The sequence below is a fragment of the Methylobacterium phyllosphaerae genome, assembly GCF_001936175.1.
GTDB classification, from domain to species: Bacteria; Pseudomonadota; Alphaproteobacteria; order Rhizobiales; family Beijerinckiaceae; genus Methylobacterium; species Methylobacterium fujisawaense.
The window spans coordinates 2,933,823-3,046,741 of record NZ_CP015367.1; the positions used below are offsets into that span (position 1 = coordinate 2,933,823).

General features: G+C 69.2%; 103 protein-coding genes and 1 pseudogene (2 of these 104 cut by a window edge). 67 read left to right on the top strand and 37 right to left on the bottom strand.

Going from position 1 to position 112,919, the window contains the following annotated elements:
* Window positions 1-146, top strand: the 3' portion of a protein-coding gene (locus MCBMB27_RS30570; RefSeq protein ID WP_043758650.1) for a hypothetical protein. It extends 82 nt beyond the left edge of the window; the window shows 146 of its 228 coding nt (coding positions 83-228); the start codon falls outside the window, past its left edge; its stop codon occupies window positions 144-146.
* 1,771 nt (window positions 147-1,917) lie between these two features.
* Here MCBMB27_RS30570 and MCBMB27_RS13285 read toward each other — a convergent pair.
* Complete coding sequence (locus tag MCBMB27_RS13285; RefSeq protein ID WP_075380645.1) at window positions 1,918-3,237, bottom strand: OmpP1/FadL family transporter; 1,320 nt, start codon at window positions 3,235-3,237, stop codon at window positions 1,918-1,920.
* 821 nt (window positions 3,238-4,058) lie between these two features.
* Here MCBMB27_RS13285 and MCBMB27_RS13290 point away from each other — a divergent pair.
* From MCBMB27_RS13290 to MCBMB27_RS13315, 6 genes are all read left to right on the top strand, one after another.
* Entirely contained in the window at window positions 4,059-4,475 is a 417-nt protein-coding gene (locus MCBMB27_RS13290) for a MerR family transcriptional regulator (protein WP_078947327.1), read from the top strand.
* 196 nt (window positions 4,476-4,671) lie between these two features.
* On the top strand, window positions 4,672-5,808 hold the full coding sequence (locus MCBMB27_RS13295) for a thiolase family protein (protein ID WP_043350416.1): 1,137 nt from the start codon (window positions 4,672-4,674) through the stop codon (window positions 5,806-5,808).
* On the top strand, window positions 5,808-8,129 hold the full coding sequence (locus MCBMB27_RS13300; protein WP_075380646.1) for a 3-hydroxyacyl-CoA dehydrogenase/enoyl-CoA hydratase family protein: 2,322 nt from the start codon (window positions 5,808-5,810) through the stop codon (window positions 8,127-8,129). Before MCBMB27_RS13295 ends, MCBMB27_RS13300 begins: the two co-directional genes overlap by 1 nt.
* A 5-nt stretch (window positions 8,130-8,134) precedes the next feature.
* Window positions 8,135-9,925 carry an acyl-CoA dehydrogenase C-terminal domain-containing protein gene (locus MCBMB27_RS13305; protein WP_075380647.1) on the top strand — a complete coding sequence of 597 codons (1,791 nt, stop codon included), beginning with the start codon at window positions 8,135-8,137 and terminating at the stop codon, window positions 9,923-9,925.
* Window positions 9,926-9,974: 49 nt separating this feature from the next.
* Complete coding sequence (locus tag MCBMB27_RS13310; protein ID WP_051044774.1) at window positions 9,975-10,283, top strand: SCP2 sterol-binding domain-containing protein; 309 nt, start codon at window positions 9,975-9,977, stop codon at window positions 10,281-10,283.
* 320 nt (window positions 10,284-10,603) lie between these two features.
* Window positions 10,604-11,167, top strand: coding sequence for a fasciclin domain-containing protein (locus tag MCBMB27_RS13315; protein WP_043350407.1), 564 nt, complete (start codon window positions 10,604-10,606; stop codon window positions 11,165-11,167).
* 91 nt (window positions 11,168-11,258) lie between these two features.
* Here MCBMB27_RS13315 and MCBMB27_RS13320 read toward each other — a convergent pair whose 3' ends face one another.
* Together MCBMB27_RS13320 and MCBMB27_RS13325 are read right to left on the bottom strand one after the other, a co-directional pair.
* On the bottom strand, window positions 11,259-11,954 hold the full coding sequence (locus MCBMB27_RS13320; RefSeq protein WP_075380648.1) for an anti-sigma factor: 696 nt from the start codon (window positions 11,952-11,954) through the stop codon (window positions 11,259-11,261).
* Window positions 11,951-12,505, bottom strand: a complete 555-nt coding sequence (locus tag MCBMB27_RS13325; RefSeq protein WP_053611021.1) for a sigma-70 family RNA polymerase sigma factor — start codon at window positions 12,503-12,505, stop codon at window positions 11,951-11,953. Before MCBMB27_RS13325 ends, MCBMB27_RS13320 begins: the two co-directional genes overlap by 4 nt.
* 417 nt (window positions 12,506-12,922) lie before the next feature.
* Here MCBMB27_RS13325 and MCBMB27_RS13330 point away from each other — a divergent pair, with 417 nt between their 5' ends.
* The 4 genes from MCBMB27_RS13330 to MCBMB27_RS13345 are packed head-to-tail and all read left to right on the top strand — an operon-like array spanning window position 12,923 to window position 14,824.
* Window positions 12,923-13,576, top strand: a complete 654-nt coding sequence (locus tag MCBMB27_RS13330; protein ID WP_075380649.1) for a peroxiredoxin — start codon at window positions 12,923-12,925, stop codon at window positions 13,574-13,576.
* Window positions 13,576-13,965 carry an ArsR/SmtB family transcription factor gene (locus tag MCBMB27_RS13335; protein WP_075380650.1) on the top strand — a complete coding sequence of 130 codons (390 nt, stop codon included), beginning with the start codon at window positions 13,576-13,578 and terminating at the stop codon, window positions 13,963-13,965. The genes MCBMB27_RS13330 and MCBMB27_RS13335 overlap by 1 nt, the downstream gene beginning before the upstream one ends.
* Window positions 13,962-14,381 (top strand): YeeE/YedE family protein, encoded by a 420-nt coding sequence (locus MCBMB27_RS13340; RefSeq protein ID WP_075380651.1) that lies wholly within the window; start codon window positions 13,962-13,964, stop codon window positions 14,379-14,381. Before MCBMB27_RS13335 ends, MCBMB27_RS13340 begins: the two co-directional genes overlap by 4 nt.
* Window positions 14,378-14,824 carry a YeeE/YedE family protein gene (locus tag MCBMB27_RS13345; protein ID WP_053611025.1) on the top strand — a complete coding sequence of 149 codons (447 nt, stop codon included), beginning with the start codon at window positions 14,378-14,380 and terminating at the stop codon, window positions 14,822-14,824. The genes MCBMB27_RS13340 and MCBMB27_RS13345 overlap by 4 nt, the downstream gene beginning before the upstream one ends.
* Before the next feature lie 42 nt (window positions 14,825-14,866).
* Here MCBMB27_RS13345 and MCBMB27_RS13350 read toward each other — a convergent pair.
* Window positions 14,867-16,548: pseudogene (locus tag MCBMB27_RS13350) on the bottom strand (bifunctional protein tyrosine phosphatase family protein/NAD(P)/FAD-dependent oxidoreductase).
* A 215-nt stretch (window positions 16,549-16,763) separates the two neighbouring features.
* Between MCBMB27_RS13350 and MCBMB27_RS13355 the strand changes: the two are divergent.
* A complete protein-coding gene (locus MCBMB27_RS13355; protein ID WP_075380652.1) occupies window positions 16,764-17,549 on the top strand; it encodes a sulfite exporter TauE/SafE family protein in 786 nt (261 codons plus the stop codon).
* Window positions 17,550-17,689: 140 nt separating this feature from the next.
* On the top strand, window positions 17,690-18,574 hold the full coding sequence (locus MCBMB27_RS13360; RefSeq protein ID WP_075380653.1) for an MBL fold metallo-hydrolase: 885 nt from the start codon (window positions 17,690-17,692) through the stop codon (window positions 18,572-18,574).
* An 88-nt stretch (window positions 18,575-18,662) separates the two neighbouring features.
* Here the strand turns inward: MCBMB27_RS13360 and MCBMB27_RS13365 are convergent, their stop codons facing one another.
* Window positions 18,663-19,463 (bottom strand): pentapeptide repeat-containing protein, encoded by an 801-nt coding sequence (locus tag MCBMB27_RS13365; protein WP_075380654.1) that lies wholly within the window; start codon window positions 19,461-19,463, stop codon window positions 18,663-18,665.
* Window positions 19,464-19,647: 184 nt separating this feature from the next.
* Here MCBMB27_RS13365 and MCBMB27_RS13370 point away from each other — a divergent pair, with 184 nt between their 5' ends.
* Together MCBMB27_RS13370 and MCBMB27_RS29640 are read left to right on the top strand one after the other, a co-directional pair.
* Window positions 19,648-20,322, top strand: coding sequence for a Crp/Fnr family transcriptional regulator (locus MCBMB27_RS13370; protein ID WP_043350376.1), 675 nt, complete (start codon window positions 19,648-19,650; stop codon window positions 20,320-20,322).
* A gap of 312 nt (window positions 20,323-20,634) precedes the next feature.
* Entirely contained in the window at window positions 20,635-20,910 is a 276-nt protein-coding gene (locus tag MCBMB27_RS29640; protein WP_139231657.1) for a hypothetical protein, read from the top strand.
* A gap of 339 nt (window positions 20,911-21,249) precedes the next feature.
* Here MCBMB27_RS29640 and MCBMB27_RS13375 read toward each other — a convergent pair whose 3' ends face one another.
* Window positions 21,250-21,639 carry a hypothetical protein gene (locus MCBMB27_RS13375; protein ID WP_139231656.1) on the bottom strand — a complete coding sequence of 130 codons (390 nt, stop codon included), beginning with the start codon at window positions 21,637-21,639 and terminating at the stop codon, window positions 21,250-21,252.
* 612 nt (window positions 21,640-22,251) lie between these two features.
* Between MCBMB27_RS13375 and MCBMB27_RS13380 the strand changes: the two genes are divergently transcribed.
* From MCBMB27_RS13380 to ppk2, 4 genes are all read left to right on the top strand, one after another.
* Window positions 22,252-22,866, top strand: a complete 615-nt coding sequence (locus tag MCBMB27_RS13380; protein WP_075380656.1) for a hypothetical protein — start codon at window positions 22,252-22,254, stop codon at window positions 22,864-22,866.
* Between the two features lie 216 nt (window positions 22,867-23,082).
* The gene (locus tag MCBMB27_RS13385; RefSeq protein WP_075380657.1) at window positions 23,083-24,201 is read left to right on the top strand and encodes an efflux RND transporter periplasmic adaptor subunit; all 1,119 of its coding nucleotides are present in this window, start codon (window positions 23,083-23,085) and stop codon (window positions 24,199-24,201) included.
* A gap of 4 nt (window positions 24,202-24,205) precedes the next feature.
* The gene (locus MCBMB27_RS13390; protein ID WP_075380658.1) at window positions 24,206-27,388 is read left to right on the top strand and encodes an efflux RND transporter permease subunit; all 3,183 of its coding nucleotides are present in this window, start codon (window positions 24,206-24,208) and stop codon (window positions 27,386-27,388) included.
* A gap of 44 nt (window positions 27,389-27,432) precedes the next feature.
* Complete coding sequence (ppk2, locus tag MCBMB27_RS13395; protein WP_075380659.1) at window positions 27,433-28,275, top strand: polyphosphate kinase 2; 843 nt, start codon at window positions 27,433-27,435, stop codon at window positions 28,273-28,275.
* On the opposite strand, the gene MCBMB27_RS30365 is transcribed toward ppk2, so the two are convergent.
* The 5 genes from MCBMB27_RS30365 to MCBMB27_RS13420 all read right to left on the bottom strand — a co-directional run bounded on the left by MCBMB27_RS30365 (window position 28,227) and on the right by MCBMB27_RS13420 (window position 31,959).
* A complete protein-coding gene (locus MCBMB27_RS30365) occupies window positions 28,227-28,481 on the bottom strand; it encodes a F0F1 ATP synthase subunit epsilon (protein ID WP_174695257.1) in 255 nt (84 codons plus the stop codon). The two genes, ppk2 and MCBMB27_RS30365, sit on opposite strands and share 49 nt — an antisense overlap.
* A gap of 128 nt (window positions 28,482-28,609) precedes the next feature.
* Window positions 28,610-29,113: a hypothetical protein gene (locus MCBMB27_RS13405; RefSeq protein WP_075380660.1), complete on the bottom strand. Its 504-nt coding sequence runs from the start codon at window positions 29,111-29,113 to the stop codon at window positions 28,610-28,612.
* Between the two features lie 16 nt (window positions 29,114-29,129).
* The gene (locus tag MCBMB27_RS13410) at window positions 29,130-30,347 is read right to left on the bottom strand and encodes an acetate/propionate family kinase (RefSeq protein WP_075380661.1); all 1,218 of its coding nucleotides are present in this window, start codon (window positions 30,345-30,347) and stop codon (window positions 29,130-29,132) included.
* Window positions 30,348-30,350: 3 nt separating this feature from the next.
* Window positions 30,351-30,530 (bottom strand): hypothetical protein, encoded by a 180-nt coding sequence (locus MCBMB27_RS13415; protein WP_075380662.1) that lies wholly within the window; start codon window positions 30,528-30,530, stop codon window positions 30,351-30,353.
* 109 nt (window positions 30,531-30,639) lie between these two features.
* Complete coding sequence (locus MCBMB27_RS13420) at window positions 30,640-31,959, bottom strand: cation:proton antiporter domain-containing protein (RefSeq protein WP_075380663.1); 1,320 nt, start codon at window positions 31,957-31,959, stop codon at window positions 30,640-30,642.
* A 444-nt stretch (window positions 31,960-32,403) separates the two neighbouring features.
* Between MCBMB27_RS13420 and MCBMB27_RS13425 the strand changes: the two genes are divergently transcribed.
* A complete protein-coding gene (locus MCBMB27_RS13425) occupies window positions 32,404-32,769 on the top strand; it encodes a hypothetical protein (RefSeq protein ID WP_075380664.1) in 366 nt (121 codons plus the stop codon).
* A gap of 264 nt (window positions 32,770-33,033) precedes the next feature.
* Complete coding sequence (locus tag MCBMB27_RS13430) at window positions 33,034-33,267, top strand: hypothetical protein (RefSeq protein ID WP_043385796.1); 234 nt, start codon at window positions 33,034-33,036, stop codon at window positions 33,265-33,267.
* Window positions 33,268-34,039: 772 nt separating this feature from the next.
* Here the strand turns inward: MCBMB27_RS13430 and MCBMB27_RS13435 are convergent.
* Window positions 34,040-34,372 carry a hypothetical protein gene (locus tag MCBMB27_RS13435; RefSeq protein ID WP_075380665.1) on the bottom strand — a complete coding sequence of 111 codons (333 nt, stop codon included), beginning with the start codon at window positions 34,370-34,372 and terminating at the stop codon, window positions 34,040-34,042.
* Between the two features lie 1,087 nt (window positions 34,373-35,459).
* Between MCBMB27_RS13435 and MCBMB27_RS13440 the strand changes: the two genes are divergently transcribed.
* Entirely contained in the window at window positions 35,460-37,604 is a 2,145-nt protein-coding gene (locus tag MCBMB27_RS13440; RefSeq protein ID WP_236952966.1) for a M48 family metallopeptidase, read from the top strand.
* Window positions 37,601-38,128 carry a hypothetical protein gene (locus MCBMB27_RS13445; RefSeq protein ID WP_236952967.1) on the top strand — a complete coding sequence of 176 codons (528 nt, stop codon included), beginning with the start codon at window positions 37,601-37,603 and terminating at the stop codon, window positions 38,126-38,128. Before MCBMB27_RS13440 ends, MCBMB27_RS13445 begins: the two co-directional genes overlap by 4 nt.
* A gap of 346 nt (window positions 38,129-38,474) precedes the next feature.
* Here the strand turns inward: MCBMB27_RS13445 and MCBMB27_RS13450 are convergent, their stop codons facing one another.
* Complete coding sequence (locus MCBMB27_RS13450) at window positions 38,475-39,161, bottom strand: glycosyltransferase family 25 protein (protein ID WP_374701326.1); 687 nt, start codon at window positions 39,159-39,161, stop codon at window positions 38,475-38,477.
* A 144-nt stretch (window positions 39,162-39,305) separates the two neighbouring features.
* The gene (locus MCBMB27_RS13455; protein WP_236952969.1) at window positions 39,306-40,655 is read right to left on the bottom strand and encodes an O-antigen ligase family protein; all 1,350 of its coding nucleotides are present in this window, start codon (window positions 40,653-40,655) and stop codon (window positions 39,306-39,308) included.
* A gap of 417 nt (window positions 40,656-41,072) precedes the next feature.
* Between MCBMB27_RS13455 and MCBMB27_RS13460 the strand changes: the two genes are divergently transcribed.
* The 3 genes from MCBMB27_RS13460 (at window position 41,073) to MCBMB27_RS13470 (ending at window position 45,934) form a co-directional block, all read left to right on the top strand.
* Entirely contained in the window at window positions 41,073-41,471 is a 399-nt protein-coding gene (locus MCBMB27_RS13460; RefSeq protein WP_043351879.1) for a hypothetical protein, read from the top strand.
* Window positions 41,472-41,664: 193 nt separating this feature from the next.
* Complete coding sequence (locus tag MCBMB27_RS13465; RefSeq protein ID WP_170861883.1) at window positions 41,665-42,774, top strand: efflux RND transporter periplasmic adaptor subunit; 1,110 nt, start codon at window positions 41,665-41,667, stop codon at window positions 42,772-42,774.
* Complete coding sequence (locus tag MCBMB27_RS13470; RefSeq protein WP_053610601.1) at window positions 42,767-45,934, top strand: efflux RND transporter permease subunit; 3,168 nt, start codon at window positions 42,767-42,769, stop codon at window positions 45,932-45,934. Before MCBMB27_RS13465 ends, MCBMB27_RS13470 begins: the two co-directional genes overlap by 8 nt.
* 42 nt (window positions 45,935-45,976) lie before the next feature.
* Here MCBMB27_RS13470 and MCBMB27_RS13475 read toward each other — a convergent pair whose 3' ends face one another.
* The 3 genes from MCBMB27_RS13475 to MCBMB27_RS13485 form a co-directional block, all read right to left on the bottom strand.
* The gene (locus tag MCBMB27_RS13475; protein WP_075380667.1) at window positions 45,977-46,759 is read right to left on the bottom strand and encodes an ABC transporter ATP-binding protein; all 783 of its coding nucleotides are present in this window, start codon (window positions 46,757-46,759) and stop codon (window positions 45,977-45,979) included.
* Between the two features lie 97 nt (window positions 46,760-46,856).
* Window positions 46,857-47,636, bottom strand: a complete 780-nt coding sequence (locus MCBMB27_RS13480) for an ABC transporter permease (protein ID WP_236952970.1) — start codon at window positions 47,634-47,636, stop codon at window positions 46,857-46,859.
* Window positions 47,637-47,644: 8 nt separating this feature from the next.
* Window positions 47,645-48,625, bottom strand: a complete 981-nt coding sequence (locus tag MCBMB27_RS13485) for an aliphatic sulfonate ABC transporter substrate-binding protein (protein WP_075380668.1) — start codon at window positions 48,623-48,625, stop codon at window positions 47,645-47,647.
* A gap of 848 nt (window positions 48,626-49,473) precedes the next feature.
* On the opposite strand from MCBMB27_RS13485, the gene MCBMB27_RS13490 reads away from it, so the two are divergent.
* The 3 genes from MCBMB27_RS13490 to MCBMB27_RS13500 all read left to right on the top strand — a co-directional run bounded on the left by MCBMB27_RS13490 (window position 49,474) and on the right by MCBMB27_RS13500 (window position 53,142).
* Complete coding sequence (locus MCBMB27_RS13490; protein WP_236952971.1) at window positions 49,474-50,001, top strand: DUF4188 domain-containing protein; 528 nt, start codon at window positions 49,474-49,476, stop codon at window positions 49,999-50,001.
* Between the two features lie 162 nt (window positions 50,002-50,163).
* The gene (locus MCBMB27_RS13495; RefSeq protein WP_075381964.1) at window positions 50,164-51,504 is read left to right on the top strand and encodes an LLM class flavin-dependent oxidoreductase; all 1,341 of its coding nucleotides are present in this window, start codon (window positions 50,164-50,166) and stop codon (window positions 51,502-51,504) included.
* Between the two features lie 147 nt (window positions 51,505-51,651).
* Window positions 51,652-53,142: an HWE histidine kinase domain-containing protein gene (locus MCBMB27_RS13500; RefSeq protein WP_043356402.1), complete on the top strand. Its 1,491-nt coding sequence runs from the start codon at window positions 51,652-51,654 to the stop codon at window positions 53,140-53,142.
* A gap of 27 nt (window positions 53,143-53,169) precedes the next feature.
* Here MCBMB27_RS13500 and MCBMB27_RS13505 read toward each other — a convergent pair whose 3' ends face one another.
* From MCBMB27_RS13505 to MCBMB27_RS13530, 6 genes are all read right to left on the bottom strand, one after another.
* The gene (locus tag MCBMB27_RS13505; RefSeq protein WP_083683534.1) at window positions 53,170-53,736 is read right to left on the bottom strand and encodes a cytochrome b; all 567 of its coding nucleotides are present in this window, start codon (window positions 53,734-53,736) and stop codon (window positions 53,170-53,172) included.
* Window positions 53,733-54,881 carry an acyl-CoA dehydrogenase family protein gene (locus tag MCBMB27_RS13510; protein ID WP_043758693.1) on the bottom strand — a complete coding sequence of 383 codons (1,149 nt, stop codon included), beginning with the start codon at window positions 54,879-54,881 and terminating at the stop codon, window positions 53,733-53,735. Before MCBMB27_RS13510 ends, MCBMB27_RS13505 begins: the two co-directional genes overlap by 4 nt.
* A 280-nt stretch (window positions 54,882-55,161) precedes the next feature.
* Window positions 55,162-56,052, bottom strand: a complete 891-nt coding sequence (locus MCBMB27_RS13515; protein ID WP_043356396.1) for a LysR family transcriptional regulator — start codon at window positions 56,050-56,052, stop codon at window positions 55,162-55,164.
* A 79-nt stretch (window positions 56,053-56,131) separates the two neighbouring features.
* Complete coding sequence (locus MCBMB27_RS13520) at window positions 56,132-56,596, bottom strand: nuclear transport factor 2 family protein (protein WP_075380669.1); 465 nt, start codon at window positions 56,594-56,596, stop codon at window positions 56,132-56,134.
* Between the two features lie 121 nt (window positions 56,597-56,717).
* Entirely contained in the window at window positions 56,718-58,781 is a 2,064-nt protein-coding gene (locus tag MCBMB27_RS13525; RefSeq protein WP_075381965.1) for a 2Fe-2S iron-sulfur cluster-binding protein, read from the bottom strand.
* Between the two features lie 56 nt (window positions 58,782-58,837).
* Window positions 58,838-59,455 carry a glutathione S-transferase family protein gene (locus tag MCBMB27_RS13530; RefSeq protein ID WP_075380670.1) on the bottom strand — a complete coding sequence of 206 codons (618 nt, stop codon included), beginning with the start codon at window positions 59,453-59,455 and terminating at the stop codon, window positions 58,838-58,840.
* 333 nt (window positions 59,456-59,788) lie between these two features.
* Between MCBMB27_RS13530 and uraH the strand changes: the two genes are divergently transcribed.
* The 13 genes from uraH (at window position 59,789) to eutC (ending at window position 72,070) form a co-directional block, all read left to right on the top strand.
* Entirely contained in the window at window positions 59,789-60,142 is a 354-nt protein-coding gene (uraH, locus tag MCBMB27_RS13535; protein WP_053610606.1) for a hydroxyisourate hydrolase, read from the top strand.
* A 248-nt stretch (window positions 60,143-60,390) separates the two neighbouring features.
* Window positions 60,391-61,545 (top strand): transporter substrate-binding domain-containing protein, encoded by a 1,155-nt coding sequence (locus tag MCBMB27_RS13540; protein WP_043758700.1) that lies wholly within the window; start codon window positions 60,391-60,393, stop codon window positions 61,543-61,545.
* Window positions 61,542-62,183, top strand: coding sequence for an ANTAR domain-containing response regulator (locus MCBMB27_RS13545; RefSeq protein ID WP_053610607.1), 642 nt, complete (start codon window positions 61,542-61,544; stop codon window positions 62,181-62,183). The genes MCBMB27_RS13540 and MCBMB27_RS13545 overlap by 4 nt, the downstream gene beginning before the upstream one ends.
* 34 nt (window positions 62,184-62,217) lie before the next feature.
* Window positions 62,218-63,465 (top strand): urea ABC transporter substrate-binding protein, encoded by a 1,248-nt coding sequence (locus MCBMB27_RS13550; protein ID WP_043385770.1) that lies wholly within the window; start codon window positions 62,218-62,220, stop codon window positions 63,463-63,465.
* Window positions 63,466-63,527: 62 nt separating this feature from the next.
* A complete protein-coding gene (locus MCBMB27_RS13555) occupies window positions 63,528-64,400 on the top strand; it encodes an ABC transporter permease subunit (RefSeq protein WP_043356373.1) in 873 nt (290 codons plus the stop codon).
* 4 nt (window positions 64,401-64,404) lie between these two features.
* Window positions 64,405-65,469 (top strand): branched-chain amino acid ABC transporter permease, encoded by a 1,065-nt coding sequence (locus MCBMB27_RS13560; RefSeq protein ID WP_374701374.1) that lies wholly within the window; start codon window positions 64,405-64,407, stop codon window positions 65,467-65,469.
* On the top strand, window positions 65,466-66,212 hold the full coding sequence (locus MCBMB27_RS13565) for an ABC transporter ATP-binding protein (protein ID WP_075380671.1): 747 nt from the start codon (window positions 65,466-65,468) through the stop codon (window positions 66,210-66,212). Before MCBMB27_RS13560 ends, MCBMB27_RS13565 begins: the two co-directional genes overlap by 4 nt.
* Window positions 66,205-66,915: an ABC transporter ATP-binding protein gene (locus MCBMB27_RS13570; protein ID WP_043356375.1), complete on the top strand. Its 711-nt coding sequence runs from the start codon at window positions 66,205-66,207 to the stop codon at window positions 66,913-66,915. Before MCBMB27_RS13565 ends, MCBMB27_RS13570 begins: the two co-directional genes overlap by 8 nt.
* Window positions 66,916-66,948: 33 nt before the next feature.
* A complete protein-coding gene (locus tag MCBMB27_RS13575; RefSeq protein WP_075380672.1) occupies window positions 66,949-67,941 on the top strand; it encodes an acetamidase/formamidase family protein in 993 nt (330 codons plus the stop codon).
* Window positions 67,942-67,962: 21 nt separating this feature from the next.
* Complete coding sequence (locus MCBMB27_RS13580; protein WP_075380673.1) at window positions 67,963-68,724, top strand: SDR family NAD(P)-dependent oxidoreductase; 762 nt, start codon at window positions 67,963-67,965, stop codon at window positions 68,722-68,724.
* Window positions 68,725-69,039: 315 nt separating this feature from the next.
* A complete protein-coding gene (locus MCBMB27_RS13585; protein ID WP_043385757.1) occupies window positions 69,040-69,744 on the top strand; it encodes a L,D-transpeptidase in 705 nt (234 codons plus the stop codon).
* Window positions 69,745-69,884: 140 nt separating this feature from the next.
* Window positions 69,885-71,288 carry an ethanolamine ammonia-lyase subunit EutB gene (locus MCBMB27_RS13590; RefSeq protein ID WP_075380674.1) on the top strand — a complete coding sequence of 468 codons (1,404 nt, stop codon included), beginning with the start codon at window positions 69,885-69,887 and terminating at the stop codon, window positions 71,286-71,288.
* A complete protein-coding gene (gene eutC, locus MCBMB27_RS13595) occupies window positions 71,285-72,070 on the top strand; it encodes an ethanolamine ammonia-lyase subunit EutC (protein ID WP_075380675.1) in 786 nt (261 codons plus the stop codon). The genes MCBMB27_RS13590 and eutC overlap by 4 nt, the downstream gene beginning before the upstream one ends.
* A gap of 24 nt (window positions 72,071-72,094) precedes the next feature.
* Here eutC and MCBMB27_RS13600 read toward each other — a convergent pair whose 3' ends face one another.
* The gene (locus MCBMB27_RS13600) at window positions 72,095-73,051 is read right to left on the bottom strand and encodes a GlxA family transcriptional regulator (RefSeq protein ID WP_075380676.1); all 957 of its coding nucleotides are present in this window, start codon (window positions 73,049-73,051) and stop codon (window positions 72,095-72,097) included.
* Between the two features lie 203 nt (window positions 73,052-73,254).
* On the opposite strand from MCBMB27_RS13600, the gene solA reads away from it, so the two are divergent.
* From solA to MCBMB27_RS13625, 5 genes are all read left to right on the top strand, one after another.
* Window positions 73,255-74,418, top strand: a complete 1,164-nt coding sequence (gene solA / locus MCBMB27_RS13605; protein WP_075380677.1) for an N-methyl-L-tryptophan oxidase — start codon at window positions 73,255-73,257, stop codon at window positions 74,416-74,418.
* A 71-nt stretch (window positions 74,419-74,489) separates the two neighbouring features.
* Window positions 74,490-75,332 (top strand): transporter substrate-binding domain-containing protein, encoded by an 843-nt coding sequence (locus tag MCBMB27_RS13610; RefSeq protein WP_075380678.1) that lies wholly within the window; start codon window positions 74,490-74,492, stop codon window positions 75,330-75,332.
* Window positions 75,333-75,369: 37 nt separating this feature from the next.
* On the top strand, window positions 75,370-76,119 hold the full coding sequence (locus MCBMB27_RS13615) for an amino acid ABC transporter permease (RefSeq protein WP_053611262.1): 750 nt from the start codon (window positions 75,370-75,372) through the stop codon (window positions 76,117-76,119).
* Window positions 76,116-76,967 (top strand): amino acid ABC transporter permease, encoded by an 852-nt coding sequence (locus MCBMB27_RS13620; protein ID WP_043389208.1) that lies wholly within the window; start codon window positions 76,116-76,118, stop codon window positions 76,965-76,967. Before MCBMB27_RS13615 ends, MCBMB27_RS13620 begins: the two co-directional genes overlap by 4 nt.
* Before the next feature lie 4 nt (window positions 76,968-76,971).
* Window positions 76,972-77,751, top strand: a complete 780-nt coding sequence (locus tag MCBMB27_RS13625) for an amino acid ABC transporter ATP-binding protein (RefSeq protein ID WP_043348798.1) — start codon at window positions 76,972-76,974, stop codon at window positions 77,749-77,751.
* 27 nt (window positions 77,752-77,778) lie between these two features.
* Here MCBMB27_RS13625 and MCBMB27_RS13630 read toward each other — a convergent pair whose 3' ends face one another.
* Genes MCBMB27_RS13630 through MCBMB27_RS13645 form a run of 4 tightly spaced genes read right to left on the bottom strand, consistent with a single transcriptional unit; the run spans window position 77,779 to window position 83,214 of the window.
* Window positions 77,779-78,669: a polysaccharide deacetylase family protein gene (locus MCBMB27_RS13630; RefSeq protein ID WP_075380679.1), complete on the bottom strand. Its 891-nt coding sequence runs from the start codon at window positions 78,667-78,669 to the stop codon at window positions 77,779-77,781.
* Between the two features lie 12 nt (window positions 78,670-78,681).
* A complete protein-coding gene (locus MCBMB27_RS13635; protein ID WP_075380680.1) occupies window positions 78,682-81,150 on the bottom strand; it encodes a branched-chain amino acid ABC transporter ATP-binding protein/permease in 2,469 nt (822 codons plus the stop codon).
* A gap of 4 nt (window positions 81,151-81,154) precedes the next feature.
* A complete protein-coding gene (locus tag MCBMB27_RS13640; protein ID WP_075380681.1) occupies window positions 81,155-82,024 on the bottom strand; it encodes a branched-chain amino acid ABC transporter permease in 870 nt (289 codons plus the stop codon).
* 8 nt (window positions 82,025-82,032) lie between these two features.
* Window positions 82,033-83,214 carry an ABC transporter substrate-binding protein gene (locus MCBMB27_RS13645; protein WP_075380682.1) on the bottom strand — a complete coding sequence of 394 codons (1,182 nt, stop codon included), beginning with the start codon at window positions 83,212-83,214 and terminating at the stop codon, window positions 82,033-82,035.
* Between the two features lie 197 nt (window positions 83,215-83,411).
* Between MCBMB27_RS13645 and MCBMB27_RS13650 the strand changes: the two genes are divergently transcribed.
* Window positions 83,412-83,828: a nuclear transport factor 2 family protein gene (locus tag MCBMB27_RS13650; RefSeq protein WP_083683537.1), complete on the top strand. Its 417-nt coding sequence runs from the start codon at window positions 83,412-83,414 to the stop codon at window positions 83,826-83,828.
* Between the two features lie 10 nt (window positions 83,829-83,838).
* Here the strand turns inward: MCBMB27_RS13650 and MCBMB27_RS13655 are convergent, their stop codons facing one another.
* Entirely contained in the window at window positions 83,839-84,540 is a 702-nt protein-coding gene (locus MCBMB27_RS13655; protein ID WP_043389194.1) for a GntR family transcriptional regulator, read from the bottom strand.
* A 1,613-nt stretch (window positions 84,541-86,153) separates the two neighbouring features.
* On the opposite strand from MCBMB27_RS13655, the gene MCBMB27_RS13665 reads away from it, so the two are divergent.
* The 8 genes from MCBMB27_RS13665 to MCBMB27_RS13700 all read left to right on the top strand — a co-directional run bounded on the left by MCBMB27_RS13665 (window position 86,154) and on the right by MCBMB27_RS13700 (window position 94,131).
* The gene (locus MCBMB27_RS13665) at window positions 86,154-87,020 is read left to right on the top strand and encodes an outer membrane protein (RefSeq protein WP_043758726.1); all 867 of its coding nucleotides are present in this window, start codon (window positions 86,154-86,156) and stop codon (window positions 87,018-87,020) included.
* 504 nt (window positions 87,021-87,524) lie between these two features.
* Window positions 87,525-88,418, top strand: a complete 894-nt coding sequence (locus tag MCBMB27_RS13670) for a LysR family transcriptional regulator (protein WP_075380683.1) — start codon at window positions 87,525-87,527, stop codon at window positions 88,416-88,418.
* Window positions 88,419-88,577: 159 nt separating this feature from the next.
* The gene (locus MCBMB27_RS13675) at window positions 88,578-89,399 is read left to right on the top strand and encodes a putative hydro-lyase (protein ID WP_418287737.1); all 822 of its coding nucleotides are present in this window, start codon (window positions 88,578-88,580) and stop codon (window positions 89,397-89,399) included.
* A 43-nt stretch (window positions 89,400-89,442) separates the two neighbouring features.
* Entirely contained in the window at window positions 89,443-90,714 is a 1,272-nt protein-coding gene (locus MCBMB27_RS13680; RefSeq protein ID WP_075380685.1) for an MFS transporter, read from the top strand.
* Between the two features lie 28 nt (window positions 90,715-90,742).
* Window positions 90,743-91,504: a 5-oxoprolinase subunit PxpA gene (locus tag MCBMB27_RS13685; RefSeq protein WP_075380686.1), complete on the top strand. Its 762-nt coding sequence runs from the start codon at window positions 90,743-90,745 to the stop codon at window positions 91,502-91,504.
* Window positions 91,501-92,232, top strand: coding sequence for a 5-oxoprolinase subunit B family protein (locus tag MCBMB27_RS13690; protein WP_043354799.1), 732 nt, complete (start codon window positions 91,501-91,503; stop codon window positions 92,230-92,232). Before MCBMB27_RS13685 ends, MCBMB27_RS13690 begins: the two co-directional genes overlap by 4 nt.
* Complete coding sequence (locus tag MCBMB27_RS13695) at window positions 92,232-93,248, top strand: 5-oxoprolinase subunit C family protein (RefSeq protein WP_075380687.1); 1,017 nt, start codon at window positions 92,232-92,234, stop codon at window positions 93,246-93,248. Before MCBMB27_RS13690 ends, MCBMB27_RS13695 begins: the two co-directional genes overlap by 1 nt.
* Window positions 93,249-93,342: 94 nt before the next feature.
* The gene (locus MCBMB27_RS13700) at window positions 93,343-94,131 is read left to right on the top strand and encodes an aldolase (RefSeq protein WP_075380688.1); all 789 of its coding nucleotides are present in this window, start codon (window positions 93,343-93,345) and stop codon (window positions 94,129-94,131) included.
* 7 nt (window positions 94,132-94,138) lie between these two features.
* Here the strand turns inward: MCBMB27_RS13700 and MCBMB27_RS13705 are convergent, their stop codons facing one another.
* A complete protein-coding gene (locus MCBMB27_RS13705) occupies window positions 94,139-95,434 on the bottom strand; it encodes a lytic murein transglycosylase (RefSeq protein ID WP_075380689.1) in 1,296 nt (431 codons plus the stop codon).
* 134 nt (window positions 95,435-95,568) lie between these two features.
* On the opposite strand from MCBMB27_RS13705, the gene MCBMB27_RS13710 reads away from it, so the two are divergent.
* The 3 genes from MCBMB27_RS13710 (at window position 95,569) to MCBMB27_RS13720 (ending at window position 97,839) form a co-directional block, all read left to right on the top strand.
* Entirely contained in the window at window positions 95,569-96,063 is a 495-nt protein-coding gene (locus tag MCBMB27_RS13710; protein WP_075380690.1) for an SRPBCC family protein, read from the top strand.
* 139 nt (window positions 96,064-96,202) lie between these two features.
* Window positions 96,203-97,615 (top strand): pyruvate kinase, encoded by a 1,413-nt coding sequence (gene pyk / locus MCBMB27_RS13715; RefSeq protein ID WP_075380691.1) that lies wholly within the window; start codon window positions 96,203-96,205, stop codon window positions 97,613-97,615.
* 95 nt (window positions 97,616-97,710) lie between these two features.
* Window positions 97,711-97,839 (top strand): hypothetical protein, encoded by a 129-nt coding sequence (locus MCBMB27_RS13720; protein WP_043354815.1) that lies wholly within the window; start codon window positions 97,711-97,713, stop codon window positions 97,837-97,839.
* 97 nt (window positions 97,840-97,936) lie between these two features.
* Here the strand turns inward: MCBMB27_RS13720 and MCBMB27_RS13725 are convergent, their stop codons facing one another.
* Window positions 97,937-99,124 carry a patatin-like phospholipase family protein gene (locus MCBMB27_RS13725; protein WP_043382908.1) on the bottom strand — a complete coding sequence of 396 codons (1,188 nt, stop codon included), beginning with the start codon at window positions 99,122-99,124 and terminating at the stop codon, window positions 97,937-97,939.
* Between the two features lie 435 nt (window positions 99,125-99,559).
* Here MCBMB27_RS13725 and MCBMB27_RS13730 point away from each other — a divergent pair, with 435 nt between their 5' ends.
* A complete protein-coding gene (locus MCBMB27_RS13730; protein WP_043346762.1) occupies window positions 99,560-100,096 on the top strand; it encodes a GcrA family cell cycle regulator in 537 nt (178 codons plus the stop codon).
* Window positions 100,097-100,108: 12 nt separating this feature from the next.
* On the opposite strand, the gene MCBMB27_RS13735 is transcribed toward MCBMB27_RS13730, so the two are convergent.
* On the bottom strand, window positions 100,109-100,999 hold the full coding sequence (locus MCBMB27_RS13735; RefSeq protein ID WP_075380692.1) for a TAXI family TRAP transporter solute-binding subunit: 891 nt from the start codon (window positions 100,997-100,999) through the stop codon (window positions 100,109-100,111).
* Window positions 101,000-101,337: 338 nt separating this feature from the next.
* Between MCBMB27_RS13735 and cysK the strand changes: the two genes are divergently transcribed.
* From cysK to MCBMB27_RS30240, 5 genes are all read left to right on the top strand, one after another.
* Complete coding sequence (cysK, locus tag MCBMB27_RS13740) at window positions 101,338-102,312, top strand: cysteine synthase A (protein ID WP_075380693.1); 975 nt, start codon at window positions 101,338-101,340, stop codon at window positions 102,310-102,312.
* Window positions 102,313-102,616: 304 nt separating this feature from the next.
* Complete coding sequence (locus MCBMB27_RS13745) at window positions 102,617-103,114, top strand: hypothetical protein (RefSeq protein WP_075380694.1); 498 nt, start codon at window positions 102,617-102,619, stop codon at window positions 103,112-103,114.
* A gap of 91 nt (window positions 103,115-103,205) precedes the next feature.
* Window positions 103,206-103,385: a hypothetical protein gene (locus MCBMB27_RS13750; protein WP_075380695.1), complete on the top strand. Its 180-nt coding sequence runs from the start codon at window positions 103,206-103,208 to the stop codon at window positions 103,383-103,385.
* On the top strand, window positions 103,385-103,699 hold the full coding sequence (locus MCBMB27_RS13755) for a hypothetical protein (RefSeq protein ID WP_075380696.1): 315 nt from the start codon (window positions 103,385-103,387) through the stop codon (window positions 103,697-103,699). The genes MCBMB27_RS13750 and MCBMB27_RS13755 overlap by 1 nt, the downstream gene beginning before the upstream one ends.
* A complete protein-coding gene (locus tag MCBMB27_RS30240; RefSeq protein WP_164706369.1) occupies window positions 103,696-103,854 on the top strand; it encodes a hypothetical protein in 159 nt (52 codons plus the stop codon). Before MCBMB27_RS13755 ends, MCBMB27_RS30240 begins: the two co-directional genes overlap by 4 nt.
* Window positions 103,855-104,276: 422 nt before the next feature.
* Here MCBMB27_RS30240 and typA read toward each other — a convergent pair whose 3' ends face one another.
* On the bottom strand, window positions 104,277-106,100 hold the full coding sequence (gene typA, locus MCBMB27_RS13765; protein WP_043346753.1) for a translational GTPase TypA: 1,824 nt from the start codon (window positions 106,098-106,100) through the stop codon (window positions 104,277-104,279).
* A 429-nt stretch (window positions 106,101-106,529) separates the two neighbouring features.
* Here typA and MCBMB27_RS13770 point away from each other — a divergent pair, with 429 nt between their 5' ends.
* Together MCBMB27_RS13770 and MCBMB27_RS13775 are read left to right on the top strand one after the other, a co-directional pair.
* Window positions 106,530-109,178 (top strand): ABC transporter transmembrane domain-containing protein, encoded by a 2,649-nt coding sequence (locus MCBMB27_RS13770; RefSeq protein WP_043382920.1) that lies wholly within the window; start codon window positions 106,530-106,532, stop codon window positions 109,176-109,178.
* 77 nt (window positions 109,179-109,255) lie between these two features.
* Window positions 109,256-110,692, top strand: coding sequence for a cytochrome P450 (locus MCBMB27_RS13775; protein WP_051976078.1), 1,437 nt, complete (start codon window positions 109,256-109,258; stop codon window positions 110,690-110,692).
* On the opposite strand, the gene MCBMB27_RS13780 is transcribed toward MCBMB27_RS13775, so the two are convergent.
* The 4 genes from MCBMB27_RS13780 to minC form a co-directional block, all read right to left on the bottom strand.
* The gene (locus tag MCBMB27_RS13780) at window positions 110,682-111,566 is read right to left on the bottom strand and encodes an alpha/beta fold hydrolase (RefSeq protein WP_075380697.1); all 885 of its coding nucleotides are present in this window, start codon (window positions 111,564-111,566) and stop codon (window positions 110,682-110,684) included. The genes MCBMB27_RS13775 and MCBMB27_RS13780 overlap by 11 nt on opposite strands.
* Before the next feature lie 168 nt (window positions 111,567-111,734).
* Window positions 111,735-112,076 (bottom strand): cell division topological specificity factor MinE, encoded by a 342-nt coding sequence (minE, locus tag MCBMB27_RS13785; RefSeq protein ID WP_043346685.1) that lies wholly within the window; start codon window positions 112,074-112,076, stop codon window positions 111,735-111,737.
* Window positions 112,073-112,888, bottom strand: a complete 816-nt coding sequence (gene minD, locus MCBMB27_RS13790) for a septum site-determining protein MinD (RefSeq protein ID WP_043346690.1) — start codon at window positions 112,886-112,888, stop codon at window positions 112,073-112,075. The genes minE and minD overlap by 4 nt, the downstream gene beginning before the upstream one ends.
* A 13-nt stretch (window positions 112,889-112,901) precedes the next feature.
* Window positions 112,902-112,919 carry the 3' portion of a septum site-determining protein MinC gene (minC, locus tag MCBMB27_RS13795; RefSeq protein ID WP_043382925.1) on the bottom strand. It continues 711 nt past the right edge of the window, so 18 of the gene's 729 nt are visible here — the last part of the coding sequence; the start codon falls outside the window, past its right edge; it ends in the stop codon at window positions 112,902-112,904.

Sequence of the window (112,919 nt, forward strand, 5' to 3'; positions counted from 1 at the left end):
CCCTCGCGGGCCAGCAGGCCCCGGCGGGCCAACGGGTCCCGGTGGGCCGGCGGGCCCCGGTGGGCCAACGGACCCTGGCGGCCCGCTCGGTCCTGGTGGCCAGGGGGGGCCGGCAATGGCCGTTCTGGATGCCCCTGATCCGCTGAGCTCGGACGGCTTGGTACCGTCCATCCTGTCTCCCTGTTCGACCCTGCTGCTGTGTCCAGTCGCGGCCGCAGCGCCCGGCGGTCCCGGAGGTCCGGCTGGTCCTTGCTCGCCGCAATTGGCAACCACGATCTTGCGCTCTTGACGCGCTGTGCGCAGCGTCGCGATACACGTGGCCGGGTGATAGATGACGCGGAATTCGAAGTAGCCCCGATGGTCGATCTGACGTGAAAAGCGGCCATCCAGACTAATATCCGTATCTTTCTCGTCTGAATATCCTATAATCCAGAGTTCACCACCAGTGACCTTGGCGTCCGCCACACCGATATCGGCCGTCGCCACCGATACTGGGGCGAGATAAATCATTTGCGCCCAAATCAGCATTGAGAATTTGCCGTAGGCGGCCATAGCTGGTTCCATCACGCGCTTGCAACCAGTATATCCACGGATTGATGGGGAGCAATGATCGCGCTCTCACCAGCTGAACGGCGGGATCACACCACAAACGACCGAGAGCCCCGCGCGCAGCGGCGACGCCATCGCCTCGACCCTCAACGGTGCTCGCCTGACACGCGCGCACCAACGCGACGAGGGTTGCGGAGCGGCACATCGTTCAAGCCGATCTCGGCTTCGAGTAGGCCCAGCGCGACCCATCGGCCGCCTCTCGCGCGATGGCGTCTGTCACCTGCCAACGCCTCCCCTCGGAACGCGATCAATGGATCCGTCGCGCTTTGCGCGGAGGTTGCCCGGCTTCGGAAGGAAGTCGCGGCCGCTTTGTTCGAGATTGTTACGGCCCGGGCGGTGACCGGGCAGAGGCGTCAGTTGGGCTCTCTGCGAGGCGGTGAGGCGCCGCGCCCGCGGCCTCATCTGCCCCCTCGGCGAAAAGCTCGTCGTCCCGGCTGGCGGGCGAGCATGCATCGTCATACGCGATGCGCTCCTTTGCGTGAACCGGGTCGAGCGCGGCGACCGCGTCCGTGGCCGGCGTGGAATCTGCGACTTCGGCGCCGAAAGCTCGGCGGGTCTGACGGAGCCACGGGCTTGGCGAGCGGAGAGGCGAGGACCTCGAAGGCGAGCTTGTTGTCGACGCCGACGGGCTGCGGCACGGCGAAGAGCGACGTCAGGGTCCGTTTGATGATGTCCCGGACGGCACCCCGGATAGCCAGCATGGCGGCGATGGTAACCGGATTACCGAGACCCATACGCTCACTGATCTCCGCGGCTGCCCTCGCATCCGCTCGCTGACGCCCGGCAACGTCGTAACTTGACAATCGTCCCGGCGGCACTGGCCGGGGCGCCAAGCCGGACACGGCGCTTGGCCCCCGGCTCAGGCTGCGATGCCGTCTGGTTGTGCGCGAACCGACGCAAGGGCAGGATCACGCGGGTCATCCGGGGCACGCGCGGCCACAAGCGGAAGATCCGGCACGGTGGGCCCCGCTCCCGCGAATGCGTGAGGTCCCTTTCAACCAAAGCAAGGACCGACGCCGCTTCGCAGCCCGCAACGACAAGCTCGCCCACAAGGACGCCTCGGCCGTCGCCCTGGCGGCCGACGCCGCCTTCTGGGCCCATCGCGACCAGACCCTATCAGGACCAGGGTCCGAGCAGCCCGCGGTTCGCCGCGTCGTCGGGGATCTCGTCGTCGTGGAAGGCGGTCAGGCGGCAGACTCGCCGTCGCCGCCTGACCGCTTCAGGATGTGCCGGTCGACCGTGAGGTCGAAGCGCGGATCGCGGCCGTCCTCGAGTGCGAGCGTCGCCCGGGCGATCCGCGCAGGCGCATCACCATTTCCGCACGAGGGGCGCGGGGGCGGGGGCGGGCTGCGCGCCGAACACGTAGCGGAAGCCCACCGAGACGATGTCGGCGCTGGAATCCACCACCCCCGCGAAGGCGATGTTGCCGACGTTGTAGTCGCGGCCGAGGCCCGCCAGGATCCGCGACCGGTCCAGGAAGAAGTGCGAATAGGCGAGGTTCAGCGTCAGCTGCCGGCTCCAGCGGTAGCTGGCGCCCACCGAGGCGATGTAGCGGTCCCCGTCCGGCAGCCGCACCGAACGGTTGCGGAAGTCGATCGGCGAGGTCTCGTAGGCGAAGCCCGTGCGCAGCGTCAGGTTCGGCGAGGCGTCGTACTCGGCGCCGATCGCGTAGGTGAACCCGTCCTTGTAGTTGAGCGGCAGGGTGTTCACCGGCAGGCCGAGGGTCTTCGAGACGATCCCGATGGTCCCGAGCCTCGACCAGTTGTCCCACTCGAAGCCGAGGTTCACCCGCGCCACCGGCGAGACCGCCTGGGTGAGGCCGACGCTCAGCTTGTCGGGGGTGTTCAGCCTCGCCCGGACCTGGCCGGCGAGCGGGGCCAGGGCGAGCAGCGGCACGCCGATCGAGCCGTCGATGTCGTGGTGCACCGAGGAGCGGTAGCCGATGCCCAGCACGGTCCCGTCGCGGGGCGTCAGCGTGGCGCCCGCGGTGAAGCCCACCCCCCAGGATTCCCCCTTGAGGAAGGAGCTCGGATAGGCGGTCGGCAGGAGGCCCGGGACCGGCAGCGCCTGCCGCAGGGTCAGGCGGAAATACTCGATGTTCGGCCCGGCCGCGATCGACAACCATTCGTTGACCTTGAAGCCGATCACCGGGTTGATCGCCAGGGAGAAGATCCGCGACGAGCGTCCGTAGACCTCCCCGGCCCAGACCTGGTTGGGCTTGGTCACGAGCCCGAAGGGCGCGCCGGTCGAGAGGCCGAGCCACAGGCGGTCGTTCATCTGGTACGAGGTCGCGCCCGCCGGCACGAGGGCGCCCTGACCGAGCTCGCCCGAGCCGCCCAGCCGCGCGAAGCCCGGATTGGTGCCCGGCGCCGGGCGGATCTCCGAGGACAGGCCGATATAGGTGAAGTTCTGCTCCGCGACGAAGCCCGGGTTCATCGTGATGGTCGCGGGGTTCCAGAACATCGACGACACGCCGCCCGATCCCGAGGCCGCACCCGCAAACGCCAGCCCCTGCGCCTGCGTGCTCTGCTCCCGCAGACCGAACGCCCCGGCCTGAACCTCGGCAATCGTGGCGACAGACGCACAGAGTGACGCCGTTCCGGCGGCCACCAGAAACCGAAATCTCATCACGATCCTCCCCAAGGTTTACCGCGCATCCACTTCCGGTTTCGGGCGGATGTCATGTTTTCTGAGTTTTGTGCCGCCAGAACCATCGGCGACACCGACACTTTGCGCGGCCGCCACTGTCACGATACTGCCGGTACGCGCAGGCATTACCCCTTCCCAATAGGTCAGGACGCTGCCGAAAGCGGCAAGAAAATGCAAGCGCGAAGCGGTGCGCTGATGAACTCCGGCGTCCGGCCGGCGCAGGGAAGGCGCTGGTGTGACAAATCGGTTTCACGCCGCGAGGCGGAGGCGCTGGATGGCGGGCGGCGGACCGCGTCGAGGACGCCGATGGGCCGCCTTGTACGGCACAGGGCTTCGGGTGCGGCGGCGCGAATACAAAGCTTCGCCGAGTGTCACAGCGGCCCTCGCGACATCGTCTGAACCGCTTGCGACCGGCTGACGCTTTGGGATAGAAGCTAACCTATACGTCAATCCTGGCCCGGCCAATCACGCACGCTCCGCGAGAGAGCGAGGCCGGTGAAGGGAGGGGAAGGTGGGAACCCAGCAGGGCATAAGGAAATGGGCCGGCGAAGCCGACGCTCAGGGTCCGCGCCATCGACGGACGCTTTGCGACGACGCTCCGGAGACGCTTCCGGCGATGGGCGATCGAGATCCGCACGATCCTGCCCAAGACCGGGGTCGGCAGGCTGTCGGAGACGGAGCGCGTGGTGGACGAGCGCCGGCGGGCCGATGCGGGGCCCATCAACATCCGAGTATCGGCACGACGTTGACCGCTCGCGCGCACCGGGAATACGGTGAATTCTCCGAAGAGAAGGTCACCTGTGTCCGATACGCTGTACACCGTGACCCAGCTCGCCAAGGACCTGGGGGTGACGGCGAGAACGGTCCGCTTCTACGAGGACAAGGGTCTCCTGACGCCTCAGCGGGCCGGGAACACGCGGGTCTATACGCATCGCGACCGGGCGCGACTGATCCTGATCCTGCGCGGCAAGCGGCTCGGGTTCTCACTGCGCGAGATCAAGGAATATCTCGACCTCTACGACGCCGATCCGACCCAGCAGGAACAGCTGCGCGCCCTGCTGAAGCGGATCCAGACCCGGATCGGCAGCCTCGTCGATCAGGAGCAAGCCCTCGTCGAGACGCTGGCCGAGCTGCGCGCCATCGAGCAGCAGGCCCAGGACGCCCTCGCGGCTCTGGCCTCATCCGAGGCGCCGGCGAAATCACGCCGCGCCCGCTAGGGCATACCGCGTCGTCAGGGCGACCGGTTCCGCGGGCCGAGGCCGCGCGGCCGGAATCGGCCCGCGCGTCTCACAACCTCCTTCCCCGTTCTCGTGCGTGCTCCCACGCCGGACTTGTGCGCGCCGGGTCAAGGCACGTCCGGGTCGGCGGGCCGCCCGTGTCGCAGATCCTTCGTGATCGTTCCGAGAGGACAGCATGACCAACGCGGTTATCGTGGGCTACGCCCGCTCGCCCTTCACCCTCGCCAAGAAGGGCGCCCTGGCCCGGGTCCGCCCCGACGACCTCGCCGCGCAGGTCGTGCGCCGGCTCGTCGCCGAGGCCGGCATCTCGTCGAACACCATCGAGGACCTGATCGTCGGCTGTGCCTTCCCGGAGGGCGAGCAGGGGTTCAACGTGGCCCGCCTGATCGGCATGCTGGCCGATCTCGATCTCAGCGTCGGCGGCGTCACGGTGAACCGCTTCTGCGGCTCCTCGATGCAGTCGGTGCACATCGCCGCCGGGCAGATCCAGCTCGGCGCCGGCGAGGCCTTCATCTGCGCGGGCGTGGAGAGCATGAGCCGCGTGCCGATGATGGGCTTCAACCCGATGCCCAACCCGGCGCTTCATGCGGCGCGCCCTGGCGCCTACATGGGCATGGGCGACACTGCCGAGAACGTGGCGCGCCGCTGGCAGATCAGCCGGGCCGACCAGGAGGCCTTCGCGGTGACGAGCCACCGCAAGGCCGCCGCGGCCCAGGCCGCCGGACGGCTCGCCGCCGAGATCGTCCCGATCGCCACAAAGGCCGGCACGGTCGAGACGGACGGCTGCATCCGGCCGGAGGCCAGCGCCGAGGGACTCGCCGCGCTCAAGCCCGCGTTCCAGCAGGACGGCAGCGTCACGGCCGGCACCTCGTCGCCGCTGACGGACGGTGCCTCGGCGGTCCTCGTCTGCAGCGAGGTCTATGCCCAACGCCACGGGCTGAAGCCGCTCGCCCGGATCGCCGCGATCGGCGTCTCGGGCTGCGAGCCGGAGATCATGGGCATCGGTCCGGTGGCCGCGTCCCGGAAGGCGCTGGCCCGCGCCGGCATCGCCGTCGACGCGGTGGGCGTCGTCGAGCTGAACGAGGCCTTCGCCAGCCAAGCGCTCGCCTGCATCCGGGAACTCGGCCTGCGCGCGGAGACGGTCAATATCGACGGCGGCGCGATCGCGCTCGGCCATCCGCTCGGTGCGACGGGGGCGCGCATCGTCGGCAAGGCAGCGGCGCTGCTCGACCGCGAGGGCGCCCGCTTCGCGCTGGCGACCCAGTGCATCGGCGGCGGCCAGGGCATCGCCACCCTTCTGGAGCGTGTCTGATGAGCGGGATCCGCAAAGTCGCCGTCATCGGCGCCGGAGTGATGGGCTCCGGCATCGCCGCCCATGTGGCCAATGCCGGCGTGCCGGTCCTGCTCATGGACATCGTGCCGGAGGGCGCAACCGACCGGAACGGTCTTGCGGCGGCCGCCATCGCCCGGATGCTCAAGACCGAGCCGGCGGCGTTCATGACCCCACGGGCTGCCAAGCGCGTCGAGGCCTGCAACGTCGAGGACCATCTCGACCGCCTCGCCGAAGTCGACTGGATCATCGAGGTGGTCATCGAGCGCCTCGACGCGAAGCGGGCGCTCTATCGGCGGATCGACGCCGTGCGCCGGCCCGGCACGGCGGTCTCGTCGAACACTTCGACGATCCCGCTCGATGCGCTGGTCGACGGCATGCCGGAATCCTTCCGGCGCGACTTCCTGATCACCCACTTCTTCAACCCGCCGCGCTACATGCGGCTGCTCGAACTGGTGACCGGCCCGCAGACCGATCCGGCCCTCGCCGAGACGGTCGCCGACTTCGCCGACCGCCGGCTCGGCAAGAGCGTCGTACGCTGCAAGGATCGGCCGGGCTTCATCGCCAACCGCCTGGGCATCACGTGGATCCAGAACGCCATCGCGGCCGCCGACGACCTCGGCGTCCCGGTCGAGGAGGCCGACGCCATCATGGGACGCCCCTTCGGCATCCCGAAGACCGGCGTGTTCGGCCTCGTCGATCTCGTCGGCCTCGACCTGATCCCGCACACCACCGCGAGCCTGCGCGCGGCGTTGCCGCCGGAGGACGCCTTCCACGACTCCTACCGCGAGATGCCGCTCGTCAGCCGGCTGATCGCCGCGGGCTTCACCGGGCGTAAGGGCAAGGGCGGATTCTACCGCCTGAACCGCACGGGCGGGCAGAAGACCAAGGAGGCCATCGATCTCGCGAGCGGCGCCTACCGGCCCGCCCGGAAGGCGGACCTGCCGGAGCTGAAGGACGCGAAAGGCCCCCGCGCGGTACTCGACCTGCCCGGCCGGGCGGGCGCCTACGCGTGGCGCGTCATCGGCGCGACCCTGTCGTACGCCGCCGGCCTCGTCGGCGAGGCGAGCGACGACGTCGCGGCGATCGATGAGGCGATGCGCCTCGGCTACAATTGGACATGGGGACCGTTCGAGCTGATCGACCGGATCGGCGGCGCCTACTTGGCCGATCGCCTCGCCCGCGACGGTCGGCCGGTCCCGCCGCTCCTCGCGGGTCTCAACGGCCGCAGCTTCTACCGGGTCGAGAACGGCCGCCGGCAGGTGCTCCAGCCCGGGGGCGGCTACCGCGACATCGTCCGGCCCGACGGCGTGCTGCGGCTCGCAGACATCAAGCTCGGCCGAGAGCCGCTCCTGACGAACGGCTCGGCGGCCCTGTGGGACATCGGCGACGGCGTGGTGTGCTTCGAGTTCACGTCGCAGAGCAACGCCCTGGACGAGCAGGTCATGGTCCTGCTCGGCAAGACGATCAAGCTCGTGAAGGACCGCTACAAGGCGCTGGTCGTCTACAACGAGGGCACGAACTTCTCGGTCGGCGCCAATCTCGGGCTGGCGCTGTTCGCCGCCAATATCGCGGCGTGGGGGGAGATCGAGAAGCTGGTCCATCTCGGCCAGCAGACCTATCGGCAGCTCAAATACGCGCCGTTTCCGGTGGTGAGCGCACCCTCCGGCATGGCGCTCGGCGGCGGCTGCGAGATCCTGCTGCACAGCGATGCCGTCCAGGCCCATGCGGAGAGCTATATCGGCCTCGTGGAGTGCGGCGTCGGCCTCGTGCCGGCCTGGGGCGGCTGCACGGAGATGCTGGGCCGCTGGCAGGCCTCCGGCACGCTGCCGAAGGGGCCGATGCCGGTCGTCGCCAGGGTGTTCGAGACGGTCTCGACCGCAACCGTGGCGAAGTCGGCCGAGGAGGCGCGGGACCTCCTGTTCCTGCGCCCCGACGACGGCATCACCATGAATCGCGACCGGCTGCTCGCCGATGCCAAGGCCAGAGCGCTGTCCCTGGTCGCAGGCTATGCGCCGCCGAAGCCCGTGCCTCTGACTCTGCCGGGTTCCGCGGGCGGCCTCGCCCTGCGCATGGCCGCCGAGGGCTTCGCGCGGCGCGGCATCGCCACGAAGCACGATCTCGTGGTGGCGGGCGAACTCGCCTCCGTCCTGTCCGGAGGAGAGGCCGACATCCTCGATACCCTGGATGAGGATGCCATCCTCGAACTCGAGCGCGACAGCTTCATGCGCCTCGTCCGCACCGAGGCAACCCTCGACCGGTTCGAGAGCGTGCTCGAGACCGGCCGGCCGGTGAGGAACTGACGATCATGCAGACCTACAAGGCCCCGCTGCGCGACATGCGCTTCGTGCTCCACGAACTGCACGCCGATCCGGGTTCCGAGCCGCTGCCCGGCCTGGAGGAGATCACGCCCGACGTCGCCGACGCCATCCTCGAGGAGGCGGCGAAGTTCTGCACCGAGCGGCTCCTGCCGCTCAACGCCTCCGGTGACGCGGAGGGCTGCCGCCTGGAGAACGGCGTCGTCCGGACGCCGAAGGGTTTTCCCGAGGCCTACGCGGCGTTCCGCGCGGGCGGTTGGACCGCGATGGGCTCCGACCCCGCCTATGGGGGCCAGGGCCTGCCGGAGACGATCAACAAGCTCGTCGAGGAGATGATCTGCTCGACCAACCTGTCCTTCGGGCTCTATCCGGGCTTGAGCCACGGTGCCTACAAGGCGATCGCCGGTCATGCGTCGGAGGCGCTGAAGGCGGCCTATTTGCCCAAGATCGTCGACGGCACGTGGTCGGGCACCATGTGCCTGACCGAGGCCCATTGCGGCACGGATCTCGGCCTGCTGCGGACCCGCGCGGTGCCGCAGGACGACGGTTCCTACCGGATCACCGGCTCGAAGATCTTCATCTCGGCGGGCGATCACGACCTCACCGAGAACATCGTGCACCTCGTCCTCGCGCGGCTGCCCGATGCCCCCAAGGGCGTGAAGGGCATAAGCCTGTTCCTGGTGCCGAAATTCCTGCCCGCGCCGGACGGGACGCCGGGGGCGCGCAACGGCGTCACCTGCAGCGCCCTCGAGCATAAGATGGGCATCAAGGCCTCGGCCACCTGCCAGCTCTCCTTCGACGACGCCGTCGGCTGGCTCGTCGGCGAGCCGCACAAGGGCATGCGCGCGATGTTCACGATGATGAACAGCGAGCGCCTGTCTGTGGGAATCCAGGGGCTGGGCGCCGGCGAGGCGGCCTACCAGGGCGCCGTCGCCTATGCCCGCGAGCGCCTGCAGGGGCGCGCGCTCTCCGGTGCCAAGCGGCCGGACCTGGCCGCAGACCCGATCATCGTACACCCGGACGTGCGGCGCATGCTGATGACGATCCGCGCCTACAACGAGGGCGCCCGGGCGCTCGGCGGCTGGGTCGCCCGGAGCCTCGACGTGATGGAGCGCCATCCCGATCCGTCCGAACGGCGGCGGGCGGAGGATTTCTCGGCCCTGATGACGCCGGTGGTGAAGGCGCTGTTCACCGATCTCGGCTTCGAGGCGGCCAGCATCGGCCTGCAGGTCTACGGCGGCCACGGCTTCATCCGAGACCCCGGCATGGAGCAGTATGTCCGCGATGCCCGGATCTCGATGATCTACGAGGGCACCAACGGCGTGCAGGCCCTCGACCTCGTCGGCCGCAAGCTCCCGGCCCATGCCGGCCGGCTGCTGCGCGGCTTCTTCCACCCGGTCCTCGCCTTCCTCGACGCGGCGCTGGAGGACGATGCCCTGGCGCTCCTCGCCCTGCCCGTGTCCAAGGCGTTCGGTGCGCTCCAGCTCGCCACCGCCCACATCGCGCAACGGGGCCTCAAAGATCCGGACGAGGCCGGCGCCGCCGCGACCGATTACCTGCGGCTGTTCGGCCTGGTGGCGCTCGGCTTCATGTGGGTGCGCGCCGCCAAGGTGGCGCAGGCGGCGCTGGCCGACGGAACGCCGGAGCGGGACTTCTACGAGGCCAAGCTCGCCACCGCCCGCTTCTTCATCGAGCGCATCCTGCCCCAGGTGGCCGGCCTGCTGGCGGCGATCAAGTCCGGCAAGGGCGCGATGATGGCCCTCGACGAGGCGATGTTCTGACCGCCCCGGACCTCCGGGGAATCCTCATGCGACTGATGGAGTGGAACGGATGGCGGATCTCGGCTTGCTGGTCGACTCGATCGAGGAACGGTCGGGCGCCTTGAGCGCGCTCGGATATCGGGTGCGGTTCGACCTCACCGATGGCGGCGGCATCCTGCTCGACGCCACCGGCGGCACGGTCGCCGTGTCGATCGCCGAAGAGGGCGAGGCCGATGCCGTGATGCGCTTGAGTTCCGACAATCTGCTCAAGCTCGTGGAGGGCCGGCTCAGCCCGATGATGGCCTTCTCGACCGGCCGCCTGAAGGTGCAGGGCTCGCAGGGCGTGGCGCTGAAGCTCGCCGGTCTGCTCGATCAGTAGCCGTCCCTGCGGGTGCGCCCCCCTCATCCGCACCCGGCCATCGCGGGAGGCGCCACCGGAGGATCCGCGAGACCGTCCGAAGAATGAGCCGTGGCGGTGCAGGTGCCCGCCGCTTGGGTCGCGGTGGCGACATCGAGACCCGCGTGAAGGCCGGCGGCTCCGGGGGCCCATCGCCGACACGACGATGGCCATGCTCCCATTAAGGGGGAGCGCCGCCGAGCCGACCGGCGCCGGTCTGCGACCGCTACGAAACTTTCCGTCCGGCGCCCCCGTAAGGGCGGGTGCTACCCCTGCGTCGGGGTCGGATGGAAGGAAAAACGATGCCCACAGCGAACAGCCACCGCATGAAGGCGCTTGCTCTGGCCCTCGCGCTCGGTCTCGGAGCAAGCAGCGCAGCCTACGCCAAGAACCCGATGGTCGGCGGCGCGCCGATGTACGCCCAGAAGACCATCGTCGAGAACGCGGTCAACTCGAAGGATCACACCACGCTGGTCGCCGCCGTGAAGGCCGCCGGCCTGGTCGACACGCTGAACGGTCCGGGTCCGTTCACGGTGTTCGCCCCCACGAACGCCGCCTTCGCCAAGCTGCCGCCGGGCACGGTGGAGAACCTCGTCCAGCCGCAGAACAAGGCGACGCTGACGAAGATCCTGACCTACCACGTGGTCCCGGGTGTCTACACCGCCAAGGATCTGATGGCGCTCGCCAAGAAGGGCGGCGGACAGGGCACGCTCACCACGGTGGCGGGCGAGCCTCTCGCCGTCGAGGTGCAGGGCAAGAAGGTCTATGTGACCGACGTGAAGGGCAACACCGCCACGGTGACCATTCCGAACGTCATGCAATCGAACGGCGTCATCCACGTCGTCAATGCGGTGCTGATGCCCTGATCCACCCGGACGGTCCGGCGTCGGCGGCCCTGATCCGGCTGCCGACGCCGATTTCTCGCAAACGTTGACCGCTGCGGCTGCCGAGATCGCGTCAGTCCGCGATGAGTTTGCCGGTGTAGACCACCGGACCGGTCGGCTGGCCGGTGGGCGAGCCGCCGGGCGGCTCCACCGAGACCGCGATCACGCCATCCGGAGCGGCCCCCGCCGGCAGCCTCATCTGGCTCACCGCCGTGCCGACAAGGCCGAGCGGCCGCGGCCCCTGGGCACCGACATACCACACTTCCAGGCTTCGATCCGCGGGTGCCTCGGCGCTGACGGGCCTCACCATTGCGACGCCGGTGCGCGTATCGACGCGCACGATCAGCGCCGGGAGCGTACCCCCGCCCTGCACCACGGCCAGATAGCGGCCATCCGACGGCCTCTGCCAGGGTCCGAGCGTCAGGACCAGAGCGAGGCCAGCCGCCAGCAGCCCGGCCCCGCCCGCGGCAACCCGCCACCGCCGAAGCTGGGAGCGCAGGGCTTCGATTTGATGCAACTCCGCGCGTCCCGCCGCCGGAAGCCTCCGCAAGAGTGCAGCGCGGACATGCGGCGGCGGTGTCTCGACGGGGATCACCATCGCGAGCGGGCCGAGGCGGCGTTCCCAAGCCTGGATCCGTGCCCGTACGACCGGATCGCGCGCGGCCTCGCCCTCCATGGCCGCACGCTCCTGCGCGTCGAGCGTTCCGAGGACGTACTCGGCCGCACGCAGATCGGGATCGTCGGGGTCTGGCGCCCTCGTACCGCTCACGACACCGTCTCCAGGCAGGTCTTCAAGGCGCCGAGCGCCCGGTGGAGCCAGGTCTTGATCGTGTTCACGGGACGATCGAACCGTGCGGCCAGTTCCTCACGCGAGCGCCCCTCACAATAGGCCAGCACGACGCAATCCCGGTGCGACGGTTCGAGTCGGCCGAGACATGCCACGAGGGCATTGCGGTCTTGAAACGCGCCCGCCTCGTCGTGCGGATCGATCAGCAGGTCCACCCAATCCTCGCCGCTGTCCAATTCCGGCCCCTGCACCTCCGCCTTCCGGCGTACGCTATCGATGGCGCGGTTCCGTGCGATGGTAATAAGCCAGGGCAGCGGCGGCCCGGCTTCCGGCCGATAGCTGCCCGCTGCCTGCCAGATCCGCATGTAGACGTCCTGGAGTACGTCCTCGGCCAAGCCGCGGTCGCGTTGGATACGCAGGATCAGCCCGTAAAGTTTCGGGCTTGAGACATCGTAGAGTTCAGCGAGCCGGTCCGCCTCACCTCGAGCGATTCCTGCAAGCAGCCGGCGCAGCGTGGCGTCGTCGGCCAACATGGGCCCCCGCATAGTTCGAGGCGCCTGCCATCGGACGCCCTCCCGGATGATGCTCTTAGACCAAGCCTCGGGACTCTGACGATCCCCCTCGCATGCGGCCGGAGGGGGCGCCACAGACGGACGATCCGGCCGCCGGTCCAAGTCACAGGGCGGCGGCGTGCTTGTTCGCCCGGTGCCGGAATGGCCACCCAGAGGCGGAGAGAGATCGATCTTCGCTGAAGGCCGGTTCGCGGCGCAAATTCGCGCAAGCCTCGAAACGTCCCAAGATGCGGCGCGGAACACTGAGCCATGGCCCTCCTGGCATCGCCCGTGCGTCAATCCATATTTCGCGTTGTCTGAAGCAGTGATCCATATAAAATCGAGATTGATCGGTTCGACCCGTTAGCGGTCAGAGCCGCGCTCCGCTCAGGTCGCTTCATGGCTATCGATATCGACAGTGGCGTCACCGCTGCGCCTCACCCCGCCGGCCCGCCCATTATCGGGGACGGCGCACCGAACTTCCGGGCCCGCACCACGATGGGCCCGCGCACGCTCTCGTCCTATCGGGGCCGCTGGCTGGTGTTCTTCTCGCATCCCGCGGACTTCACGCCGGTCTGCACCAGCGAGTTCGTGGCTTTCGCCCGGGCCCACGAGGCTTTCCAGGCCCTGGATTGCGACCTCCTCGCCCTCTCCGTCGACAGCCTGTCGTCGCACCTGGCGTGGCAACAGAGCATCGAGCAGCGTTTCGGTGTGCGGATGCCGTTCCCGATCGTCGAGGATCCGGCCATGGGCATCGCCCGTGCCTATGGCATGCTGCCGGCGGGAGCGGCGTCGAGCGCCACGGTGCGCACCACGTTCGTCATCGATCCGGAGGGGATCGTGCGCGCCCTCGTGACCTACCCGCTGACGGTAGGGCGCAGCGTCGCCGAGATCCTGCGGCTTGTGAGGGCGCTTCAGGCCTCCGACGCGGCCGACGTCTCGACGCCCGAGGGATGGCAACCGGGCGAGCCGGTGCTCGCGAATCCACCGATGACAAGCGAAGAGATCGGCGACTGCGGGACCGACTGGTATTACAGGTTGGAAAGCGTCTGATGGCACCCGGCACGGACGAGACCAAGGCGAGCGCGGCCGCCGAGTTGCTCAAGCTCGTCGCAAACCCCAACCGGCTGCGCATCCTCTACCTGCTGACGGACGGCGAGCGCTCGGTTTCGGACATCGAGCAGCGCCTCGGCATCCGTCAGCCGACCCTGTCGCAGCAGCTCGGCGAATTGCGCAACGCCGGGATCGTCACCACACGGCGCGCGCACAAGGTCGTATTCTACAGCCTGACAGAGGCCCGCACGCGTGCGCTCCTCGATGCGATCGAGGATATCTTGATCGTCAACCGCCCGCAGCGGCGCCTGGCGGCGCGCAGCCCCGACGCGCGCGAACGGGCCCTCGGGCAGGCCGCGATGTTCGGCCAGATCGGAGACGCGCCATGAATGCCTTTCTCGCCCCCCTCGCCGGTGGTGCCCTGATCGGCGCCTCGGCGGCCCTGCTGCTCCTGGCCAATGGCCGCATCGCGGGGATCAGCGGCATCGTCGGCGGATTGCTCGGCCCGGCCTCTCGGGATTGGGCTTGGCGGGTGGCCTTTCTCGTGGGGCTCTTCGCCGGCCCTGCCCTGTTCAGAGCGACGGCGGGCCATTGGCCCCAGGTCCGCATCGATGCCTCCTGGCCGATGCTTGTCGGGGCCGGGCTTCTGGTCGGGTTCGGGACGCGTCTGGGGTCGGGGTGCACCAGCGGTCACGGGGTTTGCGGCCTCGCGCGGCTCTCGCCGCGTTCCCTCGCAGCAGTCGCGACGTTCATGGCCGCCGCGATCATCACCGTCTTCCTCGTTCGGCACGGCCTGGTCCGATGAACACCCCGCGCCTCCTCGCAGCCTTCGCGAGCGGCCTGCTTTTCGGAGCGGGGCTCGCCCTTTCGGGCATGATGGACCCCGCACGCGTGCTGGGCTTCCTCGATGTCGCGGGGGCCTGGGATCCCAGCCTCGCCTTCGTCCTGGCCGGGGCCGTCGGCGTCTCGGCCCTCGGCTACGCGGTCAAGGCCCGGATGCCCCGGCCTGCCCTCGCGGACCGGTTCGAGATACCGGCGAACCGGAGCGTCGATGCCCGCCTGCTCGGGGGCGCCGTCCTGTTCGGAATCGGCTGGGGACTCGCCGGCTTCTGCCCCGGCCCGGCCCTGGCCGGTCTAACACTCGGCCTGCCGGAGGTCGCGCTGTTCGTTGCGGCGATGTTCGCCGGGATGCTGCTCTTTCGGTTCACCGCCCCGCGCTCGACGGGACCGATCACGGTGAGCCGCTGAGGGCGGAGGCGCCAGCCCGTAGGCGGGCACCGGCCTCCCCGATCAGGCGGTCCGTTCGGCTCGCTGCGGTTTCGCCATCCACTCTCGGCCCTTCAGCATAGCCTTCCAGTACAGCGGGGGCAGCATCCGTTCCTTGAGCAGCCACGCCACGCGGCTCGGCTTCGTGCCGTCGATCAGCCAAGCCGGGAAGCTCGGCATCAGCGTTCCGCCATATCCGAATTCCGCGAGCAGAATCTTTCCGCGCTCAACCGTCAGGGGGCACGACCCGTAGCCGTCGTAGGCGACCTCGGCCCCGCGCAGATGCCCCATCTCGACGAGGAGATTGTGGGCTACGACCGGGGCCTGTTTGCGCGCGGCGGCGGCCGTCTTGGCATTGGAAGCGCCGATCGCATCGCCCAAGGCGTAGATCGCGGGAAAGCGCGCGTGGCGCAGGCTCGCGGGATCAACGGCGATCCAGCCGGCCGCGTCGGCGAGCGGGGACGCACGGATGAAATCGGGCGCCTGTTGCGGCGGCACGACGTGGATCATGTCGAAATCGGTCTCGATCGTCTCGCAGATGCCGGTCTCGGTCTGGCGGGAGAACCACGCGCGCTTGGCGGGGCCGTCGATCCGCGTCAGCGTATGGCGAAAGTTCAGGCGCGCATCGTAACGATTCACATAAGTCATCAATGCGGGGACATAATCCTCGACGCCGAACAGCGCCGGACTGACCGTGTAGTATTCGACGTCGATATCTTTGAGCCGGCCCTGGCGTAGCCAGTGATCGGCCGAGAGATACATCGCCTTCTGCGGGGCGCCGGCGCATTTGATCGGCATGGGCGGCTGCGTGAACAGGGCGCGGCCGGCGCGCAGGGTCTGTACGAGTTCCCAGGTGTAGGGCGCCAGATCGTAGCGGTAATTGGAGGTGACGCCGTTCCGCCCGAGGGTTTCGGTCAACCCCGCGACACCGGCCCAATCGAGCGTCAGACCGGGCGCGACGACAGTCGATCGTAGCGCACAGTTTGGTGCCCCTCCAGGATCACGGTGTTCCGATCCGGCTCGAAGGCAGCCACAGCGTCCTTGATCCAGCATACGCCTGTGGGAATCAGCGAGGCCATGGTCCTGGCTGTGACGGCGGGCGAAAAGATTCCGCCGCCGACCATGGTCCAGCCTGGCTGGTAATAGTGCACATCGGCGGGCTCGATCAGCGCGATGTCGAGATCGGGCTTGCGCGCCTTGAGACTGGCCGCCACGGCAATGCCGCCGGCCCCACCGCCGATGACGACCACGCTGTGGAACAGATCGGCCGATACCTTCCGGATGCGGCCGCCCGCGGCGATGCGCCCGACAACGCCGGACAGGTCGTAGCCGGCTGCCTTCGCCGTTGACACGATCTCCGGCAGAGGACGGCCGCGGGCCGCCTCGTCGAACGACCACAGCGTCGCCGAACGCATTCCCGTGCGGCAATAGGCGAGGAGAGGCTTGGGCAGCGTCGCGCGCGCGACGCCGAATGCCGCCGCGTTCTCGTCGGAGATTTTGCCGGACACGACGGGCAGATCGTGGGCCTCGAGCCCCGCGGCGTGAGCAGCGGCCTCGATCTCCGCGAAATTCGGCTGATCCACGCCCTCTCCGTCCGGGCGATTGCAGATTACGGCCCGGAAGCCGGCCTGCGCGATATGCACGAGATCGGCAGGAAAGATCTGCCCCGCAACCGACAGATCCGGCGTAAGGCGCTTTGATTCCATCGTCGCATCCATCATTCTATATTATACGTATATGATAGGCTGAATCGATAAGATCACATATTGACAGCAGCGGCAACAGATCGTCATATGCGCGGAGAGACTCAGGCTCGGGCCTATCGATATATTCTTATGTGAAATGAACGACGGCTCAGGGCGTGTCCTGCCCTGCCGCCCGCCAGATGTCGGTCTAGCGGAAGATCGGAGAGACACTGCCGATGAGCGCTCTTCCTGCTGTTCTTTCCGGCGCAGGGGTCGGATTTACGCTCGGGCTGATCGGCGGCGGCGGCTCGATCCTGGCAACGCCGCTGCTGCTTTACGTGGTGGGCATTGCCCAACCGCACCCCGCCATCGGGACAGGAGCGCTCGCGGTCGCAGCCAACGCGTTCCTGACGCTCATCGGGCACACCAGGGCCGGCAACGTGCGCTGGCGCTGCGCCCTTGTCTTCGCCCTCGTCGGCATCCTGGGCGCCCTCGTCGGGTCATCCCTGGGCAAGGTCGTGGACGGACAGCGCCTGCTGTTCCTCTTTGCGCTTCTGATGGTGATCGTCGGCATCCACATGCTGCGGGGCCGGACCCGACAGGGGGGCTCGGCCGAGCCGGTCGGCTGCGGCCCGACACCGAGCGGAAGAGTGGTGGCCGTCGCCTTTGCGGTCGGCATGCTATCGGGATTCTTCGGGATCGGAGGCGGGTTTCTGATCGTGCCGGGCCTCGTCTTCGCGACCGGAATGCCGCTCATCACAGCGGTCGGCACCTCGCTGCTCGCGGTCGGCGCCTTCGGCCTCGCGACCGCGCTGAATTACGCCCTTTCGGGCCTGGTCGATTGGGCGGTCGCGGGCGAGTTCATGGCCGGTGGCCTTGCCGGCGGCGTCCTCGGCATGCGCCTTGCCAACCGACTCGCCGGCTACAAGGGCGCGCTGAATACAATCTTTGCCACCGTGATCTTCGGCGTCGCCGGCTTCATGCTCTACCTCAATGGCAGTGCCTTCGCCGCAGCTCCGTGAGCGTTGCGGGCGCGGGACTTGCGCGGGGCCGGGCTGGCCGGCGCCAGCCCGGCCGCCACGTCCGCTGAGATCCGCATCTGCAGCAGCCAGATCCGCCACGCGTCAATCCCGGGACGCCCGACACCGACAGGAGAGATCACATGACCGAACCCGTCATCCACGCCTTCTTCGATGAGCCCACCAATACGGTGAGCTACATCGTGGCCGATCCCGAGACCAAACAGGCCGCCTTCATCGATCCCGTGCTCGACTACGACCACAATGGCGGCAGCATCGACACGCGCTCCGTCACGGCGATGCTGAAGGCGGCCGAGGAGGCGGGCTTCTCGGTGGTCTGGACGCTGGAGACCCACGCCCATGCCGATCATCTGTCCGGCTCGCCCTTTGTGAAGGCGAAGACCGGCGCGCGGATCGGCATCGGCGAGCACATCAAGGACGTGCAGAAAATCTTCCGTCCGGTCTTCAATGCCACGGACCTGAAAACCGATGGCAGCGATTTCGATTGCCTCTTTGCCGACGGGGAAACCTTCCACATCGGCAATCTCGCCGTCGAGGTGCTCTACACGCCCGGCCACACGCCGGCCGATATCTGCTATCGCATCGGCAACCATGTCTTCGTCGGCGACACACTGTTCATGCCCGATTTCGGCACCGCGCGTGCGGATTTCCCCGGCGGCGACGTACACGCCCTCTACCGCTCGATCCGCAAGCTCCTCGCGCTGCCACCCGAGACGGTCTTGCATCTGTGCCACGACTACAAGGCGCCCGGGCGCGACGTGTACGCCTGGGAGACCACGGTGGGCGAGCAGCGCGCACGCAATGTCCACGTGAAGGAGGGCGTGACCGAGGCGGAGTTCACCGCGATGCGAACCGCCCGCGACGCCACGCTTGCGGCGCCGCGCCTGCTGCTGCCGTCGATCCAAGTGAACATCCGCGCCGGCAAGTTCCCCCCGGCGGAGGCAAACGGCGTCCGCTACCTGACCATCCCGGTCAAGCTGAAGGGCGGGGCCGAGGCCGGGTTGTAACTTCGCGCCGGGCTCGTGAGCCCGGACGGCCAACGGCCTCCGATGCCTCGATCCACGGAGCCGGCCGGAGCGGCCGCCGATCGGAGCTTCACGGGGAAACCCGGGTGACGGCGCGGTCGGCATTCACGCGTTGGGCCCAGCCTTTGGCGCTGGCCTCGCCCTTGAGGTCGATCAGTTTGGCGCCGCTGACATCGACGTTCTTGAAGTCCGCGCCGGCGACCGTGGCACCGGTCAGGTTCGCACCGGACAGGTCCGAGCCCATCAGCACCACGTCGGTCAGGTCGGCATCCTTGAGGTCGGCATATTCCAGGCGCGACCGCCCCAGGTCGGCCCCTTTGAGATTCGCCCCCGAGAGGTTCACCGAAGTGAACACCGCCCGCATCAGGCCCATGGACTGGTTCCTGATGTCGGCACCGCCCTTGAGGTCAACCAGCATCGCACCGCTCATATTGGCGCCTTTGAAGTCGCCGATCGGCGTGGATCGGCTGAGATCGGCGCCGCTCAGGTTGGCATCCCGGGCGGTGATGCCGAACATCCTCGCGTCGGCGAGTTTCGCGCCGGAGAGATCGGCTTTCAGGAACCACGCCTGTTCGAGGTTCGCCCCGCTGAGATCTGCCCCGCGAAGATTGGTGCCGTTCAGGCGCGCCGTCCGCAGGTTGGCGCCCCGGAGGTTCAGCCCGGACAGGTCGAGGCCCGACAACGCCTTGTCGTGCAGGTCGAGGGGCTTGCCGTCCGAGGCCCTGATCATCGCCTCGATGTCGGCGCGGCTCATCTCGGCCTTCGTCATCGCGGGGGAGGCCATGTCGGCTCCGAGCAGCAGATCCTGTTCGGCCGCGGCAGGGCCGGCGGCAAGGGCAGCGATCATGAAGCTGAAGGCGAGACGGCGCATCGGTTCACTCCCGGCAGACGCCACGCAACGCTGGCGTCCATATCGTGTTCAGTGTGCCGCAATGCTATCCCGAGCCGCCGCGCCCGGTCGGTGACCCCGGTCACACAAGTTGACGTGGCGGGAGAAACACGCACCACGTGCCGGACGATCAGCCCGTCGTCACGGCCGGAGAACGACGCCAGCCATGACGGACGCGCAGAAGCTCGAGCGCTGGATCGCGCGCTTTCCTCCGATTCAGGCACTCAGTTCCGCGCATCTTCAGATCGCGCGGGGCACCGTGCAATTCCCGGTGCTCGAGGCCGGCGCGACGGCCTACGAACTCCATGGCGAGTGCGCCCACTACCTGATGTGTCTCGAAGGACGGACGCGTATCTTTCGCATGTCGGAGAGCGGGCGTGAGGTTCTGATCTACAAGGTCGGGCCGGGCGGCACCTGTGCGCTGACGACGCAGTGCCTCCTGTCCGGCGGCACTTTCCCGGCCCAGAGCGTGGCCGAGGAGAGAACCGAACTCGCAGCCCTTCCGGTTGGCACCTTCCAACACCTGATGGGTGAAAGCGCAGCCTTCCGAAGCTTTGTTCTCGGCGACTACACGCGGCTGATGACCGGCCTGTTCACGCTGATCGACGAGGTCGCGTTCTCGCCGCTCAAACAGCGGCTCGCCCAGCGGCTGCTGTCCGAAGCTGGTCCGCAGGGCGTGGCCGCGGTAACCCACCAGAAGCTCGCGGACGACATCGGTAGCGTGCGTGAGGTGGTGAGCCGCATCCTGGCCCAATGGGCCGAGGCCGGTCTGATCGCGTTGCGGCGAGGTGCCGTCGAGATCGTCGACCGAACCAGCTTGGCAGCGGCCGGCCGGCGGTGACCTGCCGGGCCATTCGGATCAGCCTGGCAGTCGGGCCCTGCGGGACGGACCGGCCGCTTCCAGTCCCATCCGATGATTTCCTGGCACTTGCCCGGCATGGGATGTGACCGTCACGCGCCAACGCGTGGCGGGGCCTCGTATCGGCCAGTGCGATCATTGGCGCAGGTTGAACGTCGCACGCGCCCCGATCGCGACGGTCGAGACCGAGAAAAGGTGGATTGAAGACTTCATAAGCGTCGCGACAGCTTGGCCCTGCTCGCATGTCTGCAAGCCCTGGGCGCGCACCGCCTCGTGGAACCGGATAAACACCTCTTGAGTATGCTCGTCCGCCCTGATAATAGTTTAATGAAATCGCTTCGAACGGTGAAGCGTAAGGAAAAAATACTTTTGGAGGCGGATATGATTGTATTCGCTGGTATTTTTTCAGCCATGGCAGGCTTCGGCCTACTGCTGGGCCTCGGCGCGATCGAGTATCCTGTGGCGCCCCATATCAGCAGCTATGGCTGGGCCCTCTTCGTGAATGCAGCGGCGATATGTGGTTTGCTGCTGTTCAATCTCTATCATCGTCACAGTCAGCGCTTGCACTGATCCTGTGAGAGACACCCGAATTCGGGTCGCCGGACGAAGCTTGACCTTTGCCTCGCGACGGGCGGGCGTCACAATGCGATCGAACCGGCGCGCCGATCCGGGATCGCTATCGGCCACCCTTGGCCCAGGGCGGAGAGCGGCTTCCCGTCTCGAAGACCGGGCATCCGGCGAGGTCGGGCGGCCGAACGATCCCGTCGGTCGGGCCCCTGTTCCGGCTCGCGCCCTCGTCGCGCTGGAAATGGCTTGGTGGCCCCATCCCCGGGAGTTTCGACGGCGCGCCGCCCGACTTGACCCGTCAGGGGAGTTCCAGGCGCCGCGGATCCCGGCATGTCCCTCTATTCACCGACGGAGAACCTGTACGACCTGACGCGAATCCAGGTCGACGATGACCGCGCGATCATCGGGAGAAATGTAATAGCCGTAGTAACCGACCGGGTTCAGGCCGGGCATCGCGACGTTCTGGAACGATCCGAGTTCCAGCCATCCCGGAATTTGACTGCCCCGGCCGACGCGCACACCGCTCGGATCGCTATACCGCGGCCCCGTGTCGAAAAGCGTTTGGATCGTGCCGGGTTCGTTGCCGAACATGAGGACACCTTGCTGGGCCAGACGCGGGTTGACCCTGACGATGAGCGGTTGGGCAGATGCCGGAAAGCAGGCGAAGCAGCTTACGGCCGCAAGCATGGCTCCGGACAAGGCCGACAGCGCAGGTGACCGACGAGCAATCATGACGCCCTCCGAAGCCTTGCAGCAAATGCCACGATCAGTACGAATGTTTACATAGAGACAAGCCGAATTTGATGCTTGATGATTTGGGACAATCTTGATGTTTTGGTGTCGGCGCCCTTTCAGGCAGCGCCCGGATGTTGCGGGGGCAAGACCGGTCCGCGGCGCCGTTCCGACAGGTTCAACGCACCCGTCAGACCCCGGAAACGCCTTGCCGAGCGGCGCTGCCGAACGCCGGGATGGCGCGGTCGAACCACATCGGCCGGCATACGATCGCGATCGGAGCCGGAAAGCAGACACGCCATGAATCGGGCGCTCCCTCGAATTCACGACGTCTCACCCGATCAAGCCGCCCACGCGAATGTCTGCAATCCTGAACAGGCTCGCACTGCGTCAAATCCAACATGGGGCTTGGCCAATACCGCGGAGCGGCCAGACAGGAACCCTGTCGAAAATTGTCCGGCGGGTGTCGCATCCAGCCGCGCGTCCGTTCCGCGTCAGGCATAGATCGAGACGCGAGCCATCGGACGGGCTTCACCGTGAAACACCTTGAAAGGACGACACATCGCCCGAAGGCGCCGACAATAGCCTGACGCTCGGTCGCTGGATCGAACCATGATCACTTCACACCCTCGCATTTCGGAAGGCGATGCCGATGGATCAAATCATCCGAAATCCAACCGCCGCAATCGAATGAAAGGCATCGGAACAAGAATTTTAGCAGAACTAAAGAGTTTTATCGGTATATTTGTTTATTTATGGGTCATATTTGGCATTCTGATCCTGCACGAGCATGCCGTCCTGTCGCGTCACGGCATCGTCTATAGATTTTATGGGCTGGCCTTCCTCAATGCGTGGATCTTGGCGAAGATCATGCTGATTGCCGAGCATTTCGACGCGCGGACAGCCGTTCGGAGCGGTCCACTGCTCTATCCGATCCTGACCCGGTCCGGCCTCTTCGCGTTGCTGATGGTCTGTTTCTACGCGCTTGAGGATATGGCAATCGGGCTCTGGCGGGGAAAGACGCTGGTCGACAGCGTGCCGATGATCGGCGGCGGGGGCGTCCTCGGCTGGGCGTCCGTCGTCCTGATCATGACCGTCGCCCTGATCCCGTATTTCACGTTTCGAGAGCTTAGCCGCGTGCTCGGCCCTGGGCGGTTGCAGGCGCTCTTGTTTCGCGACGGGAGTCACCTGGACCTGCCGGATCAGGACAAGGCCGGACGGGGCTGAAGCGCCGGATGTCGCAGCAGCCGTCACGCGGCCAGCGCGCACGACCACGCTCACCCTGGCACGGGGCGTTTCATGCGGGAGCCTCGCTCACGGACCGAAACGCGCTGGGGGAGGCCGCAGCTTCGGCTCGGACGCGTCCTGCTCGATCAAGCGATCCCGCGGAAAGCTGCCAGAATACCACCCCGCAGCCGTGAGACGGTGCGGCAAGGCTTTGCGATGGTCCGCGTCCCCCTTCTCGTGCTGGTTGCCCTGCTGATCACCAGTCCCGGCCCCTCGGCGCGTGGCGAGGGAGAGCCCCCTGCCGCGCTGGCGGTCGGAACGGTGACGGCGCAGCGCAAGGCCTTGGACAGGGCGCTGGACTTCGTCGGCCGGGTCGAGGCGGTGGGGCGCGTCGAGGTGCGCGCCCGCTTGACCGGCTATCTCGAGGCGGTCCTGTTCAAGGAGGGCGATCCGGTGAAGGCAGGGGCCCCTCTGTACCGGATCGAGCGCGATCTGTTCGTGGCCGCCGTCAGGCAAGCCGAAGGCGCCCTGGAGCGCGGCAGGGCGGCGCAGGCTCTGGCCGCCATCCAACTGCAGAGGGCACAGGAGCTGCTCGACCGGAATTCGGGGACCGTCGTTGCCCGCGATCAAGCACGGGCCGCCCTCGATCAGGCGAAGGGCGCCGTCACGGGCGACGAGGCCAATCTCCAGACCGCCCGCATCAACCTCGGCTACACGGATATCACCGCCCCCATCGCCGGCCAGATCGGCCGAACGAGCGTGACGAAGGGCAACGTCGTCGGGCCCGACAGCGGCGTGCTGACCACGATCGTCAGCCAGGACCCGATCTACGTCACCTTCCCGGTGAGCCAGCGCGAGTTCCTGCGCTACCAGCAGGGCGCGAAAAGCCCCGACCGCAGCAAGGTCGGCATCCGGATCCGATTCCAGGACGGATCGGAATACGGCCAGGTGGGACGGGTCGATTTCGTCAACATCAGCGTCGACCGCACGACCGACACGGTCCTGGTGCGCGCCGTCATGCCGAACCCGGCGGGCGTGCTGCGCGACGGGCAGCTGGTCCAGGTCGCCCTTCAGATTGGGGAGCCCGAGCAGAAGATCGTCGTCCCGCAAGCGGCGCTCATCGCCGACCAGGGCGGGGTCTACGTCTTCGTCGTCGAGGACGGGCGGGCCGTGACCCGGCGCGTCAAACTCGGTTCCGCCGGTACCGGCCCGGATGCCGTCATCGACGAGGGCCTGTCGGCCGGGGAGCTCGTCATCGTCGACGGCCTGCAGCGGGTGCGGCCCGGAATCACCGTGCAGGCGAACCCGATCGCCCAGTCGGCCGGCAGGATCTGACGCCATGGTCTCGGCGATCTTCGTCGACCGGCCACGCCTCTCGGTGGTGATCGCGATCGTCACGTCGATCGCCGGAGCGCTGGCGCTGTTCACCATCCCGGTGGCGCAATACCCCGACATCGTGCCGCCCCAGGTCTCGGTGACGACGACCTATCCCGGCGCCTCCGCCGAGGTGGTGGAATCGACCGTCGCACAGCCCATCGAGTCTCAGGTCGTGGGCGTCGACAAGATGATCTACATGAAGAGCGTCAGCGGCAACGACGGCAGCTACACGCTCACCGGGTCCTTCGAACTCGGCACCGATCCGGACATCAACGCCGTCAACGTCAACAACAGGGTTCAGATCGCCTTGGCCAAGTTGCCCGAGGACGTCCGCAAGCAGGGCGTCACGGTCAAGAAGAAATCTTCCGCGCTGCTGGGCGTGCTGGCGGTCTACTCGCCCCAAGCCATGCAGGACCCGCTCTTCATCTCGAATTACGTGACGATCAACCTGCTCGACCGCATCAAGAGCACGCCCGGCGTCGGCGACGCGACCCTGTGGGGGCCGCAGGATTATGCGATGCGGGCCTGGGTGCAGACCGACCAGCTCACCGGTCTCAACCTGACCACGGGCGATGTCATCGCAGCGATCCGCACGCAGAACGTGCAGGCTCCCGTGGGCCGGATCGGCGCACGCCCGATTTCGGACGAGCAGCAGCTCCAGCTCAGCATCCAGACGCAGGGGCGCCTGAACTCCGCGGAGCAGTTCCGCAACGTCATCCTGCGCACGAATCCGGACGGGTCCGTGCTGCGGCTCGGGGACGTCGCCCGCATCGAGCTCGGCGCCGCCAATCTCGACCGCGAGACACGGCTGAACGGGAGCCCCGCCACGGTGGTGGCGATCTACCAGTCCCCCGGCGCGAACGCCCTCGCGACCCTGAAGGAAGTCCAGGCCCGGGTCGGCGCGTTGGCCAAGTCCTTCCCCGAGGGGCTCGCCTGGAAAGTCACCTACGACCCGACCACCTTCATCACCGAGACGGTGCGCGAGGTCCGCAAGACCCTGATCGAAGCCTTCGTGCTCGTCGTCGTGGTGGTGTTCCTGTTCCTCGGCAGCCTACGCGCGACGCTCATCCCGACGCTCGCCGTGCCGGTGAGCCTGATCGGGACCTTCATCGCCCTGAAGGCGGTGGGCTACTCGGCGAACTCCGTCTCGCTCCTCGCCCTGGTGCTGGCCATCGGCATCGTCGTCGACGACGCCATCGTGGTCGTCGAGAACGTCGAGCGCGTGATGGAGGAGCATCCCGATCTCTCCCCGCGGGAGGCTACCAAGCGGGCGATGGCCGAGATCACGGCGCCGATCATCGCCATCACCCTGGTGCTGCTCTCGGTCTTCGTGCCGGTCGCCTTCGTCCCCGGCATCTCCGGCGAGCTCTTCCGGCAATTCGCGGTCGCCGTCGCGGTCGCGATGCTGATCTCGGCCGTCAACGCGCTGACCCTGTCGCCGGCTTTGTGCGGCGTGCTTCTGCGGCCGCATCAGGGTCCCCGCCGCGGGATCATGGGCGTCGTCATGCGGGCGATCGACCGGGTGCGCGACGGCTACGGTGCCGTGGTGGCGCGGATCGTGCGCTTCTCGGTGATCGGGCTCGTACTCGCCGGCGCGGCCGCCTACGGCGCGCTGCAGCTGGCCAAGATGACGCCCACCGGCTTTCTGCCCGAGGACGATCAGGGCGCCTTCTTCGTCGTGGTGCAGCTGCCCGAGGGCGCCGCGGTGGGACGCACCGCCGAGGTGGTGGCGCATGCCGAGGCGATCCTGCGGCAGGAGCACGTGGTCGCCGACACGACATCGGTGATCGGCCTCAACTTCATCGACAACTATTCGCAAGGCAACGCGGCCTTCCTGGTCGTGACTCTCAAGCCGTTCGAGGAACGCACCGGCGCTGCGGACGGGGCGGCGGCCGTGATCGCCCGGCTGAGCCGTCAGTTCCGGGACATCCCGGGCGGGACCGTGGTGCCCCTGGCGCCGCCTCCCGTCATCGGCCTCGGCACCGGCGGCGGCTTCGCCTACGTCCTGGAGGACCTGCGCGGCGGCGATCCGAAGGACCTCGCCCAGGTCGTGCGCGGGCTGATCGTGGCGGCGAACGACGAGCCGAAGCTCAACCGCGTCTTCAGCACGTTCTCGGCCACGAACCCCTCGGTGTTTCTCGACATCGACCGCAACAAGGTGCAGATCCTCGGGGTGCCGCTGGAGAACGTGTTCCAGGCGCTGCAGGCCTCGCTGGGCGGCTATTACGTCAACGACATCAACCTGTTCGGCCGCACGTGGCAGGTGCAGGTCCAGGCCGAGGCCGCCGATCGCACGCGGATCGACGACATCTACCGCATCAACGTGCGCAACAAGGACGGCGAGATGGTGCCGCTGCGCTCCCTCGCGGAAGCGCGGATCGTGGTCGGACCGCCGGCGCTGATCCGCTACAACAACCTGCGGGCGGTCACCGTGCAGGGCTCTCCGGCGCCGGGCATCTCGTCGGGCCAAGCGCTCGCCGCCATGGAGGCGGTCGCGGGCCGCACCTTGCCGGCGGGGTTCGCGGGCGAGTGGACCGACACGGCGTTCCAGGAGAAGCGGGCCGAGGGCAAGACCGCGATCATCCTCGGCTTCGCCGTCCTGTTCGCATTCCTGTTCCTGGTCGGCCTCTACGAGAGCTGGACGATCCCCGTCCCGGTGCTGCTGTCGGTCACCGTCGGGATCCTGGGCGCCTACGCGGCGATGGTGTGGGGCGGGCTCACCCTCGACCTCTACGCGCAGATCGGCATGGTGGTGCTGATCGGACTCGCAGCCAAGAACGGCATCCTGATCGTCGAGTTCGCCAAGGAGCAGCGCGATCGGGGCGTGCCGCTCCACGAGGCGGCGACCGAGGGCGCGCGCCTGCGTTTCCGGCCCGTGATGATGACCTCCTTTGCCTTCATCCTCGGCCTGTTTCCGCTGGTCATCGCCGCCGGCGCCTCGCAACTCGCGCGGCGCAACGTGGGGACGCCCGTGTTCGGCGGAATGATCGCCGCGTCCATCATCGGGATCTTCGTGATCCCGCCCCTCTACGTGCTGTTCCAGAGCCTGCGTGAGCGGGCCTGGGGCCTTCTGGGCGGGAACGGGACGCGGCACGACGCGGCGGCGGAGCCGGCCGGAACGCAGGAGCACATGCCGGCCGAGTGACCGTGCGCGGTCGAGCCGGGCAGGATGAGGAGGGCTGGGCGGTGATGGACGATGCGACGCGGGCACAGGAGCCCGAGACCGACGACGAAGCCACCGACGAGGGGCTGGCGCAGCCCAAGCTCAAGCGCAAGGCGTACGAGCGGGAACTCCGCGCGCTGCAGGTGCAGCTCTGCCATCTGCAGGACTGGGTCCGGAAATCCGGCGCGCGCATCGTCGTGGTCTTCGAGGGACGTGACGCTGCCGGCAAGGGCGGCACGATCAAGGCGCTCACCGAGCGGGTGAGCCCGCGGATGTTTCGCGTGGCCGCGCTGCCGGCCCCCTCCGACCGGCAGAAGACCCAGATGTTCATTCAGCGCTACATCGAGCACTTCCCGGCGGCCGGCGAGATCGTGATCTTCGACCGGAGCTGGTACAACCGCGCGGGCGTCGAGCGCGTCATGGGGTTCTGCAGCGACGCTGAATATCGCCGCTTCCTCGATCTGTGTCCGCGGATCGAGCGCTTCATCGTCGGCGGCGGAACGCAGCTGATCAAGTTCTGGCTCGAAGTCGGCCGGAAGGAACAGAAGCGCCGCTTCCTGGCCCGGATCGATGACCCTCTCCGGCAGTGGAAGCTCAGTCCCATGGACCTCGAGTCCTACAGTCGCTGGTACGACTACTCGATCGCCCGGGACGAGATGTTGGCGGCGACCGATATCGATGAGGCGCCCTGGCATATCGTCCGCTCAGATGAGAAGCGGCGCGCCCGTCTCAACTGCATCGCCCATCTGCTGAGCCTGATCCCCTACAAGGAAGTGAAGCGCGAGGCCGTGATCTTGCCGAAGCGCCTCAAGGACAAGGCCTACGACGACACTCTCACCAAGGGGCATTTCGTTCCGGAACTGCACTGAGGTGAAGCCGCGCGCCCGGACATCGACCCTTCAAAGCCGGGCGCGGCCTTGAACTCTTCGAGCCGGGCGATCGAGACATCGAAACGGGCCCGCGTCGCCTCGTCACGCGTCGCATCCCGCTGCGTCTGGAGCTTCAGGATCTCCGCGTCGATCTGGTCGCCGTTCAGCTCCTCGACGGAGAGGACCCGCGCGGCCAGGATCGTCACCCGCTTCGCCGTGACCTCGGCCAGCGCTCAGCAACGCGAAGAGATCCGGGAGCGCAGGTCGTTCACCCGCTGAGGTGGCGGTCTGTGTCCGCTGCTCGGTCATGATCGCCATCTCGGGGCGTCCTGAATCACACGTGGAGTTTTTCCCAGGTCAGGAAGAAACCAACATCACCCGGCATGCCGTCGGGCCAGTCGACGATCATCGCCGACAAGCCATAGCCGAGGGGGCGCAGTCGCTCGCGCCAGAACTCGTATGCCTGCCGGGGCCGCCCGGTCAGGGTGTCGGGCCAGTCCGCCTCGGCATTGTTGATGGCTCGCCCGCTGTCGGTGCACATCGCGTTCGGAAAACGCATGACCAGCAACTCGTTCTTGCCCTGCTCGGCCGCGACCCGGAGCTTGTGCAGGAGAGGCCGCGTGATCTCCTGGACCTTCTCGGGCGTGAGCTCGATGGTCTTGGACAGAGTCTTGATCAGCTCGGCCCGCGCCTGGCTCGCTTGGTCCTCGGCCTTCAGCGCCTTCATGGCTTTGGCGGCCTTCAACTTGGCCGTGTAGGCACCGAGTTCGGCGGCCGACATGAAGGTCTCGTCGGCGAGTTCGAGATCGGCCGGCGACCTGGTTCTCACGGCGTCCATGGCAAGCTCCCGTTGTTCAAAGCGCCGGCTGCGGCCGGCTGCTCCTGGGCCGAGACAACACGGCGCGCGTGCCGCGCGCGATCATCAGTTCCTCGTCCGTCGGAATGACCCAGGCGGTCGGCCCGGGCCCCCGGGTCACGCGGGGGCCGCCGGAGGCGTTGGCCGCGTCGTCGAGTTCGAATCCCGCCCAGGCGGCACCCCGCAGGACCTCCGCACGGGTGGCGGCGTCGTTCTCGCCGATGCCGGCCGTGAAGATGAGAGCGTCGATGCCGCCCAGTGCGGCGACGAGGGAGCCGAGTTCACGACCGATCCGGTAGACGAACAGGTCGATGGCTCGGCGGGCATCGGGCTCGCGCGCCGCGACGCGGCGCAGCGTGCGCATGTCGTTCGAGATCCCCGACACGCCGAGCAGGCCCGACTGCGTGTAGAGCATGCGCTCCGCCTCGGCCGGGCCGAGCTTCATCTCGCGGAGCATATAGAACACAATGCCGGCATCGAGGCTGCCGCAGCGCGTCCCCATGGGCAGCCCGTCGAGGGCGGAGAAGCCCATCGTGGTGGCGACGCTGGCGCCGCGGTTCAGCGCACACAGGCTGGCGCCGTTGCCGAGATGGGCCACGACCACGCGTCCGGCCGCCAGGGCGGGATCATACTCCGCCAGCACGGAGGCGATGTAGGCGTAGGACAGGCCGTGGAAGCCGTAGCGGCGCACGCCGCCCTCGATCATCGCGTGCGGCAGGGCGAAAAGCCGGGCGATCTCCGGTTGACCGGCATGGAAGGCCGTGTCGAAGCAGGCGACCTGGGGCAGATCGGGAAAGCGCCGCCGAAAGATGCGGATCGGCTCGAGATTGTGCGGCTGGTGGAGGGGAGCCAGCGGCACGAGGCGCTCCAGGGCCTCCAGGACCTCCGCAGTCACGCGCACGGGCTCGCAATAGGTCATCCCGCCATGGACGATCCGGTGCCCGACGGCGACCAGCTCGAAGCCGCCACTGTGCGCGCGCATCCAGGCGGCCACGTGCAGGAGCGCGTCCTCGTGGCCGAACGCCCCGTCGCTGCCGAAGTCCTCGTCGGCCACCGTCGTGCCGGTCCGATCACGGATCCGCAGATGGGGCGCTTCACGGAGCCCCTCGAACAGGCCCCGGAAGATACGCTGCGGCTCTTCGCCATCGCCGAGGGTGAAGACTTGGAACTTGAGGCTCGACGAGCCCGCATTCAGGACGAGCAGGACCGGGGTCATCGGCTAGACCTTGGGCATCAGACGCGCCGCCCGCTGCCCGGCGACGAACAGGGAGGCCACGGCGCAGGGATGGGCGACCGCCACCCGAAGCTCCGGCAGCGCCTGCGCGGCCGTGATCAGCCGATCGTCCTTCTCGTGGCGGCGCGTGTCAGACGATGGCCGTGCGGGAGCCAAAGTCGGCATCGTGAATTCTCCTGGCGGGAGAGACAGTACGCCGCTTCGCCAGCGCCCCCTTGAGCGAGATCAAGGATCAGGCGCCCTTGCTCGCCGAAGCGCACCGCAGTGTATGGCGTCAGCGGTCGCCCGCTTGATCGGCCGAGACAGCATGTGGCCCCTGTCGGCGCGCGACGCTCCGTTCAGGGGCCGTCTCAAGACCGGCCGAAGGAGCCTTGCCGGCTTGCCCCGGATCGGCGGCGGTGGCGCGGCGCGCGAAGGCTGCGGTGAGCGCGTTCGCGGTCAAGCCGTGCGCGAGGATGCTGAGGATGATGGTGGCCGCGACGGTCGTCGTCAGAGCCTGACGTCCGGGAAGATCGGCCGCGAGCACGATGACGGCGAAGACCACGCTGGCGAGCCCTCTCGGACCGAACCAGCCGATGAACAGCTTGCCGTCCGTCTTCAGTCCCATGCCCGTCAGAGCCAGCCAGACCGGAAGCATGCGGATCACGGTGAGGCTCAAGACCGCGTAGACGATGACCGCCCAGGTCAGCCGCTGCGGGACCTGCGCGATCACGACGGCCCCGAAGAGCACCCAGGTCGACAGGGCCAGGACGTCGCCGGCCCCCTCGGCCGCGCAGAGCAGCTCGTGCTTGACCACGCGGTGCCGCGCCATGCCACCGGCGACGAGGCCGCAGACGAAGGATGCAATGAAGCCGCTGCCGCCCAGAGCCTGCGCGGCCGCGAACGCCGTAAGCGCGAGCGCCACCGCGGGGAGTTGCCGCCAAGCCGAGTCGATCCAGCCGCGATTGCCGGCATAGCGCAGGGCCCCGACGCCCAGAACGGCCAACCCGCCGCCCACGACGAGACCGATACCGATCTCCGTGCCGAAATGGTGGACCGCAAGATCCAGCGGGGGCCGCCTTGGATCGGATCCAGCGGCGAGCGTCAGGAAGATCAGAAGGACCGGGACGCAGATGCCGTCATTCAGGCCGCTCTCCACATTCAGCCCTTCGCGCACCGGGCCCGGGAGGTCCGGATTCGTGACCACTGCCTTTCCGAGGGCCGCATCCGTCGGCGCCAGGATCGTCGCGAGAAGGGCGCATTCGAGGAAGCCCAATTCCGGGAACAGAATGATACCGACCAGGAAACCGAACAGGATTGTAAGCGGCAATCCGATGAGCAGGAGACGGCCGGGGATCGCGTATGAGCGTCGCAGCACGCCGAGGTCGGCTTTGGCGGCATCCGTGAACAGCACGAGGGCCAGCGTGAACTCGGCCAACCGTTGAAGAAGATGGGCCTCGGCGTTCACCGTGATGATGCTCAACCCAGCCGGCCCCGCAGCGAAACCGAAGGCGGCGAAGATCACGGCGCCGGCCAGTGGACTGCGCTCCAGAGGGACCGCCACGAGGCTGTAGGCGAAGACGAATGCGAACAGGACCGCGATGGTCTGGTACATCAACAAAACCGATGGAGCCGCCGTTGTCTTGCGACAGTGACCGTTGTCGGATTACGGTTTTGACATTCCGGAAAGCGTATTTATTGAGGACATGATTTGATCTAGGTCAAGGCGCGGGAAAAATTGTTTCGCAATTTGAAAATGACAGCGCAGGAACTGGACTTAAAAAATTTCGCGTGAAACACGATAATAAGTTTCTTTCATCAGCCTCATAAGCCAGTCGCGATCGATATTCCGGCTCCGCTTGAATCGTTTCATTTGGCAATGTGCCGCTTCAAGCGCGGTGCGGAAAAATTCGGATCGACCGCGTTTTCGACGGCGGGAGGACGGACACTCTGAGGTCAGCCCCCGCCGAGATGGCGGGAGGGCAGCCCGGATCGATCCGAATGCCTCACCGGGCCTGCGTCGGAACGCTGTCTGCCCGTAGCCAGGAAGGCGCGTCAGATGTCGCGACATCATACCGGCTGGATATGCCTGCTGGCTCTGATCGCGCTTGCGCGCACGGCAAGCGCCCAGGAGCTTCGCTCGCCGCTCATGGACCGCGGAAATTCCGTGATCCAGGAAAACGCCGCGTCTCTGATGCCCACGCTGCGCGGGCGGCATCTCTATGCCGATCAGGGTGTGCGCGTCGGGCGCGTCCGCGAAGTTAGGGTCGGGCAGGACGGAACCACGCTCCTGGCGATCGTCGCCCGCCGGCGCTTGTTGGGAGGCGGAGAGATCGGCGTTCCTGTGTCCACTCTCAGCCAAGTCGGCCCTGTGCTGACCATGCAGGGTACGCGAGACACCATTCGGGCCATTCCACCGTTGTGAGACGGGGATGGATCAGTTCTCGATGGCCATCGGCGCGGCCCGCTCGACCGAGCGCGTGCAATCGATCTTCTGTCCGGCGAAAGCAGGGCGCGACTTCGGACGACAGGGAAGCGTAGCCCGTATGGGAGGCCCATGAGCCGAAGCACGCGGATCCGGTCGATCCTCCCGGCGGCTCGGGAGGCGAAAGTTCGATCATTGCGCTGGATCAACGACTGGGACGCCGGTCTTCCGCCAAAAGGGCAATCCTGAGGGAGGGCCCTGCCGATGCGAGAGCAACTGCGCGACGCTTACAACGTGTTTTGCCGCAAGCATAAGCCTGGCCTGTGCTGCGCCGTGCGCGAGGACCGTCCGGTTCCGAGTTTCCTCGACGCGGAGAGTTGGGCATTCGGCTACACGGTCCGCAGCAAGTCGGATGGGCCGGTCAGTTTCCAGTCCAAAGCGGCCCAGGAGGCGAATAGCCGCCTCGGCTTCTATCTTTTCCACGACGTCTGCGCCTGAGCCCTGCGGAGGATGGGCACCGCCCCGGGGCGATGATCTGTGCCGACCAGGACTTTGCGGCACATCGAACGTCGTCAGATGCCGGGCGCGCATAGGACCGGCGCAATGAGAGCCGGCCATCACACCCAAGCGGCTGAGCCCAATCGCCGAGCACGGACATAACGCCGTTCGGCACCATTCGAGATGACGCACCGCTATCGGGGGGTGATCGAGACGGCCCCGTCGGCCCTGTATCGAGAGCCTGCCCCTCGGGGTTGCGCTTGAGCGTCGCACAAGCCTTGGCGGCAACGGCGCCGATCATGTCCCGTCTGCAGAGCCTTCAGAGCCCTGGCACGAGCCGGCTTTCCCACGCCCGCCTTCGTATTGAAGTCGGTCGCTCCGTGATCGCCCGCACGCCCGCAACCAGCGCGCGACGGGTCGCGATCAGGCGGCGTGGCCCTGCGCAGGGATGCCGTTTGCTTCAGACGCAGCACCCCTCAATGCAGGCCCGATCGATAGCGCACCGACGAATTCCGATAACCCACGAACAGATCCCACCGCGGGTGGGACTTCTCCGCTGAAAATCTCGAGACACCACACGGTCTGCAAGATGTCCTGTCCAGTGCAACGCGCCCGCAGATCGCAGAGACGAGCATCGAGACCCAGACCATTCTGCGCCCACGGCTTGAGACCGGCCTGTCCGCGGCGTCTGCTCGAGCCCTGGCCGACCTGACGCGCGTCCAAACCGCAGCCTCTGCCAGCGGCCTGCTTTCTGCGCCACTGCGCTCACGATCTACGGGCCCGTCCCGTCACCAACCACAACGGTCAGGATCGGACCCGTCGAGACCTCCGTGAACGGCCGTTCGAGGCTGGCGAGGAGATCCGCGATAACATCGTCGAGTTCGGAGGCTGCGGTACCGTAGAGCTGAAAGGCGCACCGGTGCGCCGCGCGCGCGGTGGGATCAGAGAGACGGGCCATGGCGGCTGCCTCGGACCGGCCTTTCTGTCGAAGCGTCGCGGCAAGCTGGCGATATAGGGCCAAGACGTCGGCACCGACGCGGGCGGCTTTGGACTGCACGACGGCCTGGTCGACGTCGGCTAAAGACGATGAAATTTTGTCTGTCACGGACCCCTCCGATTATTGTATATGCAACCGATCTAAATATTCTCGTGCTGATCGGCACCGAACTTTATTCGTCGACACTGCATCGATTGCATATCCCGAACCCGTCTGCACGCGTGCCGTCGATGGTTCGGACGAGCCGGCCGAGAGCCGTTCGAAGCCGGGCCGCTCTCTCCCGTATCAGGAGAGTCTTCTGTTAGACGATCGACGTGCAGGTCTTCGGCGCGAAGCGCCACGATCTCTGCAACTGCGCCTGCAGGATGAGGCGCACATGCGCCGTGCCCGTGCCCGTCCACCCCGCGCGCTTCCCCGCCCCGGCCTCACCCTGGGCTGCGCTGGATCGACACGTCGACTTGCGCTGCCGCGGCGGAATGGCTGGGTGCGGGCAGATACTCCGGAGGGGGCCTGTGTCGGCTCGGCGCCATGATCAAGAGTTCTCCTCGCGGCGGAAGAAGACGGGTCTCGTGCGAGAAGCTGGCCTGAGCGCCCTGCGGCGCAGATCGCTTGAACAGCCGCGCCGGGTCGCAACTCGCAATCGCTGCATCCTTGATCATGATACCACAGCTGAGCATTGATCTCTCTCAATATACTGCGCCGCCGCCCACCCGTCGGATTCAGACGAGCCGGCAGCCTGAGCCCCGCGACATCGACCGACCGACAGGCCGACCGACCGCTCGGAATGCATCCGATGACCGCGCCGGCCGACCGCGCCGAATGGATCTGCGACAGCCGGAGCTGAGCCCGGAGCGCGAGACGCGCGAGATTGGACGGCGCTCATCACGGCCTTGCCCGCAGCCAGGTTCGCCGACACGCACCGGCGGGACGCGCCGGCAGATCCGACTGAACCCGGCAGCATTCTATTGACGCGATTCATGGATTGGGTAGAAATCCCGAACCCATGTCGGATATCAGATCGATTGCGCCCAATCTTTATTGCCTCTCATCATGGTTATATCTGGTCCAATCTCGGTCTCCACGTTGACTGATCATCCGCGTGGCCAGCCTATTGGCTGGGCGCACGGCCATCGTGCCGACGACACTTCAGGAGCGAGCCATCGCCGAGGAAACGTCCCTGCCAGAGCGCTCGCGTATGCGCATCCTCGCGAGCCTCATCGCGGCCACCGTGTTGCTGCCCCTCGCAATCCTGCTGCTCGGACTCTGGCAGGGCCAGCGCGGAACCGACGATTGGAGGGAATTCGCGACCGAGCATGACCGCCTCGCCGCGGCTGTGGCGGATCTGGAGGCCCGCGCTCCCCGGGACGGGCGCCCCGATTTCCGCCTGCAGTTCCGCCACGACGGCCACCTCTATGGCGGCCCCTACGCCGTGGTGAAGGCGCGCGAGGCCCGCGACGAAGCCGGCACCCTCGCTGCGGTGATGGATTGGCGCCGCATTCTGCCGCCGGTGGCGGTCCTCGGTGGCGGCATCGCGGCAACGCTCTCCCTGCTCGTCCTGGTCGTCGGCGGTGTGCTCGGGCAGGTCGGACGCACCTCCCGCCAGACGCTGGTTCATGGCTTTTCGCTGGTGCGGCGGCTGCTCCCCGTCGTGCTCGCCGCTCAGATCGTCGCGGCGACCGCAGGCTTCGTCGCCATCGTTCTCTTCGAGGCAGGCTTGCTCATCCAGGGCGGCTTCACCGGCGGGGGCGCAAAGCTCCTGGGCCTCGCGGCCGCTGCGGCCGGCGGCACGATCATCGCCGCGGGGGGCGCACTGATCGGCCTGCGCCAAGCGCTTGTTGCCTTCGAGCCCGAGCCTCTGCCGATCCTCGGGCGCCAGATCGCGCCGGCGGAAGCTCCGGGTCTCTGGCGCCTCGTCGAAGCGATTGCCGATCGGATGAGCGCGCTCAAGCCCGAGGCCCTGGTCGTCGGCCTCACCGAGGGCTTCTTCGTCAGCGCGGGTCCGGCTGTACTCGAACCGGGCGGCACGCGTCTCGAGGGCCGGATCCTCTACGTACCGCTTCCCTATCTCGCCCTGATGCGCGTGGACGAGACGGCGGCGATCATCGGGCACGAACTCGCTCACTATGCCGGCGGCGACACCGCCTACAGTCAGCGCTTCCTGCCGATCTACACGGGCGTCGGGCGTTCCCTCGATGCGCTCCTGGAGCGCGAGCGCGGCGGTCTCGGCCTGCTCGGACCGTCGGTGCGGCTGGGCCTGTTCGTGATGGAGCGCTTTCACCTTGCCGTGCGCCATTGGAGCCGGAAGCGCGAATTCGCCGCCGATGCAGCCGGCGCGGCTGCGACCTCGTCCGCCGCCTCTGCCCGGGCGCTCCTCCGCTCCGGCGCCGTGCGTCCGGGCATCGTGGACGTTCTGGGGACCGCTGCCGCTGCGCCGGCCGCGGCTTCCTCCGATCTCGTGGCGGCGGCTCTCGACCGGGCGATGGCGCGCGGCCTCGACGACCCGGCAGCGCGTCTCGAAGACGGACAGGCCCACCCGACCGACACCCATCCGCCGACCCGCGAGCGCATCGCGGCCCTCGGCCTGGCGGTCAATGCGGACCTGCTGACGGCCGCTGGAGCCCCGCCTCCGGCTCGCGCCCGCGAACAGCTCGCAGCCTATTTCACCGATCCGTCCGGCCTGTGCCGGGCCGCAACGCAGGACTTCCTTGGCGCAGTCCAGGCGCGCGAGGCAGCCGCGCGCGCCCATCTGGAGGCCACCGCCGCGGAAGTCGGTCCCGAGGATCGGGTGCTGCGCGCCAGCCACCGTGCCCGCGGCCTCGCGTTCGCGGTGAGTGGCGGCTTCTTCGCCGCCGCCGCGCTGCCGCTCGCGCTGGTCCGCATCCCCGGCCTGTCGCCTTACGAGGCCCGCACGATTCTGGTCGTGATGCTGGCCCTTGCTGCTGTTTTCTGCGTTGCCGGCGCCTTCGTGCTGGCGCGGGGGGAGCCGATCACATTGATCCTGAGTCCGACCGGGCTGACGGCGCCGGGCCTCGACCGCGTGATACCCTGGGCGGCCATCGCGGATCTCGACATGACGCTGAGCCGCGGCGGGATCGCAATGCGGCTGTTGCTGACGCCCGGCGCCGACTGGCCGAAGCGGGTACCGGGCCGGCACGCGGTGAAGCTCGACCCCAAGCGCCGCATCGTGACCCTCACGGTCGGGCTGCCGCGCAAGATGAAGCCGCAGGATTTCGCCGATCTGATCGCCCGCTATCAAGCGGCCCATCAGGCTCGCCGCCTTCTGGCCGAACGTGCGCCGATCGCGACCCCCGCCGTCCCTCTCGAAACCCATCCTGCTTGAGGATCGCCATGACTCCCCCTGCGAAGACAGAGGCCGAGGAAACCCTGCGGCTGCCATCGGAGCGCACCAGCTGGACCGTGATCTTCGGAGTGCTGTTCGGCTTCGTCCTGTTCAGCGGCATCCTGGCAGCCAGCGCGCTCTACACGGCGCCTGTCTTGATTTCGGACTGGCAGGTCCGCGAGACGGCGCAGCCTGTCCCGCGCGCACGGGTGGCAGATGGCAAGTGCAACGCCAAGCTCGTCATCCACATCTGCAATGCGACACTGACGCTATCCACGCCTCGGGGCAGCACGACACGGCGGGTGAACTACGTCTTCTCCGGCCCGCAGGCCGCCAATTTCGACCTCGTGGTGATGGCCGACCCGGCGCGGCCCGATATCGTCACCACAAATCTCGGTCTCGACCGGTTATGGAATCGGACCATCACCCTTCTCGTGATCGATGGAGCCATCTTGGCCTGTATCGTCGGAGCGTTGGTGTCGATCATCCGCAACGGGCGCGCGGCCTTCCGGGTCGCCATGTGACCGGCAAACCGCTCGGCCGAACCACACCGGGCGATCAGGGGGGCTGCCGCTGCGCAAGCCGTCGACGGGACAGGATGCTTGTCTTCGCCGCGGCGGATGGCGGCCTCCGGCTGCGAACGTCGAGCGGACGCTTCCGCCGCGCATCACGGCGGACAGGTGGAGCGACAGACCCGGACAGACCCGGACAGACCCTCATTGAAACGTATGGTCATCCAGTATTAATGCACATAAAACGAATTTGTTTAAATATTTTTGACGGACGGGCAGCCTGCGCAGCCAGTCTTAAAATCGTAAAGACAGCGTAGAATTTTCCTTCGACCCGATCCGGGCTCGGGTACGGCTCATGTCACGCGAAGGGTGAAATCTCGTTCGTGAAGGTCATATTGACGGGCATCTTTTCCGTCAGGACCCTGCGCCGCGCAGCAAGCAGGGGTTTGAATAGGGCATTGCTCTTCAAGAATGCGCCGAGCTTCGAGCCGGACACGAAAATCGTGGACTCGAACGGCTTCAAGGCGACAACATTCGGTGAAACCACGCGACCGCGTGTGAGTGCGCCGTTCTCGAAGAAATAGTTCCAGTTGTCTGACGTGACCACGACGGGTCGATTGACGCGCAGGATTCCCTCGGCGGCCTCCCGCGTGATCACATAGGCTGCCGTGGAGCCGAGACCGCTCATCTGCATGGGCAAGCACAAGCGGTGATTGCCGATCGGCACGGCATCGACGGTACTGAAAACCCCGATGTTCTTCGGCCAGTTGAACATCAAGACGACATCGCCCGGTCGAAGGGCGGCCTCGATGCCAGCCACGATCCCGTGGATCTGCGGCGGCAGGACGACGTCATCCTCGACGATGAGCGCATACGGCAGATCGCGGGCGATCAGGCGTTCGTAGGCGGCCATGTGGGACATCGCACAGCCGATCTGCCCAGGCGACAGATGAGGCGGGGGCGGAACGCGCGGATCCGGGACCGCGCCCTCGTACCCGGCAACCTCGAAATCCGGCCCCCAGGCTGCGGCGAGATGACGGGAGATGTACGCGTGCCGTTCCGGAAAACGACGCAAGGAAATTCCAAAACAATACATCGTGTTCACCTCTGTGTGGTGCCGGCTCACGAGACGGGGGGCCGACGGAGTTCGTGCCCGCGTCCAGGCCCCGCCGCCACAGTCAGACACGGCTCAAGCCCGAAAGGCCGCACGCCCATGAATCATCCGCCCCGCGACGTTCCCTGACCCCATGACCGGCAAGAGCGCCGCGAACAGGAGTTGGTGCAGACCGTGATTGATGAAGAGCGGGCATTCCAGGCAGATGAGGACGCAGAGCTGGCTCATGAACAGGATCGGCCAAGCCTCCACATATCCGGACGAGCGCGCGAAGTGCGCGATAACCCGGCGCCCCATATCGAGGAATGTCACCGTAAAGACGATGAGACCGACGATGCCGAACGCGACGATGGCGTCGATGAAGTTGTTGTGGAAAAACCAAAGCTTTTGCTTGGTCACGAAATGCAGATATGCGGCCGTTGTGAGCGGGCTGTCCCAGTAAGCTCTGTATCCGACACCGATCAGCGGCTCGCGCCAGAATTGATCGAGTCCGAACTGCCAGAGGATCGTACGGCCCGTCAGCGTCCTGTCCTTGCCGAGGTCGGAGAGCAGGCTCGCCGAGATGTCTGCGCCTCGCGCGGCGAGCACGACAATGCCAATGCCCGCGAGTGCGATGACGAGGCCGAGGCAGAAGCCCGTCACGTGCTTGCCCTGCCGCCACGCGAAGATCGCGGCAAGGGGCGCCAGTCCCACCATCGCCGCCACCAGCGCCGTGGCCGAGTGGGTTGCCACGAGAAGCGCCAGCGCGAGGCCGAACCCCACAGCGGTGAGGAGTCGGTTCCAACCCCGGAGGAACAGGCAGGCTGCGCACAGGATCTGCAAGCTCGCCATGGAGCCCAGAACGTTCTTATGTGAATAGATGCCGGCCCAGTCGCCGTTCATCCCGCGTGTGAGGCTCGGGGCCACGACCGTGAGGATGGCCGACAGGATCTGAGCGAACAGAAGACCCAGGAAGACAATCCGGATAATGCGCGACAGACCCATCGTGGTGCGCAGCGCAATGCCGGCCACGATGGTCGCGAGCAATTGCAATCCGTAATAGGCCGAGAGGCCGGGTGTCAGGGACCACAGAGCCGACACGATCGCCAGGAGCGGCCAAGTCAGCAGCAGCAACCGACTTCCGAACAGGGTCGCGGCAAGGTCGCGGCGCAGGACCAGGAACACCAGGGCGGCGAGATCGGCACAGGCCCAGATCAGCCTTTCGAGACCCGGCAGCTTGATCTGCTCGCCGATCACGGGCGCGAAGACGAACAGGGCGATCCACGGGATGGCGGCGACGCCGAGCTTCGGCATGGCATCGGTCGCGCCTTCGTCGCGCGCCGCGCCGTTCCAGCGAGGACCGACGCCGGACGGGCCGAACGGTGACCACGCCACGCCCGCCGCATGTCCGGTTTCGAGGGTGGCCAAGTCGCGTGGAAACGCCATCGTTCGATCTCGGGTCCCCGGATGAGGCGGTGCCATCTCGGACGCGCGAGCCCTCTACGGCCCGACGCAGCCGCGGACTCGGCCCCTCGCGATCCGACGCTAGCCCGACCGATGCGGGCGCTGAACTCGGCCAAACGAGGTAGGGGCGGCTCGCGCGGCGGACGCCTCCGATCGACCGAACCGACGCCGGATCACGCTCCGGCAGCACCGCCCGAGTTACGATGCCGCACCCAGGCCCGGCGGGGCGACCCATGCGCGCCCCCCTGCGACGAAGGTCTGTTTTCACCAGCTCGGGGCACGTCAAACGCGCAGATGTCCCGATCGGACCCGACCGTTTTGAAGATCTTAGACAATCGGCACGGAACTCATGGGACGATTAGGCACTTGGACGTTCGTTGAATCTTGGAGGAGCGTTTGATGAAGGTCTCACGTCTGGCGGGCGCGGTTGCGCTTCTGGCCGTCGCTGCCGGTCCCGCTTTCGCGGCCCCGTGCAGCACTGGAACCACAAAATCGAAGACCCCTGATCAGCAGGCTTCCAACCCGAACAGCTCCGATGTCGACAAGTCGAGCAAGAATCTGGCCGGCGGCCAGCAGCCCGCCTCGCCCGGCACGGTCGGCGCCATGAACAACGCCGGCGCGACGCAGACCGCGGATCGGCAGGCCCCGACCGATGCGGGCGCGAAGTCGAAGTCGACGGACCCGGCTGCCGCGAATCTGGCCGGTGGCCAGCAGCCCGCCTCGCCCGGCACGGTGGGCGCCATGAACAAGGCCGCTGCTGACAGGCAGACCGCTCCGGTCTCCGACGACGGCTGCTGATCCGAACCGTACCCTTTCCCGCTCTATGAAAGCCCGCTTCGCAGTGTCGAGGCGGGCTTTTTCGTTCCTGTCCTCCGGCCGCGGCGAACCCGGGCTCCCGATCGAGCGATCCGGTTTGAACCGGCCAAGTTCGGGTGTATCTGGCATCGAAACCGGGTAGATTCGGCAATCGAGGTTAAGGGAGGAGTGCGACGTGGGTGGTCGCCGGGCGATGCTGCTCATCGGAGGGATGGTGCTCGCCGCGGCCGGTCTCGCCGTCACGCCACCGGGCCAAAGGCTGCGGGCGGATGCGGGCCCGATCATCGCGGAGATGCGGGCGCGGGCAACGGCGCTCGTCCCCGATTGGCGCGATGGTCCACCTGCAGCGGCACAGCTTCCGGCGCCGCGCACCGCCGTCGAGGATGGACGGACGGTGGTGCGGCTGACGGCAATCGAGCGCGCGCGGATCGGGCTCGTGGCCGAGTCACGGCCGGCCGTGCTTCACCGGCAGGAGCTGACCGCCTACGGCAGCGTCCTCGACCTCGCCCGGATCACCGAACTCACCAACAGCTATGCGGGCGCCGTCGCGGCGCTCCAGACGGCGCGCGCCCGTGTCGAAGTCTCGGCCAGTGCTGCCCGCCGGGCCCGTAACCTGGGCGCCGGCGTGGTGGCGGTGGCGCAGATCGAAACCGCCGAGGGCACGCTCCTGACCGATCAGGCGTCGATGACGGTGGCGGAGTCGCAGTTGCGGACGCTCGCCGCCACGGCGCGCCAGGAATGGGGTTCGGTGCTCGGCAAGGCGATCATCGAGCGGTCTCCGCTGGTGACGCGCCTGATCGAGCGGACCGATTTCCTCATGCAGGTCACCTTACCGCCCGGGGAGACGCTTCCCGAAGCGCCGCAGGCCGCCTTCGCAGAGGTGCCGCCCCAGAGCGCGCGGGTTGCCCTCCGGCCGGTCTCGCCCGCGACGCGGACCGATCCGCGGATCCAAGGGCAGAGCTTCTTCTACCTGGTCTCCGGCGAGAGCGGCCTCCTGCCCGGCACCAGCACGATGGCGTTCCTGCCGGCGTCCCGCGCGGTCAAGGGCGTCCTCGTGCCGGAGGATGCCGTCGTCCACGGAGAGGGCGGCACCTGGGTGTATCGCGGCACCGGCGACGGCGCCTACGTGCGCCATCCGGTCCGGCCGGATGCCCCGATGTCGGCCGATGCCTTCGTCGTCGAGGACCTGCCGGACGGCAGCGAGATCGTGCTGCGGGGGGCGCAGGCGCTCCTCTCGGAGGAGATGAAGAGCCGCATCCGCGTCGTGGGCGACGACGATGACTGAGCCCTCCCCTGCAGCCGGCCGCGGCGGTTTGCAGGCCGCACTCGTGGGCTTCGCCGTCCGCCTGCCGCGGGTGGTCCTCGCGCTGGCCTGCGCGGTCCTGGTCTTCGGGCTCTACGTCCTCGCGGGGGCCCGGTACGATGTCTTCCCCGAGTTCGCGCCGCCGACGGTGACGATCCAGACCGAAGCACCGGGCCTCGATTCCGAACAGGTCGAGGTGCTGGTCACGCAGCCCGTCGAGGTGGCAGTCGGCGGCCTGCCGGGCCTGGAGACCCTGCGCTCCACCTCGATCCAGGGCCTGTCGGTGATCACCGCGGCGTTCAGGCCCGGCAGCGACGTTGACCGGATCCGCCAGCGGGTCAACGAGCGTCTGGCGGCGCTGGCCGGCCGCATGCCCGACGGCGTGGCAGCCCCCGCCATGACCCCGCTCACCTCTTCGACGCTCACCGTCCTCCTCGTCGGGCTGACCGCCGAGGCCCGCGACGCCATGGACCTGCGCCAGATCGCGGAATGGACCGTGCGCCGGCGGCTCCAGGCGGTGCCCGGCATCGCCCAGGTCTCGCTCTATGGCGGCGGCGTGCGCGCCTTGCAGGTTCAGGTCCGCTCCGACGACCTGATCCGCTTCCAGATCGGCCTCAACGACGTCCTGGCGGCCGCCCGAAAGGGGACCGGCGTGCGCGGGGCGGGCTTCGTCGACACGCCGAACCAGCGTGTCCTGCTCCGGACGGAGGGGCAGTCCCTCACGCCGGAGGCGCTCGGACAGATCGTGCTGCACAACGACGGCGGGGCGAGCGTCGTGCTCTCGGATGTGGCCACCGTCACGGCCGCCCCGGAGCCGGCGATCAGCGCGGCCCTCGTGGACGGCAAGCCCGGCGTGCTGCTGATGGTCGGCGCCCAGGTGGGCGTCGACACGCGCGCCGTGACGGCCCGCCTGGAGGCGGCCCTGGACGAGCTGCGCCCGGTTCTGAAGCGCGAGGGCGTGAGCCTGCGGGCGGACCTGTTCCGGCCTGCGAACTTCGTGGATGTCGCCACGGGCAACGTGATCCAGGCGCTGGCGCTGGGCGGCGTGCTGGTGATGATCGTACTCCTCGTCTTCCTGGCGGATTGGCGGGCGGCGGTGATCAGTGCAGCGGCGATCCCGCTGTCGCTGATCACCGCCGCGCTCGTTCTCCAAGCCTGGGGCGAGAGCCTCAACACGATGACGCTGGGCGGGCTGGCCCTTGCCATCGGGGAGGTGGTCGACGACGCGGTGATCGGCGTCGAGAACGTCTCCCGCCGCCTGCGGGAGGCGCGGGGCGGACGGCGCAGCATCCCCCGCGTGGTTCTGGCCGCGATGCTCGAGGTGCGGACGTCGGTCGCCTACGCGACGCTCGCGGTGATCCTGATGTTCCTGCCCATCCTCGCGTTGACCGGCGTCGCCGGCCGGCTGTTCGGTCCGCTGGCGCTGGCCTACATCGCGGCGGTCGTCGCCTCGCTTCTGGTCGCGCTCACGGTCACGCCGGCCCTCGCGATCCTGCTCCTCGGCAGTCGTTTGACGCGCCATGCGGGCGCCGCTCCGCCCGACCCGCCGGTGGTGCGCTGGAGCCGGGCGGCCTATCTGCGGCTGCTCGCCGGCATCGGGCGGGTGCCGCGGATCGCCATGGCCGGCGCGCTGCTGGTGACCCTTGCGGGGGCCGCCATCCTGCCGACCCTCGGAGCGGTGTTCCTCCCCGACCTGAAGGAGGGACACATGATCCTGCACATGGTGGCCATTCCCGGCACCTCCCTGCAGGAATCGCAGCGGCTCGGGACCCTGATCACCGGCGATCTGAAGGAGATCCCCGGCGTGCGCGCCGTGGCGGCGCAGATCGGGCGCGCCGAGGCCGCCGAGGATACCGCCGGGCCGCATTACAGCGAGATCCACATCGATCTGGAGCCCGGCCTCGACGGGGCTGCCCAGCGCCGCGTCGAGGCCGGCATCCGGACGCTGATCGCCGGCTTCCCGGGGGCGGCCTTCTCGCTCAAGACCTTCCTGACCGAGCGCATCGAGGAGACCGTCTCGGGCTTCACCGCACCGGTCGTGGTCAACGTGATCGGCAGCGATCTCGACCGGATCGAAGCGGCGGCCCGCTCGGTCGCGCAGGAACTCTCGGAGGTGAAGGGCGCCCGGGACGTCCAGCAGGCCTCGCCCGCCGGGCTGCCGCAGGTCACGGTGGCGCTGCGCCCGGTGGATCTGCGGCATTGGGGCCTCGATCCCGTGGAGGTGCTGGAGGCGGTGCGCACCGCCTACCAGGGCGACACGGTGGGCCAGACCTATCGCGGCAACGCCGTGTTCAACGTGCTCGTGATCCTCGACGCACGCGTGCGGGATCGCCTCAGCGCGGTGGGGGACCTGCCCCTGCGAGCCCCCGGCGGGCGCTATGTCCGCCTGTCGCAGGTCGCCGACGTCTACGAGAGCGCCGGCCGATACCAAGTGCAGCATCTCGGAGCACAGCGCGTGCAGGCGGTGACCGCCAACGTCGCCGACCGCGATCTGGCGGGATTCGTGGCGGCGGCCAAGCGCAAGATCGCCCGCGAGGTTCGGCTGCCCGAGGGGGTCTACGTGACCTTCTCGGGCGCCGCCGAGGCCCAGGCGGCCGCCCGCCGCGACCTCCTCGTCCATGCCGGGCTCGCCGGCTTCGGGATCGTGGTGCTCCTCGCCATCGTGACCGGTTCGGCGGCGAACCTGCTGCTGGTGCTCGTCAACCTGCCCTTCGCCTTCGTGGGCGGCGTGGCCGCGGCGGCGCTGACCGGCGGGGTCTTGTCGCTCGGCTCGATCGTCGGGTTCGTGACCCTGTCGGGCATCTCGCTGCGTAACAGCGTGATGCTGATCGCCCATTACGAGCAGATGGTCACCCGGGACGGGCGATCCTGGGACGCGGCCACGGCGGCGGAGGGCGCCGCGGACCGGATGGTGCCGATCCTGATGACCTCCCTGGTCACGGGTCTCGGCCTGCTGCCGCTGGCGCTCGGCGCCGGCGAGCCCGGCCGTGAGATCGAGGGCCCGATGGCGCTCGTGATCCTCGGCGGCCTCGTCACCTCGACGGTGCTGAACCTGCTGATCCTGCCGGTGCTGGCGCTCCGCTTCGCCCGGTTCCGGCGCGTGGATCCCGCGGATCTGGAGCTGACCGCGATCGGGTCCTGACGGCGGGCCGATCCGGCCTCGCGCCGCAGGTCGCCGCTGGTCCTACCACCAGCTCGCGCGGGTCTCGGGGGCGGCCGGCCGGTTGGCCGAGGCCGGGCGCAGGGAGTGATCGAGGGCGGCCAGCACGCGGCGCACGGCGTCCTCGTAGGTCGCCGCCACCGGTTCGCGCGGCCGGGCGAGCCCGATCGGCACGGTCTCGTCCAGGCGTCCCGGCCGCGGCCGCATCACCACCACCCGGTCGGCCAGGGTGACGGCCTCTCCGACGTCGTGCGTGACGATCAGGATCGTCGGCTTCGACTCGGCCCAGAGATCGAGGAGCTGCTCGTGCAATCCCTTCCGGGTGAAGGCGTCGAGGGCGGAGAACGGCTCGTCGAGGAGCAGGACCCGCGGCCGCGCCACGAAGGCCCGGGCGATGGCCACGCGCTGCTGCTGGCCTCCGGACAGTTCCCGGGGCCAGCGGCCACCGTGCTCGGCGAGGCCGACCCGCTCCAGAGCATGGGTCACGCGCGCCCGGCGCTCGAACCGCGGGAGGTCGGCGAGGCCGAAGCCGACATTGCCGGCCACGTCGAGCCAGGGCAGCAGCCGCGGCTCCTGGAACACGACGCCGACGCTCGGATGGGGCGCGCGGATCGTCTCGCCGTCGACCTGCACGGCGCCTTGGCTCGCCTGATCGAGCCCCGCGATCAGCCGGAGCAGCGTCGTCTTTCCGCAGCCCGAGCCGCCGATCAGCGCGACGATCTCGCCCTGCTGGACCGACAGGTCGATGCCCGACAGGGCCCGCGTGCCGTCGGCATAGGTCTTGGAGAGGTCGTCGACGGTCAGCACGGGCGTCTCTCGCGCGGTCGCGGGATGGGGATCGGATTGGAACCGCGGCGCGGGACCGTCCCCGGTTCCGCGCCGCGCGTCAGCCCCAATCCTGCGGTCACAGGCTGTCCCGCACGGTATCCTGCCATCGGGTCAGGGGCCGTGTCAGCGTCAGCAGGGCCATGTCGGCCGCCTTGCCCACGAGGGCAAAGGCGATGATCGCCGCCACGATCTGATCCGGCTTGCTGAACTGCTGGCCGTCCACGAGCAGATAGCCGAGGCCCTCGGAGGCGCCCATCAGTTCCGCCGCCACGACGAACAGGAAGCCGAGACCGAGCCCCGTGCGCAGCCCGACGAGGGTCGCCGGCAGCACGGCCGGCAACAGGATCCGGCGGGCGAGAGCAAGGCGGGACAGGCGGAAGATCCGCCCGACCTCGACCAGCTTGCGGTCCACCGAGGCGATCGCCCCCGAGACGCCGACATAGACGGGGAAGAACACGCCCACGGCGATCAACAGCACCTTCGGCGTCTCCAGGATGCCGAACCACAGGATGAAGAGCGGCACCCAGGCCAGAGACGGGACGGCGCGCAGGGCCTGCAGGCTTGGATCGACGAGCCAGCGCAGCAGCGGGATCGTCGCGACGAGGGCACCCGCGATGATCCCGGCCGCCGCTCCGCACAGGAAGCCGAGGCCGACCCGCACGAGGGTCGCCTCGACGTGAAGCCAGAGATCGCCCGACACCGCGAGCTCCCAGAGGGTCGCGCCGATCCGGCTCGGCGGCGGGAGCAGCCGTCCGGAGGCCGCGCCCGTCGCCACCGCGATCTCCCAACCGATCGCCGCGACGAGCGGCAACAGAAGCCCCAAACCCGCGCGGCCGCCCCGCCGCAGCAGCGGCACGCTGCCGCTCACTGTCCGGCGACGGGATTGAAGCGCGCGTAGAGCAGGCCGTCGACGGCCGCGGCCACGTCGGTACCCGCCGGGATCACGCCCGCCTGCTGCAGGGCTGTTCCGGCCGCCTTGATCGACTGGGCCTGGGCTGCGCCGATCGCCGGCTGGGACAGGTCGGTCCGCTCGAGCTGACGGGCGATCACCGGCTCGGGCAGCTTCGTGGCCGCAACGAGGGACGCGGCGAGGGCCTGGGGGTTGGCGAGCGCGTAGGCGCGGGCCCGCTCGTAGGCGGCGATCACCGTCCGGACGAGGTCGGGATGGGCCGTCGCGAACTCCTCCCGGACGTCCAGCAGGCCCCAGGTGTTCGCGGCGGCATCACGGTAGAACAGCACGTCGCCGTTCTCGATCTCGGCGGCCGCCATCATCGGATCGAGGCCGGCCCAGGCATCGACGTCGCCGCGGTCGAGGGCGGTCCGGCCGTCCGGATGCTGCAGCAGCACGAGCTTGGCGTCGCGCTCGGTGAGGCCGGCGCTCTGGAGCGCGCGGATCAGGAAGATGTGCGGATCGGTGCCCCGGGTGACGGCGACGCGCTTACCCTTGAGATCGGCGGGCTTGGCGATGCCGCTGTCCTTGCGGGTGACGAGCGCCGTCCATTCCGGGCGCGAATAGGCGTAGATCGCCTTGATCGGATTGCCGTTGATCCGCGCCACGAGGGCTGCGGCGCCGGCCGCCGAGCCGAAATCGATGGCGCCGGCGTTCAGGAATTCGAGCGCCTTGTTGGAGCCGAGCGACTGGACCCAGCGGACCTTGATGCCCCGCGGCGCCAGCGCCTCCTCGAGGAAGCCCTTCTCCTTCAGGAGCAGGCCGACCGGATTGTAGGTCGCCCAGTCCAGGCGGACCTCCTTCGGATCCTCGGCCCGGGCCTCGCGCGACGAGAGGCTGCCCAGGCACGCCAGGGCGAGGCCGGCGGCCAGGAGGGATCGGCGGTTCGGGATCATGAATCGGGCCTGGCGTCTGAAGTGGGTGCGGCGGGAGGCGTTCGGTCTGCGGCGCCGTAGCACAGGTCCCGGTTCGCGGTGCGATCCGAGCCTGTTCCTTCGAGGCGGCCGCGTTCGGGGAGTCAGCAGCGGCGGCAGATCAGCCGGACGGGTCTTTCGGACCGCGGCGAGGTTCGAGCGCGAACCGTCCACCCGATCCGGACGGCGTCCCTGTTCGTCCCGGGGACACGACCGGACCGCCCATGCGTCTTCATCTTCCCTGCGCTGCCCTTACCGTGACAGTGAATACAAGATCCTGTCGGTCGGCCAAGGAGTCAACGAAACGGCTTTCTCTACTTTGCTGGATGAAAGCAAGAATGTTCGTCATTTTGCGACGGCACGAGAATATTCTGCGCTTGAACGGACCGGCGATGCCACTGCGGTTCTCCGACCCTTCTCGGCGCCCATTCAGGCCAGCGAGACGCCCTGCGTCCGACGACGGGGGCCGCTCGGCGCCATCGGGGACGTGCGCGGCGCGCAAGCGTGTCGAGCCTCCTGGCGGTCGCGCATCCCGGTTCATCGCAGCCGGTCTGCGCCACGCCGAATCCCGGGCGGACTTCCGGCAGCCGGCGTGCCCCGGCCTGAACCGACGTCGGATTGGATGCGACCCTCCCGCATCGTCGATGGCAGAGCCGGCTGCGTCGTCCCCCCGGGGGCCCGGCACATGGCGTCGGGAGCGGCCTTCGTCATTCATCGCTCGATCACGAGATGTACCGACCCTTCGTGCGCGAATATTGATTTGCAGAAAAGCCGGTGAATATTATCGGTTTACGGGTTCGGGCGATTCACGCGGCGATACAGGCGCGATCATGGGGACGAGCATGGGCGCGAACCGGCACGAGCGGGTCCCGGACTTCTCGGGCTATCCGGATCTCGTCGTGATCTATCTCGGCATGAAGGTCCGGACGCTCGCCGGCGTCAGGACTCTCCTCGGCTTCGGACCGCGCATCGCCACGGTCGGCGCGGAACGCCCGGACGGCCTGCTGCACTACGAAAACAACATCATCTTCAGCTTGCGCCCGCTGCATCTGGGCATGCGCTGGTACTGGCGCGACATCGACAGCATGGTCGCCTGGGCGAAATCCGAGCCCCATCGGATCTGGTGGCGGGATTTCCTGCGGGACACGCGCGGCGTCGGCATCTGGCACGAGACCTACCACATGCGCGGCGGCATGGAGGCGATCTACAACGCAGTCCCGGGCGCGGTCGGTTTCTCGGCCTTCATGCCGATGCAGGAGGCGCGCGGCTCCCTGGCGACGCGGCACGCGCGGCATGCCACGTCCGATCTGCACGACCTTCCCTCGGGGAATGCGCCGGAAACGTCCGTGTCCCGCTGACGCGCGCCACGGGCCCTGCCCCGGTGCCGGCCGGTACCGTCCCAGCGGAAGCGGGCTGAGCCTCGCGCGTGCAACGCTGGGTTCGCTTGCACAGGTGGGTCGGCTAGACTCCGGCCCGCTCACGCGGCACGGAGCAGATCAGCCTCGATGACGGTCGGTTCGATGAGACAGGGCACCCTGCGCCTCGGCGCATTCTTCTACGCGACCGGCCACCATGTTGCGGGCTGGCGCCATTCCTCCAGCGAGGCCGACGGCGGTCTGGTCCTCGAGCGCTATGTCGGCTGGGCGCAGCGGGCCGAAGCCGCCAAGTTCGATCTCATCTTCCTCGAAGATGGCACCGGCATCCGCGACCTCGATCTCCGATCCAGCGAGCGCACCGCGCGCTCCACCCATTTCGAGCCGGTGACGCTCCTGTCGGCACTCGCGGCGGTGACGAGTCGGATCGGTCTCGTCGCCACCACCTCCACCAGCTTCAACGAGCCCTACAACGTCGCGCGCCGGTTCGCGTCCCTCGACCACCTCAGCGGCGGACGGGCCGGCTGGAATCTCGTCACCTCCGCGACCGACGCCGAGGCGGCGAATTTCGGCGGCGACCGGATCGCCCGCCACGCCGACCGCTACGAGCGCGCGGAGGAGTTCGTGGACGTGGTCCTCGGCCTCTGGAACACCTGGGACGATGGCGCGGTGATCATCGACCGCGCCAGCGGGCAATTCTCGAAGCCGGATGGCTTCCGCCCGTTGAACCACCGCGGCAGCCATTTCGAGGTGCGCGGGCCGCTCAACATCTCGCGCACGCCGCAGGGACAGCCCGTGCTGGTGCAGGCCGGCTCCTCCGGGCCCGGCAAGGATCTGGCGGCGCGCACCGCCGAGATCGTGTTCACGGCCAATCAGACGCTGGAGGAGGCGGTGGCCTTCTACGGCGACCTGAAGGAGCGGATGGCGCGGTTCGGCCGCGCCCCGGACGATCTGAAGGTGATGCCGGGCCTGTTTCCCGTCGTCGGCCGCAGCGAGGCCGAGGCGCGGGCGAAGTTCGAAGCCCTGCAGGACCTGATCGATCCCGTCGTCGGCCTCGCGCTGCTCGGACGCATGATCGGCGGCCACGACCTGTCGGGCTACGATCCCGACGGGCCCGTCCCGGAATTGCCCGAGACGGACGGCATCAAGTCCCGCCAGCAGCTGATGGTCGATCTCGCCCGTCGCGAAGGTCTGACCCTGCGTCAGCTCTACCTGCGCATCGCGGGCGCCCGCGGCCACTCGCAGATCATCGGCACGGCCGCCCAGATCGCGGACGAGATGGAGGAGCGGTTCCGGGCTGGCGGGGCGGACGGCTTCAACATCATGCCTCCGACGCTGCCCGGCGGCCTCGAGGATTTCATCACGCTGGTCCTGCCGGAGCTTCGCCGGCGCGGCCTGTTCCGCACCGAGTACGAGGGCCGAACCCTGCGGGACCATCTCGGCTCGCGCCCGCCGGCAGGATTCGGGCCTCATCCAGCCAGGACCTAGGGGTGGCGGCCGGTCGCCGCGTGCAGCGACCGGCCTGCGGCGTCTTGGCCATTAAGATGATTGCGCACAAGCGATAATCCCTGTGATACGAGGAGCCATCACGGTCGAAGGCCGCCATGTGCAGGTCGTGGCAGGGGCGACGGGGCATTGACGGATCAGCAGGAACGCACCCGCTTCGAAGCGGAGTTTGCGCGCATCGGCGCGAGTTCCGACCCGTTCGTATCCGCCGTTCGGGCGACGCGGATGCCGATGCTGATCACCGATCCCAATCAGCCGGACAATCCCATCGTCTTCGTCAATGCCGCCTTCTCCACGCTGACCGGTTACGCCCATGACGAGATCATCGGGCGGAACTGTCGGTTCCTGCAGGGGCCCGAGACCAACCGCGCCGATATCGCCAAGATCAGAGCGGCCATCGCGCGCCGGGTGCCGATCGAGATCGAGCTGTTGAACCACAAGAAGAGCGGTGAGCTTTTCTGGAATCGGCTCCTGATCTCGCCGGTCTTCGATCGCGACGGTGAGTTGACCTATTTCTTCGCGTCGCAGTTCGACGTGACCCTGGAGCGGGATAAGCTTGCGCGGATGCATCGCGACCGGCTGGCGCTGGAGCTGGAGGTGGAGCGTCGCACCAGCGACCTCACCCGCAGCGAAGAGCGGCTGCGCTTCATCCTGAAGGCCGGACGCTTCGGCTCCTGGACCCTCGATCTCGCCGACATGCGCCTGGTGGCCTCCGAAACCTGCAAGGAGAATTTCGGACGGGCGGCCGACGACCCCTTCAGCTACGAGGATCTGATCGCGGCGATCGATCCCGAGGACCGCCCGCGCATGCAGGCGGCGGTGCAGACCTCGATCCGTGAGCACAGCGACTACGACATCGAGTACCGGGCGCGCACGCCGCGTGGCGAGCTGCGCTGGCTGCAGATCCGCGGCCAGACCTTCTACGACGCGGTCGGCCAGCCGCTGAGCATGGCCGGCGTCTCCATCGACGTGACCGAGCGCAAGCGCGCAGAGGAGCACCGCACCCTCCTGGCCGACGAGCTGAACCACCGGGTGAAGAACTCGATGGCGACCATGCAGTCCATCGCGCACCAGACTCTGCGCAACGCATCCTCCGTGGAGGAAGCGCACAAGACCCTCGACGCACGGCTGCAATCGCTCTCGGCCGCCCACGACGTTCTGACCCGCGAGAGCTGGATCGGCGCCACGCTGACCGTGATCGTGGAGGGCACATTGCAGCCGTTCCGCGGCGGCGCGGGGCAGAGGTTCCTGATCAACGGCCCGGAGGTGTGGCTGACGCCGCGCCTGACCCTCGCCTTCACGATGGCGCTGCACGAGCTGGCGACCAACGCAGTCAAGTACGGCGCCCTGTCGAACGACAGGGGACGGGTGATCCTGAACTGGGACGTGGTGGATGGGGCGAGGCCAGCCCACCTCTGGTTCCGTTGGGAGGAAATCGGCGGACCTGCGGTGACGGCGCCGGCCCGCGGCGGCTTCGGCACGCGCCTGATCGAGCGGGCGCTGGCCGCCGAGATGGGAGGCTCGGCGGAAATCGAGTACCGCCCCCGCGGCGTCGTCTTCACCCTGGACGCGCCGTTGCCCGACCGGAGACCGGCCGCAGCGGAGGACCCGACGGCCTGAGAACCTCGAGCGCCGGCGCGCCGCCGTTCACGTCATGCGCGTCAGGACAGCCTCGTTCCAGAACCTGCGATGCAGGAAGGCCATCGCGGCATGGCCGAGGACGACCGCTAGGAGCGTGAAGCCCAGCCAGTAATGGAACAGATCGGCGGGAAGCATCATCCAGGCGATCTTCGTGTCCCGCTCCGGCATCAGGGGGAGGCCGTAGGGCGCGAAGGGCTTGCCCGAACCGTACTGACGCAGCAGCGCGAGGCCGGGGACGAGGATCATCAGCAGATAGATCAGGCCATGACCGGCCACGGCGGCGCGCCCCGGAGCGCCCGGATGTGACGGGCGCCGGTGGAGATTCGCGAGTCCCCAGGCCCCGCGCAGGAGCACGAGCACGAACAGCGTGAAGCCAAGGGTGAAGTGGCTCCCGCCGACGAGGCGCGTGAGCGCGGTGTCACCGATCGCGACGTAGAGCAGCGCGCCCGTGAATTGCCACGCGAAGAGGGCGGCCATCAGCCAGTGGAAGCCGCGGCTGATGCGGCCGTAGCGGTGCGGGGTGTCCAGCCAGACACTCTGCGGCGCGGCTTCGCGGTTCATCGGCCTGGTCATGCCGCGGTCTCGGTCCACAGGTCTCCGGCCATGGCGTCGGCTTGCAGGATCTCGGACGCCGCGGCGGTGAGCGCATGATCCGGTCCGGGCTGGCGCAGATAGGTGGCGAGGTCGCGCGCGAGCCGCTCCAGCCTATGGCCGCGCATGAATCCCTGCAAGCCGACCGAGCGCTGGGCCAGCTGGAGGACATCGAGGCCGGCGCGCTCGACCGCGAGGCGGACCAAGTTGATGTAGGCGACCACGCGTGCGGGCGGCATCCCGGCGTCCGATGCGACCTGCGCGCCGCGCTCGATCCAGAGCCGCGCCCCCTCGACCGCGATGGCTCCCTCGCCGAGGCGGGCCAATTGGTGCGGGTCGCCGCCCCGGCCGGTCCGGTTCAGGTGGCCGCGCCAAGCATCGAACACGGCTTCGATGCCGCCAAGCTGGACCGCAGCAAAGCGCCACGCGCCGCCCGAGAAGGCCGGCTGCTGGAAATAATCGTCGGGCTGGCCCAGGATGTCGCCGGCATTGACGGCGAGACCGGTGAAATCGACCGTGCCGGTCGCCGAAGCGCGCATGCCCTGCGCGCGCCAGGCCGAGAGATCGGCCCGGGTGCCGGCTTCGAGCGGCACCACCATCATCGCCACGCCGGCCCGGTCCGGATGCCGGGCGGTCACGAGGGCGCGGGTGACGTAGCCGGCGCCCGACGCGAAGGTCTTCACGCCGAGGAGTTGTCCGTCGGTATCGCGCGCCTCGACCCGCAAGCCGCCCTCGGCCGGCTCCGTATTCCAGACTCCGAACAGATGACCGGCGCGCGCGTCGGCGAACAGGCGGCTTCGCTGGTCGGGCGTGCCGTACCGGGCAATGAGCTGGATGGCGTTGACGTGTCCCTCGTAGAGTCGGCCGAGGGCGAGGCTGCCGTAGCCGACCAACCGCAGAACCTCAGCCAGGGCGCCGGCTCCCGGCTCCGTCCCCAGGCCGGCCCCGCCCTGTTCCACCGGGACCGGGGCGGCGAGCAGCCCGAGCCGCGCGAGATCGGCAACATCGTCCTGCGGAAAGCCGCCGTCATGGTCCTGGGCATCCGCGCGCGCCGCGGCCGCAGCGGCAATGGTTCGGGCGGCCGCCTCGGAATCGTAGATCGGGTCCAGACGGGTCCACTGGTCCATGCGTCTTTCCCCTTCAGGTCGCGGCCGGGCGCGGCGGAGTGCGCAGATTGCACCGCCGATCCGTGCACGCTGAGCGCCTAGCATCGCGATCCGCGCGGCCGGTTACAGGAGCGCAGCCGCGCAGGGTCGAGCGCTCGGATGTCGTCACGTCTCGCCTCCTACCCGCACTGGATGCGGAAGATCATAGAAAGCTAACCTGAGAGTGAACCACCCTTTCCTCATCCGGGGCTGCGACCAATGCGACCGCACTCGGCCGGGTCGGCGGCTGCGCCGCGATGGTTCAGTTCAAAGTCCGGTTGGCGCGCAGCTGCGACACCGCGAGGTCGACGAAGGTCCGCACCTTCGCGGGTGCGCGCCGGCCTTCGGGATACAGCACGTGGACGGGTATCGGTGCCTCCTCGTACTCGTCGAGCACGATCCTGAGGCGGCCTTCGAGCAGATCCGGGCCAATCTGGTAGTGCAGGACCCGCGTCAGCCCCCAGCCTGACCGGGCGGCGGCGATCGGAACCTCGTTGGTGTTGCTCTGAAGGGTGGGATGGACGACCACCCGCTCGTTCCCCGCGAACCGCCATTCCGGCGACGCCCAGGCGCCGGTGGAGACTGCGATCCGGTGCCGCTTCAGATCCGCCGGCGTCGTCGGCACGCCGTGGCGCGCGAAATAGGCCGGGGCGCCGCAGATGACATGGCGGACCGACCCGACCCGGGCCGCCGTCAATCCGGAATCGGTCAAGCGGCCGATCCGGATCGCGACATCGATCCCTTCCTCGACGATGTTGACGGGCCGATCGACGAACAGGGTCCGCGCCGACATGGTCGGGTAGGTGTCGAGGTAGTGGGTCACGATCGGGAGGACGTGCATCTTCCCGAACAGCACGGAGGCCGTGACCGCGAGCGTCCCCGAGGGCGTCGCATTGGAGCCGGCCGCCGCCGACTCGGCCTCGGCGATGTCGGCCAGGATCCGCCGGCAATCCTCGTAGTAGCGGCTGCCCGCCTCCGTGAGCTTCACGGAGCGCGTCGTCCGGATCAGGAGCCGGGCGCCGATGGTCTCCTCGAGGGCCGCCACAGCACGCGTGACGGCCGGCGGGCTCATGTGCAGGAGGCGGGCGGTCTGCGCGAAGCTCCCCGTCTCGGCGACCTTGGCGAAGACGCGCATGGTTTGCCAACGATCCAAGGCCTCGCTCCTGGGCTTCGCGAAACGGACCGCGCCGCCGACGCCCGGTCCAGGCTCCCCTCACCCGCCGGGCCGGTGATCAGAACCCGAAATGGCTCAGGCCCGGATGATCGTCCGGCCGGCGTCCGAGGGGCCAGTGAAACTTGCGGTCCGCTTCCGCGATGGGCAGCTCGTTGATGCTGCTGTGCCGGTAGCGCATCAGCCCGTCATCGGCGAATTCCCAGTTCTCGTTGCCGTAGGCCCGGAACCAGTGGCCGCTGTCGTCGTGGTACTCATAGGCGTAGCGCACGGCGATCCGGTTACCGGTGAAGGCCCAGAGCTCCTTGATGAGGCGGTAGTCGAGCTCCCGGTTCCACTTGCGGGTCAGGAAAGCCTCCACCTCCGCGCGTCCGTTCAGGAACTCGGCGCGATTCCGCCAGCGGGTATCGGTCGTGTAGGCCAGGGCGACCTTGGCCGGGTCGCGGCCGTTCCAGCCATCCTCGGCGAGGCGGACCTTCGCGATCGCGCTCTGCTCATCGAAGGGCGGCAGCGGGGGACGGGACATGGTGTACTCCTGGGGTGCGCGAGGTTGCGGGACCCGGGCCCGATATCGACGCCGCGCACAATGATCGGCCGCCGACGATCCCGGAAGGTGGAAAACGGAGTCGGGTGAAGCGTGCCGGGCGTCACAGCGCGAGCTGCACCCGGTCCGTGCCTTCGGCGGGCACGGCCGAGCAGATCAGCACTTCGTCCTCAGTTACGGCGGAGCTCGGTTCCTTGCGATAGGTCACGGCGCCGGCGAGCAGCTTTGTGCGGCAGGTCCCGCAACTGCCTTCCCGGCAACTGAAGGCGGGTGCGAGGCCGCGGGCTTCGGCGAGGTCGAGGAGGCTACCGGACTCGGGGGTCCAGCGCGCCTCCTTGCCGGTGTCGAGGAAGGCGACGGGCACCGGTTTCGTAGAGGCGGGCGGGCGGGGCGGCGCGACGCCCTCCGACCCCGCCGTCCGGACCAGCGCAGACGGGCCGAACGCCTCCGCGTGGATCCTGTCGTCCGACACGGTGTAGCCGCGCAACCCGTCATAGAGCGCCTGCGTGAAGGTCGGCGGCCCGCACAGGTAGAAGTCGTAATCGGCGAAAGCCAGGAAGCGCGTGAGCAGCGCCATGTCGATCCGGCCCGCGGCCTCGTAATCGACGCCGGCCCGGGCGTCGGAGACGTCGCTCAGGACGCGCACGATCCGGACGGAGCCCTGTGCCGCTGCGGCCAGCTCGGACAATTCCGCGTCGAAGGCGCGATCGGACCGCGCACGTGCGGCGTAGATGAGCGTGGTCGGTCGGATGTTGCGGGTGCGAAGGCCCTCGTAGACCACGTGCCGAAGCATTGCCAGGAGCGGCGTTATCCCGACGCCGCCGGCCAGCAGCACCGCGGGGCGCGCCGCGTGGGCCTCGAGGGAAAAATCGCCGCCGGGCGCCCGCGCCTCGATGATGTCCCCAACCTGGAGGCGGTCGTGCAGGTGCTGCGAGACGATGCCGTCGCGCTTCACGCTGATGCGGTAGGTCGGGTCGGAGGGCGCGACCGAGAGCGTGTAGGTGCGGATCACCGGCGCGTCCGCTCCGGGCAGCGTCACGCGGATCGGGAGATGCTGGCCCGCACGGTGCGAGAGCCGTCCGGCTCCGTCGTCCGGAGCCAGATGGAAGGACCGGATGGAGCGGCTCTCGTCGGTGATCTTCGTCACCCGGAAGGGCCGCCAATGCGCGGCACGCTCGGTCGCCCGGACGCGATCGGCCGCCTCCACCCAGTCGCCGGTCATCAGCGCGTTCGGCGACCATCCATCCGCCTGGAACGACCACCGCAGCGGGAGGGCGCCCCGCCGACGGATGACCCGGCGCGGCCGGAAGCTCCAGAGACGCTCGGCGCCCTGGAAGGCGGCGAGCTCTGGCGAATCCAGGATCACGGCGGCGTCGCCGGTCAGGTGGAGAAGATCACCCGTCGCGAAATCGGTGAAGACCAGCCCTGCCCTGCCGTTGAGGTGGATGTTGCCGAGGGTGGCGAAAAACAGGTTTCCGGCGAAGTCGGGGATCGTGAGCGTACCGTCCGCAGCGACACGGACGAAGCCCGCCTTGCCGCCGCGATGCGAGACGTCGACCTGGCGCCGGCCCTCGCGGTCGGCATACGACGCCACGAAGAACGTGTCGGCCGCCGCGATCAGGGACCGCGCCGCCTCGTCGAGATCCGCGCGCTCCTCGACCGGGGCAGCGACGGGCGCGCGAAGATCCCCGAGGACGGTCATGTCGCGGAGCTGGATGTACTGCGGACAGTTTCCGAAACTCTGATCGACGTCGAAGTGCAGGATCCCGCCGGCCGTGGATCGGACGATCCCGTTGACGCGGTTCCGTCGACGGCTGTGCAGCTCGATCCCGAGGAGACCGATCGCGTCGCCCTCCCCCGTACCCTCAGCCGCGGGATCGCCCGGGTCGGGCCGCACGGCGATGTCGAGGGCCGTCGGTGTCGGTGAGGTGATGAAGCCCGGGCCGCCGGCGAGAAGCGTGGCCCAGGCATCGCCGCGCCGGTCGACGCTGCCGAGAACGACGAAGGGAATCTGCGCATAGAAGGCGCGGTGCTGATCGGGCATGAAGTCCCGCACCACCCTCTGTCCGATCATTTCCATCCGTTCGGCGGCGCCGACCGTCTCCTGAATGGACTTTTCGCCGGCATGCCAGGTCGGCAGCTTCGCAAAGGTCTGACCGTCATCCATCATGGCGCCCTCCGCTCGATTCCGCTCCCGGATGCGGTTGCATCCAGGCCTGCCGGTCACCCCGCGGCCGTGAGGCCGGCGGGTGTCTTCGCGAGAGGGACGAAGCCCGGCAGGCTTTCGACCCGGCGCAGGAACGCCTCGACGTTCGCATAGCTCGACAGATCCACGTTGCCCTCCGGGGCCCGGGCCAGGTAGCTGTAGAGTGCCACATCCGCGATGGTCGGCCGCTCGGCCGCGAGCCAGTCCCGCCCATCGAGATGCGCCTTGAGCCGCGCCAGAAGCGTGTGCGCCCGGGCGATCACCTCCTCCGGATTGAACGTGGCGCCGAAGACCGTGATCAGCCGGGCGGCGGCCGGTCCGTAGGCGAGTTCACCCGCCGCGACCGACAGCCAGCGCTGGACCGCCGCCGCGCCCTGCGGATCCTCGGGCAGCCAATCCGACCGGCCGAGCCGTTTCGCGACGTAGACCAGGATGGCGTTGGAATCGGCGACGATCACGCCGTCGTCGTCCAGCACCGGTACCTGACCGAACGGGTTCATCGCGCGAAAGGCCGGTGTCCTGTGCTCGCCCGCCTTCAGGTCGACCTCGACCAGCTCATGCGGCGCGCCGACCAGGGACAGGAACAGGCGAGCCCGGTGCGCGTGGCCCGAGAGGGGATGATGGTAGAGCTTCATGGTGGCGGTTCTCCGTCGGTGGCCGGGATTGCCCCGCGCCGCGACGGTAGAATGCTGCCGTCGCGGCTTCGGCGGAATGCGCGTTCTGCGCAGCACATCATTCCGGAAATCGGAATAATCATCGGCGCCTGTCGCCAGCCTGGCGCGAGAGCCGGGATCGCGACCAGTCCTCGGATCCGTGCCGGCGCGCCGATGCCGCGCGCGAAGGTTCGGGGATGTGAGGAGCGATTGGAGGGATGACGTCCTCTTTTCGGGTTGCACCTGCGGGATCCGCGTGCTCGTCTCACCCGCCTCCGCCGGGCCCGCGGACGGGTCGTCGATAAGATTCTCGCCATGGGCCATCTCTCGACGCACGTGCTGGACACCACCTCGGGCAGGCCGGCTGCCGGCGTGGTCATCGAACTGCGCCGCCTCGCCGCCGACGGGACGGCGGAGCCTATCGCCTCGGCCGTCACCAATGCCGACGGGCGGACCGACGGTCCCCTGCTGGACGAGGCGACCCTGTCGGCCGGCACCTACGAGTTGCTCTTCCACGTCGGCGCGTATTTCGCCCGGACGGGCCTGGACGGATCGCCACCCTTTCTCGATGTCATCCCCGTCCGATTCGGGGTCTGCGACCCGGACGGGCGCTATCACGTCCCCTTGCTCGTCACGCCGTGGAGCTACGCGACCTATCGCGGAAGCTGACGTGGTCCCGCACCGGACAGGACCGGTGGCAGGGCTGAAGAGCCGCGTCGAAGGCCGCGAAGAGAGGGGCGGGACGCAACCTCCGAAAGGACCGCGCGGGCCTTGACACGGGCTTCATAACCGAAGAGCCTAGTTTTCAGGCGCGGGGCAAAGCTGCCCAGTTTCGCGCCACAATGTCTCGACCTTTCCCGGCGATGCCGCCCGCAGTGCTCACGCACTGGCGGGCTTTTTGCGTTCTGAAGGATTGCATGGGCCTCAGCCATCACAGCATCGGCATCCTGTTCTCCACGGACGGTCCCTACGGCCTCGTGGGGCGGGCCATGCTGAACGGGGCACGGCTGGCGGTCGAGGAGGTGAACGCGCAGGGCGACATCACCCTCGAGCCGGTGATCTGCGACCCGCAGGGCGCCCTCGCCGGATACGTCGCCGGCGCCGAACAGCTCCTCGGCGCGGGCATCCGCCACGTCGTCGGTTGCTACACCTCGTCGAGCCGCAAGGAGATCATCCCGATCTTCGAGAAGCGGGATGGATTGCTCTGGTATCCATCGCATTACGAAGGCTTCGAGACGTCGGCGAATGTGATCTACACCGGCGCCGCACCGAATCAGCACATCGTCCCCCTGGTCCGATACCTGCTCGCCCGGGGCGGCCGTACCGCCTTCTGCGTCGGATCCAACTACATCTGGGCATGGGAGAACAACCGGATCCTGCGCGAGACGCTGGCGATCGCGGGCGGCCAGGTCACGGGTGAACGCTATCTCGCAGTGGGCGAGACCGCCCTCGGGCAGGTGATCGAGGCGATTCTGGACGCGAAGCCGGACTTCGTCTTCAACACCCTGATCGGGACGTCGGCGTATCGCTTCTTCCGCGATTTCCGGAGCGCCTGCCGCGCGCGCGGCATCGACCAGCCGCGGACATTGCCGGTGGCGAGCTGCAGCCTCGCCGAGCCGGAATTGGAGGCGATCGGGCCGGAGGCGGTCGACGGTCACCTGTCGTCGAGCGTCTACTTCACGTCGATCGACTCTCCCCGAAACCGGGCCTTCACGGCCGCCTATGCGGCGCGCTTTCCGGACGGGCCGACCGCGTCGGCCGATACCGAATCCTCCTACATCGCGGTCCATCTCCTGGCGCGGGCGCTGGCGCGGGCCGGGACGGAGGACGCCGCGACGGTGCGCAGGACCGCCTGCATGGACGCGTTCGACGCGCCGCAGGGGCCGGTCCGTCTCGACGAGACCACGCTCCATGCCTGTCTGACGCCCCGGATCGGCCTCTCGACGGCGGCTGCCCGCTTCAGCATCGTGGCGCAAGCGGACGAGCCGGTGGCGCCGGATCCCTATCTCGTGCGCAGCGACCCGCGCGTCGTGCCGGTGAGCCGGCGTCCGCGCCTGCGGGTGGTGCCATGACGAATCCCCGCCTGATCCAGAACTTCAGTGGCGCGCAGGCCCTGCTGATCGCGCCGCCGGGCACCGCCACCGAGGTTCTCGCCGGCACCCTGTTGAAGCTGGGGCTCACGGTCGCCTCGGTCGTCCCGGCCGGCGAAGCGCCCTGGCTCGATTTCGAGAGCCTCGACCCCGAGCGCCACATCGTCATCGTGGACGGCGATCTGCCGCTGCCGGGCATCGCGGCGAGCGCCGTCTCCGATCTGCCGCCAGTGCCCGTGGTCGGGCTCGTCGGCGCCGAGGCGCCCAGCCGGCTCAAGGGGCTGCTCCAGCTCGGCGCCACCGGGCTGCTGCGCAAGCCGATCCACGGTGCCTCGGTCTACGCCGCTCTGTTCCTCGCGGTGAACGAGCACAACCGACGGCGCGTGCTCGAGGAACAGCTGGCCCGCCACGAGGAGCGGCGGCGCGGCCGGCGCCACGTCGTCAAGGCGATCCTGCGGCTGATGCAAGAGCACGGCCTCGACGACGACGCGGCCTACGAGGCCCTGCGCCGCGAAGCGATGCGCGCCCGCCAACCCCTCGAAGCGTACTGCGAAGCGCTCATCCGCGCCCGGCCGTCCCCCGTGGCGCCCACCGTGGCGCCGCGACTGGCCCGCTCCTGAAGTTCTTTCGCCCCCCGAAGACGAGGATGCCCTGATGCCGAGAACGCCCCGCGGATCCCGCCTGTCCGCCCTCGCGGCCGCCCTGCTCCTGAGCACACCTTTGGCCGCCCCCGCGGCCCGCGCCGCCGACCCGATCAAGCTCGGCGTCCTCGAGGACCAGTCCGGCGACTTCGCCCTCGCCACGATCGGCAAGGTCCACGGAATCCAACTCGCCGCGGACGAGATCAACGCCGCCGGCGGCATCGCCGGGCGCAAGCTGGAACTCGTGATCTACGACACGCAGTCGGACAACACGCGCTATCAGGAATTCATGCGCCGCGTGCTCCAGCGCGACAAGGTCAACGCCGTCTTCGCGGGCTTCTCCAGCGCGTCCCGCGAAGCCTACAGGCCGATCGTCGACCAGCTCGACGGCTTCGCCTTCTACAACAATCAGTACGAGGGCGGCGTCTGCGACGGCCACATGGTCATCACGGGCGCGGTGCCGGAGCAGCAATTCTCGACGCTGATCCCGTGGATGATGGAGAAGTTCGGCAAGCGGGTCTACACGATCGCGGCCGACTACAATTTCGGTCAGATCTCGGCCGAGTGGGTGCGCAACATCGTCAAGGAGAACGGCGGCGAGATGGTCGGGGAGGAATTCATCCCCCTCGGCGTGTCGCAGTTCTCGCAGACGATCCAGAACATCCAGAAGGCCAAGCCCGACATCCTGATGACGCTGCTCGTCGGCACCGCGCAGGCCTCCTATTACGAGCAGGCGGCGGCCGCGAACCTGAAGATCCCGATGGGGTCCTCGGTCAATATCGGCCAGGGCTACGAGCACAAGCGCTTCCAGCCCCCGAGCCTCGCCAACATGTACGTGACCACGAACTACATCGAAGAGGTCGACAGCCCGTCGAGCAAGGCCTTCCTCGCCAAGTGGAAGGCGAAGTTCCCGAACGAGCCCTACGTCAACCAGGAGGCCGAGAACTCCTACCTCGCGGTCTACCTCTACAAGCAGATGGTAGAGCGGGCGAACGGCTCGACCAAGCGGGCCGACCTGCGCAAGGTCATCGCGGCCGGCGACGTCTGCGTGGACGCGCCGGAGGGCAAGGTCTGCATCGACCCCAAGAGCCAGCACGCCTCCCACACGATCTCCCTCGCCAAGGTCGACGAGAAGCACGCGATCTCGTTCCCGAAGACCTGGGACAACATCCAGCCCTACTGGCTCGGGAAGGCCGGCTGCGACCTGACGCAGAAGGATCCGATGGCGCAGTACACGCCGAGCAACCCGCCCAAGCCCTGAGGCGCACGATACCGCCGGGGCCCGTGCGCCCCGGCCCCCTCCGTCATGATCGGGCCTCCTGGATGGATCTGCTGACCCACGCCTTCACGTTCCTCTACCAGATCGGCGACGCGTTCTCGTTCCTGGTGCTCTCCGCCTGCGGTCTCGCGGTGGTGTTCGGCATGATGGGCGTCATCAACCTCGCGCACGGCGAACTCATCATGTGCGGGGCCTACGTGACCGCGGCGACGACGCGGGCCGGGCTGCCCCTGCCCCTCGGCATCCTCGCGGGGGCGCTCGCGGCCGGCGCCGTCGGCATGGTGATGGAGCGCCTCGTCATCCGCCACCTCTACGGCCGGCCCCTGGACACGATCGTGGCAACCTGGGGCATCAGCCTCGCGGCGACGCAGGGCACGCTGATCCTGCTGGGCTCCAGCATGCCGGGGATCGGCACGCCGCTCGGCAGCTTCGCGGTCGGCGGCTACTCCTACTCGACCTATCGCGTGGTCCTGATGGTCGCCGCCGTTGCGGTGCTGGCCGGGCTCTACCTCGCCTTCAACGCCACCCGCTTCGGCACCCTGGCGCGGGCCACCATCCAGGTGCCGCACATGGCCGAGGCCCTCGGCGTCGACACGCGCACCGTCTACGCCCTGACCTTCGGCCTCGGCGCGGCGCTGGCGGGCCTCGCGGGCGGGCTCTACGCGCCGACCATGACCATCGTGCCGACCATGGGCACGACCTTCATCATGGAGGCCTTCGTCACCGTGGTGGTCGGCGGCGCCGACATCTTCCTCGGCACGGCGCCGGCGGCGCTCGTACTCGGCACGGTGCGGGCACTGCTCACCACGTGGCAGGGCCAGCTCTTCGGGCAGATCGGGCTCCTCGTCGCGGTGATCCTGGTGATCCGGGTGCTGCCGCGGGGCATTTCGGGCCTGATCCTGCGCGAGCGGGCGTGACGCCATGGTGATGAGTCTGGCGATGACCCTGCTCCGGCGCCTCGAAGGCCCGCAGACCCTGGGACGCGGGCCGGCCTTCTGGACCGCGTTCGCGATCGTGATCGCCGCCGCCATCGCCTATCCGTGGTTCGCGGACGGCTACACGGTCGGCAACACCGCCTACTTCTTCTGCTGGGTGTTCATGGCGCTCGGCCTGTGCCTGATCTGGGGCTATGGCGGCGCGCTGAGCTTCGGCCAGACCGCCTTCTTCGGCCTCTCCGGCTACGCCTACGGGGTGCTCACCCTCAATGTCGGCGCCGCCTACGGTTTCACCCTGGCGGCCCTGGTGCTGGCGGTGGCCCTCTCGGCCGTCATGGCGGCCCTCCTCGGCTATTTCCTGTTCTTCGGCCGGATCGGCGGCGTGTTTCTCGGCATCATCACCCTGTCGGTGACGCTCGCCCTGGAGCGCTTCATGGCGCAGACCGCCGGCCCGGAATGGAAGATCGGGGCGGCGCGCCTCAACGGCTACAACGGCATGAGCGGCATGCCGCCCCTGACCGTGCCGTGGTTCGACGGCGAAATCGTGCTGTTTCCCGACGTCGCCCTCTATTACGGCCTCCTGGGTCTGCTGATCGTCGTCTACCTCGCGCTGCGCATCCTGGTGAACGCCCGGTTCGGCAACGTGCTGGTGGCGATCCGCGAGAACCCGGAACGGGCCGAGATGCTGGGCTACGACGTGCGGCGCTACCAACTCGCCGCCTTCGTGATCGGCTCGGCCCTCGCGGGGCTGAGCGGTACCCTCTACACCGCGTGGGGCCAGTACATCACGCCCTCCAGCATGGGCCTCACCGCCGCCGCGCTGCCGGTGATCTGGGTCGCGGTCGGCGGCCGCGGCGACCTGACGGCCACGCTGCTCGGCACGCTCGTGGTCCTCGGCGGCTTCCAGGCGCTGACGATCTACGGCAGCCAGTACGCCCTCGTGGTGATGGGCCTGCTCCTCGTCGTGGTGGTGCTGGCGGCGCCCGACGGCCTGGTGGTGGCAGCCATGCGCGGGCTCGGCCGCCTGCGCCGCCGGGAGGCCGGCCGATGACTCCGCTCCTCGAGACCCGCGCTCTCAGCAAGCATTTCGGCGGCCTCCACGTCACCAACGACGTGAACTTCGCCCTCGCGGCGGGGGAGATCCACTGCCTGATCGGGCCGAACGGCGCCGGCAAGAGCACCTTCTTCCGCCTGCTGCTGGGCGAGTACACGCCGGAGCGGGGGCAGATCCTCTACGCCGGCGAGGACATCACCGCGCTCAAGCCCTTCGCGCGGATTCGCCGGGGCATGAGCGTCAAGTTCCAGGTACCGGGCATCTTCCCGAGCCTGTCGGTCGCCCACAACCTGGAGATTGCGCTCCAGCATCATCTCGAGGGGGCCTCGCTCGGCGCCGAGATCCGCCGGCTGCTCGCGTTCCTCAACCTCAGCGCGGCGGCCTCCGAGCGGGCCGGCAATCTCAGCCACGGGCAGAAGCAGTGGCTGGAGATCGGCATGGCGATCAGCCTCAAGCCGCGCCTGCTCCTCCTCGACGAACCCACCGCCGGGATGTCGCCGGACGAGACCTTCGCCACCGGCGCGATGGTACAGGCCCTCAACCGCGACGGCGTCGCGGTGCTGGCCATCGAGCACGACATGGCCTTCGTCCGGCAGATCGCCCAGCGGGTGACCGTGCTCCATGTCGGGCGCATCTTCGCCCAGGGCACCACCGACGCGATCATCGCGGACGAGCGGGTGGCGGCGATCTACCTCGGCGAGACGGATGCGCCACCCCTGCGGAGTGTCGCCGATGCCTGAGCCGCTTCTCGCGACCACCGGCCTGCGGGCCGGCTACGGCGGCAAGCCCGTGCTGCAGGGGGTCGACCTCGCGGTCCGGCCCGGTGAGATCGTGGCGGTGATCGGCCGCAACGGCGTCGGCAAGTCGACGCTGATGCGCAGCCTCGTCGGGCTGCTGCCCGCCTCCGGGGGCGGCATCGCCTTCCGGGGCGCCGCGGTCGAGGGCCTCGCCGCCCACCGGCGCGCCCGCCTCGGCATCGGCTACGTGCCCCAGGGCCGCGACGTCTTCCCGCGCATGAGCGTCGCCGACAACCTGACGGTCGGCGCGTCCCTGCTGCCGAAGGGCGAGCGGCCGGATTACGAGCGCGCCTTCGGGCCGTTCCCGATCCTGCGGGAGCGGCGCGGGCAGCGGGCCGGAACCCTCTCCGGCGGCCAGCAGCAGCAGCTCGCCATCGGCCGCGTCCTCGTCGGCGGACCCGCCCTGATCCTCCTCGACGAGCCGTCCGAGGGCATCCAGCCCTCGGTGGTGCAGCAGATCGGCCGCACCCTGGTCGATCTCAACCGCCGTACCGGGGTCACGATCGTGTTCGTGGAGCAGAACCTCGACCTGATCCGCGCCATGGCCCAGCGCAGCTACGTCATGGACAAGGGCCGGATCGTCGCGGAGCTGACGGCCCGGGACCTCGACGACCGCGACCTCGTCCGGCGCCACCTCGCCGTCTGACACCTCAATCCGTCAACCAAGGGAGAGACGACCATGCAGTGGCTCGATCAGTCCATCATGGCCCGCAAGGGTGTCGCCGGCGGCAAGTCCGGCCAGGAGCACACGATCACCGAGGCCGAGCAGGGCCGCTACCACTACGTCTACGGGCCCTTCGCCGAGCCGGTCCTCACCGTCGATCCGGGCGCCGTGGTCACCGTCGAGACCCACGACGCCTTCGAGGGCAAGATCCGCCACGAGACCGACAGCCCGACGCAGATCCTGAACTTCCCCTACCTCAACCCGCAGAACGGGCCGATCTTCGTCAACGGCGCCGAGAAGGGCGACTGCCTCGCGGTGGCGATCCGCTCGATCCGGCCGCGCGGCCCGCAGCCCTGCGGTACGACGCTGATCATGCCGGAATTCGGCGGCCTCGTCGCCACCGGCGACACCGCGCTCCTCAACCCGTCCCTGCCCGAGCGGGTGCGCAAGCTCGAGGTGACGGCCGAGAACGGCGTGCGCTGGAACGACCGGATCACGCTGCCCTACCAGCCGTTCATCGGCACGATCGGCACCTCGCCGGAGATCGAGGCGATCTCCTCTCTGCAGCCGGACTATTACGGCGGCAACATGGACCTGCCCGACGTCGGCGTCGGCGCGGTGATCTACCTGCCGGTGAATACCGAGGGCGCGCTCCTGTATCTCGGCGACTGCCACGCCGCGCAGGGCGACGGCGAGCTCTGCGGCGTCGCGGTGGAGCACCCGACCCACACGACGGTGCAGATCGACCTGATCAAGGGCTGGACCTTCCGCTGGCCGCGGCTGGAGACCGCCGACTTCTACATGACGATCGGCTCGGCCCGGCCGATGGAGGACGCCGCGCGCATCGCCTACCGGGAGCTGGTCCGCTGGCTCGCCGCCGATTTCGGCTTCGACGAGATCGACGCCTACATGCTGCTCACGCAGTGCGGGCGCGTGCGGCTCGGCAACATGGTCGATCCGAAGTACACGCTCGGCGCCTCGATCACGAAGGCGATCGCCCACGCCTGATCGGCGACGGAGGAGGATGGCATGGATCTCGGGCTCAGAGGCCGCCGGGCGCTGGTGACCGGCGGCACCAAGGGCATCGGCGCGGCGATCGTCGACCTGCTTGCCGACGAGGGGGCGGCGGTCGCCCTCTGCGCCCGCAACTCCGCGGAGGTCGCCGCCAAGGTCGACGCCCTGCGCGCCAAGGGCGTGGCGGCGACCGGGCGCGCCCTCGACGTCGCCGATCCCGCCGCCCTGCGCGGCTGGGTTGCCGAGGCCGCAGGGGAGCTCGGCGGCCTCGATATCGTGGTGCCGAACGTGAGCGCGCTGGCCGTCGGAAGCGACGAGGCGGCGTGGCGCAGCGGCTTCACGGTCGACATGATGGGCACCGTCACGGCGGTCGAGGCGGCGATGCCGTTCCTCGAACGCTCCGAGGCCGGCGCGATCGTCGTCATCTCCAGCGTCTCCGGGCGCGAGATCGACTTCGCGGCCGGTCCCTACGGCGCCTTCAAGGCGGCGCTGATCCACTACGCGCAGGGGCTGGCCTTCCAGCTCGCGCCCCGGAACATCCGCGCCAACTCGGTCTCGCCCGGCAACACCTACTTCGCGGGCAGCGTCTGGCACCAGATCGAGACCGGCAACCCGGCGCTGTTCGCCGAGGCGCTCCGGCTGAACCCCACCGGACGCATGGCGCGTCCGGAGGAGGTGGCGCGCGCGGCCGTCTTCCTGGCGAGCCCGGCCGCGAGCTTCATCACCGGCACCAACCTCGTGGTGGACGGCAGCCTGACCCGCGGCGTGCAGTTCTGAGACTTTCGAACGCCCGCGGGCGACATCCGGAAGCCTGAAGCGGCGACGGGACCGGCCTGCCGCGCATCGGCAGGCGGGATCGGGACACGGTCCCGAAGGACACGCGCGGCCGGCCCATGCGCATCGGATGTTCGGCGACGAAGTCTGGAGATCGCGGATATCGACCACACTTGCGACGCAATTCGCCTGCTCTCGGCTCTGTAGAGACAAGCTTGCCAGGCGCGCTGGCACGCGGCACTCTCAAGCTTGGCCTTTCGCGCGACGGAGGCACGTTGCGCGGTCGCGCCGGGCTGCAGGACAGGGAAGTCCAGGGCGATGATGACGGACGATCGCATGGCCGGCGGGCTCGACGAGCGCGGGCGCCCCGGACCCGACGCGGGGCTTCTCAGCCGCCGGTCGTTCCTGGCCGGCTCGGCTCTCGGGATCGGCGCCCTCTCGCTCGGCGGGTGCGGGACGACCGACACCCTGCTCATGGCCGAGGCGGCGAAGACCTACGGGCCGATGCCGAACGAGAAATTCCCGATCCCGGCGGTCGACATCAGCAAGGTCAACCCGAAATACTATCGGCGGACCGTCCAGTACGCCTCGTCGGAGGCGCCCGGCACGATCGTCGTCGATCCCGCCAACTATTACGTCTACCGCATCGAGGGCGACGGCGCTGCCACGCGCTACGGCGCCAATGTCGGCCGTCAGGGCTTCCTGTGGAACGGCAACGCGTATGTCGGTCGCAAGTCCGAATGGGCGACCTGGACCCCGCCCAAGGAGATGATCCGGCGCCAGCCCGAGGCGGCGAAATACGCCCGCGGCATGCCCGGCGGACTCGACAACCCGCTCGGCGCCCGCACGCTCCATCTCTACCAGAACGGCGCCTATACGCTCTACACGATCTACGCCAGCAGCGACGCCGAATCGATCGGCACGGGCATCACCAGCGGCTGCGTCGGCCTGCTCAGCCAGGACATGATCCACCTCTACGCGCAGACGCCCGTCAAGACGAAGGTGGTCGTGCTCCCGGCCTGAGGGCGGGCATCCGCCGCGCGCGATCCCGGACGGAACGCGTCAGTTTCGCCGATGGCGGTGCCGTTCGCGCTCCCCGGCGGCCTCGACATCCTGCAGGATCGGGTTCCCTGACGTCCGACAGCGCGCCGGGAGCGCCCGCCATGGCCTACGCGACGACAATCGAAGGCACACGCTTCACCTTCCCCGACCTGCGCCGCCTGCTCGCCAAGGCGACGCCGGAGCGGTCGGGCGATCAGCTCGCCGGCCTCTGCGCCGACGGGCCGGTCGAGCGCCTGGCCGCGCAGATCGCGCTGGCGGACCTGCCGCTGAAGACCTTCCTGGCCGAGGAGCTGATCCCCTCGGAGGAGGACGAGGTCTCCGACCTGATCGCCCGCCGGCACGACGCGGCGGCCTTCGCGCCGGTCTCGTCCCTCACGGTCGGCGCCTTCCGCGAGTGGCTGCTCTCCCCCGCCGCCGACGCGCGGGCGCTCGCCGCCCTCGCGCCCGGCCTCACCCCCGAGATGGTCGCGGCGGTCTCGAAGATCTGCCGGCTGCAGGACCTCGTCGCGGTGGCCGCCAAGCGGCCGGTCGTGACGCGCTTCCGCTCCACGATCGGCCTGCCCGGACGCCTCGCCACCCGCAACCAGCCGAACCATCCGACCGATTCGTCCGAGGGCATCCTGATCTCGGCCCTCGACGGCCTGCTGATGGGCTCGGGCGACGCGGTCATCGGGGTGAACCCGGCCACCGATTCCCTGCCGGACTACATCCGCATCGTCGAGCTTCTGGAGACCCTGCGGCTGCGCCTCGACGTGCCGACCCAGCATTGCTGCCTCGGCCACGTCACCGTGGCGATCGAGGCCATTGCGAAAGGCGCGCCCGTCGATCTCGTGTTCCAGTCGGTGGCGGGCTCGCAGAAGGCCAATGCCGGCTTCGGCGTCGACCTCGCCGTCCTGCGCGAGGCCTCGGAGGCGGCGCGGGCGTTGGGCCGCTGCCCGGCGGGCGGTCAGGTCATGTATTTCGAGACCGGCCAGGGCTCGGCCCTCTCGGCCGACGCCCATTGGGGCGTCGACCAGCAGACCATGGAGGCGCGCGCCTACGCGGTGGCGCGCGAGTTCGACCCGCTCCTCGTCAACACGGTCGTGGGCTTCATCGGCCCCGAATACCTGTACAACGGCAAGCAGATCATCCGGGCCGGGCTGGAGGACCATTTCTGCGGCAAGCTGCTCGGCCTGCCGATGGGCGTGGACGTCTGCTACACCAACCATGCCGATGCCGACGGCGAGGACATGGACGCGCTCCTGACCCTGCTCTGCGCGGCCGGCGTCAACTTCGTCATCACCGTGCCGGGGGCGGACGACGTGATGCTGAACTACCAGTCGCTGTCCCACCACGACGCGGTCTTCGCCCGCGAGACCCTGGGCCGTCCGCCGGCCCCGGAATTCGAGGCGTGGCTGCGCGACGTGCGCATCACGGACGCGCAGGGCCGGCTCACCAGCGCCACGGGTGAGTTGCCCCCGGCCCTCGCCGCGGCCACCCGGCTCCTGCCCGGGCGGGCCGCGTGAGCGAGCCGGCCAAGCCGGCCCACGCGGGCACCCCGACGCTGCGCGATCTGCGCGGGCTGACCCAGGCCCGCATCGCCCTGGGCGCGCACGGCGCCGGCCTTCCCACCGGCGCGGCGCTCGCCTTCGGCCTCGACCATGCCCGCGCCCGCGAGGCGGTCTGGACGCCCCTCGACGCGGCCGCGATCGGCGCAGCGCTGCGGGCCCAGGGCCTGGAGTCGGTCGAGGTCCGCTCCGCCGTGTCCGACCGGACGGAGTACCTGCGCCGGCCGGACCGGGGCCGCAGCCTCGCTCCGGAATCCGCCACGGTGCTCGACGGGCACGGGCCGGGCTTCGACGTCGCCATCGTGATCGCGGACGGGCTCTCGGCGACGGCGGTCGCGCTGAACGCGGTCCCCGCCGCCGCCGCGCTCGCGGCGCGGGTGCGCCGGGCGGGCTGGAGCCTCGCCCCGGTGGTCGTCGCGAGCCAGGGGCGGGTGGCGATCGGCGATCCCATCGGGGCGCGGCTGGGGGCGCGCTGCGTCGTGGTGCTGATCGGGGAGCGGCCGGGCCTGTCGGCCTCGGACAGCCTCGGCTGCTACGTGACGTTCGGCCCGGAGCCGGGGCTGGCCGATTCCCGGCGCAACTGCATCTCGAACATCCGGGAGGGCGGCCTTTCGGTCGAGGCGGCCGCCGGGCAGATGGAGGCGCTGCTGCGGGCGATGCTGGCCCAGGGCACCAGCGGCGTCGCGCTGCGCCGGGAGGATCCCGCCGAGCCGAAGGCTCTCCCGGACGCGCGGGACTGACCGCTCGGATTGCCCGAACGGTCGTCACGCTCGCTCCGCGGACGGGCTGCAGCCGAACTGGGACCGGTAGCAGCGGGCGAAATGGGCCGCGCTCGCGAAGCCGCAGGCGGTCGCGATCTCACCGATCCGGAGCGGGCTCTGGCGCAGCAGACGCCGTCCATGGGCGAGGCGGATGGCCCTGTACTGGGCCGAGAAGCTCAACCCGAGCTTCTCGAGGAACAGCCGGTCGAGGTGGCGTGGGCTGATGGACGCGAGGCGCGCCATGGCGAGGCAGCCGAGCGGCGCCTCCACCGTTTTCTCCATCGTCTCCAGCACCGTCAGCAGGGCCGGATGGTGAATTCCATAGCGCTCGACCGCGGAGGCCCGCTGCGGGTCGTCGGCGGCGCCGATGGCGGTGTGGAGGAACCAGTCGGAGACGCGGCGGGCGAAGGCCTCACCCATGCGCTCGGCGATCAGGGCGTGGGCCATCTCCAGGGGCGCGACGCCGCCGCCGCAGGTCAGGCGATCGCCGTCGGCGACGTAGCGTGCCCGGTTCAGGCGCGCGTCGGGGAAGGTCTCGACCGTGGCGCCGGCATATTCCCAGTGCAGCGTGAACGCGCGATCGGCCAGCAGGCCCGCCGCAGCCATCAGGTAGGGACCGCCCGAGATGCCGCCGATGCGCACGCCGAGCCGAGCCATCCGCCGCAGGGTCGCGTGGATCTCGGGCCTGTCCCACCCGGTCGGCTCGCCGCCCGCGCAGACGAAGAGGGTATGGAGATGGCCGCGCTGGCGCGGCAGCGCCTCGGTGGGGACCTCCGCGCCCGACGAGGCGGCGACCCGGCCCTCCGCCTCGCCGAAGTAGCGCAGCCGGTAGAGCGGCCGCCCGGCGAGATCGTTGGCCGCGCGGAACGGCTCGCAGCCCGAGGCGAAGGACATCAGCGCGAAGCCAGGCACGAGGATGAAGCCGATCTCCTGCGGTGAATCCGCGGTCTCTACAGCCATTCCGCTAGCGCTCTCCGGCCTCACACGGCTCAGCCGTGCAAGAAACCGTCGGTCCTGGTCAAACGCGATGCTTGGCATCCATCATCCTGTGTGTCGTCTTCCCGTGCCACGCGAGACCGCCTCCGGATGCCTCGACCTGCCGACTTGCCCCCGTTCCGCGCTGCGGCGGCGTCCCGTCCCGGCAGCCTGCGGGAGTGCCGGCCGTGAGCCGCCGCTACGACGTCGCCGTTCTGGGACTCGGCGCGATGGGCAGCGCCGCGCTCTACCAGCTGGCGAAGCGGGGCGCCGCGGTCATCGGGCTCGACCGCTTCGCGCCGCCCCACGCGCTCGGGTCCAGCCACGGCGAGACGCGGATCACCCGGCAGGCGGTCGGTGAGGGCGCCGACTACGTTCCCTTCGTCACCGCCTCGCACCGCATCTGGCGCGAGCTGGAGGCCGAGACCGGCGAGACCCTGCTGAACGCCTGCGGCGCCCTCGTCATGGCACCCGGCCACGGCACTTCGTCCCATCACGGGAAGCCGGATTTCGTCGGACGCTCGATCAGCGCGGCACAGGGGGCCGGCATCGCCCACGAGGTGCTCGACGGTGCGGCGGTGGCCCGCCGGTTCCCGCAATTCCTCAACCTCGCGGGCGACGAGAAGGCTTATTACGAGCCGGGCGGCGGCTACGTGTTCCCGGAGCGCTGCCTCGCGGCGCAGCTCGGCCGCGCGGGGGCCGCGGGCGCCGAGATCCGCACGAACTGCGCGGTGGTCGGGCTGCAGCAGGACGGGAGCGGCGTCCGTATCGACACCGCGGAGGGGACCATCCTGGCCGACCGCGCCGTCGTGGCTGCGGGCGCCTGGACGGCCCCGCTGCTCGGGAGCCCATTCGACCGGCTCCTGACCGTCCGCCGTCAGCTCCTGCATTGGTACGCGCTGGCGGACGAGACCGCCTACGGGCCGCATTCGCCGGTCTTCATCTGGATGTACGGGACGGGCGACACCGAATACCTCTACGGCTTCCCGCCGCTCGACGGGTCCATCAAGGTCGCCACGGAGCAGTACGACACCATTACCAGTGCAGACGGGGTGGAGCGCCGCGTCGACTTGTCCGAATCCGCCGAGATGTACCGGCTGCGCGTCGCGAACCGGGTGGCCGGCGCGACCCCGGAGGTCGTCCAGGCCGCGGCCTGCGTCTACACGGTGACCCCCGACCGCGGCTTCATCATCGACCGGCATCCCGCGATGGACCGGGTCACGGTGGTCTCCGCCTGTTCGGGGCACGGCTTCAAGCACTCGGCCGGCATCGGCGAGGCCGTCGCGGCAGAACTGGCCGGGACCGGCGGCACAGTCGATCTCACGCCCTTCGCCTTGGCACGTTTCAGTTGATGCGCCGGCTAATGGCTCGTGGATTGCTAGAAACCATGCCAAGATCGGTTGACCCGAGCAGGAAAGATCCGATGCGCCTCACGATCCGCACCCTTCTGACGACCGGTGCGCTGGCCGCGCTCGCGGCGTTCTCGGCCGTCGCGCTGCCCGGCCGGGCCACGGCCGCCGACGGCGTCGACGCGATCAAGAAGCGCGGGACGCTGATCGTCGGCGTGAAGGCGGATTACAAGCCGTTCGGCTTCCGCGACCCGAGCGGGACGATCATCGGCCTCGAGCCCGACCTCGCCGCCGACCTCGCCAAGCGCCTGGGCGTGAAGCTCGAACTCGTGCCGGTCGTCTCGGCCAACCGGATCGAGTTCCTGCAGCAGGGCAAGGTCGATCTGCTGATCGCCACCCTGTCGGACAAGCCGGAGCGCCGCCGCGTCGTCCAGGCGATCGACCCGAACTACTATTCCGACTTCGTGAACGTCCTACTGCCCAAGTCGTCCGGGATCACCGACTGGGCGCAGCTCAAGGGCAAGCCGGTCTGCGCCACCTCGGGGGCTTGGTACAACAAGGACGTCGCGCGGACCTACGGGGCGGAGATCGTCGCCTTCGACGGATCCGAGAAGCCGCTCTTCGCGCTCAAGCAGGGCAACTGCATCGGCTACCTTTACGACCAGAGCATGCTGCAGGGTAAACTGCTCGACGACGACTGGAAGGCCAACTACGCGCTGCCGCTCAAGGGCATCCTCGACGCCCCGTGGATGATGGCGGTGGCGCAGGGCAACACCACGCTCCAGGCCGCGGTCGAGGACGCCACCAAGGACTGGATGAAGACCGGCTTCATCGTCAACGAGGAGAAGAAGTGGGGCATCGAGCCGACCGCTTACTCGAAGGCGATGTACGAGAAGTACAAGAACGCGACCAACTGATGCGCGCCTGCACGACGAAGCCGGGCGTTCACCCGCGATGATCGCCACGATCCAGGCGTGGTTCCAGCAGCTCTACGAGACCACGGGCTTCAACTTCACAATCTTCTACGATCCCTACGACTGGGACCGGTACGTGGCCGGCCTGCGGATGACGCTGCTCCTCGGGATCAGCACCATCCTGGCGAGCCTCGTCATCGGCGCCGTCGGGGCGCTCCTGCAGAGCGGGCCGTCGCGCGTCCTGCGGGCGCTGGTCAACGGCTTCGTGGTGGTGTTCCGCAACACGCCGCCGCTCGTGCAGATCTTCTTCTTCTACTTCGGCCTCGGGACGCTGCTCCCGGACATCCGCTCGGCCGACGGCCTGCGCGCGCCGATCCTCAACAACGTCCAGTGGGCGATCATCTCGCTGTCGCTGTTCGCGGGCGCGTTCAACGTCGAGATCTTCCGCTCCGGCATCGAGGCCGTGCCCCGGACCACGATCGAGGCCGCCGAGGCCCTGGGCTATACCCGCTTCAAGGCCTACCGGTACGTCGTCCTGCCGCTGGCCCTGCGCGTGTGCCTGCCGGCCCTGAACAACAACCTCATCAACCTCCTGAAGACCACCACGTTGGCCTACGCCATCGCGGTCCCGGAGACCCTGTACGCGGTCAAGCAGATCTGGTCCGAGTCGCAGAACGTCCTGGAGATGATGCTGGTGCTGCTGGCGACCTACGCGGTCCTCGTCGGCGTGCTCGTCTGGATCATGCACCGCTGGGAGCGCGCCCTGCGCATCCCGGGATACGGCCGATGAGCGCCCCAGATTCGCAGGGCCGGCGACCGGGGGACCTGCCGGTCCTCCTGCCGTTCGCGCTCCCGAAGGACCGCGCAGCGTCGCGCCTGCGCCCGGCCCATCTCTGGCTGCTCGCCGGGCTCGCCCTCGTCGCCGTCCCGGCCTGGGCGCAGGGCGGGGCCGCCGCGCTGTCGCCGCTGGAGGTCGTGATCAAGTGGGCGCCGCTCCTGCTCACGGGCTTCGCCTTTAACGTGGCGATCTCGCTAATGGCGATGGCGATCGGCACGGTGGCGGGCATCGGGCTCGGGCTGGCCATGCTGGCGGAGGGGCGGATCCTGCCCCGCCTCGCGTGGTGCGCCACGCAGGTCTTCCGCAACGTGCCCTGGCTGGTGCTGCTGTTCTTCGTGATGTTCCTCGTGCCGTTCCAGATCACGGTGTTCGGCCTCCGCGTGCCGCTGCCCGACTGGGTGAAGGCGACCTTCGGCTTCAGCCTGCCGGTCATGGCCAACGTCGCCGAGATCGTCCGCGGCGCGGTGCGCTCGGTGCCGAACACCCAGTGGGAGGCCGCCGAGTCGCTGGCCTTCACCCGTCGGCAGACGATGTGGCGCATCATCCTACCCCAGTGCGCAAAGCGGATGCTGCCGCCCTGGATGAACGTCTATTCGCTGATCGCGATGGCGACGGTGCAGGCGTCGATCGTCGGCGTCACCGAGATGCTGACGCTGACCGCACAGGTGCACGCCGCCGAGGGCGGCCGCCCCGAGCTGTTCGCCCCGCTCTACGGCTTCGCCCTGCTCTGCTTCTTCCTCTACTGCTACCCGATCGACCGGTTCACCGCCGCCCTGGAACGCCGCTTCGAGACCCGTTGAAACCATGACGCGCGCGACCCTGGCCGAAACCCCGTCCCCGAATTGGACGCCCGATCAGCCGATCGTCCGCATCGCCGACGTGCACAAGTCCTTCGGGACGTTCGAGGTGCTGAAGGGGATCAGCTTCGACGTCCGCAAGGGCGAGGTCGTCTGCATCATCGGCCCCTCGGGCTCGGGCAAGTCGACGCTGATCCGCTGCATCAACGCGCTGGTGCCGGTCACCGCGGGCTCGATCGAGGTCGAGGGGATCGACGTCACCGATCCGCGGCTCGACAAGCTGGCGCTGCGCCGCAAGGTCGGCATGGTGTTCCAGCAATACAACCTGTTCCCGCACAAGACCGCGCTGCAGAACGTGATGATGGCTCCCATCCACGTCCTCGGTCAGGAGAAGCGCGAGGTCGAGGCGCGGGCGCGGGCGCTCCTCGCCAAGGTCCGGCTGGCCGGCAAGGAGAACGCCTATCCCGGCGAGCTGTCCGGCGGCCAGCAGCAGCGCGTGGCCATCGCCCGCTCGCTGGCGATGCGGCCGGACGTGATGCTGTTCGACGAGGTCACCGCCGCCCTCGATCCGGAGACGGTCAAAGAGGTGCTGGTGACGATCCGGGAACTCGCCGAGGAGGGCATGACCTGCATGCTCGTCACGCACGAGATGAACTTCGCCCGCGACGTCGCCGACCACATCTACTTCACCGACCGCGGCGTCATCGTCGAGCACGGCCCGCCCGCGACCTTCTTCGCCTCCGCCCAGGACGAGCGCACGCGCCGGTTCCTTTCGCAGGTGCTCTGAGGCCCTCCGGTCCGGACTGGGACCGCGTCAGCGCGGCCCGGCCTCCTGCGCGACGATGTGGTCGGCGATCGCCCCGGCGGTGGTGAGCCAGATGTCGCCGCGGTGGTCGGCGATGTGCTGGAGCGCCCGCCGCAGGGGCCGCAGCCGGTGCGGTCGTCCGACGATGTAGGGGTGGAGCGCGATGCCCATGACGAGGGGCGCACGCCGGGACTGCTCCAACATCTCGTCGAAGGCGTCGACGATGGCGTCCGCGAACTGGCGACCCGTCTCCTTGCGGGCGACGATGGCGGGGACGTCGTTGAGTTCCTGCGGGTACGGCACCGTCAGGATCCGGCCGCCGTTGCGGGTCGCGAACCAGGTCGGCTGATCGTCGTGGTCCCAGTCCAGCAGGTAGCGGTAGCCGGACTCGGCGAGCAGGTCGGGCGTCACCCGCGACTGCGAGATCCAGGGGCCGAGCCAGCCGGAAGGCGGGCGGCCTTCCTGCGCGGCGATCACCGCCGTCGTCTCGGCGATCAGGGCCCGCTCGGCGGCCTCGTCGAGGGTGCCCTGCCGCTCCGCGTTGGTCCGCCCGTGGCCGACGATCTCGTCGCCGCGGGCGCGGAACGCCTCGATCAGCCCGGGGCAGTCCCGGTAGAGGTTGCTGTTGACCAGCACGCTCGCGGGCATCGCCAGGGCGTCCAGCATCTCGGCGATCCGCCACGCGCCGACCCGGTTGCCCCAGTCGCGCCACGCGTAGTTGAGCACGTCCGGCTGCGGGCCGCCCGGCGCCAGCTCGGCGCCCAGGCCCTGGCCGAACGCGAAAGTCTCCAGGTTCAGCCCGACATAGACGGCGAGGCGCTTGCCCTCGGGCCAGTCGTAGACCGGCCGGTCCGGGAGCGCGCTGTAGCTGTAGCGGCCGTGGCCCGCATTCGTGTCCATGTGGAGACCCTGTTACGCCGCACCGAGATAGGCCGCTTCCAGCCCCTTGTCCGCCGACAGTGCCGCGGCGGTTCCGCGCGCGACCACCCGGCCCTGCTCCAGCACGTAGCCGCGGTCGGCGACCGTGAGGGCGAGCGCCGCCATCTGGTCGACGATCAGGATGGTGACGCCCTCGTCGCGCAGCTCGGCCACGGTGGCGTAGAGGGCGTTGATCATCGCCGGGGCGAGGCCCAGCGACGGCTCGTCGAGGAGCAGGATGCGCGGATGCGCCATCAACCCGCGGGCGATGGCCAGCATCTGCTGCTCGCCGCCGGAGAGCAGGCCCGCCCGGCTCGCCGCCCGGTCCCGCAGCCGCGGGAACCGGTCGAGCAGGCGCTCGACCTCGGCCGGGTCGATCGGCGTCCCGCGTCCGAAGGCGCCGAGGCGGATGTTCTCGACGACGCTGAGCTCCGGGAAGACCTGTCGGCCCTCCGGCACCAGGCAGAGGCCGCTGCGGGCGATCCGGTGCGCGGGCAGCGCCTCGACGCGCCGGTCGTCGAACACGATCGATCCCGCCACCGGGCGCAGCAGTCCCGCGAGAGCCCGCATGGCCGTGGACTTGCCGGCGCCGTTGGCGCCCAGCAGGGCGACGGTCTCGCCCGGCCGCACGTCGAGATGGATGCCATCGAGGACGGGCGCGGCGCCGTAGCCGGCCGTCAGGTCGAGGACGGAGAGGACGGCATCCGCCGGCCCCTGCCACGGCGTGCTGCGCGGCCGGGCGGGCGTGTCGGCGCCGCCGAGATAGGCGCGCAGGACGGCCGGGTCGCGCCGGATCTCGGCGGGCGTGCCGCGTGCGATCGGGCGCCCGGCATCCATGACGAGGATGTGGTCGGAGATGCCCATCACCAGCGGCATGTCGTGCTCGACCAGGACGACCGCGACGCCGCTGTCGGCGATCCGGCGGATCAGGCCGGCCAGCCGGTCGGTGTCGGCCCGCGACAGGCCGGCGGCGGGCTCGTCGAGAAGCAGCACCGTGGGGCCGCCGGCGAGCGCCCGGGCGATCTCAACGAGCCGCCGGTCGACATGGGGCAATTCGGCGGCCAAGCGGTCGAGGGCGCCCCGGTAGCCGACGAACGCGAGGAGCGACGCGGCCGTCGCGCGGTCCTGCGCCTGCGCGCGGCGCCACAGCCGGCCCGGCGCGAAGCCGAGGGCGACGTTGTCCACCACCGGGAGCGAGCCGAACAGGCGCGTGGTCTGGTAGGTGCGCGCGATGCCGGCGCGGGCGACGACGTGGGCCGGCCGTCCGGCGAGGTCGCATCCGCCCAGCCGGATCGCCCCGGCGGTCGGGCGGTAGAAGCCTGAAATCATGTTCAGCACGGTGGTTTTGCCGGCCCCGTTCGGGCCGATCACGCTGGTGACCGCCGCCGGCTGGGCGGTGAGGTCGACCCCCTCCGCAGCCGTTATGCCGCCGAAGCGGATGCCGATGCCCTCGAGGACCAGGGGATCGCGCGCCGTCGTGCCGCGCAGCGACACCTCTTCGCTGTCCCCGGCGGCCGGCGCGTCGCGGCCGCGGGGCAGCAGTCGGGCAAGGCTGCCGACCAGCCCCGAGGGCACCAGCCAGAGCACCGCCAGGGTCGCGACCCCGAAGAACAGCAGGCGGTACTCGGCGAGGCCGGACAGCGCCTCCGGCAGCAGCACGGTGACGAGGGCGCCGAAGAGCGGGCCGAGCACCGTGCCGGCGCCCCCGACGATCACCGACAGGACGAACAGGATCGACTGCGAGAACGGGAACGAGCTCGGCGCGATGAACAGCATCAGCGGCGGCAGGACAGCGCCCGCGAGGCCGGTCAGGGCCGCGGAGATCGCGAAGGCCAGGGTCTTCACCCGGACCGGATCGAAGCCCAAAGCCGCCGCGGCGACGTCGGCGTCGCGCACGGCGCGCATCGCCCGGCCGAGGCGGCTGCGGGCGAGGAGGTCGAACCCGGCGAGACTCGCGCCGGCCGCGAGCACCGCCAGCACCGCGAGGCCGGCCGGCGAGAGCGGCTCGCCGAGGAGGCTCGGCGCATCGGTCACGACGAGGCCGTTCTGGCCGCCGGTCAGCTCGCCGCCCTCGATCAGGCCGTGCTCGACAATGAACCCGAAGGCGATCGTCAGCATAGCGAGGTAGGGGCCCTTCACCCGCATCGCCGGCACCGCCACGAGGCCGCCGACGAGCGCCGCGATCAGCGCCGCCGCCGGGAGCGCCAGCCAGAAACTGACGCCGTGGAGCGTCAGGATCGCGCTCGCGTAGGCGCCGATCGCGTAGAAGCCGGCATGGCCGAACGAGATCAGCCCGGTCAGGCCGAGGAGCACGTTGAGGCCGACCCCCGCCACCGTCGTCAGCGCCACGAGGGCGATCACGAAGTGGCTGTAGCCCGCGGTCAGCGCGACGAGGCCGAGCGCGGCGGCGGTGAGGCCGGCGATGCCGAGCCGCATCGCCGGAGCCGAGCGCAGGTACGGCATCGCGTCAGACCTTGTTGACCGCGGCGCGGCCGAGCAGGCCGTCGGGGCGCAGGGTGAGGGCCAGGATGATCACCGAGAACACCACGAGCTGCGTGTAGGTCGAGCCGAGGGTGGCGGTGACGCCGGCCTCGACGAGGCCGTAGAGCAGCCCCGCCAGGATCACCCCGGTGGCGGAGCCGATGCCGCCGAGGATCGCCACCGCGAAGGCCTTGATGCCGAACAGCGTGCCGAGCTCGGCCGAGACCGAGAAGAGCGGCGCGATCAGCAGGCCCGCGATGCCGGCCAGCACCGCCGAGAGCGCGAAGGCGCAGGCCACGGTGCGGCGCACGTCGATCCCCATCAGGCGGGCGGCGTCGGCGTTCTGCGCCACGGCGAGGAGGACGCGGCCGAGATCGGTCCGGCGGAACACCGTGCGGATCGCGAAGGCCAGGGCGATCCCGACCACCGGGATCACGAGCTGCAGCGGGTAGATGCCGGTCCCGAGGATCTCAACGGGCTTCGTCGCCAGCGGCGAGGGCAGGCTGCGCGGCTCCTTGCCGAAGGTGAACAGCGCGGTGTTGTCGAGGACGATGCCGCCCGCCACCGTCGCCAGGAGCCACGCATCCGAGCCGCGGGCCACGAACGGACGGACCAGCGCCCGCTCGACCACAAGGCCGAACAGGGCGCAGCCGGCGAGCGCCAGGACGATCGCGGCCGGCATCGGCCAGCCGAGGGTGACGCCCAGCGCGTAGGCCAGGACCGCGCCCAGGGTCACGACGCTGCCCTGCGCGAAGTTCACGGTCCCCGACACCGCGTAGGTCACGTGGAAGCCGAGCGCCACGAGCCCGTACATGCTGCCGAGGCCGAGGCCGCTGACGAGGATGGAGGTCAGCATCGCCGGGCTCAGTTGGTCACCGCGACGATCTCACCGTCCTTGAAGCGGGTGAACACGTAGTCGTTCGGGCCGAGTGCGTCGTGCTGGCCGGGGGCGAAGGGCTTGTCGTAGGTTTTGATCAGGCCCGGATAGGTGCCGATCTTGTAGAAGCCGTCGCGGACCTTCGGGCCCTCGGTGGAACCCGCGGCCTCGATGGCGAGCGCCAGCAGGTGCGTGGCGTCGTAGGCGTTGGCGATGCCGACGGCGGGGGTGACGTCGGCCATCGACTTGATCGCTGGGTACTTGGCCTTGAGCGCGTCCAGCACCGTATTCGCCTTCGGCGACGTGTTGCCCGCGAAGGTGAAGGTCTGGATGAAGTGGACCTTGCCGGCGCTCGGGCCGGCGAGCTCGTCGAAGCGGCCGCCTGCCGGCCCCCAATGCGAGACAACCGGCACCGACCATCCCATCCGGTCGAGGGACTTCACCACCTGGGCCGAGGGACCGACATTGCCGACGAGGAACAGCGCGTCGGCCCCGGCCTCCTTCAGCCGCGACAACTGGGGCACCATGTCGACGTCGTTGGCCTCGTACTTCTCGATGCCCGCCGCCGGGAGGTTGGCCGCCTGCAGGGCGTCCTTGAGGCCCTTCTGGTTCGACTCGCCCCAGGCGTTGTTGACGAGGATCATCCCGGGCTTCTTCGCCCCGTAGGTCTTCACCGCGTAGGCGACCAGCGCCTCGTCGACGAGGGCATCGACCGCCGAGACCCGGAAGGCGTAATTGTCGGCGGCACCGTTGCGGGTGATGCCGGTGCCGGCCGCCCAGGGGCCGATGAACGGCACCTTCATCTGGTTGGCGATGGGCACGATCGCCATCGAGACCGGCGTGTCGAGGCCGCCGACCACCGCGACGACGCCGACCCGCTGGATCAGCTCGCGGGTCGCCAGCACGCCCTTGGACGGGTTGGCCTCGTCGTCGCGGGCCACCAGCTCGAGCGGACGCCCGAGCACCCCGCCCTTGGCGTTGATCTCGTCGATGGCAAGCCCGATCCCGCGGGAGATCGCCTCGCCGGATTTCGCGGACTGGCCGCTCAGGGCGGTCACGAGGCCGATCTTGACGGTGTCGGCCGCCTGCGCGGTCGAGATCGCGAGGCCGAGCAGCGCGCTCGTCGTCACCGCGAAGCGGCGCAGGGTCGGGGGCAGGAAGGAGGCCATGGCGTGTCTCCGAGGGCGGGGCGCCCCAGAAGACCGCAACCTCCATGCCAGCGAGATTCCGGTGCTCGGCCGCTCCCGGCGCCGGATGCGTGCACCCTCGGAGGCATATTGTGCTCAATCACGTGTCAAAGTGCATACACTTCCTGCATGCACGGACCTGACTTTTGCGGCACGTTAGGGCCGACAGGAGGCCTGCCATGACCGATGTGATTCACAGCGCGGCGACCGCGCGCGACGCCGCCAACGTCACCGCCTATCTCGAGGCCTCGATGGTCCCGGATCCCGAGACGGCCGCCCGCTACATGGCGCCGGGCACCCGGATCGTGTTCACCGGCGCGCGGGTCTTCAACCATCCGTCCGAGGTCACGGCCTTCAATGCCGGGCGCTACGCCTGGGTGAAGAAGCGGATGGAGCGGCTGGACGTGGTCCCGGGCGACGGCGTCACGACGGTCTACAGCCTCGGGACGCTCTACGGCGCCTGGCCGGACGGCACGCCCTTCGAGGGCAACCGCTACGTCGACCGCTTCACCGTGCGCGACGGCCTGATCGTCGGGATGGAGGTCTGGAACGACAGCGCAGAGCGTCTGCTGACGAAGCACGGCCTCACGGCCTGACGCCGAAGGCTCAGGCTCCGCCGCCCGCGACGTAGGGCGCCAACAGGCGTCCGAGATCGCGCTCGCGCGGGGTCGGGGGCACGATGCGCGCCCGCTCGGCGACCGCATCGAGGTGGTGGTCCATGAGCGCGGCGGCGCGTTCGGCATCACCCGCGACCAGGGCGGCGACGATGTCGCGGTGCTCGCTCACGGCGCAGTCCGAGGAATGCGGCCGGCTGTAGAGGGACAGGATCAGGGCGCAGCGATAGCCGAGTTCGGCGACGTACCGGGTCAGCACGGCGCTGCCGGTCATCTCGGCGAGCATCAGATGGAATTCGGTCGCGAGCCGGATCGAGAGCGCCTCGGGCCCACCCCGGGCGGCCTCCTCGCGGGCGATCTGATCCAGCAGAATCTGACGCTGCTCGGGGCTGAGCTGTCCGGCGAGGCGGCGCACCACGAGCCGCTCCAGGCCGAGGCGCACGTCGAAGGTGTCACGCGCCTCCTCCCAACTCGGCGTCGCCACGACGGCGATGCGATTGCGGCGGAGGTCGACCAGGCCTTCCCCGGCCAGCCGCAACAGGGCCTGCCGGGCGATGGTGCGGCTCACGCCGAACCGTTCGCCCAGGGCATCCTCGGGCAGGCGGTCACCGGGGGCCAGCGCCCGTTCCACGATGGCCCGGCGCAGGGCTTGGCAGATGGCGCCCACGCGATCGCCTTCGTCGGCCGCCTTCATCGATGCCGTCCGCGGCCGATCGCCGATACCTCTGCGCATTGGTGCGTCATGGTCCATTCTCGGTCGCGAGACGCTTCGATGCGTTCGAAGACGTATCGCGGCAGGGTCTTTGCCGATGGAGACCTTCAGGTGCAACGGTCACGCCAGCGCCACCGGATCGGTGGCAGCGGAACCGCGGTGGGCTGCGCCGAACGCGGAGGGGATCCGGGCGGAACGGGGCGTCCGGCGCTCAGGTCCGATCTCGCAGGCGGCGCCCGCCCGCCGGCGGCCCGGATCGAGCCGCGGACGATCACGGAGCGGCAAGGGCGGGCCGATCGCACGTCGGGCGAGTCGACGGCGAAGCCCGGGGCGTTCCGATTCGTCCCCGGAGATACCCCCTCGACACGCGCCATGTTCGACGAGCCTGACCGCCCAACGAGGTCCGCGCAACGACAGTCCGGGTCGCAACCGGCGAGGAGCCGCGGGAATGCCGCCTGAAGACCGAAACACCGCCTGGAAGTCATCCGTCATCGGTCCAGCCGTCCCGGTGCAACCCGTGCGATCGGTCACACGATCGCGATAGATCGACCCGGCCAGAACGTTCTTCGACATAAATTTCTATTTCAAAGCTGGTCCTTTGCGTCCCTGTAATTTGATAACGGCCGATTTGTGCAGACGACGCCATAGCCGATATCTGGACGGCATCTTAAGGATCCCCGCATAAACACACGACGAGAAGGTCGCGGCGACGTCGGTTTCGCCGATTCAGCTCAGCCATTTAACCTGTGCGCAGATCCGCGAAGAGGCGGGACGGGTCTCCGCGCGGGCGGCACAGGCGATTGGGCCGCAGGATGAAAAGCGCCGCAGCGACCAAGTCGCCACGACAGTCGGTGCGGTCATCGTCCTGCCGGCCCTTCACTTCATCGATGGCGACAACCATCAGACCGCCGAACTCACGCGCCGCAAGGGAGCGGTGAAGGCATTGGAGCAGGCCTCTGTCGAGAAGAGATGCGGTTTGGACTTCGAACCGCAGCCCCCGCGCCGGTAAGTCGACCCCGGCGCATCGTCATCGCGGGGCGCCCACCTCTATCCCAGCGCTTCGGAGACCGCAGGACAGGGTCGAGGCGCCGCCGGCCGGCGATCGGCCGCATTCGCGGCCCGCGACGCCGCCACGAGATCCGATCCCGAAAGCTGCAATCGCAAAGTGCCCGTACCGTATCGATCAGCTTTCGATCCGTCCGCGTACGTCGAGACGTACGCCAGGGGCCGTCGTGCCGGACCGCGGACGGACGGCGTGCGGCTGACCCTGGGCGACACCGGCGACGTGCGTCCGGGCGCCACCGCGCAGGTCTTCGCTGCAAATCTTCGCCGCAGGCCTCCAGGCTGCTTGGTCAGGCTCGCCGACCCAACGCAGGCCGGCGCGATCCTGCGCGCCGCGGCTCGGAGGACAACTCGTAGACGACGATAGATCTTCCTGTTCGTCTTTGAGTAACATTTCTGCGGTATAGAACCGTTAAGGATGCCGAGATCGGGACGCGCGCGAATTTCTAAGTGTTGCCGGCGAGCTACATCTTCCCGATCGCGCGCCTGATACGTCGAGATCAGCAGACGCTGCTAACGGAACCAACACGGACATGACCAAGATCCTGGCCTCTCTGGCTGCATTCACCGCTCTCACGGCTGCGGCGTCCGCCGCCGACCTGCCGCGCCGCGCTGCGCCGCCGCCGGTGTTCACGCCGGTGCCGGTGTTCACCTGGACCGGCTTCTACGTCGGTGTGAACGCCGGCTACGGCTTCGACGCCAACAGCCGCAACACCACCAGCTACGCCCTGCCGGGCGGCTCGCTGATCAACTCCCCCGGCACCTCGGGCGTCGTCAGCGTCAACAACCGCAACAACAACGACGGCTTCTCGGGCGGCGCCCAGATCGGCTACAACTACCAGTTCACGCCGGGCTCGGGCGTGGTGATCGGCTTCGAGGCCGACGCCCAGTACGTCGACTTCGCCCGCCGCGCCAACGCCACCCAGAACTACAGCTTCCTGGGCTTCCCCGGCGTCGCCTTCTCCAACCCGCCCGCCTTCGTCGCCACCAGCGGCAACGGCCTCGACTACTTCGGCACCGTCCGCGGCCGCCTCGGCTACGCCTTCGACCGCACCCTCGTGTACGGCACCGGCGGCTTCGCCTACGGATCCGGCCAGGACGACCAGAACTTCTCCGGCAACCGCTTCCGCGACAGCTTCCGCACCGGCTGGGCCGCCGGCGGCGGCGTCGAGTACGCCCTGCCCACCGACTCCTTCCTGAACTTCTTCCGCTCCTCGGCCGTCACCCTGAAGGTCGAAGGCCTGTACGTCAGCCTCGACCGCCAGAAGAACTCCGCCGGCGGCGTCTTCTACGGCAACCTCCTGCCCCCGAACGGCACCGCCTACCTCAACGGCGCCGCCGCCAAGACCGAGTTCGCCGTCGTCCGCGCCGGCCTGAACTACAAGTTCGGCTCGTACTAAGCCGAGCGTGACTCGAGGGGCCATCGCCCCTCACGGAGACTTGGCATGGGACTGGTCCTCTGCATGCCGGTCGCCGCGGGATGGCAATGCCCCTCGCTCGACCCTTGCATCCCAGCCCGATCAACCTGGTCGCGAGGTCGACAAAACCCCGGGAGCATTCCGCTCCCGGGGTTTCCGCATGTGTGGGGCCACCCGAAACCGTTGCGCCCACACCTGAGCATTCCGCTCGCGATGTCGGGCCCTTGTCGGTGCCTCTGGAAGGGATTTCACGAGACCCTCAGGCTTCGCGCCTGCGCTAATCGATGCCGCCCGAAGCGCCACGGGAGCGCCAGGCTTTCGGATTTTCCATCGCCCTGAACCGCGCCGCTGTCATCCGGGCGGGCGGGCGGACCTGGCGGCGGGACGGGGTGATCCCGCGCCGACACGCGACAGCCGACAACTTGCATGCCAGCGCGCGAGGGCGCGATATGATCGGCCACGACGGCGGAGCGGGACAATCGCGGGATGGCGGATTTCCGCAGCTTGGAGGTGTTTTACTGGGTTGCGAAACTCTCCAGCTTTCGCCGCGCCAGCGAGAAGGTGAACACGACCCAGCCGGCCGTCTCCCAGCGCATCGCGGCCCTGGAGCATGAATACGGCACGCTGTTCGAGCGCCGAAGCCGGGACGTCGCCCTGACGGAGCGGGGGCGTCTCCTCCTGGGTTTCGCGGAGCGATTCCTGGCTCTGCAGGACGAGATGAGCGCGGCCCTACACGAGACCGGACGCACGCGGGGCACCCTGCGGCTCGGCGTGTCCGAGACGATCGTCCATCTGTGGCTGTCGCGCTTCATCGAGCGCATGCGCGCCGCCCATCCCGGGATCGGCGTCGACATCACCGTGGACATCTCGCCGAACATGCAGGCCGCCCTCGTCGCCGACGAGATCGATCTGGCACTCCTCGTGGGTCCGATCACCCTGCCGAGCTTCGTCAACCGTGCCCTGTTCAGCACCCCGGTCGCGTGGATCGCCGCGCCGGGCCTGCTGCCGGGCGACGCGCTCCTGAGCCTCGGCGCGCTCCTGCGCCATCCGCTCATCACCTACCCGCGCAACACCAGCCCCTATGTCGAGCTGCGCGACCTCGTCCTGCAGGAGAACCTCCTGCCGAGCCAGATCCACACCAGCGCCTCGCTCGCCACCATCGTGAAGATGGGCATCGAGGGCCTCGGGATCTGCGTGATCCCGCCGGCGGTGGTCGAGGCCGAGATCCGCGCCGGCACCCTCCGCGTCCTGCCGGCCGAGCCGCTGCTCTCGAATCTGACCTTCACGGCGATGCACATGAAGCGGCCGGCCCACCATTTCGTGGCGGATGCGGCCCGCCTCGCCCAGGACGTGGCCGAAACCTGGGCCGCCGGCCGATAAGACTGGTTTATCGCGCCTCATTCGCAATCACGATTGGCGTGCCCTGCGGCGCGATGAAATCGTTGCGGCAGGACATGAATCGCTGAAGCGATCGGGATCTTGCGGAATCCGGGCTGCCGACGATGCCGGCCCGGCGCTCGACAACCAGCCAGGGAGATCATCGCGGTGAGCCAGCACTTGGGCGCCGACGGCGCAGCACCTGTCTTCACCGATGCGGCGGAAGCGCGGCGCGCGATCCGCGCGGGTCGGTTCCGGGGCCACACCTCGGGTCTCGTGCCCGCCCACGCGCAGGGCAACCTGATGATCCTGCCGCGGGCCATGACGGAGGATTTCCACCGCTTCTGCCAGCAGAACCCCAAGCCCTGCCCGATCCTCGGCGTCGCGCAGCCCGGCGCCCGCACGCTTCCGACGCTCGGCGCCGATCTCGACCTCGCCACCGACGTTTCCGGCTATCGCGTCTACGAGGGCGGCGAACTCGTGGCGGAGCTGCCCGACCTGACCGGCGTGTGGCGGGACGACCTCGTCACCTTCGTCCTCGGCTGCTCCTTCTCGTTCGAGGCCGGCCTGATCGCGGCGGGCATACCGCTCCGCCACGTCGCCCTCGGCCGCAACGTCGCGATGTACCGGACCTCGATCGCCACACGGCCCTCGGGTCCGTTCCACGGCCCCCTGGTGGTCTCCATGCGGCCGATGAAGGCGGCGGACGCCATCAAGGCCGTGCAGGTCACGGCCCGGATGCCGGCGGTCCACGGAGCGCCGATCCATCTCGGCGACCCGAGCCTGATCGGTATCCGCGACATCGCGCAGCCGGATTTCGGCGATCCGGTCCCGATCGAGCCCGACGAGCTCCCGGTCTTCTGGGCCTGTGGAGTCACCCCCCAGGCGGTGGCGATGGCGGCGCGGCTGCCGCTCTGCATCACCCACGCGCCCGGTCACATGCTGATCACCGACCTCCTCAACCGCGACCTGCCGTTCCTGTGACCCTCCCGGCCGCATGACGGCCTGTCCGCCAAGGAGTTGCGCCATGTGGGTGAAAGACACGAGTCCGGCGGAGCGCCGGGTGCTGGGCGCGGCCTTCGCGGGCTACGGCGTCGATGCGTTCGACTACATGGTCTACACCTTCCTGATCCCGACGCTGGTCGTGGTCTGGGGCCTGACCAAGGTCGAGGCCGGCAACATCGCCACCGCCGCGCTGGTGACCTCGGCCATCGGCGGCTGGGCGGCCGGGATCCTGGCGGACCGCTACGGCCGGGTAATCGTCCTGCAGGCCACCGTCGCGTGGTTCACCCTATTCACGGTGCTCAGCGGCTTCACGCACTCCTACGAGCAACTGCTCGTCACCCGCGCGCTGCAGGGCTTCGGCTTCGGCGGGGAGTGGTCGGTGGGCTCCGTGCTGATCGCCGAGACGATCCAGGCCCGCTATCGCGGCAAGGCGGTGGGCCTCGTCCAGTCGAGCTGGGCGGTCGGCTGGGCCTGCGCGGCGATCGCCTTCTGGGCCGTGTTCGCCCTGGCGGAGCCCGCCGTGGCGTGGCGGATCCTGTTCTGGCTCGGCGCCCTCCCCTCGGTGCTGATATTCTGGATCCGCCGCAACATCGAGGATCCGGAAGTCTACCGGCAGACGCGCGCCGCCATGCGGGACATCGGCGATACGGGCAGCTTCCTCGACATCTTCTCCCGGCCGCTGATCGGCCGGACCGTGCTGGCGAGCCTGCTGGCGACCGGCATGCAGGGCGGCTACTACGCGGTGACCACGTGGCTTCCGACCTACCTGAAGACCGAGCGGAACCTCTCGGTCCTGAACACCAGCGGCTACCTGCTGATGCTGATCTTCGGATCGTTCGTCGGGTATTTGACCAGCGCCTGGCTCTCCGACCGCATCGGGCGCCGCCTGGGCTTCATCCTGTTCGGCTTCTGCGCCGGTCTCCTCGTCCTGGCCTACACGCTGATTCCGATCACCGACCCGGTGATGCTGGTCCTCGGCTTTCCCCTCGGCTTCTTCCTCTCCGGCGTCTTTTCCGGGATGGGCGCCTTCCTGAGCGAGCTGTTCCCGAGCCGGATCCGCGGCTCCGCACAGGGCTTCTGCTACAATTTCGGGCGCGCCACGGGCGCGATCTGCCCGGCCGTGGTGGGCCATCTCAGCGGCTCGCTGACACTCGGCATCGCCATCGGCGTCGTGGCGGCGGGCGCCTATTGCCTCGTGATCGTCGCGGCGCTTCTGTTGCCCGAGACGGCGGGCCGCGCGCTCGATTCTTGCAGCGCGGATCCGAGCGAGCCGGAGCCCGTTGCGGCCCTATGAGACCCGATCGGCACGCGGAGCGGCGGCGATGACCAGCGTGGACCTGAATTCCGACCTCGGCGAGGGCTACGGCGCCTATGCCTGCGGCGACGACGCGGCGATCCTCGGGATCGTCACCTCGGCCAACGTCGCCTGCGGCCTCCATGCCGGCGACCCCGAGATCATGGCCCGGACCTTCGCGCTGGCGAAGGCGCGCGGCGTCGCGGTCGGCGCCCATCCGGGCTTCCCCGACCTCTGGGGCTTCGGGCGGCGGCGGATGCCGTTCAGCCCGGACGAGATCGAGCGGCTCGTCGCCTACCAGATCGGCGCCGCCCAGGCGCTGGCCGCCTATGCCGGCCACCGCATCACCTACGTGAAGGCGCACGGGGCGCTGGCCAACGTCGCCGCCGAGGAGCGACCGGTGGCCGACGCCATCGCCCGGGCCGTCCGTGCCGTGGACCGCGATCTCGCGCTGCTCGCCATCGCGCTCACCGCCCAGGTGCCGGCGGGCGAGGCCTGCGGCCTCGACGTGCATCAGGAGATCTTCGCCGATCGCGGCTACATGCCGACCGGGCTCCTGATCCCGCGCAGCCAGCCCGGCGCGATGATCACCGATGCCGGCGAGGCGGCCGACCGGGTCCTGCGCATGGTCGAGGCGGGCGCGATCCTCACGGCGGACGGCCGTACGCTGCCGACGCCGATCCGCTCGATCTGCGTCCACGGCGATTCCGCCCACGCCGTCGCCACGGCCCGCGCGGTGCGGACCCGACTGGAGGGCGCGGGCGTCACGCTGGCGCCGTTCCGGCCGTGAGCGCGGTCGCGGAGCCCCGGCTTCTCGACGCCGGCGAGGCGGCCCTCGTGGTCGAGTTCGGCAGCACGGTCGACCCGGCGATCAGTGACCGGGTCCTGGCGCTGGACGACGCCCTCGGGGCGGATCCGCCCGAGGGGCTGCGGGAGCGCGTGCCGACCTACCGCTCCCTGATGCTGCACTATGATCCGCTGGTGCTCGACCGCGCGACGCTCGCCGAACGGGTCCGGGCGCTGGTGTCGGGCGCGACCGCGCGCGCGTCCAGTCCGACCCTGTGGACCCTGCCCTGCTGCTACGCTTCTCCGCATGGCGAGGACATCGCGCAGGTCGCCGAGCGCAGCGGGCTGTCGCCGGAGGCGGTGGTGTCGACCCATTCGGCCACGACGTTTCGGGTCTACATGTACGGCTTCGCGCCGGGCTTCGCCTATCTCGGCGGCCTGCCGGAGGCCCTGGCGGTGCCCCGGCGCGCGAGCCCGCGGCCGCCGCATCCGCGCAACGCCGTCATGATCGGCGGGGGTCTCGCCGCCGTGGCGACCGTGCCGATGCCGACCGGCTGGTACGTGCTCGGCGCGACGCCGGCCCGTCTCTACGCGCCCGAGCGCGACCCGAGCTTCTTCGTCGCCGCGGGTGACCAGATCCGCTTCGAACCGGTGGATTCCGCGACCTTCGACGCCCTGACAGCCCGGGAGGCGGCAGGCGAGCCGGTGGCCCGGCGCGGGGAGCCCCACTGATGCCCGCCCTCGTCATCGAGTCCGCCGGACCCGGCGTAACCCTGCAGGACGGGGGCCGGCACGGCTACCTGCGCTACGGCATCACGGCCGCGGGTCCCATGGACCCGCTGATGCACGCCGCCGCCAACCGGGCGGCATCGAACGCCCTCGACGCCACCGCCGTCGAGATCTCCACCGGCGGCGTCACCGTCTCGGCGGAGGACGGACCCGTCGGCATCGCCCTGCTCGCGCCGGGTTTCCGCGTCGCGCTGGACGGGGTGCCGTTGCCCGATACGGTCGCGCTCACCCTGGAACCCGGCCAGAGGCTCGTCGTGCGGGCCGGCGATGCGGGCGCCTGGGGCTATCTGGCGGTCGCTGGGCGGCTCGACGTGGCGCCGGTCCTCGGATCGGCGGCGACCCATACTCGCTCGGGGCTCGGCGGCCTCGACGGGCGCGGCCTCGCTGCGGGCGACCGCCTGCCCGTCGCCGAGGGCCGGACCCTGGACGGGGCGCCGCAGCGGCTCGTCGCCCCCTGGCTCGACCGCGACGGCCGGGTGATCCGGGTGGTGCTGGGCCCGCAGGACGATTATTTCGCCCCCGATCAGATCGAGGCCTTCCTGGCGGGTCCCTGGACGGTCTCGCCGCGGGGCGACCGGATGGCCTGCTTCGTCGACGGCACGCCGCTCAAGCACGCCAAGGGCCACGACATCGTCTCCGACGGAGTCGCCATGGGGGCGATCCAGGTCCCCGGCAACGGCCTGCCGATCATCCTGATGGCCGATCGGCAATCCACCGGCGGCTACCCGAAGATCGCCACGGTCATCGGACCGGATCTCGGTCGGCTGGCGCAGGTCCGGGGCGGGGCGCGCCTGTCGTTCCGGCGCGTGTCGGTGGAGGAGGCGGTCGCGGCGCGGCGCGCCGAGCGCGATCTCCTGCGCGAGGCGGTGCCCCGCGAGCCGGTCATCCGCACGGATTTTGCGTCGGACTTCTTGCTGGGCCTCAACCTCGTCGGTGGCGTCACCGACGGCCGCAGCTGAGCGCAGATCGGCTGCGCTCAAGGGCGCAAGCAGATAGAATGCGGCACCGGCCGAGTCCCCGGCCCGATCCCGAGACACAGGAAAGCCCGCACGCATGGCGCACGCCGTTACCGCCCCGGGAAGCCCGCCCGCCCGCAGCAACGAGCCCCTGAACGCCGACAGCGTGCGTCGCGCCCGGATCGACCTCGCCGCCTGCCTGCGCTGGGCCGCCCGGAACGGTCTGGAAGAGGGGATCTGCAACCACTTCTCGGCGGTGCTGCCGGAGCGGCCCGACCTGTTCCTGGTCAATCCCTACGGCCTCGCCTTCGCGGAGGTCACCGCGTCGAGCCTTCTGCTCTGCGACTTCCACGGCAACGTCGTCGAGGGCGAAGGTCAGCCCGAGGCCACCGCCTTCCACATCCATGCCGAGTTGCACCGGCTGAAGCCCCGCGCCCGGGCGGCGTTCCACACCCACATGCCCTATTCGACGGCCCTCGCCATGCTGGAGGGCGAGCCGCTGCTATGGGCGGGCCAGACGGCCCTGCGCTTCTACGGCCGGATCGCCGTGGACGAGGATTACAACGGGCTGGCGCTCGACGCGTCCGAGGGCCGGCGGATCGCCGAGAGCGCCGGCGAGGCGGACGTGGTGTTCCTGAAGAACCACGGCGTGATGGTGCTGGGCGAGACCATCGCGGAGGCCTGGGACGATCTCTACTATCTCGAGCGCGCCGCGCAGGCGCAGGTCCTGGCCATGAGCACGGGGCGCACGCTCAAGACCGTGCCCGAGGCGATCGTCAGGCACGTGGCGGCCCAGGAGGCGGCGGGACGCGCCGAGAGTGCGCGGCTGCACCTGGAGAGCGTCAAGCGGGTGCTGGCCCGAGACGAGCCCGCCTTCCTGGCGTAGACGCCACTCAGGGCGTCGCACGGACCCGGTCCAGCAGCGTGGCGTCGGCATAGCCGTCCGCCGGCAATCCGATCGACCCCTGGAAGGCGCGCAGTGCCGCCCGCGTCTTGGGGCCGATCTTGCCGTCGACCCTGCCGGTGGCGAAGCCGCGCTCCGTGAGCCGGGTCTGCAGATCGCGCCGCTCGTCAGCCGTGAGCGGCCGGTCGCCCCGCGGCCAGTCGTGCACCAGGCCCGGGTCGCCGCTCAGGCGATCCGACAGGAGCGCGACGGTGAGCGCGTAGGCCAGGGCCGTGTTGTAGCGCAGGATCACCGCGAAGTTCGGCTGCAGCAGGAAGGCGGGGCCGCGGATTCCGGCGGGCAGGATCAGGGTCGCCTCGGCCTCGTCCGGCATCGCGCGGTCACGCGCAGGCTTTACGCCGAGCGCCCGCCATGCCGCGATGGTGCGGACCGTCGTCTCGTCGGCGAGGGCCGCATCGAAATTCTCGGGCAGCGCCGCCTCGGCGCCCCAGCTTTCTCCGGGCTTCCAGCCGTGGGTGATGAGGTAATGAGCCGTCGACGCGAGCGCATCCGGCACCGAGGTCCAGATGTCGCGTCGTCCGTCGCCGTCGAAATCCACCGCCTCGCGCTGGTAGACGCTGGGCATGAACTGCGTGTGCCCCATGGCGCCGGCCCAGGATCCGGTGAGCCCCGCTTGCATCCGGTCGAGGGGCGCCTGGTTCCAGGCCAGGATCTGGAGCGCTGCCGTCAGTTCGTCGCGCCAGTAGGTGGAGCGATTGGGATCGCTGCAGCCGAGCGTCGCCAGCGAGCGGACGACCGGCTTCACCACTGCCGCGTTTTCGAGCACGGCGCCGTAGCTAGATTCCACGCCCCAGAACGCCACCAGGATGTGGCGGTCGACCCCGTACCGGGCCTCGATGGCCGCGAGCGTGTCGGCGTGCTCGGCGAGCTTGCGCTGACCGGCCTCGATGCGGGCCGGCGTGACGCTGGCCTCGATGTAGTCCCAGATCGGCCGGACGAACTCCCCCTGGCTCTGCGTTGCGGCGAGCACGTCCGGATCGGGCGTCAGGGTGGCGAGCTGCGCCTCGGCGAGGCTCTGCGGCACGGCCCGCGCCGTGACCCAGGCGATCAGATCGGCCCGGCAGGTCTCGAAGGGCTGGGGCGTGGCCGGCGGGGATTGGTCCGGCCCCGCGGCGGCGAGCGTCGGCGCCACCAGACCGATCAGAAGTGAGGCTCCGGTCGTCAGGACCGTCCGCAGGGGGCCGCTCCAGGTCGCGGGCCGCATCGGCGCAGCGCGATCGTCCATGGGCATCTCCGGTGATCCAGATGCGCGCGACGTAGCACACCGAGCCCGCGACGGCACCTTCAGCGGGGACTCGCCGCGACGGCGGCTCCGCCCCAAGTCGCGTCACGTCAGCCCGAACGCCAGGAGACCGAACCGTGCAACGTGCTTATCTCACGGCGATCGGTGCGGCCCTTCTGGCCGCCGGACCAGCCAGTGCCCTGGAAGTCACCCGCAGCCGCGACATCCCGGCCCCGCCGGCTGCCGTCTGGGCCCTGATCGGCGATTTCTGCGCGATCCAGAACTGGCACCCGCAGGTCCAGCGCTGCATCCTGTCGGGCGAGGACGACGACGACGGCATCCGCGCGCAGATCCGCGGCCTCGTCGTCAAGGGCGGCCTGGGCACGATCGCGGAAGTCGAGACCGCGCGCGACGAAACCGGCATGAGCTACAGCTACAGCGTCATCCAGGGCCCCCTGCCGGTGCGCGCCTACAACGCGACACTGGCGGTCCGCCCCAACGGTGAAGGGTCCACGGTGATCTGGAGCGCGACCTTCGACGCCGAGGGTATGAGCGACGCCGACGCGGTCGCCGACATCACCGGCGTGTTCGACGCCGGGCTTGCCGGGATCGCCCGGGAGACGGCCAGATAGGCGCCGGCCGAATCAGTCCGCCGCGCCAAACATCGCCTGGCCGGAGCCGCGGCGGTGCCGGGCACCGCTGTGTGCGGCGGCGGCGCGACCGAGCGCCCGGCTCGATTCCCAGAGACAGCCCCAGGAGGGCGAGACCCGCATGCGCCGTCACCGCCACGCCAAGATCGTCGCCACCGTCGGTCCCGCCAGCTCCACGCCGGACCAGCTCCGCGCCCTGTTCCTCGCCGGCGTCGACACGTTCCGGTTGAACTTCAGCCACGGCGTCCAGGCGGATCACGCCAAGGTCCACGCGGCGATCCGCGACCTGGAGAAGGAGGTGGGCCGGCCGATCGGCATCCTGCAGGATCTCCAGGGACCGAAGATCCGGATCGGCACGCTTCAGGGCGGCCGGCTCGATCTTCAGGCCGGGGAGACGGTGCGCTTCGTCCTCGAGGGCGCCGAGGGTGACAAGCAGGCGATCCCGCTGCACCACCCGGAGATCTTCGACGCCGTCGTGCCGGGACAGGAACTCCTCATCGACGACGGGCGGGTGCGGGTGCGGGTCACAGGGCCCGAGCGGACTTCCATCACTGCCGAGGTGATCACCGGCGGACCGATCTCGAACCGCAAGGGCGTGAACCTGCCGGGCACCCTGCTGGACCTCTCGCCGCTCACCGAGAAGGACCGGGCCGACCTCGCCTTCGGGCTGGATCTCGGCGTCGACTGGGTCGCCCTGTCCTTCGTCCAGAAGCCCTCCGACGTGATCGAGGCGCGGGGCATCATCGGCGACCGCGCCGGCATCATGTCGAAGATCGAGAAGCCGCAGGCGCTGGACCGGATCGACGACATCATCCGGCTCTCCGATGCCGTGATGGTTGCCCGCGGCGATCTCGGTGTCGAGATCCCGCACGAGGATGTGCCGGCGCGCCAGAAGGAGCTGATCCGAGCCTGCCGGCTGGCCGTGAAGCCCGTGGTCGTGGCGACCCAGATGCTCGATTCCATGGTCAACGCCCCGGCGCCGACCCGGGCCGAGGCGTCGGACGTCGCCACCGCCATCTATGACGGCGCCGACGCGGTGATGCTCTCGGCGGAATCGGCGACCGGCCGCTACCCGGTCGAGGCGGTGGCGATGATGGACCGGATCATCCGCAGCGTGGAGGGGCACAAGCTCTATCACTCGATCATCGCGGCCTCGGAGCCGGGCGAGGAGGAGACGCCGCCGCATGCGGTGGCGACCGCCACGGCCGATCTCGCCGAGGCCGTGCGCGCCGCCGCGATCGTCGCCTACACGGCGAGCGGGACCACGGCGGCACGGGTGGCGCGCAAGCGTCCGGCCGCTGCGATCCTGGCCTTGACCCCGAACGTCGCAACCTCGCGGCGGTTGAGCCTGCTCTGGGGTGCGCACAGCGTCCTGACGGAGGATGTCGACAGCTACGAGGAAATGACCACGAAGGCCCGCCACCATGCGCAGGACGAGGGCTTCGCCAAGCCGAACGACATCATCGTGGTCACCGCCGGCATCCCGTTCCATTCGGCCGGCAACACCAACAACATCCGCCTGATGCAGATCTGAGCCGGCCGATCGGGAGCGTGATCTGGAACGCGGCCCACATCTCACCCGTTGATAGGAAGCTGCGCCATTTGGGCGCGATAACGGAGGGCCGAGCCATGAACCTGATCGGACGCATCGTCACCAAGATCCTCGGCAACGAGAACCGTCCCGTGTACCGCGACGACCGGAACGCCAGCTCGGCGACCCCGCTCGGCCGCCTCGTGACGAAGATCCTGGGCAAATAAGAGGTCGGCAGGACCGGGCCTGCGCCGGCAATCCGGCTCCGGGACCTGACATCGTCCACCGCGCGCCCTGCCGGGCGCGCGGCAAAACCCCGTTCGATCAGTGCGCCACGACGCTCGCGGTCTCTCTGAGGACCGGCGAAGCCGGAACCGTGTGCTGCCAGAAGGTGCCGCTCCGGCCCTTCTCGAGGCCCGCATCGTAGAGCGCGCGCATGTAGGCGGTGTCGAAGCCCTTGGCGGCCGAGGCCTTGGGGCCGTTCTCGTCAATGTATGTCAGGTTGAAGCCGATGCCGTTGGCACGCGCGAGCGCGTAGGTCGCGGTGAGCGTGGCCCGGGAGCGCGCCCGGCTCGCCGTCGTGAATGAGCGCTCGACGATCGAGAGCGTGTTGTCCTTCGTGACCTCGAAATCCGGCTCAAGACGGCCGTTGATCACCACGTAGATCTCGGCCTTGCCGCCCGTACGGATCCGTCCGTCGCGCAACAGGAGGCTCTGCGGCAGGGTGAAAACCGGCGTCACCACCGAGCCGTCCACATGCATCTCCTGGAAACGCGTGTCGCCGGCCGAAACGTCGATGAACTGGGGCGGGAACACCGCCGGAATGCTGGCCGAGGCCGCCAACACGTCGCGGAACAGCTCCCGGGCGTTCGGCACGCCGCTCGCCGCGATGGCGCCCATGTTCCAGATCACCGCCCGCTGGGAATCGAGGTTCGTCGTCACCACGAGGAGGCGCCGCCCCTTGGCATGCTCCTCGGCAACCGCCTTGAGGAGATCCGCCGTGACGTAGCGGTCGATCAGGCTGCGCAGGCGTCCGTCACCGAACAATCCGGAGCCGAACAGCACGTTTGCCAGGTTGGGCGAGGCCACCAGCTCACCCGCGACGCCGCTGGTGTAGAACTCGGTCAGATAGGGATCGTAGGCCGGTCCCAGAAACGCGAAGGGGGCGATCAGCGCGCCGGTCGAGACACCGGACACGAGGGTGAATTCCGGGCGCTTGCCGGAGGCCGTCCAGCCGTTGAGCACGCCCGCCCCGTAGGCGCCGTCACCGCCGCCGCCCGACAGGGCCAGATACGTGAAGCCCTTGAGGCGACGCTCCGGATTGGCGGCGAGCGCCGCGATCGTGTCCACCGACGCGTCGGCGAAGACGCGCGCACCGGGGACGCCGGGGATGGTCGCCAGCGCGGCCTGCTCGGCGCTGTACGGAGTCCGCGGGACGCTGCCGCACGCCGCGACCTGCCCCGCCAGCCCGAACGCCACTGCCATGCGCAGGCTGACCTGACGAAAACCCATCGTCGCTTCCTTGAACCGCGTAACGCGCCCACTCTGCCACACGGAACGAGCTTGGCCGTACAGCCTGTTCCACCATAGCCGGCTGAGCAGGACGATATGGCCGCGCTGTTGCGGAGGGGTCACGTTTCCACGGGATCCGGGCACAAGCGTGGCCGCCTCGATCGCACGGCCGAGGGGCCATCGGCCGCCGCCATTGCCGGTGGACAGGCGCCGCGGCGGCCCGCATCGGGGGACCGGCCGCCCTTGCAACGCTCGCGAACGCCGCGCTAGGGTTCCCCCGTGGCCTGGCGAGACAGGGTGTCGCACGCGGTGCGGCAGCCGGCGCGCGAGGGCGCGGTCTGCGCGGCGACACGGTCGGCCGAGATAAGGCGTCCGGCGGCCTGAACACACGGCCTCGCTTTCGGGAACGCAGCCGAGCCGCAGGGGGCGGAGGGGATGATGGAACCGGTTCTCGGCTGGACGGATGATCGCGTGGCGCTGCTGCGCCGGTTGTGGGAAGATGGGCAGAGCGCCAGCAAGATCGCGGCGCAGCTCGGCGGCGTCACCCGCAATGCGGTGATCGGCAAGGTCCATCGCCTCGGTCTGGCCGGGCGTGCCCGGGGTGGCGAGGAGGCTCCCGCCGCCGCGCCGCCGTCGAAGACCGTCGAGATCGAGACCGCCATCGCGGTGGTCGAGACACAGGCGCCCGAGCCGGTGGCGATCCTCGCCCATCGTCCGGCCCCCGAATTTCCCGCGCCCGCGCCCGTGCCGGCTCCGGAGCCAGTGGCTCTGGCGGTCTCGCAACGCGTGACCATCATGGACCTGCGGGAATCGATGTGCCGCTGGCCGCTTGGCGATCCGACGACCCCGGAATTCCGGTTCTGCGGCGCCCGGTCGATCACCGGGCTGCCCTATTGCACCCACCACGCCGAGATCGCCTACCAGCCGGCAGCCGAGCGGAAACGCGACCGCCGCGTCGCCTCCTTCCGCTGAAGCCCGGCGGACTCAGCGCAGGCTCACGCCCGCTTCGCGGAGGAGGCGGGCGGTCCCGGGATTGATCCTCTCCGCCGGGACGAGGCCGACGAGGTTCTTCGGCTGGGCGGTGGCCAAATCCGTGCGCGCCAGCGCCGCCGCGACGCGATAGGCCGCGTCCTCGCGGAGGCCGGGCCGCGCGAGCACGAAGCTCCAGGATCCGACCGTCTCGATCGGGTCCGTCTGGCCGGCGAAACTGCCTGCCGGGACCGTCAGGCGCCGCGTCGCCGCGCCGGGCTTCGCGAGGCGCGCGATTCCCGACTCGGACGGTCCGAAAAAGCGGGCTCCGCCCGGATCGGCGGCCAGAGCATGGAAGCCTGGCCAGTCGAGGCCGCCGCCCCAGAGCGCGTCGGCGCGGCCCTCCCGCACCAGGGCCGGACCGTCGCCGGCCCGGTCGAGCAGCATCGGGCTGATGTCCCGCTCGGGATCGAGACCCGAGGCGCTGAGGGCGCTCCGGCCCATGACGGTAAGCCCCGAATTATGGGTGCCGAGCACGACCCTGCGCCCGCGCAGATCCGACACGGAGCGGATCGCACTGCCGGCCGGAACCACGAACAGGCCCGGCGTCGGGTACATCGGCGCCAGAACGGTCAGGTCGCCGCCTTCGGCGAGGGCCAGATAGGCGTACGCGCCCTGTACGAGGCCGAGATCGACCCGGCCGGTGCGGAGGAGGCCGACATTCTCGGCGGACCCGCCGGTGGCACGCCGCTCGATCGCCAAAGTCGGGTCGACGGCTGCGATGGCGTGGGCGAGCGTCTCGCCGAAGGCTGGAAAGCCGCCGCCCGGCGTCGCGGTGGCGAGCACGAGGCGGACCACCTCGCTCCCCCAGGTCGGCCGTGCCAGGATCACCCCGAAGCCAGCCAACAGAGCGACTCGACGAGTCGGCCCTCGGGGCCGTCCCAGCCTTCCCGATGCGGACGACGCGCCGATCCCGCCGGTCGTCTCGACGGGGTCTGGAGAACGAAATTCCATCAGGCTCGGACCAATCGATATAGACCTTCCATCCGGGGGCGAATGCCCTTGAAATAATGAAAAGAACTTTCGGTAAGGGCACTTAGCCCGATTGCTCCGGCCGCGGCAACGCGATATCGCAGCCTCCCGTCCGGAACCGGCCGGGCCGGCCTCGCGTGAGCGATCCCTTGGCGCGGCCCGTCCCGGACCCGAGATCTGTCAGATCCTTCAACACGCGCAGGAGTTCCCCGATGGCCGATACCATCAACGCACCGGCGAAGGTCGGCCACGGCCGGGTCTACGGCTCGATCACCGAGACGATCGGCAACACCCCGCTGGTGCGCCTCAACCGGCTGCCCAAGGAGCACGGGGTCGAGGCCGAGATCCTGCTCAAGCTCGAATTCTTCAACCCGATCGCCAGCGTCAAGGACCGCATCGGCGTCAACATGATCGACGCGCTGGAGGCCTCCGGCAAGCTCCAGCCTGGCGGCACGCTGGTCGAGCCGACCTCGGGCAACACCGGCATCGCCCTCGCCTTCACGGCCGCCGCCCGCGGCTACCGGCTCATCCTGGTGATGCCCGAGACCATGTCGCTGGAGCGGCGCAAGATGCTCGCCTTCCTGGGAGCGGAGCTGGCGCTCACCCCCGGCGCACAAGGCATGAAGGGCGCGATCGCGAAGGCCGAGGAACTCCTGAAGGAGATCCCGGGTGCCGTGATGCCGCAGCAATTCTCGAACCCCGCCAACCCCGAGATTCACCGGAAGACCACCGCCGAGGAGATCTGGAGCGACACCGGCGGCCAGCTCGACGCGTTCGTGGCCGGCGTCGGCACCGGCGGCACCGTGACGGGCGTCGGCGAGGTGCTGAAGCCGCGCCTGCCGAACCTGAAGGTCTTCGCCGTGGAGCCGGAGGATTCCCCGGTGATCTCCGGCGGCCAGCCCGGCCCGCACAAGATCCAGGGCATTGGCGCCGGCTTCATTCCGGACAACCTTCACACCGACATCCTCGACGGCGTCCTGAAGGTCACCAATCAGGCCGCCTTCGAGACCGCCCGGGCCCTCGCCCGCCTGGAAGGCATCCCCGGCGGCATCTCCACCGGCGGCAACGTCGCCGCGGCGCTGGAACTGGCCAAGCGGCCCGAATTCCAGGGCAAGCGCATCGTGACCGTCGCCTGCTCCTTCGCCGAGCGCTACATCTCGTCGGCCCTGTTCGACGGAATCGGTTAGGCGCTATCGGAGCGGCCCTCGGGCCGCTCCAACACGGGTGTCCCGGGAATCGCGCCGGCACCGTTCGGCGCGAGACATATACCCCACAGAGGCCGGACTTGGCGCACCGCCCGAATGGGACCACTACGCCAAGAGAAATCTCGAATATTAAATGTGATCTTTGGAAACTTCAGTTCCGTCTATTTTGCCTATAAACACTACAGATCAATTGATATAGTTCGCGCCGTTCCGAAAAGCGCCGCATCTAGATCCGGAAAAGCCTTTCCGGTAACGCCAGACCCGTCGATCGGGTGGCGATTCTCTGATGCGCGGTCTCCTTGTTCTTCTGCTCAGCCTCTGGGCTCAGGCCGCGCTGGCGCAGGGCTTCGCGCTGCACGACCTGACCGGGCTGGCCGAAGCTTCCAGAACCGCCCTCGGGCCGGAGGCCGCCGCGCAGGCCGCACCGCTTCATCTCGGCGTGAATTGTTCGTCCTGCAGGGGTGCGCCGACGATCGAGCTGCAGCTCGGGCGCCTGACCGACGGGACGGAAGAGCGGGTGCGCTCCGGCAGGACGTCCCTCGGCGCGCTCGAAACGCTCTGCGTCCGGCGGAACCCGGATTGCCGACTCTCGGTTCTGCCGGCTGGCCCGGCGATCGGCTGGCTGAGCGTCTACGCGCTGGAACGCGGTGCGGGCGCGACAGCCGTCATCCTCCGGGGTGGCGATCTGCTGACGATCGAGGCCCGCGCGGCGGATCGCGGGGCTGCCGAGGATTCCGTGCGCCGCCTGACTGAGGCCGTCCTGCCGCGGATCGTCGGCCCCTGACATCAGGGGACCGCCGGCGCTCGATCGCCTCGGCCCCCGCAACCCTCCTGCCCCGCCTCCGTTGTCCCTCGAAGAGGCAGCGAGGCGAGCCATGACAGAGCAGACCGGACAGACGTCGCGGGAAAGTCCTGAAGCCGACAAGGCCAGTGAGATCGGGACCCCGCGCGAGCAGCTTGGCCAGATGGAAGACAAGGCCAGGAGCGGCACCGACCTTGGCGAAGCCATCGACCGTGCCACCGCCGCCGTCGGTCAGGACGACGGGAAGCGCTGATGAGCCGAGCGACGAGCGAGTCCGAGACGGTCACCCGCAAGCCTGACGACGCGGTCGGGTCGCGCGGAACCCCGCCGGCCGGGGGTGGTCACCAAACACCCGAGCAGGCGGCGATCACCGACATGGGATCCGGTGGAACGCCACGGAGCGAGCCGAAGGAGGGCTGGGGTTCGACCGGCGAGCCCGGACGCGCGCCGCCCGCCATCGGCGGTTCTTCCGGCGGCCATTCGGACCAGAAAGCCTCGCGGGGCCCGGCCGCGGACACCAAAGTCGCGGCCGGCCATTCACGCGCCGAGCAGGAGACCCAGGAATGACCGAGCGCCGCGAGACCGATCCGCAGCCGGAGAAGCCGAAGAACGTTGCCCCCGACGCGGTGAAGGACCCGAATGAGAAGACCGAGGGCAAGCCCGGCCTGGGCACGCCCTCCGGAGGCACGCAGAACGACGAGACCGATCCCGGCGGCAGCTGACGCGACAGAGCCGCACCGCGACGCGGTGCGGCTGCTCGCGGCTCAGGAGAGGCGGAGAGGGATCGGTCCGGCCGCCAGCGGCACGTCGCCGGGGCGGCAGCCAGTCTCGAGGCAGGCGTAGCGGATCGCATCTTGACGGCTGCGGAAGATGCCTCCGGCACGCCCACCAGCCTCCACGGCCACCCAATGCCCCTCGCCGTCTTGACCGACGAGATAGGAGGGCGGCGCAGAAGCGGCAGGCGGGAGCGACGGGATTGGATTCAACGCGACGGACATCGGTGTCACGGGGTTCACGCGGGCCTCTCGGGTCCGCCGCACCGAGGTATTGTCCCCGGCATAAGGGTTCGATGGGCCCGAGATCAGCCGGACATAAGGGCTGCATCAGCAACCGGGCCTGAGCGCCCGGTTGCCGGTCGTTCAGCTCAGGCGGCGTTTTCCTTAGAGCGCTCCGCCCGCTTGCGGTCGTTCGGGTCGAGGATCGCCTTACGCAGGCGGATCGACTTCGGCGTCACCTCGACGAGTTCGTCGTCCTGGATCCAGGCCAGCGAGCGCTCCAGGGTCATACGGATCGGCGGGGTGAGGCGCACGGCCTCGTCCTTCGACGTGGTGCGGATGTTGGTGAGCTTCTTGCCCTTGAGCACGTTCACCTCGAGATCGTTCTCGCGGTTGTGCTCGCCGACGATCATGCCCTGGTAGACCTTCCAGCCCGGCTCGATCATCATCGGGCCGCGGTCCTCCAGATTCCACATGGCGTAGGCGACAGCCTCGCCCTGGTCGTTGGAGATCAGCACGCCGTTGCGCCGGCCCGGCATCTCGCCCTTGTAGGGCTCGTAGGCCTTGAACAGCCGGTTCATGATCGCGGTGCCGCGGGTGTCGGTGAGCAGCTCGCCCTGGTAGCCGATCAGGCCACGGGTCGGGGCGTGGAAGACGAGGCGCAGGCGATTGCCGCCCGACGGCCGCATCTCCAGCATCTCGGCCTTCCGCTCGGACATCTTCTGCACGACGACGCCGGAATGCTCCTCGTCGACGTCGATCACGACCTCCTCGATCGGCTCCAGGAGCCCGCCGGCCTCGTCGCGCTCGAACACGACGCGCGGCCGCGAGACGGCGATCTCGAAGCCCTCGCGGCGCATGGTCTCGATCAGGATCGAGAGCTGCAGCTCGCCGCGGCCCGAGACGTAGAACGAGTCCTTGTCGGCCGCCTCCTCGATCTTGAGCGTGACGTTGCCCTCGGCCTCCTTGAACAGGCGGTCGCGGATCATGCGGCTCGTGACCTTGTCGCCCTCGGTGCCCGCGAGCGGGCTGTCGTTGACGATGAACGACATCGTCACCGTCGGCGGGTCGATCGGCTGCGCCTGGATCGGGGTGTCGACCTGCGGGTCGCAGAAGGTATCGGCCACGGTGCCCTTCATGAGGCCGGCGATCGACACGATGTCGCCCGCCTCGCCCACGTCGATGGGCGCACGCTCTAGGCCGCGGAAGGCGAGGATCTTCGACACGCGGCCGGTCTCGACGACCTTGCCGGTGCGGTCGAGGACCTTGATCGACTGGTTCGGCTTCACCGAGCCCGAGGCGATCCGGCCGGTGATGATCCGGCCGAGGAACGGGTTGGCCTCCAGCAGGGTGCCGAGCATCCGGAACGGCCCATCCTCGGTCTTGGCCGGCGGCACGTGCTTCAGCACGAGGTCGAACAGCGGCTCGAGACCCACAGACGGGTCGGCCTCCGGGCTGTCGGCCATCCAGCCGTTACGGCCCGACCCGTAGAGGATCGGGAAGTCGAGCTGTTCGTCGGTGGCGTCGAGGGCCGCGAACAGGTCGAACACCTCGTTCACCACCTCGTTGATCCGGGCGTCCGGCCGGTCGACCTTGTTGATCGCCACGATCGGACGCAGGCCGATCTTGAGCGCCTTGCCGACCACGAACTTGGTCTGCGGCATCGGCCCTTCGGCCGCATCCACCAGCACGATCACGCCGTCGACCATCGACAGGATACGCTCGACCTCGCCGCCGAAATCGGCGTGGCCGGGGGTGTCGACGATATTGACGCGGGTGTCCTTCCAGACGACCGACGTCGCCTTGGCGAGGATCGTGATGCCACGCTCCTTCTCGAGGTCGTTCGAGTCCATCGCCCGCTCCTCGACCCGCTGATTCTCGCGGAAGGTGCCGGACTGAGCCAGCAGCTTGTCGACGAGCGTCGTCTTGCCGTGGTCGACGTGAGCGATGATGGCGATGTTGCGCAGATTCATGGCGGCCCGAAACGGGTTGTGCCGGCTCCCTGGCGGCCGCGCGGCGCGGCCGTCCGCGCCGGTTCAGGTACGGAGTCGTGGTGGTTGCGTCGCAATATAAGGACGCGCGCTCTTGAGCAAGGCCGCTGACGTCATGGGCGCACCGCGCGGGCCGGATTGCTGGGGGCGGCTCTCGACTGCGGCACCGGCGCCACGCCTGCGGCTGGGCCCGGCGCGAGCCGCCGTTGCAGGGCAGATCTGCATGCCCCCCGCATCGCAGGATACCCTATATGACGGCGCGATCACGCCGCGACCGGCGCGCCGCCGTCCGTATCGGGGTGTATTGGATGAAACCGGATCCCTCGGGTAGCGTATCGACCAGGGTCAAGCGTCCGACTGCGGCGATTCGGCCCTCGGGCCGCCAGGGCGGGCTTTCGTCGGAAGGACACGATGCGCGCGCTTGAGCCGCGGCTGTTCCCGTACATCTGGCGCTATTCGAAGGGCAATCAGCTCAGGATCTGCGCCGTCGTGCTGGCGTCGCTCCCGTTCTACTTCGCCTCCCTCGACCTGCCGAAGCGCATCGTCAACGACGCGATCACCGGCAAGGCCTACGCGCATGGCGAGGCGACCGCCCCATTCCTCGAACTCACCGTGGACTGGCCCGCGGCGCTCGGCGGCGGCACGACGCACCTGTTCGAGGGCTTCCAGCTCGACCGCTTCGAGCTGCTCCTGAGCCTGTCGAGCCTGTTCCTCGGCCTCGTCCTGATCAACGGCGCGTTCAAGTTCTGGATCAACCTGCAGAAGGGCATGCTCGGCGAGCGGATGCTGCGCCGCCTGCGCTTCCAGCTCTTCGCGCTGATGCTGCGCTTCTCGCCGGAGACGCAGCGGGAGGTGAAATCCTCCGAGACGGCGACGATCATTCGCGACGAGGTCGAGCCGATCGGCGCCTTCATCGGCGACGCCATCGTGGTGCCGGTGTTCCAGGGCTGCCAGGCCGCCACCGCGCTGGCCTTCATCATGATGCAGAACATCTGGCTCGGCATCGCGGCCGGCGGCATGGTCGCCGTGCAGATGATCGTGATTCCGCGGCTGCGACGGGAGATCATCCGCCTGAGCCGGCAGCGTCAGATCGCCTCCCGGGCCCTGGCCGGCCGCGTCGCCGAAGTGCTCGACGGGCTGCAGGCGGTGATGCTCAACGATACCGGCCGCTGGGAGCGGGCCGAGATCGGTGGACGGCTCTACGACCTCTACGACCTGCGGCTGAAAATCTACCGCCGCAAGTTCGCGGTAAAGTACCTTAACAACCTGCTCGCGCAGGTGACGCCGTTCCTGTTTTACGCGATCGGCGGGTACTTCGCCCTGAAGGGAGAGCTCGACATCGGCCAGCTCGTGGCGGTGCTCGCCGCCTATCGCGATCTGCCCCCGCCCCTCAAGGAGCTGATCGACTGGGATCAGCAGCGCCTCGACGTCGAGGTCAAGTACGAGACCGTGGCGGCCCATTTCGGCCCGCACCGCCTGCGACCGGTGGAGCGCGAAGCCGAGCTTCCGCCGCCACGCCTCGGCAGCCCGCTGCGTCTCGAAGGCCTATCCCTGCGCGATCCGCAGGGGGGCGCCCCGATCGAGGTCGGCGACGCCGAGATCCGCCTGCCGGGGCGGCTTGCCCTGGTGCCGGCCGGCCCGGTGGCGCAGGAATTTGCCCGGGTCCTGGCCGGGCTGCAGCTACCGCCCGGGGGCACGATCCGGATCGGCGATCACGACCTGTCCACCCTGCCGCGACGGGATCACGCGCACCGCATCGCGTATGCCGGCATCCAACCCGTGCTGTTCCCGGGAACGCTGCGCGACAATGTCCTGTACGGGCTGCGCGTCCAGCCGCTGCGCACGCACATCCTCGATCTCAGCAAGACGCGGATCAACGAGGCGGTGAAGACCGGCAATCCCTGCGACAGCGTCGACGATCCCTGGATCGATTTCGGACGCCTCGGGGTTCGCGACGCCCTGGATCTCGACGAGCGTCTGCTCGACCTGCTCGGCCGGCTCGACCTCGGCGACGATCTCTACAGGTTCGGGCTCGGCGCCCTCAGTTCGGTGGCCCACGACACGCCGGTGGGCCAGCGGATGATCGCGGCGCGGGAGCACCTACGGGAGCATTTCGCCCAGAAGGGCCTCGCCGACCTCGTGATCCCGTTCGCCCGGGGCCGCTACAACGATCAGGCGACCGTGGCGGAGAACCTGCTGTTCGGCGTCCCCCGGGATACGTCGCTGACGGATCCGCGCCGTCTCGCCGGCGTGCCCATGTTCCGCGAGGCGCTGGAGAAGGTGAAGCTCCTCGACGAACTCGACCGGATGGGCGTCGCCATCGCCAGCAACCTGAAGGACATTTTCGCCGACGTGCCGCCGGGCCACCCGCTGTTCCGGCGGTTCTCGCTGATCACCCCGGACGCGCTGCCGGATTACCTGCGCCGCCTCGGTCGCCTGCCCGCGGCGGGGCGCCTCAGCGAAGCCGACAGCGTGGCCTTCCTGGCGCTGGCCCTGGCCTATGTCGAGCCGCGGATGCGCTTCGGCCTCCTCAATCAACCGCTGACCAAGCGGATCGTCGGCGCACGGGGTGTCGTGCAGGGCTTCATGCACGGCGACGACGGATACGACGTCGAATCCTACGATCCGAACCGGATCAACCCGCGCAGCACCGTGCTGGACAACCTGTTGTTCGGCCGCATCGACACGGTGCGGATGCACGGCGAGACGCTGATCCAGCGGGAAGCCCGCGCGGTGTTCCGGGAATTCGACCTGGAGCGGCCGATCCAGCGGCGCGGCCTCGAGAAGGAGGTCGGAAATCGCGGGCAGCTCCTGCCGGAGCGGGTCCGGGTGCGAATTGGCCTCGCCCGGGCGATCCTGCGCGAGCCGGAGATCCTCGTGGTCGACCGGGTGGACGAGCATCTGGAGCGCGGCGTCGGGACGCTGCTCGACGTGACGGAGGCCACCCTGCCCCGGGCCAGCCTGGTGGCCAGCCTCTCGACGGACTCGGATCCGGCCCGCTTCCCCGCGCGATTGGCGCTCGGAAGTGCCGAAACGCGCCTGCGGACGGCCGCGGAATGACGTAGGCGTGACCGGTCCGCGCGGCGTGCGGGCGGCGGTTTACAGGCTTGCCCGTCTTCGGCACAGGATGGCGCCACATGCCCATACTTTCGGACGCGAGCGCGAGACCGGACCGGACGACCCCGAGCCTTGCCGGCCTGCCGCGCGTGGTGCCGCCGCACCGTGCGCCACCGGAGCGGGAGCTGCCGCTCGCCGCCTACCTGCGCTCGATTCGCGACAACGCGCTGGAGGGGTTCCCCCGGCGCGCCTTCGAGGAGCCGGTCACCCGCCGTGGGCTTCTCGGACGGTCGAGCTTCGTCCTGAGCGACCCGGAGGCGATCCGCCGGGTTCTGGTCGAGAATCAGGCGAACTACGCCCGCACCACCGGAACGACCCGCATCCTGCGCCCGATCCTCGGCGACGGACTGCTGATCAGCGAGGGTTCGGCCTGGCGGCACCAGCGCCGGACCCTTGCGCCCGCCTTCACGCCACGGGCCATCGACGGGCTGGTGCCCCATATCGACGCCGCCGTGGCGGACGGGATGGATCGGATCGCCGCCGAGGCTGCGACGGGGCCGGTCGATCTGTTCACGTCGTTCTACAGGCTCGCCCTCGAGATCGCCGGGCGCGCCATGTTCTCGGTGGGCATGGACGAGCACGGCGCGGAGCTGCGCCGGTTCATCGCCGAATATGCCGAGCGGATGGGCCGGCCGCATCTCCTCGACATCGTGATCCCCCCGGGCTGGCCGGTGCCCCTCGACTGGTCCCGCGCGCGGTTCCGCCGCCGCTGGATCCCGTTCCTCGACCGGATCATTGCGGCGCGCCGGGACGCCGAGCGGGACAGGCCGCACGCGGGCGACCTCCTCGACCTGCTCGCGGCGGCGCGCAATCCCGATACGGGGGCTGCCTTCACCGCCGACGAATTGCGCGACCAGGTCGCCACCATGATCCTGGCCGGCCACGAGACCACGGCCGGTACGCTGTTCTGGGCGGCCTACCTGCTGGCCCTTGCCCCGGAGATGCAGGAGCGGGTCGCCGCTGAGGCGCGCAGCGCCGACCTGACCGATCCCACCGGCTGCCAGAGCGACGGTCGCCTGCCGCTCACCCGCGCTGTGATCGACGAGACGCTGCGGCTGTATCCGGCGGCGTTCGTGGTCGTCCGGCGGGCGCTCGGTCCCGATTCGGTTGCCGGGCATGCGGTGAAGGCGAGCGACATCGTCATGGTCAGCCCCTGGGTGCTCCATCGGCACCGGACGCTGTGGTCGGATCCGGACGCGTTCGATCCGGGCCGCTTCCTGCCGGGCGCCCCCGCGCCGCGGCGCTTCGCCTACCTGCCCTTCGGAGCAGGCCCCCGGGTCTGCATCGGCGCGCAGTTCGCCCTGAGCGAGGCCGTCCTGTCCCTGGCGCGTCTGCTGGCGCGATTCCGGCTCGTGCTCGACGAGCGCGAACCGGTCCTGCCCCAGGCGGTGGTGACGACGCAGCCGGACCGGCCGGCGCGATTCCGTCTGATCCCCCGGGATCCGGTCAGCCCTTGATCCCGGTGATCGTCGCCGAGATCGCCCGGGGATCGCGCATCGGCCAGCGGCCGCTCTCCACCTGCGCCAGGAATTCGTCGAGGAGTCGGTTGTAGGCATCCGGCTCCTCGACGGAGAGGGCGTGGCCGGTATTGGGCAGGATCGCGAGGGCCGCCGACGGGATCACCTGCTTCAGCATGAGGCTCGGGGCGAGGCAGGGCCAGTCCTCGTCGCCGGCGACGATCAGGGTCGGAACGGTCATGCGGCGCAAGGCGTCCGTGAGATCGTAGAGCGACGGGCGGCCCTTCTGCACGCCGGCCTGGGTGTTGGCCGAGCCGAGGGCCGAGTGCTCTGCGAGCATCCGCTTGAATTCGGCATGTCCGCGCGGATCCTTGGCCTCGAACTGCACCCGCGTCGGCCCGACGGCGTAGCGCTCGGCGAAAGCGGCCATGCCGTCGCGACGCAGCATCGCCGCGGTGGCGTCGGCCTCGGCGCGGAACATCGCCTGCCGCTCGGGTTCGGCGCCGTAGCCACAGCCGCCGAGACAGAGCGACAGCGCGCGGTCGGGATGCCGGAGGCCGAAATGCAAAGTTGCGAAGGCGCCCATCGAGATGCCGGCGACATGGGCCTTCGGCGCGCCGAGATGGTCGAGGATGGCCAGGATGTCGTCGGCGGCTCGCGCCTGCGAGTAGGCGGAGACGGCCTCCGGGACGTCGGAAGGCGGGTAGCCGCGGGCGTTGAACGCGATCGCGTGGTAGCGCCTTCCGAAATGGCGCAGTTGCGCCTCGTAGCTGCGATGGTCGCCGGCGAATTCATGCACGAAGATCAGCGGCGTACCCCGACCGCTCTCCTCGTAGTGGAGCCGGATCCCGTCATCCGTCGCGGCGCTCGGCATGGCTACCCTTTCACCAATCTCCCCCGAGATTTGCGACATGGTGCGACGGCGCGCCCGGTCGAGAGCCGAGGCCGCGGATCGACAGGGGACCGGCACGACGAAGCCGCACCCGGCGGGCCGGGCGCGGCTTGCGGTCTACCGTGCCGGCGGGGATGGTCCCCGCCCGGCTCAAGCGGCCTTCTTGGAGGAGGCCGGCTTGGCCGACCCCTTGTTGGCCGCGACCTCGGCGAGCTTGGCCGCCAGCTTGGCGTCGAGCTTGGCCGAGGCACCGAGCGGAAGCTCGATGTCGAGGCCGAGGGTCGAGACGCCCTCGCCGCGCTCCAGGGTGACCTTCACCTTGTCGGGCTCGACCGCGACATGGTTGGCGATCACCGCCAGGATCTCCTCCCGGAGCTGGATCACGAGGTCGGGGCGACCCGACTCCGCGCGCTCGTGGGCGAGGATCAGCTGCAGGCGGTCGCGGGCGACCGCGCCGGAGCTGCGCTTCTGGAACAGTCCGAGGATGCTCACGCCGCCCTCCGCATGAACAGCTTGTCGAGGAAGGACTTGCGCTCGACCGGCAGGCTCATCGGAACGGTCTCGCCCTTGAGCCGGCGGGCCGCATCGGCATAGGCCCGCGCCGGGGCGCAGAGCGGGTTGTTGAGGGTCACCGGGCAGCCGAGGTTCGAGGCGCGCAGCACCTCCTGGCTCTCCGGGATGATCGCGAGCAGCGGGATCGACAGGATGTCGAGCACGTCCTCGGTCTTGAGCATGTCGCCGCGGTCGGCCCGCATCGGGTCGTAGCGGGTGAGGATCAGGTGCTTCTCCATGTCCTCGCCCTTCTCCGCCTTGGCGGTCTTGGAATCGAGGAGGCCGATGATCCGGTCGGAGTCGCGCACCGAGGAGACCTCGGGGTTGGTCACGACCACCGCCACGTCGGCGTGGTGCATGGCGAGCTGGGCGCCGCGCTCGATGCCGGCCGGGGAGTCGCAGATGACCCAGTCGAACTTGTCGCGCAGCTCGTCCATCACCCGGGCGACGCCCGCGTCGGTGAGCGCGTCCTTGTCGCGGGTCTGGGAGGCCGGCAGCAGGTGCAGGGTCTCCAGCCGCTTGTCCTTGATGAGCGCCTGCGGGAGCTTGGCGTCGCCGTTGACCACGTTGATGAGGTCGTAGACGACCCGGCGCTCGGCGCCCATGACGAGGTCGAGGTTGCGCAGGCCGACGTCGAAGTCGACGACGCACACGCTCTGCCCGCCCTGGGCGAGGGCCGCTCCGAGGGCTGCGGTCGTCGTCGTCTTGCCGACGCCGCCCTTGCCCGATGTGACGACGAGAACCTTTGCCACGCGTCGATCTCCCTTAATCTAGGCTTGCCAT

Excerpts from the sequence above, each read along its gene's own strand:
- MCBMB27_RS13285 (WP_075380645.1), bottom strand. The coding sequence starts at position 3,237 with ATGAGATTTCGGTTTCTGGTGGCCGCCGGAACGGCGTCACTCTGTGCG.
- MCBMB27_RS13295 (WP_043350416.1), top strand. The coding sequence starts at position 4,672 with ATGACCAACGCGGTTATCGTGGGCTACGCCCGCTCGCCCTTCACCCTC.
- MCBMB27_RS13300 (WP_075380646.1), top strand. The coding sequence starts at position 5,808 with ATGAGCGGGATCCGCAAAGTCGCCGTCATCGGCGCCGGAGTGATGGGC.
- MCBMB27_RS13305 (WP_075380647.1), top strand. The coding sequence starts at position 8,135 with ATGCAGACCTACAAGGCCCCGCTGCGCGACATGCGCTTCGTGCTCCAC.
- MCBMB27_RS13310 (WP_051044774.1), top strand. The coding sequence starts at position 9,975 with ATGGCGGATCTCGGCTTGCTGGTCGACTCGATCGAGGAACGGTCGGGC.
- MCBMB27_RS13315 (WP_043350407.1), top strand. The coding sequence starts at position 10,604 with ATGCCCACAGCGAACAGCCACCGCATGAAGGCGCTTGCTCTGGCCCTC.
- MCBMB27_RS13325 (WP_053611021.1), bottom strand. The coding sequence starts at position 12,505 with ATGTTGGCCGACGACGCCACGCTGCGCCGGCTGCTTGCAGGAATCGCT.
- MCBMB27_RS13330 (WP_075380649.1), top strand. The coding sequence starts at position 12,923 with ATGGCTATCGATATCGACAGTGGCGTCACCGCTGCGCCTCACCCCGCC.
- MCBMB27_RS13335 (WP_075380650.1), top strand. The coding sequence starts at position 13,576 with ATGGCACCCGGCACGGACGAGACCAAGGCGAGCGCGGCCGCCGAGTTG.
- MCBMB27_RS13340 (WP_075380651.1), top strand. The coding sequence starts at position 13,962 with ATGAATGCCTTTCTCGCCCCCCTCGCCGGTGGTGCCCTGATCGGCGCC.
- MCBMB27_RS13345 (WP_053611025.1), top strand. The coding sequence starts at position 14,378 with ATGAACACCCCGCGCCTCCTCGCAGCCTTCGCGAGCGGCCTGCTTTTC.
- MCBMB27_RS13355 (WP_075380652.1), top strand. The coding sequence starts at position 16,764 with ATGAGCGCTCTTCCTGCTGTTCTTTCCGGCGCAGGGGTCGGATTTACG.
- MCBMB27_RS13360 (WP_075380653.1), top strand. The coding sequence starts at position 17,690 with ATGACCGAACCCGTCATCCACGCCTTCTTCGATGAGCCCACCAATACG.
- MCBMB27_RS13365 (WP_075380654.1), bottom strand. The coding sequence starts at position 19,463 with ATGCGCCGTCTCGCCTTCAGCTTCATGATCGCTGCCCTTGCCGCCGGC.
- MCBMB27_RS13370 (WP_043350376.1), top strand. The coding sequence starts at position 19,648 with ATGACGGACGCGCAGAAGCTCGAGCGCTGGATCGCGCGCTTTCCTCCG.
- MCBMB27_RS13375 (WP_139231656.1), bottom strand. The coding sequence starts at position 21,639 with ATGATTGCTCGTCGGTCACCTGCGCTGTCGGCCTTGTCCGGAGCCATG.
- MCBMB27_RS13380 (WP_075380656.1), top strand. The coding sequence starts at position 22,252 with ATGATCACTTCACACCCTCGCATTTCGGAAGGCGATGCCGATGGATCA.
- MCBMB27_RS13385 (WP_075380657.1), top strand. The coding sequence starts at position 23,083 with ATGGTCCGCGTCCCCCTTCTCGTGCTGGTTGCCCTGCTGATCACCAGT.
- MCBMB27_RS13390 (WP_075380658.1), top strand. The coding sequence starts at position 24,206 with ATGGTCTCGGCGATCTTCGTCGACCGGCCACGCCTCTCGGTGGTGATC.
- ppk2 (WP_075380659.1), top strand. The coding sequence starts at position 27,433 with ATGGACGATGCGACGCGGGCACAGGAGCCCGAGACCGACGACGAAGCC.
- MCBMB27_RS13405 (WP_075380660.1), bottom strand. The coding sequence starts at position 29,113 with ATGGACGCCGTGAGAACCAGGTCGCCGGCCGATCTCGAACTCGCCGAC.
- MCBMB27_RS13410 (WP_075380661.1), bottom strand. The coding sequence starts at position 30,347 with ATGACCCCGGTCCTGCTCGTCCTGAATGCGGGCTCGTCGAGCCTCAAG.
- MCBMB27_RS13415 (WP_075380662.1), bottom strand. The coding sequence starts at position 30,530 with ATGCCGACTTTGGCTCCCGCACGGCCATCGTCTGACACGCGCCGCCAC.
- MCBMB27_RS13420 (WP_075380663.1), bottom strand. The coding sequence starts at position 31,959 with ATGTACCAGACCATCGCGGTCCTGTTCGCATTCGTCTTCGCCTACAGC.
- MCBMB27_RS13425 (WP_075380664.1), top strand. The coding sequence starts at position 32,404 with ATGTCGCGACATCATACCGGCTGGATATGCCTGCTGGCTCTGATCGCG.
- MCBMB27_RS13430 (WP_043385796.1), top strand. The coding sequence starts at position 33,034 with ATGCGAGAGCAACTGCGCGACGCTTACAACGTGTTTTGCCGCAAGCAT.
- MCBMB27_RS13440 (WP_236952966.1), top strand. The coding sequence starts at position 35,460 with ATGCGCATCCTCGCGAGCCTCATCGCGGCCACCGTGTTGCTGCCCCTC.
- MCBMB27_RS13455 (WP_236952969.1), bottom strand. The coding sequence starts at position 40,655 with ATGGCGTTTCCACGCGACTTGGCCACCCTCGAAACCGGACATGCGGCG.
- MCBMB27_RS13460 (WP_043351879.1), top strand. The coding sequence starts at position 41,073 with ATGAAGGTCTCACGTCTGGCGGGCGCGGTTGCGCTTCTGGCCGTCGCT.
- MCBMB27_RS13470 (WP_053610601.1), top strand. The coding sequence starts at position 42,767 with ATGACTGAGCCCTCCCCTGCAGCCGGCCGCGGCGGTTTGCAGGCCGCA.
- MCBMB27_RS13485 (WP_075380668.1), bottom strand. The coding sequence starts at position 48,625 with ATGATCCCGAACCGCCGATCCCTCCTGGCCGCCGGCCTCGCCCTGGCG.
- MCBMB27_RS13490 (WP_236952971.1), top strand. The coding sequence starts at position 49,474 with ATGGGGACGAGCATGGGCGCGAACCGGCACGAGCGGGTCCCGGACTTC.
- MCBMB27_RS13495 (WP_075381964.1), top strand. The coding sequence starts at position 50,164 with ATGAGACAGGGCACCCTGCGCCTCGGCGCATTCTTCTACGCGACCGGC.
- MCBMB27_RS13505 (WP_083683534.1), bottom strand. The coding sequence starts at position 53,736 with ATGACCAGGCCGATGAACCGCGAAGCCGCGCCGCAGAGTGTCTGGCTG.
- MCBMB27_RS13510 (WP_043758693.1), bottom strand. The coding sequence starts at position 54,881 with ATGGACCAGTGGACCCGTCTGGACCCGATCTACGATTCCGAGGCGGCC.
- MCBMB27_RS13520 (WP_075380669.1), bottom strand. The coding sequence starts at position 56,596 with ATGTCCCGTCCCCCGCTGCCGCCCTTCGATGAGCAGAGCGCGATCGCG.
- MCBMB27_RS13525 (WP_075381965.1), bottom strand. The coding sequence starts at position 58,781 with ATGGATGACGGTCAGACCTTTGCGAAGCTGCCGACCTGGCATGCCGGC.
- MCBMB27_RS13530 (WP_075380670.1), bottom strand. The coding sequence starts at position 59,455 with ATGAAGCTCTACCATCATCCCCTCTCGGGCCACGCGCACCGGGCTCGC.
- uraH (WP_053610606.1), top strand. The coding sequence starts at position 59,789 with ATGGGCCATCTCTCGACGCACGTGCTGGACACCACCTCGGGCAGGCCG.
- MCBMB27_RS13540 (WP_043758700.1), top strand. The coding sequence starts at position 60,391 with ATGGGCCTCAGCCATCACAGCATCGGCATCCTGTTCTCCACGGACGGT.
- MCBMB27_RS13545 (WP_053610607.1), top strand. The coding sequence starts at position 61,542 with ATGACGAATCCCCGCCTGATCCAGAACTTCAGTGGCGCGCAGGCCCTG.
- MCBMB27_RS13550 (WP_043385770.1), top strand. The coding sequence starts at position 62,218 with ATGCCGAGAACGCCCCGCGGATCCCGCCTGTCCGCCCTCGCGGCCGCC.
- MCBMB27_RS13555 (WP_043356373.1), top strand. The coding sequence starts at position 63,528 with ATGGATCTGCTGACCCACGCCTTCACGTTCCTCTACCAGATCGGCGAC.
- MCBMB27_RS13560 (WP_374701374.1), top strand. The coding sequence starts at position 64,405 with ATGGTGATGAGTCTGGCGATGACCCTGCTCCGGCGCCTCGAAGGCCCG.
- MCBMB27_RS13565 (WP_075380671.1), top strand. The coding sequence starts at position 65,466 with ATGACTCCGCTCCTCGAGACCCGCGCTCTCAGCAAGCATTTCGGCGGC.
- MCBMB27_RS13570 (WP_043356375.1), top strand. The coding sequence starts at position 66,205 with ATGCCTGAGCCGCTTCTCGCGACCACCGGCCTGCGGGCCGGCTACGGC.
- MCBMB27_RS13575 (WP_075380672.1), top strand. The coding sequence starts at position 66,949 with ATGCAGTGGCTCGATCAGTCCATCATGGCCCGCAAGGGTGTCGCCGGC.
- MCBMB27_RS13580 (WP_075380673.1), top strand. The coding sequence starts at position 67,963 with ATGGATCTCGGGCTCAGAGGCCGCCGGGCGCTGGTGACCGGCGGCACC.
- MCBMB27_RS13585 (WP_043385757.1), top strand. The coding sequence starts at position 69,040 with ATGATGACGGACGATCGCATGGCCGGCGGGCTCGACGAGCGCGGGCGC.
- MCBMB27_RS13590 (WP_075380674.1), top strand. The coding sequence starts at position 69,885 with ATGGCCTACGCGACGACAATCGAAGGCACACGCTTCACCTTCCCCGAC.
- MCBMB27_RS13600 (WP_075380676.1), bottom strand. The coding sequence starts at position 73,051 with ATGGCTGTAGAGACCGCGGATTCACCGCAGGAGATCGGCTTCATCCTC.
- MCBMB27_RS13610 (WP_075380678.1), top strand. The coding sequence starts at position 74,490 with ATGCGCCTCACGATCCGCACCCTTCTGACGACCGGTGCGCTGGCCGCG.
- MCBMB27_RS13615 (WP_053611262.1), top strand. The coding sequence starts at position 75,370 with ATGATCGCCACGATCCAGGCGTGGTTCCAGCAGCTCTACGAGACCACG.
- MCBMB27_RS13620 (WP_043389208.1), top strand. The coding sequence starts at position 76,116 with ATGAGCGCCCCAGATTCGCAGGGCCGGCGACCGGGGGACCTGCCGGTC.
- MCBMB27_RS13625 (WP_043348798.1), top strand. The coding sequence starts at position 76,972 with ATGACGCGCGCGACCCTGGCCGAAACCCCGTCCCCGAATTGGACGCCC.
- MCBMB27_RS13630 (WP_075380679.1), bottom strand. The coding sequence starts at position 78,669 with ATGGACACGAATGCGGGCCACGGCCGCTACAGCTACAGCGCGCTCCCG.
- MCBMB27_RS13635 (WP_075380680.1), bottom strand. The coding sequence starts at position 81,150 with ATGCCGTACCTGCGCTCGGCTCCGGCGATGCGGCTCGGCATCGCCGGC.
- MCBMB27_RS13640 (WP_075380681.1), bottom strand. The coding sequence starts at position 82,024 with ATGCTGACCTCCATCCTCGTCAGCGGCCTCGGCCTCGGCAGCATGTAC.
- MCBMB27_RS13645 (WP_075380682.1), bottom strand. The coding sequence starts at position 83,214 with ATGGCCTCCTTCCTGCCCCCGACCCTGCGCCGCTTCGCGGTGACGACG.
- MCBMB27_RS13650 (WP_083683537.1), top strand. The coding sequence starts at position 83,412 with ATGACCGATGTGATTCACAGCGCGGCGACCGCGCGCGACGCCGCCAAC.
- MCBMB27_RS13655 (WP_043389194.1), bottom strand. The coding sequence starts at position 84,540 with ATGAAGGCGGCCGACGAAGGCGATCGCGTGGGCGCCATCTGCCAAGCC.
- MCBMB27_RS13665 (WP_043758726.1), top strand. The coding sequence starts at position 86,154 with ATGACCAAGATCCTGGCCTCTCTGGCTGCATTCACCGCTCTCACGGCT.
- MCBMB27_RS13670 (WP_075380683.1), top strand. The coding sequence starts at position 87,525 with ATGGCGGATTTCCGCAGCTTGGAGGTGTTTTACTGGGTTGCGAAACTC.
- MCBMB27_RS13680 (WP_075380685.1), top strand. The coding sequence starts at position 89,443 with ATGTGGGTGAAAGACACGAGTCCGGCGGAGCGCCGGGTGCTGGGCGCG.
- MCBMB27_RS13685 (WP_075380686.1), top strand. The coding sequence starts at position 90,743 with ATGACCAGCGTGGACCTGAATTCCGACCTCGGCGAGGGCTACGGCGCC.
- MCBMB27_RS13695 (WP_075380687.1), top strand. The coding sequence starts at position 92,232 with ATGCCCGCCCTCGTCATCGAGTCCGCCGGACCCGGCGTAACCCTGCAG.
- MCBMB27_RS13700 (WP_075380688.1), top strand. The coding sequence starts at position 93,343 with ATGGCGCACGCCGTTACCGCCCCGGGAAGCCCGCCCGCCCGCAGCAAC.
- MCBMB27_RS13705 (WP_075380689.1), bottom strand. The coding sequence starts at position 95,434 with ATGGACGATCGCGCTGCGCCGATGCGGCCCGCGACCTGGAGCGGCCCC.
- pyk (WP_075380691.1), top strand. The coding sequence starts at position 96,203 with ATGCGCCGTCACCGCCACGCCAAGATCGTCGCCACCGTCGGTCCCGCC.
- MCBMB27_RS13720 (WP_043354815.1), top strand. The coding sequence starts at position 97,711 with ATGAACCTGATCGGACGCATCGTCACCAAGATCCTCGGCAACGAGAAC.
- MCBMB27_RS13725 (WP_043382908.1), bottom strand. The coding sequence starts at position 99,124 with ATGGGTTTTCGTCAGGTCAGCCTGCGCATGGCAGTGGCGTTCGGGCTG.
- MCBMB27_RS13730 (WP_043346762.1), top strand. The coding sequence starts at position 99,560 with ATGATGGAACCGGTTCTCGGCTGGACGGATGATCGCGTGGCGCTGCTG.
- cysK (WP_075380693.1), top strand. The coding sequence starts at position 101,338 with ATGGCCGATACCATCAACGCACCGGCGAAGGTCGGCCACGGCCGGGTC.
- MCBMB27_RS13745 (WP_075380694.1), top strand. The coding sequence starts at position 102,617 with ATGCGCGGTCTCCTTGTTCTTCTGCTCAGCCTCTGGGCTCAGGCCGCG.
- MCBMB27_RS13750 (WP_075380695.1), top strand. The coding sequence starts at position 103,206 with ATGACAGAGCAGACCGGACAGACGTCGCGGGAAAGTCCTGAAGCCGAC.
- MCBMB27_RS13755 (WP_075380696.1), top strand. The coding sequence starts at position 103,385 with ATGAGCCGAGCGACGAGCGAGTCCGAGACGGTCACCCGCAAGCCTGAC.
- MCBMB27_RS30240 (WP_164706369.1), top strand. The coding sequence starts at position 103,696 with ATGACCGAGCGCCGCGAGACCGATCCGCAGCCGGAGAAGCCGAAGAAC.
- typA (WP_043346753.1), bottom strand. The coding sequence starts at position 106,100 with ATGAATCTGCGCAACATCGCCATCATCGCTCACGTCGACCACGGCAAG.
- MCBMB27_RS13770 (WP_043382920.1), top strand. The coding sequence starts at position 106,530 with ATGCGCGCGCTTGAGCCGCGGCTGTTCCCGTACATCTGGCGCTATTCG.
- MCBMB27_RS13775 (WP_051976078.1), top strand. The coding sequence starts at position 109,256 with ATGCCCATACTTTCGGACGCGAGCGCGAGACCGGACCGGACGACCCCG.
- MCBMB27_RS13780 (WP_075380697.1), bottom strand. The coding sequence starts at position 111,566 with ATGCCGAGCGCCGCGACGGATGACGGGATCCGGCTCCACTACGAGGAG.